The sequence below is a fragment of the Pseudolysinimonas sp. genome (assembly GCF_051954455.1).
Taxonomy (GTDB): Bacteria; Actinomycetota; Actinomycetes; order Actinomycetales; family Microbacteriaceae; genus Pseudolysinimonas.
This window is the reverse complement of record NZ_JBQCHS010000012.1, coordinates 1-111,158: the sequence shown is the minus strand read 5'-3', so window position 1 is coordinate 111,158 and position 111,158 is coordinate 1. Positions and strand designations below refer to the sequence as shown.

Here is a 111,158-nt window from a genome sequence, read left to right as displayed (position 1 = left end):
AGCGTGCCCGCGTGAGCGATGCAGTCGAGTCCGGCGGCCGGCTGGGCGCCTACCTCCGCGCGCGCCGCGGCCTCGTCACCCCGGAGTCCGTCGGCCTGCCGGGCGGCGGCACCCGCCGGGTGCCGGGGCTGCGCCGTGAGGAGGTCGCGCTCCTCGCCGGCATCAGCGCCGACTACTACCTGCGGCTGGAGCGCGGGCGGGACACCCGGCCGTCGCCGCAGGTGCTCGACGCGCTCGCGCGGGTGCTGGGGCTCGACGACGTCGAACGCGACTACCTGCAGGGCCTGGCGAAGGGACCGGCCCGCCCCCGGCGCCGACCCCGTCGCACCGAGCACGTGCCGCCGCGCCTGCACGCCCTGCTCGCGACGATCGGGCTCCCCGCGTTCGTCGAGGGGCGGGCGTTCGACGTGCTGGCCGCGAACCGCTGGGCGACCGCCCTCTCGCCGCGGCTGCGACCGGGCGAGAACCGGCTCCGGTCGCTGCTGCTCGACCCCGAGGAGCGCGCCTTCCATCAGGACTGGGAGTCCGCCACCGCCGCGTTCGTGGCGGCTTTCCGCGGCACGGTCGGCGACGACATCGACGACCCGCGCACGGTCGAGCTCGTCGGCGAGCTGGCGGTGGCCAGCGGGCGCTTCCGCGAGCTGTGGGCGCGGCAGGACGTCCGGGTGCTGGAGGGCGGCGAGGCGCGGCTGAACCATCCCGTGGTCGGCGTGCTGCTGCTGCACCGCGACAAGCTCCCGGTCGACGGCGTCCTGCTCGTGGTCTACTACCCCGAGCCCGGGAGCCCGAGCGCCGAGCGGCTCGCGCTCCTCGGCTCCTCCACGGCCGACGGTGCCAGAATCGTGTGATGGCAGACACGACCTCCGACGCCACCTCGAACCGCTCGACGACCCCGGTCTCCGACACGTTCCGCGACTTCATCTCGGGCGGCTGGGCCGACCGGCCCGAGTCGGTGCCCGCCCCGCGCGAGGTCGCGCCCTTCGCCGCCGCCCGCCGCGCCCGGATCTCTGCGCTCCACCCCGGCGAGCGCCTCGTCGTGCCCGCCGGCCCGGCGAAGGTCCGCTCCAATGACACCGACTACGTCTACCGGGCGCACTCGGCGTTCTCGCACCTGACCGGGTGGGGCTCCGACGCGGTGCCGGGCAGCGTCCTCGTGCTGGAGCCGACCGCCGACGGCCACGACGCGACCCTCTACTTCCTCCCCACCGCCGGCCGCGACTCCGACGAGTTCTACGCCAACGCCGCGATCGGCGAGTTCTGGACGGGACCGCGCCCCTCCCTCGCCCACGTCGCCGCCGACCTCGGTGTCGCGACCCGCCCCCTCGGAGAGCTGGACGCCATACTCGACGCGGCCGACGCCGCCACCCGGATCGTGCGCGACGCCGACCGCGAGCTCACCGACCGCATCGACGGTCGCCGCCTGCTCGACGCCGATCCCGCGGCGGCCGACGCGGACGTCGACGCGGACCCCGACCTCCAGCTCGCCCGCGACCTCAGCGAGCTGCGCCTCGTCAAGGACGCCTACGAGATCGCCCAGATGCGCGCCGCCGTCGCGGCGACGAAGCGCGGCTTCGACGACATCGTCGCCGACCGGGACGCCGCCCGGACGCACGAGCGGGGCGAGCGCGTCGTGGAGGGCACCTTCAACCGCCGCGCCCGCATGGACGGCAACACCGTCGGCTACGAGACGATCGCCGCGAGCGGGCCGCACGCCTGCATCCTGCACTGGATCCGCAACGACGGCCCGGTCCGCGACGGCGACCTGATCCTCGTCGACGCGGGCGTCGAGCTCGACAGCCTGTACACGGCCGACATCACCCGCACGCTCCCCGTGAACGGCCGCTTCACCGAGGTGCAGCGCCGCGTCTACGAGGCGGTGCGGGAGGCGGCCGACGCGGCGTTCGCGATCGTGCGGCCCGGCATCCGGTTCCGCGAGATCCACGCGACGGCCATGCAGGTCATCGCCGCCCGCACCGCCGAGTGGGGCTTCCTGCCGGTGAGCGCCGAGGAGTCGCTGCAGGAGGGCGCGCAGTACCACCGCCGCTACATGGTCCACGGGACCTCGCACCACCTCGGCATCGACGTGCACGACTGCGCCGCGGCCCGCCGCGACCTCTACCTCGACGGCGTCCTGGAGCCCGGCATGGTCTTCACGATCGAGCCCGGCCTGTACTTCCAGCCGGACGACCTGACCGTGCCGGAGGAGTTCCGCGGCATCGGCGTGCGCATCGAGGACGACATCCTCGTCACCGAGGACGGCGCCGAGAACCTGTCGATCGCGATTCCGCGCACGGCCGACGACGTGGAGGCGTGGCTGGCCGGGAGCTGACCCCTGGTCGCCGTCCCGCTACTCCTGCACGGGTCGCGCGAGCGCGTCCTGCGCCGCTGCGAGCTGCCCGTCCGTCACGAGCACCTGATAGTTCGACGCCAGCATCTGCCGGGTCGAGTCGAAGTCGCGGCTGCGTCGCGCGACCGCGTAGGAGGCGAGCCGGAACAGGAGGCCCGCGGCCGCACCGATGAGCACCGCGGCGAGCAGCAGCGCGAAGTTGAATCCCGTGCGCGGCTCGAAGAGCGAGAACAGCAGCCCGACGAACAGGCCGAACCACGCGCCGGAGACGGCGCCCTCGAGGGCGGCGCGGTTCCACGAGAGCTTGCGGGTCACGCGCTCGACGGTCTTCAGGTCGTTGCCGACGATCGAGACGTTGGCGACCGCGAAGTCGGCCTTCGCGAGGCGGTCCACGACGGACTGCGCCTCCTGGTAGGTGTCGTAGGTGCCGAGGACGTCGCCGCGCGGCACCCGCTGCAGGTCGGCGGCACGGGCGAGGGGATCGGTCATGCGCGCATCATCCCATGCCCAGGTCGCGAAGGTCCCGTGCAAAGGTCCCGAGTAGGGTTTGAGCGTGAGCGCCACCAGGGTCTTCGTCGCCCGGTTGGCCGGCTGCAACGTCTTCGACCCCGCCGGCGACCGGGTGGGTCGCGTGCGCGACGTGCTCGTCGTCTACCGCCGCGGAAAGTCGCCCACGGTCGTGGGGCTCATCGTCGAGATCCCGGGCAAGCGGACCGTGTTCGTGAGCATCGGACGGGTCACCTCCATCGGCGCCGGTCAGGTCATCACGACCGGGCTGATCAACCTCCGCCGGTTCGTCCAGCGCGGGGGCGAGGTGCGCGTGATCGCCGAGCTGCTCGGCCGGCGCATGGTCATGCGCGACGGATCCGGCGAGGCCACGATCGAGGACGTCGCGATCGAGGAGAACGCCCCCGGCGAGTGGGAGATCACCGACCTGTTCCTCCGCCGCCCGAAGACAGGCGCGTTCGGCAAGGGGTCGACCGTGTTCGCGGGCTGGGACAAGGTCCGCGAGAAGACGGAGAAGGGCGAACCGCAGTCGGCGGAGCAGCTGATCGCCACCTACTCCGACCTCCTGCCCGCGGACCTGGCCTCCACCCTCCTCGAGCTGCCGGAGCAGCGCCGTGCGGAGGTCGCCGCCGAGCTCCCCGACGCGCGCCTCGCCGACGCGCTCGAGGAGATGGACGAGGACGCCCAGATCGAGATCATCGGCAAGCTCCCCGAGGAGCGCGCTGCCGACGTCCTCGACGCGATGCAGCCCGACGACGCGGCCGACCTCATCGCCCAGCTCCCGGAGAAGCAGGGCGAGGCCCTGCTGGACCTCATGGAGCCCGAGGAGGCCGAGGACGTGCGGTTCCTCCTGGCCTACGCGCCCGACACCGCGGGCGGCCTGATGACGACGGAGCCGATCATCGTCTCCGGCGACGCCACCGTCGCGGAGGGGCTCGCGCTCATCCGCCGCCACGAGCTCGCGCCGGCGCTGGGTGCCGCCGTCTGCGTCACCCTGCCGCCGTACGAGCCGCCGACCGGCCGGTTCCTCGGGATGGTGCACTTCCAGCGGATGCTCCGCTACCCGCCGAACGAGCGCCTCGGCACCCTCCTCGACACGAGCCTCGAGCCCGTCAGGGCCGACGCGAGCGCGGCCGAGGTGTCGCGCATCCTGGCCTCCTACAACCTGGTCTCCGTGCCCGTCGTGGACGAGAACCACCGCCTCGTCGGGGTGGTGACCATTGACGACGTCCTCGACTACCTCCTCCCCGACGACTGGCGAAGTACCGACAGTCACCGAGAACCCGTGAGCACCTCGACCGCAGCGATCCCGACCCGAAGGAGGACGTCGTATGGCACGCGCCGCTAGCGACTTCGACGCCCCGAAGGGGCTGCGCTCCCCGATCGTGCCGTTCCGCTCGAGCGGGACGGATCGTGTCGGCCGGTTCTCGGAGGCCTTCGCCCGGGCGATGGGCACCGGCGGGTTCCTCATCGGCCTGACGGTGATCGTCGCCGTGTGGCTCACCTGGAACGTCCTCGCGCCCCGCGCCTGGCAGTTCGACCCGGCGGCGACGAACTTCACGCTCATGACGCTGATCCTGTCGCTGCAGGCGTCGTACGCGGCGCCCCTGATCCTGCTGGCCCAGAACCGGCAGGACGACCGCGACCGCGTGCAGATCGAGCAGGACCGCCAGCGCGCCGAGCGCAACCTCGCCGACACCGAGTACCTCGCCCGCGAGGTCGTGGCGCTGCGGCTCGCGATGCAGGACATGGCGACGAAGGACTTCATCCGGGCCGAGCTGCGGGCGCTCCTCGAGGAGCTCGAGAAGGAGCCGGAGGCGCCGGCGACCAAGGCGCGGTCGTGACGGAGGCGCGCGATGCCTGACGCGCTGTGGGCGGCGCTCGGCCGGGTGCAGGATCCGGAGATCCGGCGCCCGATCACCGAGCTCGACATGGTGCGCTCGGCGGTCGTCGACGGCGACGTCGCGCGCATCGACCTGCGGCTGACGATCGTCGGCTGCCCGGCCGCCGACCGGATCGAGCGCGACGTGCGTGAGGCCGCCACGGCCGTTCCGGGTGTCGCGTCCGTCGACCTCGAGGTCGGCGTCATGACGCCCTCGGAGCGGGAGGCGCTCGTCGCGCGTCTGCGCGGCACCCGCGCGCAGCAGTTCGGCCCCGACTCGCTCACCCGCGTCTATGCGATCACGAGCGGCAAGGGCGGAGTCGGCAAGTCGACGCTGACCGCGAACCTGGCAGTCGCCCTGGCCGCGTCGGGGCTGCGGGTGGGACTCGTGGACGCCGACGTCTTCGGCTTCTCGATCCCCGGGATCCTCGGGGTCGAGGGCGCGAAGCCCACCCGGGTCGACGACATGATCCTCCCGCCCGTCGCCCACGGCGTGAAGGTCATCTCGATCGGGATGTTCGTCGAACCGGCGACCGCGGTGTCGTGGCGGGGCCCGCTCCTGCACCGCACGCTGCAGCAGTTCCTGACCGACGTGTGGTTCGGCGACCTCGACGTGCTGCTGCTCGACCTGCCGCCCGGCACCGGCGACATCGCCATCTCGCTCGGCCAGCTGCTGCCGCAGGCCGAGGTCGTCGTCGTGACGACCCCGCAGCCCGCGGCGGCAGACGTGGCGGAGCGCTCCGGCCTGGTCGCCCGGCAGACCGGCCAGACCGTGATCGGCGTGGTCGAGAACATGTCGGGCGGGGTCTTCGGATCGGGCGGGGGCGACGCGCTCGCGGCCCGCCTCGATGTGCCGATGCTCGCCACGATCCCGCTGAGCGGGCCGCTCCGCGAGGACGGCGACGCGGGCTCCCCCGCGGTGCTCGCCCACCCGCACGACTCGGCCTCCGCTGCGATCGTGACGCTCGCGGCGACGCTCGGGGCGCGCGCCCGCAGCCTCGCGGGTCGGCCCCTCCCCCTGCGGGTCGAGTAGCCGCAACGCGGCGTATCGAGACAGCGCCCGCGCCGAGAGTCTCGATCCGCGCCTGCGGGCGCTACTCGACCCGCGTCGCGGGCTCCACGAGCCGCCCCAGCAGCTCCACGAGGAGCCGCTCCGCCACCGGCGCCGGCACCGCCTCGATGAGCGCGAGCAGCGGCGCCTGCCGGTCGGGCAGCGCCCCGCTGCCGCCGCCGAGCCCCAATGCCGCGAGGATCCCGGCCGCCGTCTCCGAGTCGAGCGGTGCCGACCCGAGCGGAGGCAGCGCCGCGAGCACCTGAGCCGCATCGACCGACGGCACGCCCCGCACCGCATCCGCGCCGGCTGCGAGTACCGGGAGCAGCTCGGGCAGCCCGCGCTCGGTGACGGGCGTGATCGTGAGGTGGGTCGTCGGCGGCAGGCGCACGCCGCCCTCCTGCGCGAGCCCCGGCTGGAGCTGCAGCACCCACCCGGAGGCACGCACCGCGTCGGCCCAGTGGTGCGGATCCACCCGCCGGTCCGCCGGCACCGTCTCGTCCGCGGCGACGGCGAGGAGCGGTCCCGCCGGCTCCCCCACGATCCGCAGCCCCTCGATCCCCGCCACGGTCTCGCGGACCGCCGCGGTCGCCCGCCGGCAGTCGTCGGCGAGCGCCGCGAAGCCCTCGGCCCCGAGCGCCTGCACGATCGCCCATGCCGCGGCGAGCGGTCCCGCCGACTTCGACCCGAGCACGGTCGGATTCACCACCGGGTAGCCCGGCCAGCGCGTGGTCGCGAAGTACTGCGCCCGCTGCCGGTCGCGCCCGCGCTGCAGAAGCACCGAGACGCCCTTCGGGGCGTAGCCGTACTTGTGCAGGTCGGCGCTCACGCTCATCACCCCCGGCACGGCGAAGTCCCACGCGGGCAGCCCCGGCCAGAACGGCAGCACCAGGCCCCCGATGCAGGCGTCGACGTGCAGCGCGATGCCCCGGGCCGCGCACGCCGCGGCGACCGGCTCCACCGGATCGAGCGCGGCGACCGGGTAGGACGGCGCCGACACGACGACGAGGGCGACGTCGTCGTCGAGCCGATCCACGATCTCCTCGGGGTCGACCCGTCCGTCCGCATCGACGGGCACGAGGTCGAGTTCGAGGCCCAGGTAGTGGGCGGCCTTCTGGAACGCGGCGTGCGCCGTCGTCGGCGCGACGAGCCGCGGGGCGCCCGCGTCGGGGCGCGCGGCCCGCCACACGTCGCGCGCCGTCTTCACCGCGAGCAGGCAGCTCTCCGTGCCACCCGTCGTCACGGAGCCGACCACCTCGTCGTCGCCGTGCAGCAGGCCGCGCGCGAACCCGACGAGATCGCGTTCGAGCGCCGCGACCGAGGGGAACGTCGTCGGATCGAGCCCGTTGACCGGCTGCATGGCGCGGATCGCCGCGGCGGCGAGCTCGTCGAGCGCCGCGTCGCCGGGGTCATACACGTAGCTGAGCACGCGCCCGCCGTGAGTCGGGGCGTCGAGGGCGCGGAGCTCCGCGAGCCGCGCGAGGATCGCGTCGGGCTCCGCCCGGAACGGCCCCGCGCTCACGCGACCGGTCCGATCTCGAGCGCCGCGTCGTCGACATCGGCCGCCACGTCGCCCTCGACGTCCGCCCGCCGCAGCGGGTACCGCGCGAGCGCGAAGAGGCTGAGCGCCACGATCACCGCCGGCACGATGCTGAAGCTCAGCACGATCCCGAGCACCGCCGTCGGCGACTGGGTCGTCGCCTCTCCGGCGAGCGAGGCGCGGTAGCCGGTGAGGGCGAGCACGACCGTCAGCACGGTCGTGCCGAGCGCCATGCCGGCGGTCTCCCCTGCGGTCCAGACCCCGCCGAAGGTGCCGGCGCGGTTCTCGCCGTGCCGGCGGGCGTCGTGCGAGATGACGTCCGGCAGCATCGCGAGCGGCAGGGTCTGGAGGCCCGCGTAGGCGCCGCCCGCGGCGGCGACGGACGCGTACAGCCACGCCCCTGGCGCGACGGCGAGGCCGACCAGCGAGAGCGCCGCCAGCCCGAACACCACCGAGGCGACCGCGAACGCCCGCTCCTTGCCCAGGTGCCGTGCGATGACGCCCCAGAGCGGCGCGCAGACGAGCGCCGGGGCGATGAGCGCGACGAACAGGAGGTCGACCGCCGCCTCGTCGTGCAGGACCCAGCGCGCCACGTACTGGGAGCCGGCCAGCATCATCCCGGTGGCCAGCGCCTGGAGGAGGAAGGTGAGCAGCAGGGCCCGGAAGGGACGGCTCCGGCGGAGTGCCTGCCATCCGCGCCGGTAGGTCTCGCCGACGCCGGCCCGCGCGTCGTCGAAGGGCGCGCCGCGCGGCGCGGCCGTCATGGCGACGACGAGCCCCGCGAAGAGCACCACGGCCGCCACGACGCCCATGAGCCGGTACCCGAGGTGCGCGTCCCCGCCGCCGAGGGACCGCAGTGCGGGCCCGCCCGCGCCGAACAGCAGGATCGCGAAGGTCAGGACGACGACCCGCGCGGACAGCAGCCGGGTTCGCGCGTCGTACCCGGTCGCGAGCTCGGCGGGCAGCGCGATGTAGGGCACCTGGAAGAGGCTGAACGCCGTCGCCGCGAGCACGAACGCCGCGAAGACCCAGACCCCGGACGCGAGCGGCGGCAACCCGGCCGGCACCGCGAACGTGACGGCGAAGAAGACCGGCAGCAGGATCGCGCCGAGCAGCATGAACCGTCGGCGCGATCCGGTGCGGGCGAGGCTGCGGTCGCTCCGTGCGCCGATCACCGGATCGATGATCACGTCCCACACCTTCGCGAGCGTCACGAGCAGCCCGGCCGCGATCGCGGCGACGCCGAGGGTGTCGGTGAGGAAGTAGACGAGCACGAGACCCGGGAGGGTCGCGAACCCGCCCGTGCCGATCGAGCCGGCGGCATACCGCACGACGCTGCCCGCGCTGAGGCGGTCGGAGGCTACGGGGAGCCCGGGAGGTGGCTGCGCTGCCATGCCGCTCACCGTATCGAAAGCACCGGGCCGTATCGAAAGGAATAGGCTCCCGGCATGTCCGGAACGACGCTGCAACGGGCCGACACCGACGCCTTGACGTCGGGCCTCACCGCCACCTCGGGGCGCACCCGGGCCGTGATCGCCCCCTTCACCGGCGACGTGCTGCACGAGCTGCCGATCTCGACCGCGCAGGACGTGGCCGACGCGGCCGCGGCCGCCCGTGTCGCGCAGGCGTCGTGGTGGGCCGCCGGCTGGGCGCATCGGCGCGAGGTGCTGCTGCGGGCGCACGACCTCCTGCTCGAGCGCCGGGAGCTGCTCCTCGACGCGGTGCAGACCGAGACCGGCAAGACCCGCGGCCAGGCCTTCGAGGAGGTCTTCAACTCGGCGGCCGCGACCCGCTACAACGCGCTCGCCGCGCACCGCGTGCTCCGCGGGGGGCCGCGCCGCGGCGGGATCCCGCTCGTGCTCACCGCCGAGGTCCGCTACCGGCCCAAGGGCCTCGTCGGCGTCGTCACCCCGTGGAACTACCCGCTGAGCCTCGCGATCATGGACATCGCCCCGGCCCTCGCGGCCGGCAACGGCGTCGTGCAGAAGGCCGACGACCAGGGCGCTCTCTCCATCCTCGCGGCCCGCCGGTGCTTCACCGACGCGGGCGTGCCGGAGGCGCTGTGGGGCATCGTCGCGGGCGACGGCGAGGAGATCGGCAACGCGGTCGTGGACGCCGGCGACTACGTCAGCTTCACCGGGTCGACGGCCACCGGCACGAAGGTCGCCCAGCGCGCCGCGGGCCGGCTCGTCCCGTCCTCCATGGAGCTCGGCGGCAAGAACCCGATGATCGTCCTCGACGACGTCGACCCCGAGAAGGCCGCCGCCGACGCCGCCTACGGATGCTTCTCCGCCGCCGGGCAGCTCTGCGTGTCGATGGAGCGCATCTACGTCCTCCGCGGCGTCGCCGACCGCTTCATCCCGGCCTTCGCCGAGCGCGTCGCGTCGCTGCGGCTGGGAACGGATCTCGACTACACGACCGACGTCGGCTCCCTCGCGACGAAAGCGCAGCTCGACCGGGTGATGGCCCACATCGACGACGCGGTCGCGAAGGGCGCCACCGTGCTCGCGGGCGGGCACGCGCGCCCCGAGATCGGCCTCTACTTCGTCGAGCCGACGGTGCTCGCCGACGTCACGAGCGAGATGCAGTGCTTCGCGCACGAGACCTTCGGGCCCGTCGTCGCGGTGACGGTGGTCGACTCGGAGGCGGCCGCGATCGCCGCGGCCAACGACTCCGAGTTCGGGTTGAACGCGTCGGTGCTCTCGGGCTCGCGCAGCCGCGGGATGCGCGTCGCCGAGCGGCTGAAGGCCGGCAGCGTCAACATCAACGAGGGATACCGCGCGAGCTTCGGCAGCGTCGACGCGCCGATGGGCGGCGTCAAGCACTCGGGACTCGGGCGCCGGAACGGCGCCGAGGGGCTCCTCCGCTACGCCGACGCGACGACGATCGCGAGCGCCACGGGGCTGCTGCAGCTGCCGCGGACGGGGGCGGAGTTCCGCGCCCTCACGCCCGCGATGCTCCTGCTGCTCCGGACGCTCCGCGTGCTGCGACGCCGCTAGGTCGATTCGACGTCGTAGGGCGGGGGCACGGGGTTGCCCGCCTTGCGGCGGCGCTGCTCGTACGCCGACTCGACGTAGCGGCTGTGGGCGGCCGGGGCGGCCGGAGTCTCGGCCACCGTCTCGGCGGCCGCAGGGACGGACACGTAGTCGACCTCGTCGTCGACGAGCGCCTCACGGATGATGCGCCGCGGGTCGTACTGTCGCGGGTCGAGCTTGCGCCAGTCGACCTCGTCGAAGTCGTCGCCCATCTCCTCGCGCATGCGGTCCTTCGCGCCGTCGGCGAAGCCGCGGAGCTGCTTGACCAGCTGGGCGAGCTTGGCGGCGTACGAGGGCAGCCGGTCGGGACCGATCAGGAACACCGCGATCACGGCGATGATGATCAGCTTGTCGAACGTCAGCCCGAAGGACATGGGTCATAGGGTAACCCCGAGGAGGTCGCGGGTGGTCGACAAAGAGCTGAGCTGGCGGTACGCGGAGGACTTCGCGGTCGAACCGCCTGCGATCCAGGCCGCGCGCCGCCACGCACTGGAGGTCGGCATCGACCCGATCAGCCCGGGCGTCGGCGCGCAGATCGCCGTGCTCGCAGCGGCGAGCGCGACGCACTCGATCCTCGAGATCGGCACCGGGACGGGCGTCAGCGGGCTCTGGCTGCTCACCGGCGCGCCCGAGGCCACGCTCACCTCGCTCGACCGGGAGTTCGAGCACCAGCAGCTCGCGCGCACCGCGTTCGCGGAGGGCGCGGTGCCCGCCAACCGGATCCGTCTCATCACCGGTCGCGCGGCGGAGGTGCTGCCGCGCATGACGGACGGGGCCTACGACCTCGTCCTGGTCGACGGCGATCCCGCCGAGCTGCTCGACGACGTCGAGCACGCGCTGCGGATCGTCCGGCGCGGCGGGCTCGTGCTCGTCGCCCACGCGCTGTGGCGCGGACGCGTCGCCGATCCGGCACAACGTGACGAGACCGTCGCGGACTACCGAGCGCTGCTCGCCACGATCGCCGAATCCACGGCGGTGACGGCGACGCTCAGCACGTCCGGCGACGGTCTCCTGCAGATCGTCAAGACCGCGGAGTGATCACCCCGCGGTGAGCGGTGTCAGCTGCCGGTGCCGACTACACCGACCAGCGCGTCGCGGAGCTCCGCCGCCTCGGCGTCGTTGACCGACACCACGAGGCGTCCGCCTCCCTCGAGAGGCACCCGCACGATGATGAGCCGACCCTCCTTGACAGCCTCCATCGGTCCGTCACCGGTCCTCGGCTTCATGGCCGCCATGCGTGGTCCCCTTTCGCCTGGAATCACCCCATTATCCCGTACGTCGGGAACCGACGAGAAATCAGCGAACGCCCAGCGCTGTCCCGGGGACGATTTCCGCCGACTCACGGCGGCGTCCAGTCGTACCCGTCGACCCACCAGGCGATGTAGCACCACCCGATCTGACCCAGGATGCCGAGCACGACGAGCGAGATGCGCCACGCGGGATGCCGCGGCACGGCGAACGCCCCGAGCGCCGGCGCCATCGGCATGAGCACCCGGAAGGTGCTCGACTGTGGGAAGAACACCGCGAGCAGGTAGAGCCCGTAGGCCGCGATCCAGAGCCGCAGATCGACGCCGATCCGACGCGCCCAAGGCGAGAACAGCAACGCGGCGACGACCGCGACGAGCAGCACGAGTCCGATGCAGCCGAGGACGAGAGATGCCGGGAACGGCACATGGATCCAGCGCAGCCACCAGTCGGCGCCCTCGATCCATCCCTGGAACGGCACGAGCTCGTCGTAGTGCCCCAAATAGAGCACCCGCCAGGACAGCTCGGTGTCGGTGTAGGCGGCGCGGTCACCCGTCACCGCCCCCGCGATGAGCGGCCAGACGACCCCGACCGCGAAGCTGGCGAGCCCGGCGACCGCGATCCGGAGCAGATCCCCGACGGTCAGCGGATCCCGTAGGCGGGTGATGAACCGGTGGATCAGGTGGAACAGGAGCAGGGCCGCGAATGCGATCGCTCCCGGCCGGGTGAAGCCCAGCACGACGACGACCGGGATGAGCAGCAGGTACCGCCGGTCGAGCAGCAGCAGGAGCGCGAGGAACAGGAAGAACAGCCCCATGGACTCCGCGTAGGCGACCTGCAGGATCGGCGACAGCGGCGCCGTGCAGAACAGCACGGTCGCGAAGAGCGCCGTGCCGTCGGGCAGGCGGCGCGCCATGAGCCGGAAGAACAGGAGCGCCGCGCCCGCCGCGAACGCGACGGACACGACGACGGCGAGGACCTCCCACGATCCCCCGGCGCCCATCAGGGTCCGCACCACCGCCGGGTAGGCCGGGAGGAACGCCCAGGCGTTCTGCTGCACGTGGCCGTCGGAGCCGATGGGCAGGGTCGTCGGATATCCCGAGACGGCGACGATGTGATACCAGTTGCCGTCCCAGATGGAGGCGAAGGCGAAGTAGTCGGGGTGCGGTCCGGTCCACGGGTTCTGCTGCTGCGCGGCCGCGAACGCGAGCAGGATGACCGTGGTCACGACGCGCGAGGCCGCGAAGACGAGCAGCACCCGCGCCCACCACGGCCAGCCCGCGGCGCGGCGGAGGAGGGTCCGCGCCGGGGCGGCGGCGGGCTCCGCGGTCACGCGCCGGTCAGCCACGCCCGCAGGCCGCGCTCGCAGCGCTCGAGCTGCTCGAGCGGAACCCGCTCGTCGTCCGCGTGCGCGAGCGAGGGGTCACCCGGCCCGTAGTTGACGGCCGGGATGCCGAGGGCCGCGAACCGCGCGACGTCGGTCCAGCCGTACTTCGGTCGCGCCTGCCCGCCCACCGCCGCAACGAAGGCCTGCGCGAGCGGCGCGTCGAGCCCGGGCCGGGCTCCCTCGGCCAGGTCGGTGACGACGACCTCCGCCTCCGGCGCCGCGGCGGCGATGACCCCGCGCACGTACGTCTCCGCCTCCGCGGCGTCCCGGCTCGGGGCGAAGCGGTAGTTGACCTCCACGACGCACTCGTCGGGGATGACGTTGCCCGCGACGCCCCCGCGGACGCCGACCGCGTTCAGGCCCTCGCGGTAGCGCAGCCCGTCGACCTCGATCTCGGCGGGCTCGTGCGCCGCGCGGGCGGCGAGCACCGGTGCGGCGGCGTGAATCGCGTTCTCGCCCATCCAGGCCCGCGCCGAATGGGCGCGACGGCCGCGGAGAGTGACGTCGGCGCGGAGGGTGCCGTTGCAGCCCCCCTCGACCTCCCCGTTCGACGGCTCCCCCAGGATCGCGAAGTCGGCCGCGAGCAGCTCCGGCCGGGAGCGTGCGAGGCGGCCCAGGCCGTTGAGGTCGGAGGAGACCTCCTCGTGGTCGTAGAAGACCCAGGTGACGTCGACGCCCGGGTCGGCGAGCTCGACCGCGAGCTTGAGGAGGACCGCGACGCCGCCCTTCATGTCGACCGTCCCGCGACCGACGAGCTCGTCGCCCTCGAGGCGGGACGGCACATTGCCGTTGATCGGGACCGTGTCGAGATGCCCGGCGATGACCGCGCGGCGCTCGCGGCCGAGCGTCGTGCGCGCGACGATCGCGTCGCCGTCGCGCAGCACCTCGAGGTGGCCGGCGGCGCGCAGGGCCGCCTCGACCGCGTCGGCGATGGCGGCCTCGTCGCCCGAGACGGAGGGGATGTCGACCAGGGCCCGCGTGATCTCGGCCACCGGGGCCGCGGGGTCGAGGGCGGGCATGGCCGTCATGCTATCCCGGCTAACCTGGCCCCATGACCGCCGCCTGGGGCCACGGCCTCGCCACCGTCGCGTCCGATGGCACCGTGCTCGACGCCTGGTACCCGGCCCCGCGCCTCGGGGGCGCGCCGGACGCGTTCCCCGACGACCTCGCGGCCGAGACCGGGCCCGACGAGCTCCGTGACGTGCGGATCGAGCCGATCACGATGTCCGTCGACACCGATGAGGCGTCGATCTCGACCGCCGACGCCTACCTCCGACTGCACCTGCTCTCGCACCTGCTCGTGCGGCCGAACGGGGTCAACCTCGACGGGCTGATGGGCCACCTGCCGATCGTCGTCTGGACGAACACCGGCCCCGTGCTCCCGGCGACGTTCGCGGCGCGGCGGCGCGCCCTGCAGCGGGCCGGCGTGACCGCGAAGGGCTACGACCGGATCCCGTTCCTGCTCGACTACGTCGTCCCGGAGCGGGTGCGCATCGCGGATGCCTCACGCGTGCGGCTCGGGGCGCACCTCGCACCGGGCACGACGGTGATGCAGGAGGGCTTCGTCCACTTCAACGCCGGCACGCTCGGGACCTCGATGGTCGAGGGACGGATCTCCGCCGGCGTCGTCGTCGGCGAGGGCTCCGACGTCGGCGGCGGCGCCTCCATCATGGGCACCCTGTCGGGCGGCGGAACGCAGCGGATCGTGATCGGCCAGCGGGTGCTGCTCGGGGCGAACTCCGGCGTGGGAATCTCGATCGGCGACGATGGGATCGTGGAGGCCGGCCTCTACGTGACCGCCGGCACGCGCGTGACCGTGCTCGGCGACGGCGAGCCGCGCGTCGTGAAGGCGCTCGAGCTGAGTGGCGTTCCCGGCCTCCTCCTCCGCCGCAACTCGACGACCGGCGCCGTGGAGGCCCTCCCCCGCACCGGCGGCCGCGTCGCGCTCAACCCGTCCCTCCACCCGTAACCCCGAGGGACGCGGTCCCGTCCCTCCCCCGCTCCGCTGCCATTTGTCGCACGCGCGGCGGCACTCACCGACGCGGACGCGACGAATCGGCGCGCACTCCCGCGCCCATCAGAAGCCGGCGCAGGTCCGGAACGGATCGCGCCGTCGCCCAGCCCCATCGGACGACGCGCGGGCCGAGCGCTCGCATCCGGTCTTCGCGACGCTTCTCAGCGATCACGATCTCCTCGGGTGGACGTCCGCGTCCGGCCAGGTCTCGCCGGTACTTCCCCAGACCGTCGAACTCCCCGATCACACCCGAATCCGGCCACCAGAAGTCGGCGAACCCGACGAGGCCGCGATCGTCGTCGAAGCGCGCCTGCAATACGGGCGCCGCCAGGCCCACGCGGTGGATCGCGAGCCGGCTCAGCGATTCGCCGACCGACTCCGCGCGACCGTCCCCGAATCCGAGCGCGAATCCGACTCGTCGGGGTGCATGTTGCACCGGAACGGCGGCCAGGTCGTCCGGCCGCACGGCAGCCGAGTCCCGGGCGCGACCACCCAGCGCAGCGTCGATCACGGGGATCGACACCGCCGCGTCGAATCGGTCGGCGACGTTCACGATCGTCTCGACGAGCGGTGTGACCCACAAGCCGTCGAGCTCTACGGGGTCATTCCGACTCCGAACACCGAAGCGCGTCGTCGATTGCGACGAACGACCCCCGGTCGTCGGCCGCACGATCGTCTGCGGCGCCTGCGGCACGTCCACCAGCGGGAGACCCCAGAGAAGCGCAGCCGTCAGGTGGGAGAAGATCGCGCCCGGGTCGAGAGTCGCAGCCGCGCGCGCTCGCGCCAGGTGTCGAGCCTCGGAGTCCAGCCCCCGCCAGGCCGCGGACTCGATGTAGATGCCGGGCCGCACTCGAATCCACGCACCCCGTGACGCGGCGCGGTAGAAGGCGGACCGCTCCCCCGGCAGTGTGAGGCGCGACGTGAGGACGAGGTCCCGGTCGGGAATGACGATCGACGGCATCCGGCGATGATGCCCGCGGCCGAAGCGTCTGCCGGTCGTCGGGCCGGTGGCGGAGGAGGGCTCGCAGCACCGTCCGTCTGTGGACGAGCGCTCGATCCCGTTGCATGTCGCCGCCGAAATGTCAGCGCCGGTGCGACTAGTCGCACCGGTGACGGTGCGGGCGGAAGGGGAGGCGCGTCAGCGGGTGGTGGGCCAGGGGCGGGCGGCGGGGCCCGTGTAGACCTGCTGGGGACGGCCGATCTTCGTGGACGGGTCGTCGTTCGCCTCGCGCCACTGCGCGATCCAACCGGGCAGGCGGCCGATCGCGAACAGCACCGTGAAGGTCCGCATCGGGAAGCCCATCGCCTTGTAGATGACGCCGGTGTAGAAGTCGACGTTCGGATAGAGCTTGCGGTCGACGAAGTAGGAGTCGGCAAGCGCCGTCTCCTCGAGCTCCTTCGCGATGTCGAGCAGCGGGTCGCTGACGCCCAGGTCCTTGAGGACCTCGTCGGCGCTCTCCTTGACGAGCTTCGCGCGCGGGTCGAAGTTCTTGTAGACACGGTGCCCGAAGCCCATGAGCTTTACCCCGCGCTCCTTGTTCTTCACCCGGTCGATGAACTTCTGCACGCCCTCGCCAGAGTCGCGGATCTCCGCGAGCATCTTCAGCACGGCCTCGTTCGCACCGCCGTGCAGCGGCCCGGAGAGCGCGTGGATACCGGCCGAGATCGACGCGAAGATATTCGCCTCCGTCGACCCGACGAGCCGCACGGTCGAGGTCGACGCGTTCTGCTCGTGGTCCTCATGGAGGATCAGCAGCCGGTCGAGCGCCTTCACGAGCACGGGGTTGATCTCGTACTCCTCGGCGTAGGTGCCGAAGTTCAGCTTGAGGAAGTTCTCGACGAAGGACAGCGAGTTGTCCGGGTAGAGGAACGCCTGCCCCAGCGCCTTCTTGTGCGCGTACGCCGCGATGACGGGGAGCTTGGCGAGCAGTCGGATCGTGGAGATCTCGACCGCATCGGGGTCGTGCGGGTCGAGGGAGTCCTCGTAGTAGGTGGACAGGGCCGAGACCGCCGCCGACAGCACCGACATCGGGTGCGCCGTGTGCGGCAGCGCCGAGAAGAACTGCTTGAGGTCCTCGTGGAGGAGCGTGTGCCGGCGGATCTTCTCGTCGAACTCCGCGAGCTCGGAGGCGCTCGGCAGCTCCCCGTAGATCAGGAGCCAGGCGACCTCGAGGTACGTCGAGTTCTGCGCCAGGTCGGCGATGTCGTAGCCGCGGTAGCGCAGGATGCCCGCGTCGCCGTCGATGTAGGTGATCGCGCTCTTCGTCGCCGCGGTGTTGACGAACCCGGGGTCGTAGAAGGTCAGCCCGGTCTGCCTGGTGAAGGCGGACCCGTCGGCGGCGCTCTTGCCGTCGACAGCGGGGATGATGGGGAAGTCGGCCCGGGTCTCCTCGTGGGAGAACGTGACCTTGTCGGAGGCTCCGGTGTCGCTCACGTTTACAGCCTAGGGCGCTGTCGCGACCATCGTTGACCTCGCCAAGGACGACGATCAGGGGTTGGAGGAAGCCTCCAGCCGGGCGGCGGCGGCCGCGATCCGCTCATCGGCGGCCGTGAGAGCGATCCGCACGTGCTCGCGCCCGGCCTCGCCGTAGAAGGCGCCGGGGGCGACCACGATGCCCAGCCCGGCGAGCCGGTCGACGCTCGCCCAGGAGTCCTCGCCGCGGGTCGCCCAGAGGTAGAGCCCGGCCGTGCTCTCGTCGATGCGGAAGCCCGCGCGCGCGAGAGCCGGCAGCAGCGTCGCCCGACGGGCGCGATAGCGCTCCTTCTGCGCCGCGACGTCGGCGTCGCCCTCCGGGGAGAGCGCGGCGGTCATGGCACGCTGCACGGGCAGCGGCGGGATGAGCCCCGCGTGCTTGCGCACCTCGAGCAGCTCGGCGATCAGGTCGCCGCAGCCCGCGACGAACGCGGCGCGGTAGCCGGCGAGGTTCGACTGCTTGGAGAGCGAGTACACCGAGAGCGTGAGGCGACGGCTGTCGCCGATCACCTCGGGGTCGAGGATCGAGGGAGCCGGCCGGTCGTCGGCCCAGTTCAGCTCGGCGTAGCACTCGTCGTTCGCGATGACGGCGCCGATCTCGCGCGCGCGGGCGACCGCCCGGCGCAGGAACGCGACGTCGAGCACCTGCCCGTCGGGGTTGCGCGGCGAGTTGAGCCAGACCAGGCGCGTGCCCGTCGGCCACTCGTCGGGGTCGTCGGCCGCCACCGGGGTCGCCCCCGCGATCCGCGCGCCCACCTCGTAGGTCGGGTAGGCCCGCGTCGGGTGCACGACGACGTCGCCCGCGCCGACGCCGAGCAGCGTCGGCAGCATGGCCACGAGCTCCTTCGAGCCGATGGTCGGGAGCGTGTTGCGCGGCTCGAGGCTCACGCCACGACGTCGGCCGTACCAGTCGGCGATCGCCTGCCGCAACTCCGGGGTGCCGGAGGTCTGCGGGTAGGCCGGGGCGTCGGTGGCCTCGGCGAGGGCGCGGCGCACAAGCTCCGGCGTCGGGTCGACGGGCGATCCGACCGCGAGGTCGACGACGCCATCCGGATGCTGCGCGGCGCGCTCGCGGAACGGGACCAGCCGGTCCCACGGGAAGTCGGGGAGGGCGAGCGCCACGGCCTCAGTGACCCTGAGGCGGGACGGCCTTCACGACGGGGTGGTCACCGGCGATCACGCCGACCTTGGCGGCGCCGCCCGGGGAGCCGATGCCGACCTCGTCGAAGAACTCGACATTGGCGGTGTAGTAGTCCTTCCACTGCTCCGGGAGGTCGTCCTCGTAGAAGATCGCCTCGACCGGGCAGACCGGCTCGCACGCACCGCAGTCGACGCACTCGTCGGGGTGGATGTAGAGCATCCGATCGCCCTCGTAGATGCAGTCGACGGGGCATTCGTCGATGCAGGCGCGGTCCTTCACATCGACGCAGGGCAGGGCGATGACGTACGTCACGATTCCATCCTAGGCGCGCGCGGAGGCCCTCCCCCGCCACGGCACCGCGAGCACGACGACGGCCAGGACGACGGGCGCGACGGCCCAGATCCAGCCCGCCGGCCCGTCCAGGCGGAGGATCGGCGCCCCCGCTCCGGGAAGGGCGAGGAGCGCCCCGGCGACCACGAATCCGACCGCCGCGGCCGCGGCGACGATCCGGCTGGCGAACACGAGCCGGAAGCCCGCGACGAGGCACACGAGGATCGCCAGACCGGCGACGAGGCCCCACGGCGCCCACTGCGCGTGGGCGAACGTCGCGAGCAGGCCGACGACACCGCCGATGACGAGCGCGAACACGCTCGCGATCACCGTCGATCCCGGGCCCATCCGCTCGATGTCCTCAACCGGATCCGTCTCGCTCATGCCGCCTCCTCGCTGGACACGATAGCCGCGGCGGTCTACAGTCGAACGGCGGTAAGGATAGCCTTACCGAACCCCCTCACCCTCTGGACATCTCCCGTGCTCGCGACCCTCGTCATCGGCCTCCGCGAAGGCCTGGAGGCGGCGCTGATCGTCGGCATCATCGCCGCGTTCCTGCGCCGCAACGGGCGCTCACTCGCCCCCATGTGGGTGGGAGTCGGCGCCGCCCTCATCCTCAGCGTGGCTGTCGGCGTGATCCTGCGCGTCGTCGAGCAGTCGCTCCCCCAGGCCGCCCAGGAGGGCATGGAGTCGATCATCGGCCTCGTCGCCGTGTTCTTCGTGACGACGATGATCGTCTGGATGGCGCATCACGCGCGCGGCATGAAGAAGGAGCTTGAGGCGGTGGCCGGTGACGCCCTGCGCGAGGGCACCGCCTGGGCGCTCGCCGGCATGGCCTTCCTCGCGGTGCTCAAGGAGGGCTTCGAGACGAGCGTCTTCCTGCTCGCCACGTTCCAGGCCTCCACCGACTCCGGGCTCGCCGGGCTGGGCGCCGTGCTCGGCATCCTCGCCGCCGCAGCGATCGGCGTGGGGATCTACGTGGGGGGCGTCAAGCTCGACCTCGGCCGCTTCTTCCGCTACACGGGCGTCTTCCTCCTCCTGGTCGCAGCCGGTCTCGTGCTCAGCACGTTGCACACGGCGCACGAGGCCGGTTGGATCGTCGCCGGCCAGCAGCGCACCATCGACCTGTCGTGGCTCGCGCCGAACGGCTCGGTGCAGGCGGCCCTCCTCACCGGCGTGCTCGGCATCCCGGCCGACCCGCGCCTCATCGAGGTCGTTGGGTGGTTCGCGTACCTGATCCCCATGGCGCTGTTCATGTTCTGGCCGCAGCGCCGGCGCCCGAGCGGTCGGACCGTGCCGCGGCTGCAGCTCGGCGTCGCGGCGGGCCTTGCCGTCGTGGCGATCGTCGCCGCAGCGGGCGCTCCCGCGCTCCTGCAGCCCGCGAACCGTCCGCTCGCCCTCGCGGGTGGCGGGCAGGTCCGGCTCGTCGGGGACAGGGTGGTGGCGACCACGGGCGACGGGACGACGGAGCGGTTCACCGTCGACTCGACGGATGCGGCCGCCGGCGGCGGCATCACCACCGCGAGCCGAAAGTCGACCGACCCCGTCGACGGCCCCGCCACGATCACTGCGGCCGAGCTCGCCACCGCGAACGGCGGGCGGATCCCCGTCGGCATCGACTCGCAGCGCGCTCCGGGCCCCTACACCGCGACCTGGAACGCGGCGACGACCCGCACGGTGTCGTTCGCCGACGGCGTCCTGCTCGACGCGCGGCAGCAGCAGACCCGCCTCGTCACCGTCTCGGGCGGCGGCCTCCGCTCGCCGCGCACCGTCTCGGTCGCGGGCGGGGTCTCGTGGCAGGTCGCCGACGCCGCCGCGGCCGACGCGCAGGCCGCCCGCACCGCCGCCGCGGCGGAGCAGCGGCTCTGGGGAGTCCAGCTTCCCGCCGCGCTCGTCGTCGCGGCCCTCATCCTGGCGGCCTTCGCGCTGCGCTCCCGACTCCGGCTCCGGCGCGAGGGCGCCCCGGCCGCCGGACCCGCCCGCATCATCACCCCCACGGCACAGAACGGCACAGAAGCACATGCGATCCACTAAGACCCTCGCGGTCGTCTCGGGAGCCGGCGCCCTCGCCTTCGCCCTCCTCCTGTCCGGCTGCTCGACCACGGGGGCCGGCAGCGCGACGACGTCGAAGAACGGCGCCGCACAGGTGAAGGTCACGCTGACGAGCGACGGCGGCACGGACGCCTGCAAGCTCGACGCCACGACCGCCGCGGCGGGCCCGGTCACCTTCACGGTCGCCAACGAGAGCTCCACGGCCATCACCGAGATCGAGCTGCTCAGCGATCAGAAGATCATCGGCGAGAAGGAGAACCTCGCCCCGGGCCTCACGCCGTCCCGGCTGACCCTGACACTCGGCGGCGGCACCTACCAGGTGTACTGCCCGGGTGCCGAGAAGGAGCTGCAGGACTTCACCGTCACGGGCAAGGCCGCGGCCTCGCCGACCGGCAGCATCTCGAGCATCCTGCAGAAGGGCACCGACGGCTACCGCGACTACGTCGCGGGCGTGCTCGCCGACATGACGACCGCGGTCGGCTCGCTGCAGACCGCCGTCGACGCCGGGGACGTCGCGGGCGCCCAGCGCGCGTACGCCCTCGCCCGGCCGTTCTACGAGAAGGTGGAGTCGGACGTCGACGGCTTCCTGCTCCCGGGCGCCGACCCGACCAGCAACGCGGGCAACCTCGACTACCTCGTCGACATGCGCGCGTCGAACCTCGACCCGGCGGTCGGCTGGAGCGGCTTCCACGCCATCGAGCGCGACCTCTGGACCACCGGGATCACCGACCAGACCAAGAAGTACGCCGCCGATCTGGTGACGAATGTCGCCCAGCTCGCGAAGCTCGCGAAGGGCATCGACTACAAGCCGGAGGACCTCGCCAACGGCGCCGCCGGCCTCCTCGAGGAGGTCCAGTCGGGCAAGATCACCGGCGAGGAGGAGCTCTACAGCCACACCGACATCAGCGACTTCGCCGCCAACGTCGAGGGGGCGCAGCAGGCGTTCGCCTACCTGCAGCCGGGGCTCGCGAAGATCGATGCCGGGCTGACGAAGCAGGTGTCTGCGCAGTTCGACAAGGTGAACGCGGCGCTCGACGCCTACCGCGACCCGAGCGTCCCCGGCGGGTACCGGATCTACACGGACGAGGTCCGCGCGGCCGACGCGGCGAACCTCAGCCGCATCGTCCAGTCGCTGCAGACCCCGCTGTCGAAGATCGCGGAGAAGGTCGCCACGGCGTGACCGCCGGTCCTGACGACGGCGAGCGCGTTGCGCCCACGAAGCGCGGCCTCTCGCGGAGGGCGCTCCTGCTCGGCGCGGCGGGCGGCGGCCTCGCCGTGGGCGCCGCGGCGGGCGTCGGCGGCGCGACGATCGCACGCGCGGTGCAGGGCGGCGACGAGGAGATCATCGACCTCACCCGCAGCTTCCCCTTCTACGACCAGGCGCACCAGGCCGGCATCCAGACGCCGCCGCAGCGCTACACGGTCTTCATGACCTTCGACCTCGCGAGCGACTCACGCCAGGACCTCCAGGTGCTGCTCGCGCGCTGGTCCGGCGCCATCGCGCAGCTCATGGCCGGGCGGACCATCGGCCAGGTGCAGCCGGCCCGCGCCGATGCGGTCGCCCCCGACACGGGCGAGGCGCTGGACCTCGCCCCCGCCGGCCTGACCGTCACCGTCGGCCTCGGCCCGGGTGTGTTCGATCACCGCTTCGGGCTGGCGAGCCGCCGCCCGGCGCACCTCCGACCGCTGCCGGAGCTGCCGAGCGACAAGCTGCAGGACGGCCTCAGCGGCGGCGACCTGTCGATCCAGGCATGCGCCGACGACCCGCAGGTGGCTTACCACGCGGTCCGGGATCTCGCGCGGATGGCGCAGCCGACCGCCTCGACGCGGTGGACCGTGCTGGGCTTCGGTCGCGCCTCGGCCGGCACGGGCCAGAAGACGCCGCGCAACCTGCTCGGCTTCAAGGACGGCACGCGCAACATCGTCGAGGAGTCGGACTTTCAGCGCTTCGTCTGGGTCGACGACGACGTCGCGTGGACCCGCGGCGGCAGCTACCAGGTCGTGCGGAAGATCCAGATGAACATCGAGAACTGGGACTCGGACGCGATCGGCGACCAGCAGAAGGTGTTCGGCCGGGGCAAGGTGGAGGGCGAACCGCTCACCGGGCGCGCCGAACACGACACCCCCGACTTCGCGAAGAAGAACGCGCAGGGCGAGCTCGTCATCCCGGACACCTCGCACGTCGCCCTCGCGGCGCACGAGAACAACGGCGGCGTGAAGATCCTGAGGCGCGGCTACAACTACACCGACGGCATCAACCAGTTCGGGCTGCTCGACGCGGGGCTGCTGTTCGTCTCGTACCAGAACGATCCGGCGCACTTCGTCACGCTGCAGAGCCGCCTCGGCCGCTCCGACCGTCTCAACGAGTACATCTCGCACATCGGCTCGGGGCTGTTCTTCGTGCCGCCCGCGCCTCGGCGGGGCGGCTATCTGGCGGAGAAGCTGTTCTGAGCGCGGCGGCAGACTACTTGCCGGCCTCGGGCGACGTGACCGTGTAGTTCGCGACCCAGCCGGTCTTGTCGTCGGTCTTCGTGATGACGACGGCGACGTTCCACTTCTCGCTCGTGAACGTCAGGAACGTGCCGGAGTCGGTGGACGCCGTGGCGTCGGTCTTGGCCGTGAATCCGGCGCCGGTCAGCTGGGTCGTGATCTGGTCGGCCGCCTCCTGGCCGGAGACCTTGACCGTCGCGTTGAAGACCTGGTCCCTGCCGGTGCCGAGCGCGGCGCCGGTGACGATCTCGCCCGTGATCACCGGAACGTCGGACGGCCACGACTTCGGGAGCGCCCCGGTGCCGACGCTCATGCCGGGCACCGAGACGCCATGGCTGCCGCCGGGATGCGGGATGAGGCTGCATCCGGCCAGGAGCGGCGCGGCGAACGTGAGCGACGCGACGAGCGCGACGACGGCGGTGCGGCGGTGGAGCGCGGTCATGGCATCCCCTGGTGTCGGGCGGACGTGCTGCGGACGGGCCACAGCGTAGCGCGCGCCCGCGGACACGAGCGGGGTCCAACGACCCTCGCTAGGCGGGCTGCGACGCCTTCTTGGCGCGGCTGGCCGCACGCGCGCGCTGCGTCTGGTCGAGCTCCACCTTCCGGATCCGCACGACCTCGGGGGTCACCTCGACGCACTCGTCCTCACGGGCGAACTCGAGGCACTCCTCGAGCGTCAGCTCGCGCGACGGGGTCATCTTCTCGAAGTTGTCCGACGTGGAGGAGCGGATGTTGGTGAGCTGCTTCTCCTTGGTGATGTTGACGTCCATGTCGTCGGCGCGCGAGTTCTCGCCGATCACCATGCCCTCGTAGACCTCCTGCGTCGGCTTCACGAAGAACGACATGCGCTCCTGCAGGGCGACGATCGCGTTCGGCGTGACGACCCCGGCGCGGTCGGCGACGATCGAGCCGTTGACACGGGTCGTGATCTGGCCGGCCCACGGCTTGTAGCCGTCCGAGATCGCGTTCGCGATGCCGGTGCCGCGGGTGATGGTGAGGAACTCGGTGCGGAACCCGATGAGACCGCGCGACGGCACCGTGAACTCCATCCGCACCCACCCGGTGCCGTGGTTCGACATGTTGCCCATCTGACCCTTGCGGGCGGCCATCAGCTGCGTGATCGCCCCGAGGAACTCCTCCGGGGCGTCGATCGTCAGGTGCTCGTAGGGCTCGTGCAGCTTGCCGTCGATGGTGCGGGTGACGACCTGCGGCTTGCCGACGGTGAGCTCGAAGCCCTCGCGCCGCATGTTCTCGACGAGGATCGCGAGGGCCAGCTCGCCGCGGCCCTGCACCTCCCATGCGTCGGGGCGCCCGATGTCCTGCACGCGCAGCGACACGTTGCCGACGAGTTCGCGGTCGAGACGGTCCTTGACCATGCGCGCCGTGAGCTTGTGGCCCTTGACCTTGCCGACCAGCGGCGAGGTGTTGGTGCCGATCGTCATCGAGATGGCGGGCTCGTCGACCTCGATCGCCGGCAGCGGGCGGATGTCGTCGGGGTCGGCGATCGTCTCGCCGATCATGATGTCCTCGATGCCCGCGACGGCGACGATGTCGCCCGCGTGGGCCTCCTCGGCGGGGTAGCGCTCGAGCGCGCGGGTCTTGAGCAGCTCGGTGATGCGCACGTTGGCGGTGCCGCCGTCGAGGTGCACCCGCGCGACGGTCTGGCCCTTCTTCAGCGTGCCGGCGAACACGCGCAGGAGGGCGATGCGGCCGAGGAACGGCGACGCGTCGAGGTTGGTGACCCACGCCTGCAGCGGCGCCTCGTCGTCGTAGCGCGGGGCCGGCACATGCGTGAGGATCGCGTCGAACAGCGGCTCGAGGTCGTCGTTGTCGGGCAGGGCGCCGTTCTCGGGCTTGTTCCAGCTCGCGGCGCCGTTGCGCCCGGACGCGTACACGACGGGCACGTCGAGCAGCGCGTCGACGTCGAGGTCCGGCACGTCGTCGACCAGGTCGGAGGCGAGGCCGAGCAGCAGGTCGTGGCTCTCCTCGACGACCTCGTCGATCCGCGCGTCCGGCCGGTCGGTCTTGTTGACGGCGATGATGACCGGGAGCTTCGCCTCGAGCGCCTTGCGCAGCACGAAGCGGGTCTGCGGCAGCGGACCCTCCGAGGCGTCGACGAGCAGCACCACGCCGTCGACCATGGAGAGGCCGCGCTCGACCTCGCCGCCGAAGTCGGCGTGCCCCGGGGTGTCGATGACGTTGATCGTCACCGGGCCGTTGGTCGCGTGCACGCCCTTGTACTCGATCGCCGTGTTCTTGGCGAGGATCGTGATGCCCTTCTCGCGCTCGAGGTCGTTCGAGTCCATCGCGCGCTCTTCGACGTGCGCGTGCTCGCCGAACGAACCGGTCTGGCGGAGCATGGCGTCGACGAGCGTCGTCTTGCCGTGGTCGACGTGGGCGACGATCGCGACGTTGCGCAGGTCATCGCGGATGGCCTGGGCCATGGCAGCACCTCGGGGGATGAAGAAGAAGGGAGTCGGCAGCCGGAGTCGGCGCCACCCCATGGTACCGGACGGCAGCCGGCGCGACCGGGTCGCGGTCGCGAAGAGCGGTCGCGAAGAGCGGTCGCGGGCTTCCGCGCGAGCGCCGGGCGGCCCGCCCGCTCGCCCCGGCCTCAGCCCGCCAGGAGGGCGTCGAGCATCGGCTCGATCGCTCCGACCGCGATCGAGAGGTGCCCCTCGCCGGGCAGCAGGTGGGCGTCGACGCCGGGGATGCGGTCCGCGAGCCAGACGCCGTGCGCGAACGGGACCATGAGGTCGACGTCGCCCTGCCACAGGCTGACCGGGACCTCGATCTCGTCGAGTCCGAAGCCCCAGGGCGCGAGGAACGCGAGGTCGTCGTCGAGCCAGCCGTCGACGCCGAGGCGCAGCCCCTCCGCCATGCCGCTCGCGAGGTCGACGCCGAGGTCCTCGTCCATCGCCGCCCGGTCGATCGCGGGCAGGATCGTCGAGAGCGACGCCGTGATCTCCGCCGGGGTCGCGTCCGCGAGCTCGGCGCGCTGCGCGTCGAGATAGGGGCGGAGCGCCTCCTCCCCGCGCAGCGCCGTGCCGAACTCCACGAGGTTCTCCTCGCCCATGCCCGTCAGGAACGCGTCGCCGAGGCCGTCGACGGGGCCGACGCCGGCGATCACGAGCGCCGAGCGCACGCCCGGCAGCCGCGCGGCGCACGCCAGGGCATGCGGGCCGCCGCCGGAGTGCCCGGCGATCACGCACTCGCTCGCGCCGAGCGCCGCGAGCACGGCCGCGGTGTCCGGGACGACATCGACCACCCGGCGACCCGCGTGGCGGTCGGAGGCGCCGTACCCGGCCCGGGATGCGGAGACGTAGCGGAGGCCGCGGGCATGCACGGCGCGCTCGAACGCCCGCGAATCGGGGAGGCCGGAGCCGGGGGTGCCGTGGTGGAAGACGAGCGGCAGCCCGTCGGCCGGCCCGCTCACGTAGACGTCGAGCGCGCGCCCGTCGTCGAGCCGGATCTGCTGGAACGTCATGCGGTCTCCCTCGTCTCTTCTTCCCGGCGTCGGATCATCACGAGCTCAGACGCCGATCGCGATCTCGACGATCACCGCCGCGATCAGCACGGCCCCGATCGCGAGCGGCACGACGTCCCACCGACGCGTCACCGGCGCGTCGCCCGGCTCCGCGTTCTCGCGGAAGCCCTCGAGCACGTGCACGTAGCGGTCGGGATCCGGGGGCGTGCGGGAGCGCCGGTCGAACATGCTGGCGACGTTGCCCGCGCGGCGCGGGGGTTGCACGCCCCACGCCTGCAGCGGCCGGCCCGAGGCGAAGTCGAGTTCCAGGCTGAAGCGCTGCCGGATCCGCACCACACGCGACCACGGCACCGTGTGCACGCGGCCGACGTTGACCACGACGATCTCGCGCTCGTCGTAGTGGACCGCCGGCCGGTAGAGGAACAGCCACAGGGCCCACCCCAGCAGGAGGGCGGGCGGCAGCACGAACCCGACGACGCGCCACTCCGCCATGACGAGCGGCGCCCCGACCAGCACGACGAGCACCGCCGCTCCCAGCCAGAACCCCAGGGCCGAGGACGACGAGCGGATCGTGTAGCGGTGCGGCTTCGCAGCCATCCGGTCTACGGCTCGGGGAAGTGGCAGGCCGCCTCGTCGGCGCCCGCGCCGACCTTCTGCAGGACCGGCTCGGTCGTCGCGCACACGTCCTGCGCCTTCCAGCACCGGGTGCGGAAGTGGCAGCCCGACGGCGGGTTGATCGGCGACGGCACGTCGCCGGTCAACCGGATCCGCTCGCGGCGTCCGCCGATGCGCGCCTGCTCCACGTCCGGCACGGCCGAGAGCAGCGCCTTCGTGTAGGGGTGCTTCGGGGCCGCGTAGAGCTCCTCGCGGGGAGCCTTCTCGACGATCTTGCCCAGGTACATGACCGCGATCTCCGGGCAGAAGTGCCGGACGATCGCCAGATCGTGCGCGATGAACAGGAACGCGATGTTGAACTCGCGCTGCAGCTGCTGCATCAGGTTGATGACCTGCGCCTGGATCGACACGTCGAGCGCCGAGACCGGCTCGTCCGCGACGAGCACCTTCGGCTGCAGCGTGAGGGCCCGCGCGATGCCGATGCGCTGACGCTGGCCGCCGGAGAACTCGTGCGGGTACCGGTTGTAGTGCTCGGGGTTCAGGCCGACGATCTCGAGCAGCTCCTGCACGCGGGCGAGGCGCTTGTCCTTCGGCACGAGCTTGTGGATCGCGAGGGGGGCGCCGACGATCTCGCCGACCGTCTGCCGCGGGTTCAGCGACGTGTACGGATCCTGGAAGATCATCTGGATGTCGCGGCGCAGCGGCTTCAGCTGCCGCGGCGACGCCTGCGCGATGTCCTTGCCCTCGAAGAGGATCTGGCCGCTCGTCGGACGCTGCAGGCGGGTGACCAGTCGCCCGGTGGTCGTCTTGCCGGATCCGGACTCCCCCACGAGACCGAGCGCCTGGCCCGCCTCGAGGGTGAAGGAGACGCCGTCGACCGCCTTCACGTGACCGACGGTGTGCGAGATGATTCCGCGCGACTTCACGGGGAAGTGCATGACGAGGTCGCGCACATCGAGGAGGGGGGTGCTCATCGGGCGGTCTCCAGCTCGGTGTCGTCCTGGTACATGACCTCGGGGTCCTCCAGGTGGCAGCGCTTCAGGTGCCCGGGCGTGATGGACAGCAGCTCGGGCAGCTCGTGGGCGCAGCGGTCGCCGGTGCCGTCGACGAGCTTCGCGTACGGACACCGCGGGAAGAAGGCGCAGCCCTTCGGCGGGTTCACGAGGCTCGGCGGGCTGCCGGGGATCGGGCGGAGCGGCTTGTCGACCGCGCCGGACACGTCGGGGATCGACTGGATGAGGCCCCAGGTGTACGGCATCGACGGGCGGGTCAGCAGCTCGCGGGTCGAGCCGTATTCCACTGCGCGCCCGGCGTACATGACGAGCACGTCGTCGGCGACCTCGGCGATGACGCCGAGGTCGTGCGTGATGAGGATGAGGGCGGTGTGGAACTCGTTCTGCAGGTCCTGCAGGAGGTCGAGGATCTGCGCCTGCACCGTCACGTCGAGCGCCGTCGTCGGCTCGTCGGCGATGAGCAGGGTGGGGTCGTTGATGAGCGCCATCGCGATCATCACGCGCTGGCGCATGCCGCCCGAGAACTGGTGCGGGTAGTCGTCGACGCGGCGGTCGGGCTGCGGGATCCCGACGCGGGCGAGCATCTCGATCGTGCGGATGCGCGCGGCGCGCTTCGACACGTTGTGGTGCGCCCGGTACGCCTCGCCGATCTGATCGCCGACGCGGTAGTACGGGTGCAGCGACGACAGCGGATCCTGGAAGATCATCGCGACGTCCTTGCCGCGGCGCTTGCGCATCTCCTCGTCGCTGAGCTTCAGGAGGTCGACCCCGTCGAGCCAGATCTCACCGCTCACGCGGGCGCTGGTGCCGCGGTGGAGACCGAGCAGCGCGGACGAGGACACGGACTTGCCCGAGCCGGACTCGCCCACGATGCCCAGCGTCTTGCCGCGCTCGAGCGTGTAGGACAGGCCGTCGGTGGAGCGCACGATCCCGTCCGGGGTCGGGAAGTGGACGACGAGGTTCTCGACGGAGAGGAAGGGTCTGGTCACGTTTGTTTCTGTTCTTATCGCAGCCGCACGCGCGGGTCGACGTAGGCGTAGAGGAGGTCGACGATGATGTTCATCACGATCACCGCGGCGCCGGCGACGAGCACGAGGCCGATGAGGATCGGGAGGTCGGAGTTCTTGTTCGCCGTGACGGCGAGCAGGCCGAGCCCCTGGTAGTTGAACACGGACTCGGTGATCACCGCTCCCGCGAGGAGGGCGGCGAAGTCGAGTCCGGCCATCGACAGGAGCGGCGTCAGTGCCGCGCGCAGGCCGTGCTTGAAGAGCACGACCCGGGTCGGCAGGCCCTTGGCCTTCGCCGTGCGGATGTAGTCCTCGGACAGCGACTCGAGAACGAAGGCGCGCGTGATGCGGACGTAGCCGGCCATGTAGAAGAGCGCGAGGGTGAGCGCCGGGAGGAAGAGGCTCGTGATCCAGGCGATCGGGCCGCCGTCCGCGATCGAGACATACGACGGATACGGGAAGAGCTTCCACCGGATCGACACGTATTGGAGGAGGAACGTGCCGACGAAGAACGTCGGGAGCGCGTACACGACGAGGGTGACGCCCACGACTATTCGATCCAACCACCTGCCCTTGAAGACGGCGGCGAGGACTCCGAACAGCACGCCGAACACGATCCAGAGCAGGAACGAGAAGATCGCGAGCTGGACGGTGATCGGGTAGTACTTGGCGATCTCGGCGTTGACCGTCATCGAGTCGTGCTGCGAATAGCCGAGGCACGGGGCGCTGCAGTGGATGACGAGCTGCGGGTTCTGCTTCTCGAGCTCGGCGCGGTACTTGTCGTCGACCGGGAAGTCGCGGCCGACGACGAGTCCCTTCATGAACTGGCCGAACTGATAGGTGAGCGGCTGGTCGTACCCGTAGACCTTCGTGATCTGGTCCAGCTTCTGCGGCGTGCAGAACTTGCCGCAGACGTCACGGGCGGGGTTGCCCGCCGCGAAGAACAGGACGAAGACCACGAGCACCATCGCGAGGAGCATGACGATGCCCACGAGGATGCGGCGGATGGCGAAGGCGATCACGGGTTCAGCTTCTTGTCTCTCGAATGGGGTGGGCGCCCCGCGGAGGGGCGCCCACCCGGTTGTTCGGTGCTGCTAGTTACTTCTTGACGTACATGCCGCCGAGGTCGGGGTAGTAGCTGGACGCGACGTCCGGCAGGAACCCACCGATCTTGGAGCCGTACACGAAGTAGTTGTTCTGGTTCAGCAGCGGCACGTACGCGCCGTCGCTCACCGCCGTGTCATCCGCCTGAGCCAGCAGGCTCTGCTGCTTGCTGGTGTCGGTGGTGTTGTTGGCCTGCTTGATCAGATCGTCGACCTTCGAGTTGCTGTAGAACCCGTAGTTGAACCCCTGCCCGTTCTGGGCGTCCTTCGGGTTCGACTTGACGATCGGCGGCACGACCGCGAACATCGACGGCCAGTCAGCGGCCCAGCCGGCGAAGAACACGTCGATCGGCTTGTTCTTGGCACTCACCTGGGTGTAGTACCCGGGCTTCGCGTCGAGCGAGATCGCCTGCAGGGTCACCTGGAAGCCGGCCTTCTGCCAGCTCTGCTGGAGCACCGCCGCCACGTTGCCGTTCACCGGGGTGTCCGAGTACGCGAGCGTGATCTTCGGGGTGGGGTTGCTGGTCTTGGCGAGGAGCTCCTTCGCCTTCGCGACGTCGCCGCTCGACTTGATCTTCGACACCGAGGTCTCCTTGAAGCCGGGGACCGCGGACGACACCATCGACGAGGTCGGCGTGCCGTACTTGCTGCCGCCGTAGGTCTTCAGGACCGCGTCACGGTCGGTCGCCGCGATGAGGGCGTTCCGCGTGTTCGGGTCCGTCAGGGTGAGCGAGTTGATCTCGAGGAAGCGCGTGTACGGCGAGGTGCTCGTCTTCACGCGGCTCGGGTCGACGCTGGCCGCCTCCGAGTACTTCGTCGAGGGCACGTTGCCCGGGTAGTACGCGGTCTGGTCCGCGCCGGAGTCCGCGATCAGACGCTCGGTCGCGGTCTCCGGGTCGGCGACCATCTCGAACTTGACCGTGTCCGGGTAGGCCGCACGGACCTTGGTGCTGTCGGTCTTCGGGTCGTAGTTCTTGTTACGCACGAAGGTGCCGCCGACCTGCGTGTCGTAGGCGGCCTCCTTCAGCTGGTACGGGCCGTCGGAGTTGATGCGCCACTGGTTCGCGGTGCCCTTCTCGAACGACTTCTCGTAGGGGTCGGTCGTGAAGAGCGCGGCCGCGGCGTACGGGAAGTCCGCCCAGGCGTTCTGGAAGTGGTAGGTGATGGTCTTGCCGGAGCAGGACGCCGCCTTGTCGAAGTGCGCCTGCGCCTCGGCGGAGCCGGTGAGCGGACCGGTGTAGTTCGACTCGATGTCGTACGACGGGTCCGACGGGTCGATCAGGTTGTAGCCGCCCGCACCGAAGTACGTCGTGCCGACACCGGAGCCGGTGGCGACGAGCGAGGCGTCGTAGGAGCGCGACAGGCCGTACTGGAGGTCGGCGCAGGTGATGTCCTTGCCGTCCTGCCACTTCACGCCGTCCTTCAGCGTGAACGACCAGGTCTTGCCGTTGTCCTTGGTGGTGCCGGTGTCGGTCGCGAGGTCCGCGACGGGCTTCGCGTTCTTGTCGCTGGTGACCGGCAGGGCGGTCAGGCCGCGGAACACGAGGCGGCGGAGCTCGGCGATCTCCTCACCGAGGTAGACGCCGGCCGGGTCGGTGGCCTCCCACTGACCGGTCACGTCGAGCATCGTGATGGTGCCGCCCTTGGTCGGGCCGCCGTTCGACGAGCCGCCTCCGTCGCCGGAGCCCCCGCCGGAGCAGGCCGCGAGCCCGCCAGCGATCAGTCCCACGGACGCGATCACGGCGACCCGCGACAACAACTTCTTGGTCATTGTCAGTTCTCTCCTTGGTGTTGGGTGGTTCGCGTCGGGAGACGCGTTCCGTCCACGGCTCGTGGCCGCGGAGTCTGCGGGACCGGCGGGAGGCCGGTCATCGAGTCGCCTTCGGGTCCAGCGCGTCGCGCAGTCCGTCGCCCAGCAGGTTGAACGAGACCACGATGAGCACGAGCAGGAACGCCGGGGCGATGAAGAACACGAAGTCGCTCGACGCGAACTGGATCGAGTACTTGAGGATGTTGCCGAGCGTGGGCGTCGGCGGCTGGATCGAGATGCTGAGGTACGACAGCGCCGCCTCCGCCGAGACGTAGGCCGGCAGGATCAGCGTGAACTGGACGAGGATCGGGGCCCACAGGTTCGGGAGGACCTCGCGGAAGTAGAGCCGGCCGGGGCCTGCTCCGAGCAGCCGCGCCGCATCGATGAACTCGCGCTCGCGCAGGCTCAGCACCTGACCGCGGACGACGCGCGCGACCGGCGGCCAGCCGAAGACGGCGAGCACGAGGATCACGTAGGTCGCCTGCGCGGTGTTGCCCGACGGGACGTGGAGCGTGCCGGTGAGCCAGGCGACGATGACGCTCGAGAGCGCGAGCAGCATGAGCGTCTGCGGGAAGCTCAGGACGAGGTCGATGAGACGGCCGATGAGCGTGTCGGCCCACCCGCCGTTGAGGCCCGCGATGATGCCCAGGATCACGCCGATGATGACGGAGCAGACCGCGGCGACGGCGGAGATGAACAGGGAGAAGGTCAATCCGAACCAGACACGGCTCAGCACATCGCGCCCGGTGCCCGGCTCGACGCCGAACGGATGGGCCCAACTGGTCGAGAATGTCGGGAGTCCGAGGTCGTTGATGAGATTCGAGTGCGTCGAGAGCGGGTCGAGCACGCCGAGATTGACGAGGATCGGCGCCAGGATCGCGAGGACGATGTAGATCCCCACGATGATCGCCGCGACCACGGTCTTCTTGTCGGACTTGAAGCGCTCCCACGCCAGGCGACCGGGAGACCGGCTGACGATCTCGCGGGGACCCTCGGGGCCGGTGCCGCCGTCGAACGTGCCGGCCGGGGCGGTGGCCTGCGCGATGAACTCTCCGGGGGGGACTGTCGACATCCCGGTGCCTACCGCGCGTCCACGCGAGGCGAGATGGTCGATCGGGTCATTCTGTTGTTCCTCCCTGAATCGTCACGACGGCGCTGTCGCGACCGAGCAGTACACACAGACCTTAGATAGGGGGGTCCCGCTCACCAAAACCGTAAGAGGAATCGTTACATGGCGGAAACGCGAGGTGCGGAATCTTGCGCGCCCAGCGCGATCATGCAGGAATCCACCGCGCACCGGCGAAATCATGCGCTGTTGAGCCGCTGTCAGGTGAATTCTCTCCGACGACGATGCCTACGATCGGGATCGTGACCCCCACGGCGTTGTCGAGTCCCGACAATCTCGACGGGGCTCCGGGCTCTTCGGCCCGCGCGCGGTGGCAGATGGTGCTCGTGCTCGGGCTGGGCCTCGGGCAGTCGGCCGTCTACGCGGTCGTGCAGCTCATCGACTACGCGACCCGGCCGCGCGGGCTCGCCGGTCAGACGACGACGCTCAACCCGAGCCTGAGCGACCGGCAGTACGTCGATCTGACCTACCAGCTCCTCGACATCGTCTTCTCGCTCGCGCCCGTCGTCCTCGCCGCGTACTTCGTCTGGAGCGCGCGGCGGCCGCACCTCGGCCGTCTGGGCCTCGTCCGCCCGCGGGCCGCCGACGCCGCCTGGGGGCTCGGGCTCGCGATCGTCATCGGCGCCGGCGGGATCGGGGTCTACCTCGGGGCGCGAGCTCTCGGCTTCGCGGTCGGCGTCGACGCGGCCGGGCTGCAGCCGTACTGGTGGACGGTGCCGGTGCTCCTGCTCTCGGCGCTGCGCGCGGCGCTTCAGGAGGAGCCCGTGGTCCTCGGCTTCCTCTACGACCGACTGGGGGGCCTCGGCTGGAACCGCTGGGCGATCATCGCGACCGCCGCCCTGGTCCGCGGCAGCTACCACCTGTATCAGGGCTGGGGCGGGTTCGTCGGGAACGTCGTGATGGGGCTGATCTTCGGGTGGCTCTACACGCGCATCCGCCGGCTGCTGCCCTTCGTCGTCGCCCATTTCGTCATCGACGCGGCCGTCTTCGTCGGGTACGGGTGGGCGGCGAGCGCCTTCCCGGCGCTGTTCGGCGTCGCCGGGCACTGACACGTAGGATTCCGAGGATGGGGGCCGTGGAGGTGGGCGACGTCGCGCCCGACTTCGTGCTCCCCGGCATCCAGATCGTCGACGGCGAGGCGCGTCGGCGTCCGTTCCGGCTCTCCGAGGAGCGCGGGCATCCGATCGTGCTCGCGTTCTATCCGCTGGATCAGAGCAAGGTCTGCACCGAGCAGCTGTGCTCCTACCAGGACAACTTCGCCGGCTTCGACGCGCTCGGCGCGCAGGTCTGGGCGATCAGCGTGCAGGGCATCGAGAGCCACGAGGAGTTCGCGCGCAAGCAGGGGCTCGGCTTCCCGCTGCTCGCCGACTCGCGGGACGGGGTCGCGAGGACCTACGGCGTCTCGACCCTCGGCGGCCTCCTGACCCGGCGGTCGGTGTTCATCATCGACGGTGCGGGCGTCGTGCGCTGGAAGCACGTGGCGATGGTCGGGCTCACCTTCCGCAAGGCGGACGAGATCCGCGACGAGATCTTGCGGCTCTTCCCCGCCCCGTCCGGCGGCGCGTTCTCGCTCCCCGCTCCGCTCTGATCCGTCTCGGCCGAGGTCCGCCCGGATGCCCTCAGCCCGATCGTTCCGCGACCCGCTGCCCGCGACCCGCTGCCGGCCACCCGCTAACGGTCGAAAGTTCAGGAGACCCTGGCGCGGCCTGCGGGGACCGGTGCCAACTCGCCCGCCGTTTCCTGAAGTCTTGACACGGATACGGACGCGGACGCGGACACGCCCGCGGGCGGGCGTCGGTAGACCGCGGCTGCGCTACAGCGGCTTGCGCATCTGCACGCTCGACGTCGCGAAGCCGAGGGACTCGTAGAGGCGCCGGGCGACCGTGTTCGACCCGAACACGTTGAGGCCGATCTCGGCGTGGCCGTCCTCGCGGGCGAGGCGCTCGGCCTCCCGCATGAGCGCCCGGCCCCAGCCCTCGCCGCGCCGCGGTTCCTCGACCTCGATGTCGTAGACCCACGCCGGGCCGACGCCGTTCGGGTTCGGCCCGACCCAGAGGATGCCGACCCGGGCTCCCGCGGCGTCCTCGCCGACGACGAGGTGCACGCCCGCCGTCGCCTGCCCGTCGGGCAGGTACCGGGCGTGGCTCTCGGCGGCAATGCGCCGCGCGTCCTCGAACGGGATGCCCCGCGCCTCGGACACCTCGACCGCGTAGGCGGCGAACGAGTGCTCCTGCCAGGCGGAGAACTCCTCCGCCGTCATGGGGCGCACCCGGATGGCCGGAGCCTCGCTCATGCGGTCGCCTCCTCGCGCGCAGCAGGCGCGGCCGGCCGGCACCGCGGACGCCGGTCGAGGCGGTCGCTCATGCGAACGCCTCGATCGGCGGGCACGCGCAGAACAGGTTGCGGTCGCCGTAGGCCTGGTCGATCCGGCGCACCGGCGGCCAGTACTTGCGGTGCACGAGGGCCGGCACCGGGTAGACCGCCGTCTCGCGCGCGTAGGGGTGCGTCCACTCGGTGGCCACGGCCGACGCCGCGGTGTGCGGGGCGTTGACGAGCGGATTGTCGGATGCCGGCCACTCCCCCGCGCCGACCGCGTCCGCCTCCGCCTTGATCGCGATCATCGCCTCGATGAAGCGGTCGATCTCGGCGAGGTCCTCGCTCTCGGTCGGCTCGACCATGAGCGTGCCCGCGACGGGGAACGACATCGTCGGCGCGTGGAAGCCGTAGTCGATGAGGCGTTTCGCCACGTCGTCGACCGTCACACCGGTGCGCTCGCGGAGCGGCCGCAGGTCGAGGATGCACTCGTGCGCGACGAGTCCGTTGTCGCCCGCATAGAGCACCGGGTAGTGCTCGCGGAGCCGGGCCGCGATGTAGTTCGCCGAGAGGACCGCGGCTCCCGTCGCCGCCTTGAGCCCCTCCGCGCCCATCATGCGCACGTACGACCACGAGATCGGCAGGATCCCGGGGCTGCCGTACGGAGCGGCGGAGACCGGGTTGCGGTCGCCCCGCGGCAGGAACGGTGCCAGGTGAGCCTTCGCCGCCACCGGGCCGACGCCGGGGCCGCCGCCGCCGTGCGGGATGCAGAACGTCTTGTGCAGGTTGAGGTGCGAGACGTCGCCGCCGAAGTCGCCGAACCGGGCGTAGCCGAGGAGCGCGTTGAGGTTCGCGCCGTCGACGTAGACCTGGCCGCCGGCGTCGTGCACCGCTTCCGCGATCGCCCGGATCTCGTGCTCGTACACGCCGTGGGTCGACGGGTAGGTGACCATGAGCGCCGCGAGCTCGTCCGCGTGCTCCGCGACCTTCGCGCGCAGGTCGTCGAGGTCGACGTTGCCGAGCTCGTCGGTCGCCACCACGACGACGCGCATGCCGGCGAGCACCGCGCTCGCCGCATTGGTGCCGTGCGCGCTCGAGGGGATGAGGCAGACGGTCCGCGCCGCGTCGCCGTTCGCGAGGTGGTAGCCGCGGATCGCCAGGAGCCCGGCCAGCTCGCCCTGCGATCCCGCGTTCGGCTGCAGGGACACCTCGTCGTAGCCGGTCGCCTCCGCGAGCCAGCCTTCGAGCTGCCCGATGAGCTCGAGGTAGCCCCGGGTCGAGTCCTCCGGCGCGAACGGGTGGATGTCGGCGAACTCCGGCCAGGTGACCGCCGCCATCTCGGTCGCCGCGTTGAGCTTCATGGTGCACGAGCCGAGCGGGATCATGCCGCGGTCGAGCGCGTAGTCCTTGTCGGCGAGGTACTTGAGGTAGCGCATCATGGCGGTCTCGGACCGGTGGGTCGAGAAGACGGGATGCGTCAGGTAGGCGCTCGTGCGGACGAGCTCCGGCGGGATGCCGCGGGCGACCGGCTTGAACCCGAGCCCGTCCGGTGCGTCGTCTCCGAGCACCGCGGCGAGAACGGCGAGCACGTCGTGCTCCGTCGTCGTCTCGTCGAGGGTGACCCCGACCACGTCGCCGTCGACCCGGCGCAGGTCGATGCCGAGCTGGGCCGCGTTGGCGACCACGGCGTCGGCACGACCGGGGACGAGGAGCGTGAGGGTGTCGAAGTACGCATCGTCCACGGGCTCGAGCCCCGCCGCGGCGAGCGCGTCGGCAAGCAGCCGGGTGAGCCGATTGACGCGATGCGCGATCGCCTTGAGGCCCTCCGGCCCGTGGTAGACGGCGTACATGGAGGCCACGACCGCGAGGAGCACCTGCGCGGTGCAGATGTTGCTCGTGGCCTTCTCGCGACGGATGTGCTGCTCGCGGGTCTGCAGGCTGAGGCGGTAGGCGGGGTAGCCGTCCGCGTCCTGACTGACGCCGACGAGCCGGCCCGGGAGCTGCCGCTCGAGCCCGGCGCGCACGGCGAGGTAGCCGGCGTGCGGTCCGCCGAAGCCGAGGGGCACGCCGAAGCGCTGGGAGGTGCCGACCGCGACGTCCGCGCCCATCTCGCCGGGCGAGCGCAGGAGCGTCATGGCGAGCAGGTCGGCCGCGACGACGACGACACCGCCCTGGACGTGGGACGCCTCGATGACGGGGGTCGGATCCCAGATCCGACCGCTCGCGCCCGGGTACTGGACGAGGACACCGAAGTGCTCGGGGAGGTCGGGCAAGTCTCGATGCGCGGCGTCGCCGCTCCTCGACCCGCTGAGCTCGCGCAGCTCGATGCCGACCGCGGCGGCGCGGTGCGCCAGCAGGCGGCGGGTCTGCGGGAGGGCGTCCGCGTCGACGAGGAAGACGTTCGACGTGGACCCGGACGCGCGGCGCGCCAGCAGCATCCCCTCGACGACGGCGGTCGCCTCGTCGAGCATCGACGCGTTGGCGGTCGCCAGGCCGGTGAGGTCGGAGACCATCGTCTGGAAGTTGAGGAGCGCCTCCAGGCGTCCTTGCGAGATCTCGGGCTGGTACGGGGTGTAGGCCGTGTACCAGCTCGGGTTCTCCAGGACGTTCCGCTGGATCACGCTGGGCGTGATCGTGCCGTGGTAACCGAGGCCGATCATGGGCGTGCGCACGCGGTTGCGGTCGGCCAGCTCGCGGAGCTCGGCCAGCGCGTCGCGCTCGCTCGCGGCGGGCGGCAGGGTGCTCGCGAGGTCGTCGGCGACGCGGATGCCGGCGGGCACCGCCGCGTCCATGAGCGCCTCGACGCTGTCGTAGCCGACCGCGGCGAGCATCGCGCGCTGAGCGGCGGCGTCGGTGCCGATGTGGCGGGCGGAGAAGGGGACGGAGTCGGATCGGGTCATTCGGCGGTCAGCTCCGCGTACTGCTCGGCGGACAGCAGCTCCGGCAGGGAGGTGAAGCGCACCTTGATGAGCCAGGCGGCATCCGCGTCCGCGTTGATCGACGCGGGGTCGTCGACGACGGCCTGGTTCGCCTCGACGACCTCGCCCTCGACCGGGGCGAAGAGCTCGCCGACCGACTTGGTCGACTCGATCTCGCCGACGACGCTGCCCGCGGCGAGCGCGGCGCCCGGCTTCGGCAGCTCGACGTAGACGACATCGCCGAGCTTGTCGGCGGCGTAGGCGGTGATGCCGACGGTCGCGATGTCGCCGTCGACCTCCACCCACTCGTGGTCCTTGGTGAAGTGGCGCTCGGACATGTCAGGACTCCTTGGGGGTCGAGGCGGCGGGACGACGGTAGAAGGGAAGGGGGACGACGGTGGCGTCAAGCTCGGTGCCGCGGACGTCCACGGCGAGCACGGTGCCGGGCTTCGCGGCGGCGGGATCGACGAACGCCATGGCGACGGGGTGCCCGAGGGTGGGCGAGAGCGCCCCGGAGGTGACCTCGCCGACGACCGCGCCGCCGTGGATCACGGGATACCCGGCGCGCGCGGCACGACGACCGGCGGCCTCGAGTCCGACGAGAACCCGCCCGTCCCGCACGAACCGTGCGCTGCGCCCGGTGCCCTCGCGCCGGGTCGCCGGGTCGAGCTCGTGCCCGTACAGCGGCATCCCGGCCTCGAGCCGGAGCGTGTCGCGAGCGGCGAGGCCGGCCGGGATCAGGCCCGAGCCCGCGCCGGTCTCGAGGATCGCTTCCCAGAGCACCGGGGCCGCATCCGGGGCCAGGTAGAACTCGAAGCCGTCCTCGCCGGTGTAGCCGGTCCGGGCGACGAGCACCTGGTGGCCTCGGAAGTCGCCGGGGGTGCTGCGGTAGTAGCGGAGGCCGTCGAGCGCCGGGACGTCGAAGCCCTCGACGTTGCGGAGGATCTCCTCGGCGAGCGGTCCCTGCAGCGCGATCAGGGCGATGTCGTCGGTCTCGTCCTCCACGATCGCGTCGAAGGGCGCGATCCGATCGCGCAGCGCCTCGGCGACCACGTGCCGATTGCCCGCATTCGCGACGACGAGGAACCGATCCGGCCCGGTGCGGTAGACGATGAGGTCGTCGAGGATGCCGCCGTCCTCCGCCTGCAGGAGCGTGTACTTGGCACGCCCCTGCTCGAGCCCCGAGAGCTTGTCGGCCAGCGCCGCGTCGAGCGCCGCGCCCGACTCGGCGCCGAGCACGAGGATCTCGGCCATGTGGCTCAGGTCGAACAGCCCCGCGGCGGTGCGCACGGCGGCGTGCTCGGCGAGATCGGAGCTGTAGGAGACCGGCATCCGCCAGCCGGCGAAGTCGGTGAAGCTCGCACCGAGGGCGGTGTGCACGGCGTCGAGCGGGGAGCGGAGGGGTTCGTCGGACATCGGAGTCCTCTCGGGGCGGAAGCGAGCGCGGACTCCCCCTCTGTCATGGTGCCTGAGAGCTTCGCGCGTCGCGCTTTCACCGTGGGCGGGGTCACGAGGACCCGCTTTTCAGAGTGGCCTGACGGTGCGGTACGCGGACCTGAGAGATTGGCGGGGAGGCTTGCTCCTTCGGTGCCGGGGGGAGGTGCTCCCCGGGCTCTCCCGCATCGCCTGCGGCCGGTGTTCTGTTGTGCCGCCAGCCTAGCGGGCGTCGATCCAGTAGCGGCGGGTGCCGTTGCGACTGTCCTCGTAGACGCCGCCGTTCGCCTCGATGACGGCGCGCGATCCGGCGTTCTCCTCGTCGCAGCACACGAGCACCCGCTCGAGGCCGAGGCCGCGCGCGAGGGGCAGCGCCTCGGCGAGCGCGCGGGTCGCCCAGCCTCGCCGGCGCGCCGACGGGCGCACGCTGTAGCCGATGTGGCCGCCCTCGCGGAGCAGGAACTCGTTCAACCGGTGCCGGATCGCCACGAAGCCGATGAACTCGTCGCCGTCGACGATCCAGAGCAGCGTGCTCGGCACCCGCTCGGGGCGCGCGTCGTCCTCCTCGGCGTCGGCGTGGAGCATCGCGACCCAGTCCGCGAACCGTTCGGGATCGTCGAGGCCCTCGCGCGGGCCGAGGTACTGCCCCGACCCGTCGGCCCACTCCTCGCCGAACTCCGCATCGGCCGCGACGACCGACGCTTGAAAGCGGATGCTCGGGCGAACCAGCATGCAGCCATGGTGTCAGGTGAATGGACGGTGTGAATCCGCGACGGGCGCGACCCGAGGGCGCACGGTACTGCCATGAGCTCCCTCAAGAACGACACCCAGAAGACGGCCGACCGCCTCACGCGGGAGGCCAAGAAGCGCGCGCAGGCGGCCCAGCAGGCCGGTCTCCAGAACCCCGTCCGGGCCCTCAGCGACGCCGGATTCCGCAGCGAGTGGGCCTACCTCGGCGGCTTCGCGTCGATCGGCCTCAGCTTCGTGAGCTGGGCCGTGTCGCAGGCGAACCGCAAGACGGACCGCTCGCAGTCGGACCGTTGGGGCATCTTCATCGGTCACTGGGCCCCGACCTTCTTCGCGCTCGGCCTTGCGCTGAAGCACGAGGAGAACGACAAGGCGATCGGGCGCTGATCCGCTAGAACTGATCGATCGTCGCGACCGAGGCCGTCGCGTCCGCCTTGGCGATGTCATGGTGGTCGCGGCGGCCTCGGATCACGACGATCCCGACGCACACCACCCAGACCAGCCACGGGAAGGTCGCGAGCGCTGCCGTGCCCCAGCCTCCGACCGAGTGGAAGCTGTCGTCGGTGCCCCCGAAAACGGTGGCGACCGCCGCGATGTTCGCGGCGGCGACGACCAGGGCGAGGCGGCCGGTCCATCGCGGGAGGGCTCCCGAGACGATCGTGACGTAGCCCGACGCCGCCGCGACGAGCGCGGTCAGCACGCAACCGATCGATCCGAAGAGCAGGGCGTGACCGAGGGTGAGGGTGCGGATGACATGGATGTCGGGATGCGGGCCGGCCGCATCGAGAGCGGCACCGCCCTCCATCCCGTCGCCGACCAGCGTGACGGCGACATAGGCGATGCCCGCGCCGTAGGCGAGGGCGCTGACCCAGTCGAGGTCGCGCCGCCGCTGCGTGATGAGCTGACGGAACGACGCCAGGAAGACGATGAGCGACGCCATGAGGAAGGTGTCGATCACGATCACGCCGAGGGTGCCGGCGGCGGTCCGCTGCGAGAACGCGATGAGGGCCTCGGCCTCGCCGAGCCCCGGTCGGGAGCCGACGAAGATCTGGCGCACGGCGAACTCGACCACGGTGAAGAACGCCACGGCGAGCGCGGCGGCGCCCGACCAGGCGCCGACGTTGGGGGTGCGGGGTGTCGCGGGAGGCTGCGCCATGCCCCGATTCTGCCGCTCAGGCACCGCCCGGCGGGTGCGCGAGCAGCTCGACGCGCTCGCGGAGGTAGACCGGGAGCGGTACGAGGGTGCCGGGTTCGCCGGATCCGTTCCAGCTGACCTCGAGCACGTCGGCGAGGGCGACCGGGGGTGCGTCGATGTTCACGGTCTCCCCCGCCGGGATCCCAGCCTTCTCGATCGCGACCCGAAGCTCGCGGCGCACCGCCGCGCGATTCGACTGGTGGTTGTCGAAGCGCAGCGGCTGGGCCTGGATGACCTCTCCGGTGCGGCGGAGGGTGCCGTCCGGCGCGAGCAGCAGGGCGCCGAGCCGCCACACGCGCCCGACCGCGGCGACGGCGTCGGGGCGCCGCAGCGGTCCGATCCGCCGGCCGGTGCGCCACTCGGCGAGCACCTCGGCGCGCGCGCCGCTCGCGGTGAGCTCGGCGACGGCCGCATCTACCGCCTCCTGCGCCTCCGCGATCGCCGGTCGTCCGTCCACCCCACGATTCTGCGCCGCCTGGAGCGGTCCGGGGCCGGAGGGCGCCTCCGGTAAACTGGGGGCATGCCCACGACCGTCGACGCGTACGCCGCGCCCTCCGCCACCGAGCCCCTCGTCAAGACCACCATCGAGCGCCGCGACGTCGGCCCGAAGGACGTGCTCATCGAGATCAAGTACGCGGGCATCTGCCACTCCGACATCCACACGGCTCGGGGCGAGTGGGGCGAGATCTCCTACCCGCAGGTCGTCGGGCACGAGATCGCCGGCATCGTCACGGAGGTCGGCTCCGAGGTGACGAAGCACGCCGTCGGCGACCGGGTCGGCGTCGGCTGCATGGTGAACTCCTGCCGCGAGTGCGAGAACTGCCTCGCCGGGGAGGAGCAGTACTGCCTGAAGGGCAACACCGGCACCTACGCCTCCGTCGACCGCGATGGGACGGTCACGCAGGGCGGGTACTCGACCCACGTCGTCGTCGACGAGGACTTCGTGCTCCGCATCCCGGACGCCCTCGACCTCGCGACCGTCGCGCCGCTCCTCTGCGCCGGGATCACGACCTACTCGCCGCTGCGTCACTGGAACGCGGGGCCCGGGGTGCGCGTCGCGGTCGTCGGGCTCGGCGGCCTCGGCCACATGGCGGTGAAGTTCGCCCACGCGTTCGGCGCGACGGTGACCGTGCTGTCGCAGACCCTCTCCAAGAAGGACGACGGCCTCGCAATGGGCGCGGACGACTACCGCGCGACCTCCGACGACGCCACGTTCCGCGAGCTGCGCAACTCGTTCGACCTCATCATCAACACCGTCTCGGCGCCGCTGCCGATGCGCAAGTACCTCGGTCTCCTCGCCCTGAACGGCACCTTCGTGAGCGTCGGCGCGCCGCCGGAGCCGATGGAGGTCCCGGTCTTCGCGCTCTTCAATCAGCGTCGCTCGTTCGCCGGCTCGTCGATCGGCGGCATCCGCGAGACCCAGGAGATGCTGGACTTCTCGGCCGAGCACGGCATCGCGCCCGAGACCGAGCTGATCCGCGCCGAGGACGTCAACGAGGCCTGGGAGCGCGTGCTCCGCTCCGACGTGCGCTACCGGTTCGTCATCGACATCGCGACGCTGTAGTCCCTTCTCCTCCGCCCAGCGTCGAGGAGTCGCTACGCGGTGCTTCCGATCCCGACAGACCCCGTGACGCGACTCCTCGGCGGTGGGAGAGGACTCAGGAGATCCGGACGGCGCGGTAGTCGGTGATGCGCTCCAGGGGCGCGGTCGTGTCGGAGGCGTATCCGCCCACGACGACGACGCGCGCCCCCGCGGCGAGCCCCGCGCGGATGCCGGCCTCCGCATCCTCGAACACGACGCAGCGCGCCGGCTCGGCACCGATCCGCTCGGCCGCGAGGAGGTAGCAGTCGGGGGCGGGCTTGCCACGGTCGACGTCGTCGCCCGTGACGAAGACCGTCGGGATCGGGAGGCCGGCCGCCTCGAGGCGCACGATGGCCAGCTCCCGCGGCGCCGAGGTCACGATCGCGGCCGGCAGGGTCGCGTCGGCGAGCGCCCGGAGCAGTTCGGCGGCGCCGGCGATCTCGACGATCCCGTCGGTGAGGCTCATCTCGCGGTCGATGAGCTTGCGCGTGGCCGCGTCGACCTCGTCGGCCGGGACCCAGCGCGCGATCGAGTCGACGGCGCGCACCCCGTGCACCGCGGCGAGGACATCGGCGGGGTCGAGGTCGTACTCCTCGGCGAACATCGTCCACGATCCCTCGACCGCCGCGCTCGAGTCGAGAAGGGTGCCGTCCATGTCGAACAGCGCCGCGTCGACGACGGCCGGATCGATCAGCACCTTCAGCGCATCCCGCCGAGCACCGGCGGGGCGAAGATCGCCCAGATCAGCGCCAGGTAGGTGAGCACGAAGACGATCGGGGCGAAGACGGTCACGATGCCGAGCCCGCGGGCGTTCGCGAGGATGCGCTTCGTCACTGCGCTCGGCGCCTCGACACGGGCCAGGTCCGCGGCCACCGACCGTGCCTCGGCGGCGGCCGAGAACTGGATCACGAACCCGAGCACCCCGCTCGAGAGCAGGATGAGCGCGGCCGCGAGCCGGATCGGCGTCGGCTGATGGCCGAGCCCGGCCATCACGAACCCGACGGTCGCGGCGAGCAGCAGCGTCGGCGCCACCTGCGAGGTGATGAGGTGCCAGCGGGCCTTGGTCCACATCCCGTGGAGTTCGTGTTCGGTCACGTCGCCGAGCGTACGCGGAAGGCACGACGACAAGCGGTCACGCGGGATTCAGTCGGACCACCCCTGGTCGGTCGCGAGGGCGCTCATGACCAGCTCGTCGTGCCAACGCCCGTCGTGGAAGACGGCATCCCGGAGGCGCCCCTCCTCGACGAAACCGGCACGGCGGTAGGTCCGGATCGCACGGTCGTTGTAGGCCCACACGTTCAACCACACACGGTGGAGGCCGACTTCGCGGAAGCCGTACCGCACCATTGTCCGCGTCGCGTCGACCCCGTACCCGTGGCCGCCGCTGCTCGGATCCAGCGCGATCGCGAACTCGGCGGACCGGTGCTGCGCCTCGATGCCGCTCAGCGTGACGAACCCCAGGAGCCGATTCGGTTCCTCGACGGTCTCGACGGCGAATCCGCGCCGGTCGCGTGAGGAGGGGCCCGAGGCGTGCGAGCGAAGGAACTCGCGGAACTGGTGCTCCGCGGGCGGGTCGATGGTGCTCGATTGCAGGATGTCGAGCGCCGGCTCGGAACGCCAGCGGATCAGCGGCTCGAGATCGCTCTCCCGGACTCCCCGAAGTCGGGTCCGCGACCCGGTGAGGATGCCGCCGCCGTACCGCTGCGCGTCCTCGATCGTCCACGCGGTCGCCGTCGTATCGTCCATTCCGCGACGCTACGCGACCACGGGGACGCCCGCGGACGATACGGGCCACCCAGGTGGCTCGTTTCGAGCGCTTGCGGTCGCCGGGCTGGAGAACCGTACGTCAGTTGTTGAAGCGGAACTCCACGACGTCGCCGTCCTGCATCACGTAGTCCTTGCCCTCGATGCGCGCCTTGCCGGCGGCGCGGGCCTCCGTGATCGAGCCGGTAGCGACCAGGTCCTCGAACGAGACGATCTCCGCCTTGATGAAGCCCTTCTCGAAGTCGGTGTGGATGACGCCCGCGGCCTGCGGCGCCTTCCAGCCCTTGCCGATCGTCCACGCGCGCGACTCCTTGGGGCCGGCGGTGAGGAAGGTCTGCAGGCCGAGGGTGTCGAAGCCGATGCGGGCGAGCTGGTCGAGGCCCGACTCCTCCTGGCCGGTGGAGGCGAGGAGCTCCGCGGCGTCGGCGGGGTCGAGGTCGATGAGCTCCGACTCGATCTTCGCGTCGAGGAACACCGCCTGCGCGGGCGCGACGAGCGACGCGAGCTCGGCCTTGCGGGCGTCGTCGGTGAGCACCGACTCGTCGACGTTGAAGACGTAGATGATCGGCTTCGCGGTCATCAGTCCCAGCTCGCGCAGGAGCGGCAGCTCGATGCCGGTCGCGCGCGACAGCGGCACGCCGCGGTTCAGCGCGTCCTGCGCGGCGACGGCCGCTTCGAGCACGGCCGGCTCCGCCTTCTTGCCGCGCACCTCCTTCTCGAGGCGCGTGATCGCCTTCTCGAGGGTCTGCAGGTCGGCGAGCGCGAGCTCCGCGGTGATGACCTCGAGGTCGGCCTGCGGGTCGACGGCTCCCGCGACGTGCACGACGTCGGCGTCGGCGAACCCGCGGACGACCTGGGCGATCGCGTCGGCCTCGCGGATGTTGGCGAGGAACTGGTTGCCGAGCCCCTCCCCCTCGCTCGCGCCCTTCACGATGCCGGCGATGTCGACGAAGCTCACCGCCGCCGGCACGATGCGCTCGCTGTGGAAGAGGTCCGCGAGCACCTGGAGGCGCGGGTCGGGCAGGTCGACGACGCCGACGTTGGGGTCGATCGTCGCGAACGGGTAGTTGGCGGCGAGGACCGTGTTCTTGGTCAGCGCGTTGAAGAGCGTCGCCTTGCCGACGTTCGGGAGCCCGACGATGCCGATGGTGAGAGCCACGGTCGTCCAGCCTACGGGCGCGGGCCGCGCGGCTCAGCCGAGGTCGGACTCCGGCTCCCACCACAGTCCCGCGACGCGATGGGAGTTGAGGATCGGGAGGTCGACGAGCGCCGCATCGAGCGATCCCGGCCGCAGCTCGACGACCGACCGCTCGTGCTCCGGGTGAGCGCCGTAGACGAAGCGGGCGAGCTCGTGCTCGCCGGGACCCCCGAGCGCCGGCGCGCTGTCGGTGCCGGTGAACGGGATGCCGCCGCCGCTCAGCGTCCAGGTGACGCCCTCCTCCGCGACGGGGAGGCCGGGGTCGGCGAGCTGCGCCTCGATCACCTCGCGCAGCGTGGTCTCGTCCGGCAGCTTCACCATCCGGAACGGGGCGCGGGTGTCGACGGCGACCCGCCGTCGGTCGATGTGCACGTAGACCACCCCGCCACGCTAATCCGCCGCCGCCGGGTCCGTGTCCACATCACGAACGGGTCACGACGACGCGCGACACGCCCGGGACGCTTGTGGCATGTGGACGCTGTTCACTACGGTCGACGACGAACCGCCGGACACATCTCGAAAGGAGTCGGCAAATGGTCACGAAGATCACTGATCGCGCATTCCGCGCCGCCGGCTTCGTCGGCGTCCTCACCGTCAGCTTCGGCTAAGCAGCATCCTCTGCCGCCGTCGACGACGGTGGCGATGCTCACGAAGCCGCTCCGGGCCCCGGCTCGGCGCACCCACCGCCCGTCCACGGCTCCGTCGCGCCATCCGCGCGCGTGAGCCGGCACCCCGTCGCCACCCGCGACGGCTCGACACATCTCCCGGTGAGGACCACCATCATGAACACGCTTCTGACCGATCAGCGTCACGAGCACCAGCAGCTGTCCGCCCTGCCGCCGCCGCGGCGCGTCACCCCGATGGACCGGGTCGCGCTTCACGTCGGCGTCGCCCTGATCCGCTGGAGCCGCCGGCCCGCGCTGCACGCGCAGCCCCGGTACCGCCGCACCATGTCGCACGAGGACCTCGTCCGGGTGCGCCACGACCTGGAGCGGATCCGGACCCGGTCGGCCGAGCACGACCTGCCGATGCTCCCGCGATGACAGGCACCACCGAGAGCCCGCGCTTCGTCCGGAGCGCGGACTCTCGGCGTTTCCGGCGGCGGATGTCGGAGCCCGGTGCGAGAGTCGTCCCATGCCGCTCGACTTCACCGCCATCGACTTCGAGACGGCCAACGGCTCCGCGGCGAGCGCGTGCTCGGTCGGGCTCGTGAAGGTGCGCGACGGTCAGGTGGTCGACCGCATCGGCTGGTACATCCGGCCGCCGCTCGGGCACGACCACTTCGTCGATTGGAACATTCGCATCCACGGCATCACGCCCGACATGGTCGTCGACGCCCTCGGCTGGGCCGACCAGCTGGTCGACCTGGTCGAGTACTGCGAGGACGACATCCTCGTCGCCCACAACGCGGGCTTCGACATGGGTGTGATCAAGGCGGCCTGCACCGCCACCGGCCTCGCCGTCCCCGAGTACCGCTACATGTGCAGCCTCCAGCTCGCCCGCAAGACGTACCACCTCGACTCCTATCGGCTGCCGATGGTGGCGCTGGCCGCCGGCTTCGAGGACTTCCCGCACCACGACGCGGTCGCCGACTCCGAGGCGTGCGCGGCGATCATGATCCACGCGGCCGACCGCTGGGGTGCGGTCGACCTGCCGGAGCTCGCGACGATGGCCGGCATCCGCGTCTCGCAGCTGCAGCCCCCCGTGGCACTGGCCGGCTGACGCGCATGGCCGCGACGGACTCCGTCTCGCGCCGCTGGGTGCGGCCGGAGGACCTCAACGCCCACGGCACCCTGTTCGGCGGCAGCCTGCTGCGCTGGATCGACGAGGAGGCGTCGATCTTCGCGATCCTCCAGCTCGGCACCGAGCGGGTCGTGACGCGCTTCCTCTCCGAGATCGAGTTCGTGAGCTCCGCCTGGCAGGGAGACCTCATCGAGCTGGGGCTCGAGGTCACCGGATTCGGGCGCACCTCGATCTCGATGCGCTGCCGGGTGCGCAACATGATCACGCGCGCCGACATCCTCACGATCGCGCGAATCGTGTTCGTCGCGCTCGACGAGGCCGGCGAGCCTCTCCCCCACGGCCGCACCGAGGTCACCCACGACCTCGATCGGCTGCCGCTGCGGCCGAGCGGGCCGATCCTGCGCCCCGAGGACTGACCCGCGCCCTAGCCTGGTGCCGTGACCGAGCGCTGGGATGTCGTGGTCGTCGGCGCCGGGCCGGCGGGCTCCGCGGCCGCACGCGCCGCCGCCGCGCAGGGCGCCCGGACGCTGCTCGTCGACCGCGCCCGATTCCCCCGCTACAAGACGTGCGGCGGCGGCATCACGGGCTGGTCCCTCCGGGAGCTGCCGGACGCCGTCCAGGCGACGTTCGAGGACCGCATCACCCGCCTCGGCATCGGGCGCGACGGCCGCGACCGGCACTGGATCGCCTCCGCGGAGCCGTTCCTCGGCATGGTGCGACGCGCGGACTTCGACCAGGCACTCGTCGACGGGGCGGTGGCGGCGGGCGCCTTCTTCCGGGACGGCGTCGCGGTGCGCGGGATCGCGGAGGACGCGGACGGCGTGCGGCTGCGCACCGACGACGGCGAGCTCCTCGCAGGCACGGTGGTCGGAGCCGACGGTACCGGCGGGCGGACCGCGGGATACGTCGGCGTCCACTACGGCGGCACGGACCTCGGGCTCGAGGTCGAGCTGGCCGCTCCGGAGCACGAGTGGCGCGGTCGCGCGCTGTTCGACTGGGGCCCCGACGCGGGAAGCTACGCGTGGCTCTTCCCGAAGCGCGACACGCTCACGGTGGGGGTCATCCAGCGCACCGGCGTGCCCGACCGGACGCGCGCCTACCTCGACCGCTGGCTCGGCCAGCTCGGCCTGGCGAGCGCGGAGCGGCTGCACGACTCCGGCCACCTCACCCGCTGGCGCACGAGCACGTCGCCGCTGCGGCGCGGGCGGGTGCTCGTCGCGGGGGACGCGGCCGGTCTGCTCGAGCCCTGGACGCGGGAGGGCATCTCGTTCGCACTGCGGTCGGGACGGATGGCGGGCGAGGCGGCGGCCTCGGGCGACCTCGAGCTCTACGTGCGCCGCGTCGGGTCCGAGCTCGTGCCGCAGCAGCGCGCGGGCGCGACGATGCTGCGGGTGATGGAGCGGTTCCCGGCCGCGTACCACCGCGGGCTCGCCGGCACGCCGGCCGGGCGCCGGCTCTTCCTCGACCTCTGCCGCGGCGCCGAACGAGTCGACCGGATGACGACCGATCCGGTCATCGGCGCTCTCGCCCGGCGCGGCGGCCGGCGGTACGACGCGGCCTGATCGAGGTCCGCAGCGCGCGGCACCCCACGGATGTCGGCCGCGCTTGCGACACTCGTCGCGTGGATGCCGCTGCCGTTCTCGTGATCGTCAACCTGGTGCTGACGCTCGTCCTCGTCGCGCTCGTCGTGGTGCTGATCGGGCGGGTGCGCGCCGCGTCGTCGGCGACGACCGAGGGTCCGGCACTCGACGCCATCGTGCGCGACGAGCTGCGTCGGAGCGCATCGGAGCTGCGCGACGACCTCACCCGTCAGCGCGGCGAGCTCACGGACGCCCTGACGCGCCTGCGGATCGAGAACCAGCAGCAGCTCGACCAGGTGCGGGAGTCGGTCGGCGAAAAGCTGCAGACCACGCTGACGACCTCGCTCGCCGAGAACGCGGAGCGGATCCAGGCGCTCACGAAGGCCAACGCCGACAAGCAGGCGGAGTTGCAGACGACCCTGCGCGACGAGCTCGACAAGCTGCGCCAGGGCAACGAGGCGAAGCTCGAGAAGATGCGTGAGACCGTCGACGAGAAGCTGCAGGGGACGCTCGAGAAGCGGCTCGGCGAGTCGTTCACCCTGGTGAGCGAGCGGCTCGAGCTCGTGCAGCGCGGCCTCGGCGAGATGCAGCTGCTCGCCTCGGACGTCGGCGGGCTGAAGCGCGTCCTGACCAACGTGAAGAACCGCGGCGGATGGGGCGAGGTCCAGCTCTCGCGCCAGCTCGAGGACCTGCTGACCCGCGAGCAGTACGAGGAGAACGTCGCGGTCAAGCCCGGCTCGGCGGAGCGGGTCGAGTTCGCCGTGCGGATGCCCGGCGGCGACGACCCGGTCTACCTCGCCATCGACTCCAAGTTCCCGCAGGAGGACTACGAGCGGCTTCTCGACGCGCAGGAGGCGGGCGACAAGGTCGCCATCGACGACGCCGGCAGGGCGCTCGAGCGCGCCGTCCTGGAGCAGGCGAAGACCATCGCCGCCAAGTACATCGCCGCCCCGCACACCACGGACTTCGCGATCCTGTACCTGCCGACGGAGGGGCTGTTCGCCGAGGTCATGCGCCGCCCCGGGCTGGCGGGGCGGATCCAGCGGGATCTGCACGTGATGGTGACGGGGCCGACCACTCTCATGTCGCTGCTCAACGCGCTGCAGATGGGCTTCCGCACCCTCGCCATCGAGCAGCGCAGCTCGGAGGTCTGGAAGGTGCTCGGCGCGGCCAAGTCCGAGTTCGAGAAGTACGGCCTCGTGTGGGAGAAGCTGAAGAAGCAGCTGGCCACGGCGCAGAACACGGTCGACGAGGCGGGCACGCGCACCCGCGCCCTCAGCCGGAAGCTCCGCGATGTCGAGTCGCTCGACGCGCTGCCGAGCGCGCCGACCGCCGAGAACCTCCTCGAGGAGCTCGGCTCGGTCGACACGCTCGCCGGAGTCGGGCGTCCGGAGATCGACCGCGATCTCGCCACGCCGGCCCTGCTCGACGTCGAGGCGGACGACGACGCGGCGGACGCGGTCGGCTAAGGCGCCTCGAGGTCACCGTCCTCGGCCGCCTCGGCGAGCTCCTCGCGGACGATCTGGCCGACCGTCGGCGGCGCGCCGACCAGGGCCGGCTGCGGTGCGACACCCGCCGACGCCTCCTGCGACTCCGCGTCGACCGGGGCTGCGAACTGCGCCTGGTACAGCCGGGCGTAGGCGCCGCCCGCCGCGAGCAGCTCGTCGTGGGTGCCCTGCTCGACGATCGAGCCGGACTCCATGACCAGGATGAGGTCGGCGTCCCGGATCGTCGAGAGACGGTGCGCGATGACGAACGAGGTGCGGTCCTTGCGCAGCTCGCCCATCGCGCGCTGCACGAGGAGCTCCGTGCGGGTGTCGACGGAGCTCGTGGCCTCGTCGAGGATGAGCACGCTCGGCGCGGCGATGAACGCGCGCGCGATCGTGATGAGCTGCTTCTCGCCGGCGGAGACGTTGCCGCCCTCGTCGTCGAGCACCGTGTCGTAGCCGTCGGGAAGGGAGTGCACGAAGCGATCGACGTACGCGGCCTCGGCGGCGGCGAGGATCTCCTCCTCCGTCGCCCCCGGCTTGCCGTAGGCGATGTTGTCGCGGATCGTGCCCTGGAAGAGCCAGGTGTCCTGCAGCACCATGCCGGTGCGACAGCGCAGGTCGGCCCGCGTCATCCGGCGGGTGTCGATGCCGTCGACCGTGATCCGGCCGGCGTCGACCTCGTAGAACCGCATGATGAGGTTGACGAGCGTCGTCTTGCCGGCGCCGGTCGGGCCGACGACCGCGATCGTCGAGCCGGGAGCCGCGACGAGCGACAGGTCGTCGATGAGCGGCTTGTCCGACTCGTAGCGGAACGACACGTTCTCGAACGCGAGGCGTCCGGTGCGGCCGGCGGGCGACTCGACGTCGTCGGCAGCCGGGTCCGGCAGCTGCTCGTCGGCGTCGAGGAGCTCGAACACCCGCTCGGCGCTCGCGACTCCCGACTGCAGCAGGTTGGCCATCGAGCTCAGCTGCGCGAGCGGCTGCGTGAACTGACGGGCGTACTGGATGAACGCCTGCACGTCGCCGATGCGGATCCCACCGCTCGCGATCATGAGCCCGCCGACCACGGCGATCGCGACGTAGATCAGGTTGCCGATGAACATCGTCGCCGGCATGATCAGGCCGCTCACGAACTGGCCGCCGAAGCTCGCCGCGTAGAGCTCCTGATTCTTCTTCTCGAAGGCCGCCTCGACCTCCCGATGCCGGCCGAACACCTTGACGAGCGCGTGGCCCGTGTAGCCCTCCTCGATCTGCGCGTTGAGCTGGCCGGTGGCCGCCCACTGGGCGACGAACCGCTTCTGCGCGCGCTTGCCGATGACGGCGGTCAGCGCCACCGTAAGCGGCACGGTCACGAGCGCGATGAGCGCGAGCACCCACGAGATCGAGAACATCATGACGAGCACGCCGAGCACCGTCAGCACCGAGACGACCATCTGGCTGACGGTCTGCTGCAGCGACTGGGAGATGTTGTCGATGTCGTTCGTGACGCGGCTGAGCAGCTCACCGCGCGGGGTCCGGTCGAAGTAGGTCAGCGGGAGTCGGTGGATCTTGCTCTCGACGTCGCGCCGCAGCCGGTAGACGGTGCGCTGTGTGACCGCGTTGAGCAGGTACCCCTGCAGCCAGCTGAAGACGCTGGACGCGACGTAGAAGATGAGCACGATGCCGAGCGTCAGCTCGAGCGCGGCGAAGTCGATGCCCTGCCCGGGGTGCAGGTCGAGCGTGCTGACGACGCCGGCGAGCTGGTCCTGGTGGTTCGCCTGGAGCCGCCGGATGATCTCAGCCTTCGTGGTGCCGGCCGGGAACTGCTTCGAGAAGAAGCCCTCGAAGATGAGGTTCGTCGCGTTGCCGAGGATCTTCGGCCCGAGCACGCTGAACACGACGCTGACGACGCCGAGCAGGATGACGAGCGTCATGGCGCCGGCCTCGGGGCGGAGACGCCCGACGAGGCGGCGCGCCGACGGCCAGAAGGTCTTCGCCTTCTCGCCGCCGCCCTGCATGCCGAAGGGGCCGCCGCCCTGCGGGGGCCGCCGCGTGGTGGCCTGGAAGCCCTGGGCTCGGGCGGGGGTCGGGGAGGTCGCCTGCTGCGGCTCCCGGGGGGTGCGGTCCGACATCAGGCGGCCTCCTCGCTCAGCTGGCTCTCCACGATCTCGGCGTACTCCCGGCAGGAGTGCAGGAGTTCCTGATGGGTCCCGACGCCCACGACCGCGCCGTCCTCCAGGACGATGACCTGGTCGGCCTCGATGATCGTCGACACGCGCTGCGCGACGACGATGCGCGTGGCGTCGGCCACCTCGCGGTCGAGCGCCTGGCGCAGCCGCGCGTCGGTCGCGGTGTCGAGCGCCGAGAACGAGTCGTCGAAGACGTAGATCTCGGGCCGTTTGACGAGCGCGCGGGCGATGGCGAGCCGCTGCCGCTGCCCGCCGGAGACGTTGGTGCCGCCCTGCGCGATGGGGGCCTCCAGCTGCTCGGGCATCGCCCGCACGAAGTCGGCGGCCTGGGCGATCTCGAGCGCTGCCCAGAGCTCCTCGTCGGTCGCGTCGGGATCGCCGTAGCGGAGGTTGGAGGCCACCGTGCCCGAGAAGAGGTACGCGCGCTGCGGGATGAGGCCGATCTTCGACCAGAGCACGTCCTGGTCGAGCTCCCGCACGTCGACGCCGTCGACGAGCACCCGACCTCCGGTCGCGTCGAACAGACGCGGGAGGAGGCTCACGAGCGTCGTCTTGCCGGATCCGGTGGATCCGGTGATCGCGGTGACGGTGCCGGGGCTCGCCGTGAACGACACGTCGCGCAGCACCGGCTGGTCGGCTCCGGGGTAGGAGAAGGTGGCGGCGCGCAGCTCCACCTCGCCCCGCCGCGTGACGGCCGTCACCGGCGCGGTCGGCTCGTGGACGGACGGCTCGGTCTCGAGCACCTCGCCGATGCGGTCGGCGGAGACCGCCGCGCGCGGCAGGATCACGGCCATGAAGGTCGCCATCATGACGGCCATGAGGATCTGCGCGAGGTACAGCAGGAACGCGGTGAGCGATCCGACCTGCAGGTCGCCGCCGTCGACCCGCATCGCGCCGAACCACAGCACGGCGACGCTCGAGACGTTGAGCACGAGCATCACGAACGGGAACATGAGCGCGAACAGCCGGCCGGCGCGCATCGCCGTGTCGGTGACGGCCGCGTTCGCCTCGTCGAACCGGTCGATCTCGACCGGCTCCCGCACGAACGCGCGCACGACGCGGATGCCGGTGAGCTGCTCGCGGAGGACGCGGTTGACCCCGTCGATGCGGGTCTGCATCTTTCGGAACTGGGGCACCATCCGCGAGATGATCAGCCCGACGCCGATGAGCAGCACCGGGACCGCGACGACGATGATCCAGGAGAGCGTCACATCCTCGTTGAGGGCCGCGATGATCCCGCCGATCGAGAGGATCGGCGCGGAGACGAGCATCGTGCACGTCATGAGCACGAGCATCTGCACCTGCTGCACGTCGTTGGTCGTGCGGGTGATCAGCGACGGGGCGCCGAAACGGGCGACCTCCCGCTCCGAGAACTGCCCCACCCGGTGGAAGACGGCGCCGCGCAGGTCGCGCCCGAGCGACATGGCGGTGCGCGCGCCGAAATAGACGGCGATCACCGAGCAGATCACCTGGGCGAGCGTGATGACGAGCATGAGCGCGCCGCGCTCGAGGATGTAGCCGGTGTCGCCCTTGGCGACCCCGTTGTTGATGATGTCGCCGTTGATGTTGGGCAGCAGCAGCGAGGCGACCGACTGCCCGATCTGGAAGACGATCACCCCGATGAGGAGCGGCCAGTACGGGCGCAGGAACCGCACGAGGATCTTGCGGAGCATGGTCATCCCTTCTTCTCGGGGTCGGTGGGGGGCAGGACGCCCCGGAGGATGAGGGCGACGAGGTCGTCGACCGGCACGCTCGGGGCACCGGGGACGGCGGACCCGAACGCGAGCTGCCGCACGAAGAAGGCGAAGGTCTCGGTCGAGACGCTGAGCTCCCCCGGCCGGAAGAGCTGCCCGAGCACGGTGAACCACGTGCTCCGTCGGAACTCGTCCGCGCTCGGCGGCGGCCCGGGCTGCATCCGCATCGCGACCGCGAACCGGACGACGCCGCTGAAGCGCTCGACGAAGAGGGTGACGACCTGACGCACCTTCTCCTCGGTGGGGTCGTCGGGGTCGATGCCCCGCAGCCGGTCGCGGAACGGCTCCGGATCGACGACCTTCTCGGTCGCGGCGGCGAGGATGCTCTCCTTGTCGCCGAACGCCCGGAAGAGGGTGCCCTCGGCGACGCCCGCGGCCTCCGCCATCTGCCGGGTCGAGACGTCGCGGCCCTGCTCCCGCACGAGCGGGATGACGGCGTCGAGGATCGCGTTCCGGCGGTCCTCGGGCGCGAGCGGGCGAGCGCGTTCGCGCACCCGCACGACGACGAAGTCGGAGGGGATGGCCACGCCCGTCACCGTACTGAGTGAGCGCTCACTCAGTCAAGGGGTCGTCCACAAGAAGTCAGTCGAGCCACTTCGAGACGAGATGATCGGCCGTGATGCGCCGGATCGTTCCGGACCGCGACCGCAGCACGATGCTCTCCGTGCGGATCACCGGCCCCTTGCGCTGCACGCCGCGGACGAGCATCCCGTCGGTCACACCCGTCGCGACGAAGAAGGTGTTGTCGCTCGTGACGAGCTCGTCGGCCTCGTAGACGTGGTCGAACTTCAGTCCGGCGTCGAGGCCCTTCTGCCGCTCCTCGTCGGTCTTCGGCGCGAGGCGGGTCTGGATCAGACCCCCGAGCGCCTTGATCGCGCACGCGGTCGCGACACCCTCCGGGCTGCCCCCGATCCCGACGCACATGTCGAGCCGGCCCTCGTAGCTCGCGGCGTTGATCCCACCGGCGACGTCACCGTCGAGCAGCAGCCGGGTGCCGGCTCCCGCCGCGCGGATGTCGGCGATGAGCTGCTCGTGCCGCGGGCGGTCGAGCACGCCGATGAGCATCTCCCCCACGTCCTTGCCCTTCGCCTTCGCGAGCGCGCGGATGTTCTCGCCGACCGGACGACGGATGTCGACGACGCCGACGCCCTCCGGTCCCGTGACGATCTTCTCCATGTAGAACACGGAGTGCGCATCGAGCATCGACCCCCGGTCGGCCGCCGCGATCATCGAGATCGCGTTCTGCCGTCCGGCCGCCGTGAGCGAGGTCCCGTCGATCGGGTCGACCGCGATGTCGGTCGCCGGGCCGTTGCCCGTGCCCACCTGCTCGCCGTTGAACAGCATGGGGGCGCGGTCCTTCTCCCCCTCGCCGATGACGATGACGCCCGCGAAGTCGACCGTCGCGAGGAACGTCCGCATCGCATTCACGGCCGCGCCGTCGGCCCCGTTCTTATCGCCGCGGCCGATGAACGGGACCGCGCGGATCGCGGCCGCCTCGGTCGCCCGCACCAGCTCGAGGGCGAGGTTGCGATCGGGGTTCTGATAGTGGGAGGCGGGGTCCGCCATGGTCGGCATCCTGTCGATCGTCGGTGAGCGGGAGGCGTGCGGCGGTGGCGGTGCGCGCGGGACCAGCCTAGGGCGGGCGTCGATAGACTCGCGAGCGTTCCCCTCCGCCGACGAAGGAGCCCCCATGCCCGTCGCCACCCCCGAGCAGTACGCCGAGATGCTCGACACCGCCAAGAAGTCCGGCTTCGCGTTCCCGGCCGTCAACGTGTCGTCGTCGCAGACGATCAACGCGGTGCTGCAGGGCCTGACGGAGGCCGGCTCCGACGGCATCATCCAGGTCACCACCGGCGGGGCGGACTACTTCGCCGGCCAGACCGTGAAGAACCGCGCCTCGGGCGCGCTCGCCTTCGCGAAGTTCGCCACCGAGGTCGCCAAGAACTACCCGATCACGGTCGCCCTGCACACCGACCACTGCCCCAAGGACGCGCTGCCGACCTTCGTCGAGCCGCTCGTCGCCGCCTCCGAGGAGGAGGTCCGGGCGGGACGCAACCCGATCTTCCAGTCGCACATGTGGGACGGCTCCGCCATCCCGCTCGCCGAGAACCTCGAGATCGCGCAACAGCTGCTGCCTCGCATCGCGGCGATCCACGCGATCCTCGAGGTCGAGATCGGCGTCGTCGGCGGCGAGGAGGACGGCGTGCAGCACGAGGGCTCGAACGAGGCGCTCTACACGACCGTCGGCGACGTGACGCAGGCCGTCGAGGCGCTCGGCCTCGGCGAGAAGGGGCGCTACATCGCGGCCCTCACCTTCGGCAACGTGCACGGCGTCTACAAGCCCGGCAACGTGAAGCTCCGCCCGGAGCTGCTGGGCGAGATCCAGCGCGGCATCGCGGAGCGCTTCGGCACCGGCGAGAAGCCGCTCGACCTCGTCTTCCACGGCGGCTCGGGCTCGTCCGACGCCGAGATCGCCGAGGCCGTCGCCAACGGCGTCGTGAAGATGAACATCGACACCGACACCCAGTACGCGTTCACCCGCTCGATCGCCGGCACGATGTTCACGAACTACGACGGCGTGCTCAAGGTGGACGGCGAGGTCGGCAACAAGAAGATCTACGACCCGCGCGCGTGGGGCAAGATCGCGGAGACCGCGATGGCCGCCCGCGTCGTCGAGGCGACGCAGCAGCTCGGCTCCACGGGGCACTCGATCACGTCGAGGTGACGCCCGCTCCGCGTCACTCGGCGGGGAGCTCGAACCGCAGCTTCCCGTCGTCCCAGCGCAGGTCGCTGACCGCCGTGCGGAGCGTCAGGTAGTAGGGCGACAGATGCATGATGCGCCGCCCCTCGGGCAGGTCGATGTCGAGGCTGAGTGCCACCGCCGTCGAGCCGTCGGGCTGGCCGCGGAGCTCGACGAGCACCGAGCCCGTGTCGGCACCGGGTGTCTCGAGCACCGCGGTGAGCAGCGCGCGGAGCGCGGTGCGCTGGGAGACCCGCATCCGATCGGCGCGTCGCTCCGGGTCCACGACCACGACGCGATCGGTCGCGGCCAGGGTGTCGAGCCAGCTGAGGGTGGAGCGGGCCACCAGATCGTCGCGCAGCTGCCGCGCGATCTGGCCGGCGAGCACCCGGTCCCGTGACGTCACCCGACCCGCGCGGGCGACCTCCTCGAGGAACGGGACGGCGCGGGCGGTGAGCTCCGCGAGCCGCCGGCGCTCCTCGGCCTCGGCGTCCTCGCTGCGTGCCGCGTCGAGCGAGACGAGCACCTGCGAGCGGTGTTCGAGCATCGGCAGCATCCGCCGCACCACGGTCGTGGAGAACACGGCGGCCGCCAGCACGCCGAGCACGGGCACCCCGACCACGATCGTCACGATCGAGATCGGTCCCCAGAACGGCACCTGGGGCGCGACGGCCAGATAGGCGAACGGCGTGCTCACCGCGATCGCGGCGAATCCGAGCCCCAGGATCCGGCGCAGGGGCAGGTAGGGCGAGAGCGAGGCGATGACGAGGGCGAACGCGATCGGGGCCCACCACTGCTCGATCGTGAAGCGCGCGCCGATGTAGCCGATCGCCGAGAGGACGAGACCGGCGCCGCCGAGGAGCAGCACGACGATCGCGGCGCCCCAGCCGAGCGGCGGGCGCATCGGGCGGGTCGCCGCGTGGATGACCAGGCACGCGCCGGCGCACAGGGCGACCGCCCCGAACTGCGCGAACGGATGACGGACGTCCGGGAGGGTGACGACGGCCACGGTGAGCCCGTGCAGCAGGATCAGCAGCGCGAACACCAGCGGCACGAACGGGCCGGTGACCCAGCTGAGCGGATCGACCTGCTGCGCCGAGAGCTCGCTCGGCCGGCGGCCGAGGAGGGTCATCGCGCCTCCCGCCGGTGCGGCGACTCGGGCTGCGGCGACACGACCGCCTGGACGGGGACCGTCATGAGCACCGAGGTCCCCTCCCCCGGCGACGACCACACCTGGGCGCTGCCGCCGACGGCGGCGAGCCGGTGCTGCACCGACATCCGCAGGCCGAGCCGATCGGCGGGCACGCTCTCGGGGTCGAAGCCCCGGCCCTGATCCGTCACCATGACGGTCAGCGCGTCGGCGCCCTCCACCAGCTCCAGCTCGGCGACCGTCGCCCCCGAGTGCCGTAGCACGTTCTCGAAGCACGCCCGGATGCCGGCGAGCACGGAATCCGCGACGCCGGATCGGAACCGGTAGACCCCCATCGTCGCGCCCGTCACGTGGACGGTCAGACCCCGCCACTGGAACTCGCTCACGAGCACCATGAGCTCGTTGCGGAGACCCGCGTCCTGGTCGTCGACCGACGGGAGGTCGGCCGTCGTCGAGAGCCAGTCACCGCTGCGGAGGGTGGTGAGATCGTCGCGGAGCCGCTGGCGCGCACGGTCGTCCAGCCGATCCGGCGCATTCATGACGATCGCCAGGTCGTTGAGCACCGTGTCGTGCACGATCGCCGTCGTGCGCCGCGCCAGGTCGTCGCCGAGAGCCAGGCGGCGGGTCTCCCGCTCCAGCTCGTCGAAGTTCGGCAGGCGGCGGCGCTGCCGCGCCTGAAGTGCGCCGAAGGTCGCGTACCCCGCGAGGGCGACCACGAGCACCATCGTCGGCCCGAGGCCCGGGGTGACGGGCACGCCGCCGAGCACGGCGACGACGAGCGGGACGGCGTTCGCGACCGCGTACCCGAGGACGATCCAGAGCATCCCCGTCCAGGCGGACGTCGTCGCGATCCCCACCGCGACCAGCGCGAGCGTGGGCCGGTTCAGCACGAAGAGAGCCTGGTGGAGGAGGCCGGGGTCGCCGCGCAACAGCGTCAGCTCGTAGACGACGCTCGCCGTCCCCGCCACGGCGAGGTAGGCGATCACGGTCCATCGCCGGCGCACCCGCGCGACCACGACGATCCCCGCCAACACGATCGCGAGCATGAGGAGCGGGATCGGGAGGTCGTCCGCGCGCCCGCGACGCACCATCGTCTCGACGAGCATCGGCACGGTCAGCACGATCGTGGCCGCGCCGATCGCCCAGCCCATCATGGCCACGGTGCCGGTGATGATGCCGCCGGCCACCTCGCGGGGCAGCACGCGGATCCTCATGCCGCCTCCGCTCCATCGGTGTCAGCCCTGATTCTGCAGGACGGGCGTCGCTCCGGAGGCGTAGAACACGATCGCGAGCACCAGCGCCGTGCCGACGACGACCGTGGTGCCGACGACGAGCGGCACCCAGAAGGCGACCCGACCGGAGCGCAGACGCCGCATCGCCCACACGATCGCGAGCACGTAGAGCACGACCCAGACGACGATGATCGCGTAGCCGAGGGCCTCGATCCCGGCCGGCGCCCGGAACCCGGTGATGCCCGTCTGCTGCGCGGCCTGTGCGAGGAACCCCCGCAGGTCGAGGAAGCTCACGACCCCCGAGAGCACGTTGTAGGCGCCGAAGGCGAGCAGGCCGATGGTGACGATGCCGTCCCAGCCCGCGGGGCGGCGCTGACCGGGCGGCGGAGGTCCCGGGACGGGACGGCCGGCGGGAGGCGGCGGGGGCGACGGCTCGAGCGGCACGAGCGGCGGCGCATCGGGTCCGCGGATCGCGGCGACCTCCTCCGGCGTGGCGTACTCGCCGTACAGCGGCGCCTGCCGCCGCCGGAGGTCTTCCTCGTCGGCGGGGCGGCTCGTGCCGGTGCCCTCCGCTTCGCTCACGCCCGGCTCCGGCCGCCGAGGGCGCGATCGTCGGCGGCGCCCGAGGCGTCGCGGCGCAGCTCCTTCGGCAACGAGAACATGAGGTCCTCCTCGGCGGTGCGCACCTCCTCGACGTCGCGGTAACCGGCGTCGGCGAGCTGCTCGAGCACCTCCTGCACGAGCACCTCCGGCACGCTCGCGCCGCTCGTGACGCCGACGGTCGCGACGCCGTCGAGCCAGGACTGCTCGATCTCGTCGGCGTAGTCGACGCGGAAGGCCGCCCTCGCCCCGCGCTCGAGGGCGACCTCGACGAGGCGGACGCTGTTGGAGCTGTTGGCCGAGCCGACCACGATCACGAGGTCGGCCTCCGGCGCGACCTTCTTGATGGCGACCTGACGGTTCTGGGTGGCGTAGCAGATGTCGTCGGAGGGCGGGTCCTGCAGGAGCGGGAAGCGCTCGCGCAGCCGGCGCACGGTGTCCATCGTCTCGTCGACGCTCAGGGTGGTCTGCGAGATCCAGACGAGGTTCGCCGGGTCGTCGACCTCGATCGCGTCGACGTCGTCCGGCGAGCCCACCAGGATCGTGCGCTCGGGCGCCTGGCCCATCGTGCCCTCGACCTCCTCGTGGCCGGCGTGGCCGATGAGCAGGATCTGGCGGCCCTGCCCGGCGAAGCGGGTCGCCTCGCGGTGCACCTTGGTCACGAGCGGGCAGGTCGCGTCGATCGTCTCGAGGCCGCGGGCCGCGGCGCCCGCCACGACCGCGGGGCTCACCCCGTGCGCCGAGAACACGAGGTGCGAGCCCTCCGGCACCTCCGCGACGTCGTCGACGAAGATCGCGCCGCGCTGCTCCAGCTCGCTCACGACGTGGACGTTGTGGACGATCTGCTTGCGCACGTAGACCGGCGCGCCGAAGTGCTCGAGCGCCTTCTCGACCGCGACCACGGCCCGGTCGACGCCGGCGCAGTATCCGCGCGGCGCCGCGAGCAGCACGCGCTTCGCCCCTGCGACGGGCTCGTCGCGCAGCCGCCCGCGCGCGGGACGGCGGCGCGGCGGGGCGACGGGGTGGACCCCGTTGGAGATGCCGGACACCCCCCGATTCTACGGAGGCGCTCCTGGGTGCCGCTGCGAGATGCGCCCGCGGTGGACGACGGGAGCCGGCGGTCGGCGGGGGCGGCTAGCCTCGGGGCGTGAGTGAGACGGTCGCGGTCGCCGACGGCAGCGTCCCGGCGACCCCGGAGGCGCCGTGGCCGGTCGCCGTGCTCGCGGGCAAGCTCAAGGGCTGGATCGACCGACTGGGCACGGTGTGGGTCGAGGGCGAGCTGACCCAGTGGGGCGAGCGCGCCGGCAACGTGTACGCGAAGCTGCGCGACCTCCAGCAGGACGTGACCGTCGACCTCCGGATCTGGTCGTCGACCCGCGCCAAGTTCAGCGAGGAGTTCCGCCAGGGCGACCGGGTGATCGCGCTCGTGAAGCCCGACTACTGGCTCAAGGGCGGCACCCTCTCGATGCAGGTCTACAACCTGCGCCACGTCGGTCTCGGCGACATGCTCGAGCGGCTCGAGCGGCTGCGGCGACAGCTCGCCGAGGAGGGGCTCTTCGCCGACGAGCGCAAGGTGCGCCTCCCCTTCCTCCCGCAGTGCATCGGGCTCGTGACGGGTCGCGACTCGGACGCCGAGAAGGACGTCGTGCGCAACGCGCAGCTGCGCTGGCCAGAGGTGCGCTTCCGGCTGCGGTACGCGGCCGTGCAGGGCGACCGCGCCGCGTCGGACGTGGCTGCCGGCATCCGCGAGCTCGATGCGGATCCCGAGGTCGACGTGATCATCCTGGCGCGCGGCGGCGGCGACTTCCAGAATCTGCTGCCGTTCAGCGACGAGGCCCTGCTGCGGACCGCGGCCGCCTGCGTCACGCCGCTCGTGAGCGCGATCGGCCACGAAGCCGACCGGCCCCTCCTGGACGAGGTGGCCGACCTGCGGGCCTCGACCCCGACCGACGCCGCGAAGCGCGTCGTCCCGGACGTCGCCGAGGAGCTCGCCCGCGTGCAGCAGGCGCGCGCCCGGATGACCGGCCGCGTCACCGCTCTCGTGACCGGCGAGATCGACCGGCTCGCGCACATTCGCAGCCGCCCGGCCCTCGCCGACGCGGGCTGGCTCGTCGAGTCGCGGGCGGAGGAGCTGACCCGCTGGGTCGCGCGCGGCGCCGAGCTCATGGATCACACCGTCGAGCGTCACGAGCGCCGGGTCGACGAGCTGCGCGGGCAGCTCCGCGCCCTCTCCCCGCAGCGGACCCTGGAGCGCGGCTACGCGATCGCGCAGCGGCGCGACGGCGCCATCCTGCGGTCGGCCGCGGAGGCGACGACGGGCGAGCCGCTCCTCCTCACCCTCGCGGACGGCGAGGTCTCCACCACGGTCGACGCACCCGCCCGACCCGCCGGAGGCCGCGGGTAGACTGACGGCCGTGTCCGACACCCCTCCCGACGTCGCCGAGCTGAGCTACGAGCAGGCGCGCGACGAGCTGGTGCGGGTCGTGACGGAGCTGGAGCAGGGGTCCGCCACCCTCGAGCAGTCGCTCGCGCTGTGGGAGCGCGGGGAGGCCCACGCGCGACGCTGCGAGGAGTGGCTCGTGGGCGCGAAGCAGCGGCTCGACGCGGCCCGCAGCGCCGCCGCGGCCGCCGAGTCGTGAGCCCGAAGTACGCCGGCAGCGACGAGCAGGGCCGGCCGATCGTCGCGGAGCTCGGACGCCCGGAGACCGCGGACGAGATCGCGGATCGTCGCGCCGCCTCCAGCCGCGCCCACCGCGCCAATCAGACGCTCATCAACCTCCTGCTGGCCATCGGCGCCTCGCTCGTCGTCGTGGTCGTGCTGGTCCTCGTCGTCGTGCGGCCGGCCCCCGAGAACTCCCGACAGCAGGTCGACTACCTGCAGACCGCCCAGCAGGCGCAGGCCTCGGTGGACAGCCGGCTGGCCGCCCCCCGGCTCCCCTCCGGCTGGTACGCGAACCGGGCCGAGCTCTCGCAGCCCGGCGACGGCCAGGTCTCCACGTGGGAGATCGGCCTGCTGAGCCCCGACGCGCGATACGTCGGCCTGACCCAGGGATTCCGGGCCGACGCGACCTGGGTCGCCGACCAGGTCGAGCGGCTGCAGCCCACCCGCACGCGGAGCTACGGCGGTCTGGACTGGCGGGTCTACGACCACCGCGACCGCACGCTCGGCGACGACGCGCACGTCGCCTACGCCCTCGTCGCGACGAGCGGCGATTCCACCATCGTGCTGACCGGCTCGACCGCCACGAACGGCGAGTTCGCGACGGTCGCCACCGCCATCGGGAAGGAGCTGCAGTGACCGACGACGTCCGTCCGACGCCCGCGGAGGCCTGGGAGGAGATGCAGCGCGGCAACGAGCGCTTCGTCTCGGGAACGCCCCGGCACCCCCGCCAGGACGTCGAGCGCCGCGAGGAGCTCGCCGTGGGGCAGGAGCCGCACGCGATCCTGTTCGGCTGCAGCGACTCCCGCCTGGCCGCCGAGATCATCTTCGACAAGGGGCTCGGCGACCTGTTCGTGGTGCGCAACGCCGGTCAGGTCGTCTCGAGCTCGGTCGTCGGCTCGATCGAGTACGGCGTCGAGGTGCTGAAGGCCCCGCTGCTGGTCGTGCTCGGGCACGACTCGTGCGGGGCCGTCGCCGCCGCGATCGCGCAGTCCGAGCCCGACGCCGCGCCGCTGCCGCCGCACATCCGCGACCTCATCGCACCGATCGCGCCCGCCGTCGAGGCGGTGCCCGTCGTCGACGGGCACCGGGACCCGTCCGCCGTCGGGCGCGCGCATCTGCGCGACACCGTGGCCGAGCTGCTGGACGAGTCCGAGCTCCTGTCCGAGGCCGTGGCCGCGGGTAGGTTGGGCATCGTCGGCGCGAACTACCGGCTCCTCGAGGGGCGCGTGGTCCCCGACGTCGTCCTCGGCCTCCCCGCCTGACCCTCCTCCGATCCGAAAGGCGATCCGTGTCCCCGACCGATCCGTCCGGCACCAGCGGCGAGTTCCGCATCGAGCACGACACCATGGGCGAGGTCCGCGTCCCGAAGGACGCGCTCTACGGCGCCCAGACCCAGCGCGCGGTCGAGAACTTCCCGATCTCGGGCGTCGGGCTCGAGCCCGGCCAGATCGTGGCGCTCGCCCGCATCAAGCGCGCGGCGGCCCTGACCAACAAGGAGATCGGGATCCTCGCGCCGAAGATCGCCGACGCGATCGTCGCGGCCGCGGACGAGGTCATCGGCGGCGCCCACCACGGCGACTTCCCGATCGACACGTTCCAGACCGGCTCGGGCACGAGCTCCAACATGAACATGAACGAGGTGCTCGCGACGCTCGCGACGCGCTCGCTCGGCTCGAACGTCCACCCGAACGACCACGTGAACATGTCGCAGTCGTCGAACGATGTGTTCCCCACCTCCGTGCACGTCGCGGTGACCGGGGCGCTCACCCAGGATCTCGTGCCGGCGCTCGACCATCTCGCCTCGTCGCTCGAGGCGAAGGCCGCCGAGTGGGCGGGGGTCGTCAAGTCGGGCCGCACCCACCTCATGGACGCGACGCCCGTCACCCTCGGGCAGGAGTTCGGCGGCTACGCCCGGCAGATCCGGCTCGCGATCGAGCGGATCGAGGCGGCGCTCCCGCGCGTCGCGGAGGTCCCGCTCGGCGGCACCGCGACCGGCACCGGCATCAACACCCCGCAGGGCTTCTCCGAGCGCGTCATCGCGATCCTCGCGGAGTCGACCGGCCTGCCGATCACGGAGGCCCGCGACCACTTCGAGGCCCAGGGCGCGCGCGACGGACTCGTCGAGGCGTCGGGCGCCCTGCGGGTGCTCGCGGTGTCGCTCATCAAGATCTGCAACGACATCCGCTGGATGGGGTCCGGGCCGAACACCGGCCTCGCCGAGATCCACATCCCCGATCTGCAGCCGGGCTCGTCGATCATGCCGGGCAAGGTCAACCCCGTCATCCCCGAGGCGACGATCATGGTCGCGACGCGGGTGATGGGCAACGACGCGACGATCGCCTGGGCGGGCGCGAGCGGCTCCTTCGAGCTCAACGTGGCGATCCCGGTCATGGGGACGGCGCTGCTCGAGTCGATCCGTCTGCTCAGCAACGCGACCCGGCTCCTCGCCGACAAGACGGTGGACGGGCTGCAGGCGAACGTGGAGCGGGCGCGGGCGCTCGCCGAGTCGTCGCCCTCGATCGTCACGCCGCTGAACAAGCTCATCGGCTACGAGAACGCGGCGAAGATCGCCAAGAACGCGGTCGCCAAGGGCATCACGGTGCGGGAGTCGACCATCGACCTCGGGTTCGTCGAGCGCGGCGAGCTCACCGCCGAGCAGCTCGACGCGGCGCTCGACGTCCTGTCGATGACCCACCCGGGCTGATCCGGCCGATGGCTCGACGGGCGCGGGGCGCGGTGGCGGTGCGGGCGGCCCTGGTCGCCGCGCCCGCCGTTCTCGCGCTGGCGCTCGCGCTCAGCGCGTGCTCCGGCGCTCCGGTGACCGCGGCGTCGACCGCCGCCCGAAGCCCGACTGCGAGCCCCACCCCGACGCTCGCCCCCGCCTCCTGCACGTGGACCGGCGTCCGGCAGGAGCTCGACAGCGGACCGCTCGGCCACCTGGTCGTCCAGCTGACCAACACCAGCCCGGGCACGTGCGTACTCGACGGCGCGCCGACGGTCGCGCTCACCGGCGGCCCCCGGGGTCAGGAGGGCGTCCCGGCCGGCACGGCCGCCGGTCTCCCTGCCGGGCCCGTGGTGGTCCCGCCCGGCGCGAGCGCCTACGCACCCGTGGCCCTCGCGACGACGACCGACGGCGGGATCGCGGGGCACTGCAGCGACTCCCGTCACACCACCCTTCTCGTGACACCGCCCGGTTCTCCCTCGACGGTCTCGATCGACGTCACGCTGCTGCACCCCTGCACGCCGATCGCGGGCTTCGGCTGGACGGCCTACCCCATCCAGGCCGCCATGCCCGCCGCGGCCGCGTTCGGCTGAACCGCGACCACGAGAACGAGCGCGGCGACGTAGCCGGCGAGCAGGAACGGCCCGAACGGGATCCGTGATCCGCGCCCCCGCCGCGCCAGCACGACGGTGCTGACCACGCCCCCGAGGACGAACGCCGCGAACGGCGCGACGATCGCGATCGCGAGCGTCGGAGAGGCGAGCCCGATCACCGCGACGAGCTTGACGTCGCCGAGCCCCATCCCGCCGGCGAGGGCGAGCACGAAGAACAGCGAGGCCAGCGCGGCGGCGGCGAGGAGCGGCGTCCACGGGACGGTGCGCGTGACGACGGCGTGCAGCGCGGCGGCGACGACGCCGACGACGACGCCCGGCAGCGTCATCCGATCGGGCAGCCGGTGCTCGCGAAGATCGACGACCGCGAGCTCCGGGGTGACGGCCGCCAGGTACAGCGCCGGGATCGCGGCTGCGGTGGGCCCGATCGCGACGACCCCGAGGGCCGCGAGCGCGATCGCGAGCGGCAGCTGCCACGCGATCCGTCCCACGAGGGGAAAGTAGCGGGGACGACGGGCCTGGGTGCCCGCCGTCCCCACAGCCGGGAGCCGGTTCAGCTCAGCTCATTGGACTCCAGCAGCTCGGTGACGAGCGCCGCGATGGCGGAGCGCTCCGAGCGGGTCAGCGTGATGTGCCCGAAGAGCGCGTTGCCCTTGAGCGTCTCGATGACGCTCGCGACGCCGTCGTGCCGCCCGACCCGCAGGTTGTCGCGCTGCGCGACGTCGTGGGTGAGCACGACGCGGGAGTTCTGGCCGATGCGCGAGAGCACGGTCAGAAGCACGTTGCGCTCGAGCGACTGCGCCTCGTCGACGATCACGAACGCGTCGTGCAGCGAGCGGCCGCGGATGTGCGTGAGCGGCAGCACCTCGAGGATGCCGCGCTCGACGACCTCCTCGAGGACGTTCTCCGAGACCAGGGCGCCGAGCGTGTCGAAGACCGCCTGGCCCCAGGGATTCATCTTCTCGTCCTTGTCGCCCGGCAGGTAGCCGAGCTCCTGGCCGCCGACGGCGTACAGCGGGCGGAACACCATGATCTTGCGGTGCTGCTGCTTCTCGAGCACCGCCTCGAGCCCCGCGCAGAGCGCGAGGGCGCTCTTGCCGGTGCCGGCGCGGCCGCCCAGCGAGACGATGCCGATCTCGGGATCGAGGAGCATGTCGATCGCGAGCCGCTGCTCCGCGCTGCGACCGTGGAGGCCGAAGACGTCGCGGTCGCCGCGGACGACCTTGAGCATCCCCCGGTCGGCGACCCGGCCGAGGGCCGAGCCGCGGTCCGAGTGGATGACCAGATTCGTGTTGACCGGCAGGTCGGCCACCGCGCGGGTCGAGATCGTCTCGTTGTCGTAGAGCTCGGCCATCTGTTCGCTTGAGAGAGTGAGCTCGGCGGTGCCGGTCCAGCCGGAGTCGACGGCGAGCTCCGCGAGGTACTCCTCGGCGGCGAGACCGATCGAGGCGGCCTTGACGCGCAACGGCAGGTCCTTCGAGACCACCACGACGTCGAGCCCCTCGCTCGCGAGATTCATCGCGACGGCGAGGATGCGCGAGTCGTTGTCGCCCAGCTGCAGCCCCGACGGCAGCACCGACATGTTCGTGTGGTTCAGCTCGACCCGCAGGGTGCCGCCGTCGTCGCCGATCGCGATCGGGAAGTCGAGGCGCTCGTGCTCGACACGGAGGTCGTCGAGCTTGCGGAGCGCCTGCCGCGCGAAGTACCCGATCTCCGGATCGTGCCGCTTGCCCTCCAGCTCGGTGACCACGACGACGGGCAGGACCACCGAGTGCTCCGCGAACCGGAACATCGCGCTCGGGTCGCTCAGGAGCACGGAGGTGTCGAGCACGTAGGTGCGCTCCCCCGTCCGTTGCGGGGTCCGCGCGGGGCGGGCCTGGGTGGATTCGGGCGAGGGCTTGTCGAGCGCGGGCACTCCCACTCCATCCCCGGAAGCGCGACAGGCTTCCGGTCATCTAGCCAAAACGGAGCGGCCGGGGCTCGCGGAGCGAACTTACGTGGCCGCTCCGATCGGACGCCGTGTCCGATGGGGCGAACGTAACCCCGAGCGGCGCGTCCGCGTTCCGCGACACGCACGAGCGCGTGTTGCGATCGTGTGAAGACGAGGTGACGGCTAGACCGTGACCGCGGTCGCGAACGACTGGAGCGCCCCGCGCAGCATCAGGAAGGTCTCCTCCTCGGTCGACGCGTGCGGTGAGAAGCGCACGGTGCCGGCGCGGGTCGTCGCGGAGACGCCGTGGTTGTGGAGCGAGGCGACGAGCGCGGTGAGCTGGTCGTCGGCCGGCCGCACGACGACGATCCCGGCACGCTCCGACTCGGCGCGAGGCGAGACCACCGGCAGGGCGAACTCGTCGGCCAGGTCGATGATCCGGCTCACGTGCTGCGCGATCCGGGCGTTCACCTGCTCGACGCCCACGTCGGCGATCTCCTCGAGGGCGGCCGCGAGGCGGGCTTCGGCGATCGGGTCCGGCGTGCTCACCAGGAACTTGGTCGCCCCGTCCGCCGGCTCGCGGATCTCGTCGAGCGCGGGCCCCTCGCCTCCGTCGCCCGCCGACCCCGACCACACCGGCGTGAGGTGCTCGAGCGCGCGCTCGCTGAGCGCCATGAAGCCCGTCCCCATCCCGGCGCGCGGCCACTTCTGCCCGCCCGCGACCACGACGTCGGCGAGCTGCCAGGGCGCGTCGACGATCCCGAAGCACTGGGTGGCGTCGACGACGAGCAGCCGGTCGCCGATGACCTGGCGGATGCCCTCCAGGTCGGCGAGGAACCCCGTGCGGAAGTCGACCAGGCTGAGCGCGACCGCGACGATCGAGGAGGTCAGCTGCTCGCGCAGGTTGCCGGGCGTGACCCGGCCGTGGTCGGTCTCGATCCAGGTCGGGGTCAGCACGCCGAGCGCCTCGGCCGCGCGGTCGACGGCGTAGGTGATCGCCGGGTAGTCGGCCGGCGAGACGGCGATGCCGCCCGTGATCCCGAACGTGGCGTGCAGGAGGCCGGTGCCGGTGTTCGGCTGGAAGACCACCCGGTCGGCCGGGAAGCCGGTGAGCGTCGCGACGGCATCCCGCATCCGCCGGTCCTGCTCCCGGAGCACCCCGAAGGCGCCGAAGCGGCCGCGGGCGAGGGTCTCGTCGAGGCCGGCGACCTCCTCCCGGACGGCGCGTCCGATCGGTCCGATCCCGGCGAAGTCGAGATAGCCGGGCTCCTCGTCGAAGCGCGCGGCGTAGGCGTCGATGTCCACGCTATTGACCGTAGCGGCGCTCGCGCACCGCGAAGGCGCGGAGGGCGCGGAGGAAGTCGACCTCGCGCAGATCCGGGCCGAGCGCCTCGACGAAGTAGAACTCGCTGTGCGCGCTCTGCCAGAGCATGAAGTCGGAGAGCCGCTGCTCCCCCGAGGTGCGGATGATGAGGTCCGGGTCGGGCTGCCCCTGGGTGTACAGGTTCTCCGCGATGAGCTCCGGGGTGAGGATGTCGGCGAGGTCGTCGATCGTGCCGCCGCCCTTGCCGTGGCTGCGCACGATCTGGCGCATCGCATCCGCGATCTCGCGCCGTCCGCCGTAGCCGACGGCGAGGTTCACGTGCATCCCGGTCTTCTCCACCGTGGCGGTCTCCGCCCACCGCAGGCTCTCGGCGAGCGCGGGTGGCAGGCCCTCGGAGGTGCCGACGTGCTGGATGCGCCAGTCGCCCTCCTCGGCGAGGTCGGTCGCGAGGTCGCCGATGATGACGAAGAGCTGCTCGAGCTCGTCCGACGGCCGCCCCACGAGGTTGTCGGCCGAGAGGAGGTAGAGGGTGACGACCCGGATGCCGAGGCCGTCGCACCAGCGCAGGAACTCGAGCATCTTCGCGGCTCCGGCCCGGTGGCCGTGCGCCGCGGTCTCGAGCGCGCGCTGCCGTGCCCACCGCCGGTTGCCGTCGATGATCATGGCGACGTGATGCGGCAGGGACGCGTCGACCAACGAGCGCCGGAGTCGCGCCTGGTAGAGGCGGTAGAGCAGCCCTCTGCTGGACTCGGTCGGCTCTGCCACGCGTCCACGCTAGTCCGACCCGGCTGTCAGGTTGCTCCCTCTACGCTCGCAGCATGACCGCCCCCACCGCGCCCGCTGCGCCGGCCCCGCCGGCGGACAAGCCGCGCTGGCGGGGATGGATCCACGCGGTCGCCTTCCCGTTCGCGCTCGCGGCGGGGATCGTGCTCATCGGCATCGCGCACGGCGGCCCCGCGAAGGCCGCGTCGGCCGTCTTCATGGCGTCGTCGCTGCTGCTCTTCGGCGTCTCGGCGGTGTACCACCTGCTGCCGGTGCCGTACGAGGCGAAGCCGCGGCTGCGCCGCTTCGACCACTCGAACATCTTCCTGCTCATCGCCGGCACCTACACCCCGCTGTCGATCACGGCGCTCGCCTGGCCGAAGAACCTGATCCTGCTCGCGGTCATCTGGGGCGGCGCCCTGCTCGGGATCGTGTTCCGGGTCTTCTGGCTGGGAGCCCCGCGCTGGCTGTACGTACCGATCTACCTGCTGCTCGGCTGGGCCGCGGTGCTGTTCGCGGGCGACCTCATCGCCTTCGACGGGATGGCGATGCTGCTCATCCTGATCGGCGGCATCGCCTACTCGGCGGGAGCGATCTTCTACGCGCTGAAGCGTCCGAACCCGGTGCCGGGGGTGTTCGGCTTCCACGAGCTGTTCCACTCGTGCACCGTGATCGCGTTCGGGTTCCAGTGGGCCGGGATCCTCCTCGCGGTGCAGCACCCGGTCACGGTCTGAACCGCGCCGGCGATCACCCGTCGGAGCGGGACTCGCCGGTCTCGCCCGCGGCCTGCTCGGCCGCGATGCGCTCGCGGACCTCCGCGCGGTAGTTGACCCGACGCAGCCGCCGGATCATGTCGAGGATCAGCAGGATCACGACCACGCCGATCGCGGCCGTCACGACGAAGCCCCACACGCCCGGGGTGACGGCGGTGTCCGGCACCTTCGACGTCGGCGAGGGGGCGGGCGTCGGCACGGCGGCGAGCCGAGCGGCAAGGGTGTCGAGCAAGGTCGGCCTCTCAGAATCGGGCGGATAGCCTCGTGACAGAGTAAGGGAGCGACCTGTGACCACCGCCTCCGCGGCGAACCTCGACCGCCGCTACGGCCGCACACCCGGCCGGCGCCGACGCGCCGTGGTGCTCGCGGTCGTCGTCGGCGCGGCCGTGCTCGCCGCGGCGATCGCGTGGGTGATTTGGGTCGGGCTGTTCGCCCCCGGCACCGCGATCGACAACCAGGACGTCGGGTACCGCCACGTCGACGCCACGACGATCGCCGTGACGGAGCAGATCTCGACCAACCCCGGCACGGCCGTCACGTGCTCGTTCGAAGCCGTGGACGAGAAGCACGCGATCGTCGGGTGGAAGGTCGTCGACCTCCCCGCGTCGACCGAGCGCACCTACCGCCACACGGAGCGGATCCGAGTCTCGCAGCCTGCTGTGAACGGCAGCGTCGGCGCTTGCTGGGCCGGCAAGGACTGACCTAGGCTTGTCCGACCGCTGACTTCGACTCGAGACCGGCTCCGGCCGGTCTTTCTTGTTGATGCGGCGCCCCAGGAGAATCCGAGGAGCATCATGTCCGACACCGCGGCCACGACGTGGCTGACCCAGGAGTCCTACGACCGGCTGCAGGCCGAGCTCGAAGAGCTGAGCGGTCCGCGGCGCGCCGACATCGTCGAGCGCATCGCCGCGGCACGCGAGGAGGGCGACCTCAAGGAGAACGGCGGCTATCACGCCGCGAAGGACGAGCAGGGACACATCGAGGCCCGCATCCGTCAGCTCACCGAGCTGCTGCGCACCGCGAGCGTCGGGGAGCCCCCGGCGAGCCACGGCGTCGTCGAGGTGGGCACTGTGATCACGGCGAAGATCGCCGGCGACGAGACCAAGTTCCTGCTCGGCAGCCGCGAGGTGGCCGGCGACACGGAACTCGACGTCTACCCCGCGACGAGCCCGCTCGGCCAGGCGATTCTCGGCATGAAGGTCGGCGACACCGGCGCCTACACCGCCCCGAACGGTCGCGAGATCCCGGTCGAGATCGTCGACGTGGAGACGTACCGGGCCTGACCCCGGGACGCCTGCGTCAGCTGCGCAGGACCTCCGGGCGATACCCCGCGGCGCGGAGCCGCTCCAGCACCAGCTGGGCGTGCGCTGTGCCGCGGGTCTCCATGTGGATGTCGATCTGCACCTCGGTGATGAGCAGTCCGTTGCCGTGCCGGGTGTGCAGCACCTCGACGACGTTCGCGTTGGCCTCGGCGATCAGGTCCGCGATCGTCGCGAGTTGGCCCGGGCGGTCCGGCAGCGGGATCCGCACCACCAGGTAGCGCCCCGAGATCGCGAGTCCGCGGCTCACGATGCGCTCCATCACCATCGGGTCGATGTTGCCGCCCGTGAGCAGGAACACGGTCGGGCCGGTCACCCGGAGCCGCCCGGCGAGGGCTGCGGCGACGCCGACCGCGCCGGCCGGCTCGACCACCTGCTTGGTCCGCTCCAGCAGCACCACGAGCGCGGCCGCGGTCTCGTCGTCCGACACCGTCACGATCTGGTCGACCGTTCGCGACACGATCTCGAAGTTGAGCGCGCCCGGGCGCCCCACCGCGATGCCGTCGGCGATGGTCGGCGCCGTCGCGATCGACACCGGCTCCCCCGCGGCCAGAGACGGCGGGTACGAGGCGGCGTTCTGCGACTGGATGCCGATGACGCGCACCTGACGGCCGATCTCGGGCGCGAGCTGCGCGAAGGCCGTCGCGACACCCGCGATGAGACCGCCGCCGCCGATCGGCACCACGACGTTCTCGACGCTCGGCACCTGCTCCAGGATCTCGAACGCCAGGGTGCCCTGGCCGGCCACGATGTCCGGATGGTCGTAGGGCGGGATCATGACCGCGCCCGTGCGCTCGGCGAATTCGAGCGCTGCCACGAGGGTCTCGTCGAACGCCGTGCCGTGCAGCTCGACGTCGGCACCGTAGCCCCGGGTCGCCTCGTACTTCGGCAGGGCCACGCCGATCGGCATGAAGATCGTGGCCCGGATGCCGAGCTCGCGCGCCGCCAGCGCGACGCCCTGCGCGTGGTTGCCCGCGGAGGCCGCGACGACGCCCCGCGCCTTCTCCGCGTCGGTCAGCTGCGAGAGCCGGTTGTACGCGCCGCGGATCTTGTACGAGCCGGTGCGCTGCAGGTTCTCCGTCTTGAGGTGCACGGGATGCCCGAGCAGGTCGCTCAGGAAGTGCGAGTCCTCCATGGGCGTCACCGTCGCGACGGCGCGCACGCGCTCGCGGGCGGCGCGGATGTCGTCGAGCGTCGGCCCCGGCATCACCTGGGGTCGTGGCGCGGTGTCACTGGACAACTCCGGTCTGTCCTCTCCTCGACGACGTCACATCGCGGCGATCGGGGTGCGGGTCGTGCCGCCAGTCGCCGCGGGCGATGTATCCGATCATGACATTGAGGACGGCCACCAGAGGAACCGCGAAGAACGCCCCCGGGATCCCGGCGATGAATCCGGCCGCCGCCACCGAGAGCACGACCGCGACCGGGTGGACCTTGACGGCGCTGCCCATGAGGAACGGCTGCAGCACGTGCCCCTCGATCTGCTGCACCAGGATCACGATCGCGACCATGATGAGCGCCGGGATCGGCCCGAGGTAGACGAGGGCGACGAAGACCGCCAGGGCGCCGGTCAGGACGGCGCCGACCACGGGGATGAAGGAGCCGAGGAACACCGCGATCGCGATCGGCAGTACGAGCGGGAACCCGCCGAACACCAGGCCGAGGATCCAGGCGCCGAGCCCGATGCCCACGGCGTCGATGAAGGCGACGCCGATCTGCACCCGGACGAACGAGGTCAGGGTGACCCAGCCCGCCTCCCCCGCGCCGCGGACCGCGGCCCGCGCCCGGCGCGGGAAGAGCCGCACGACCCAGCCGAAGATCCCGCGACCGTCGATGAGGATGAAGATCATCGAGAACAGCGTGATCAGCAGGCCGGCCAGCACGTGCCCGAACGTGGAGCCGATCGAGAGTGCGCCGGAGAGGATCCCGCTGGAGTCCTTCTGGATCGACTTCCCCGCGTCCTGCAGGTAGCCGTCGATGTCCTTCGACGAGAGGTTGAAAGGGGGCGCCGCCAGGAACGAGCGCAGGTCGGCGATGCGCTCGGTGGTCTGCTTCTGGAGATCCGGGATGCTGCCGCGGACCTGCAGGACGATCAGGGTCACGAGCCCGCCGACGACGACGATCACGCCGACGACGCACAGCACGACGGCGAGCCACTTGGGCCAGTGGTGGCGCTGCAGGAAGTTGGCGGCGGGCACGAGCAGCGCCGCCAGCACGATCGCGACCATGAACGGGATCGCGACGATCTTGAGCGTCACGAAGAGGTAGCAGAACAGGGCGATCGCCCCGGCGACCACGAGGATGCGCCAGGACCACGCGGCGGCGATCCGCATGCCGGGCGCGACGGTCTCGTCGGCGGTCGCCGACACGGGATGACGGGCCTCGCGCGCGTCGCGGGCGCGCTCCGATCGCGTGCGGAAGATCATCCGCTCAGTCTGCCGCCCCGCGGCCGTCGCTCAGCCGCGGCGCGGCACGTCCGCAGTCCGCGTTCAGTCGGCGAGCGGACGCGCGGAGACCGGACGCCCCTTGAACGAGACCTTGACGGCCTGCCCCGGCTCCGGGCGCTCCTGGACGTCGTGCTGCGCGGTGAGGAGGGTGCCGTCGTCGAGGAGCACGCGCGTGCGTCGGAGCGACCCGAGGAAGCTCGTCGTGATGACGGTGCCCGCGATGCGCCCCGCGCCGTAGAGGACGTCCTCCGGGCGGATGAACGCCTCCACGGGACCGTCGGGCTGCACGTCGCCGAGCAGCTCGAACTGGGTGCCCATCACGTGCACGACGCCGTTCCTGATCTCGCCGCGGACGCGGTTCGAGAGCCCGACGAAGTCGGCCACGAACGGCGAGGCGGGGGTGCGGTACAGCTCCTCCGGCGCGCCGATCTGCTCGATGTCGCCCTGGCTCATCACGGCGACGCGGTCGGCGACGGCGAGCGCCTCCTCCTGGTCGTGCGTGACGAACAGCGTCGTGATGCCGAGCTCGGTCTGGATGCGGCGGATCTCGTCGCGCAGCTGCACGCGCACCTTGGCGTCGAGAGCCGACAGCGGCTCGTCGAGGAGGAGCACGCGGGGCCGGGTGACGAGCGCACGGGCGAGCGCGACGCGCTGCTGCTGACCGCCGGAGAGCTGGTGCGCGAAGCGGCCGCCGAGGTGGCCGAGTCCCACCATCTCGAGCGCCTCAGCGACGCGGCGCTTGCGGTCCTCCCCCACCACCTTGCGCATCTCGAGCCCGAAGGCGACGTTCTGCGCGACCGTCATGTGCGGGAACAGGGAGTAAGACTGGAACACCATGCCGATGTCGCGCTTGTCGACCGGCACGTTCGCGACGTCCTGACCGTCGATGCGGATCGCGCCGCTCGTGATCTGCTCGAGGCCCGAGAGCGACCGGAGCACGGTGGTCTTGCCGCATCCCGAGGGTCCGAGGAGCGCGACGAACTCGCCCGGCTGCATGGTGAGGTTCACGCCGGTGAGCGCGCGGCTCGATCCGTAATCCTTGACGACGTCGACGAGCTCGACGGTCGCACCGGGGTGCGAGACGTACTGCTGCATCGAGTCGGTGGAGATGTCGATGGTGCTCATGGGGTCAGTCCTTGTTCCGGGGGCGGATCGCACCGAACCGCCCGATGATGAGGAGGATCACGAAGCCGAACAGCAGCGCGAGCAGCGAGAAGATGACTGCCACGTACGGGTCGCCGGACCGGACCTGCACGAGGCCGGTCTGGAACGTGGTCCGCCCGAGAAAGGTCGCGATCGTGTACTCGCCGAGCACGACCGTGATCGTGATGAACGCCGCCGCGACGATGCCGCGGCGGAGGTTCGGCAGGATGATCCGCCACATGATGGTGAGGTAGCCGGCGCCGAGCGAGCGGCCGGCCTCGGTGAGCGTGCGCACGTCGACACCGGCGATGTTCACGGCGACCGGCCGGTACGCGTACGGCAGCGCGATGACGCCGATCGCGAAGGCCAGCGTCCACGCGTCGGAGCCGAGCAGCCGCGCGACCACGGAGTAGGTCGGGATGAGGCCGACCACCAGCACGATCGTCGGGATCGTCACCGGCACGAGGCAGACGAACTCCATGACGCGCCGGAGCCTCGGGTAGCGCATCTCGATGAGCACCATGGTCGGCACCATGAGCACCAGGATGATGGCCGCCGTGATGACGCAGAGGATGAGGGAGTTCTGGATGCCCTGGAACAGGACGTCGTAGTTGTACTCGAGCTCGGGGTTGAACAAGTCGAGGTAGTGCCCGACCGTGTAGCCCCCGCCGTTCGCGCGGAACGTGAAGATCAGCATCGCCGCGATCGGGAGGAGGAAGAGCACCCCGACGATCGCGAGGATCACCACGGCCGTCGCGCGCGATGGGGGCGCTCCGAAGCGCGGCGCGCGACCCGCCCGGCGGGTGACGAGGGGTTCGGCCGCGGGGCCGGCCTGGATCGGCGTGAGCACCCGATCCGGGGCGGCCGAGGTCGGCCGCTCGGTCGTGGTCATCGGTCCTCCCACCTCGCGGCGCGGCGCTGCAGCACGCCGTAGACGGACATCAGGACGATCATCACGACCACCATCGCGAGGGCGAGCGAGCCGGCCTCGTTGGCGTGGCCGAGCACGGTCTCGCTGGTCGACGCGCGGAAGATGTCGAGCGAGATGAGCCCGCCCTGGCTGATCAGCGCCGCGGCGGTCGCGAACGACGAGAACGAGTTCGCGAAGAGCAGGATCGCGCAGCCGAAGAAGGCGGGCGCGAGCACCGGGATCCCGACCCGGCGCCAGTACGTCCAGCGGGTGCCGCCGAGCGTCGCGACGGCTTCGCCCCAGGCGGGCTTCAGGGCCTCCATCGCGGGCATGAAGGTCAGCACCATGAGCGGGATCTGGAAGAACAGGTAGACCGGCACGAGGCCCGGCACCGTGTAGAGCGGCGAGCTGAACGTGCCGTCGCCGGCGATGCCGTTCAGGATGACGTAGAGGATGCCGGTGTTGCCCATCGTCGCGACGAAGGCGAATGCGAGCATGACGCCGCCGAACTGGGCGAGGACGCTGGAGGCCGAGCCGACGATCGTCCGCAGCCAGCCGTCCGGCCGCATCGACAGCAGCGCGTAGCAGATGATCGCGCCGACGATCGCGCCGACGACGGCGGTGACGGCGGAGAGCCCGATCGAGCCGACGATGTCCTTCTGGGTCGTCGGGTTCGCGAAGGTCGCGAAGTTGGCGAGGGTGAACGCGCCGTCCTCGGTGAAGAACCCGCTCGCGATCGCGAGAACCGCGGGGATCGCGAGGAACAGCAGTGCGTAGATCGTGAAGGGCGCGAGCCCGATCCATCCGACTCCGAGGCGCGCGCCGCGGCGCCGAGGAGTGACCCCGGCGCCGCGGCTCTCTGCCGTGGAGTCCCGTGCGAATGCGGTCATCAGCCGATCGCGGCGGCCCACTCGGACGTGAGCAGAGCCGAGGCCTTGGCGGCGTTGTCGGCGTCGAGCTGCACGAAGTCGGACGGGGCGTCGCCGACCTTCTTGAGCACCGAGGTGTCGACGGTGCCGTCCTTCTTCATGGCCGGGAGCATCGCCGGGTAGGCGCCCGCAGCGAGGTACAGGTTCTGCACCTCGGGCGAGTAGAGGTACTCCTCCCAGAGCCGCGCGGCGGCCGGGTTGGGCGCGTCCGCGTTGATGGCCTGGTTGTAATAGCTGCCGAAGCCGGTGCCGGGCAGGACCACGGTCTTCCAGTTGGGGTTTCCCTGGCTGCCGGCCGCGGGGCCCCAGCCGACGTTGTTGAACGACCACTGGATGACGACCGGCGTCTCCCCCGAGGCGACCGTCGCCTGTGTGGGAAGTGTGCCGAGGTAGTTGCCGGCCTGCTTCAGCTTGTGGAAGAAGTCGATGCCGGGCTGGATGTCGCTGACCGAGCCGCCCGACTGCAGTGCCGCCATGGTGACGGCCGACAGGGCCTCGTTCGCCTGGGTCGGGTCGCCCTTGATGGCGACCTTGTTCTTGAACTGCGGCTGAAGCAGGTCGTCGAGCTTCTTGATGCCCTTCGGGAACACCTTGCTGTCGTAGCCGATCGACATCAGGCCGGTGTAGTCGTAGATCCACTTGCTGTCGGTGGAGTCCTTCCAGTCGTCCTGGACCTTGCTCCAGTTCTGCACCTGGTAGGGCGCCAGCAGGTCGAGGTTCTGGTTCATGACGGCCGTGCCAAGGTCGAAGACGTCGGGAGCGGTCGACTGGCCCTTCTGCGACTTCGCGGCGGTGACCTCGTCGGCCGACGAGCCGTCGGGGTTCTCCGAGTTGATCTTGATCTGCGGGTACTTCTTCTCGAAGCCGGCGATGATCTTGCCGTAGTTGGCCCACGACGGCGGGAGGGTGATCACGTTGAGGTGACCCTCCTTCTTGGCAGCGGCCTCGAGGCCCGCCATGCCGCCGAAGTCCTTGGCCGACTTGGCCGTGAGCGCCTGCTCGTGGGTGAGGGTCGTGACACTGCCGCCGGAGCCGGCGGACGTGCCCGAGGCGCAGCCGGCCAGGGCGACGACTGCGGTCGCCGAGAGGGCGACAGCGGCGAGGAACCGCTTCTTCATGGGGGAGTCCTTCTGTTCGAGGTGTTCGGGAACTCCGCAACAGTGGGCGGGACGGGTGACCGGCTGGCCCCCTCGACGTGAACGTCAGTCGAACGACGAGAGCGTCTTCTGCGCGACCCCGAGGGAGATCGTCATCCCGACCCCGCTCGTGATCGACACGGCCGTGACGCCGGGCCCCGCCTCCGCAACCAGGTAGGGCTGGCGTGGGCTCGAGGCGTAGACCCCCTGCCAGCGCTGGACGACCCGCAGCTCGGTGCCGAGGATCCGACCGATCTCGTCGAGCAGGACGCGGCTCGTCGACTCCTCGGTGAACGGATCCATCGTCGCGCCGTAGCGGTGCGAGTCGCCGACGACGAGGGTGCCGTCGGGTCGCTGGGTGAACATGACGTTCGCCCCGATGCCGACGAGCTCGGGGTGACTCGCCGCCATCTCGGCGCGGAGGGCCTCGGCGGCGGCGGTCTCCGCGAAGGCCGGATAGCGCAGCATCGAGGTGCCGGTCAGCACGGCCGGGGCGATGCGGATGCCGCGGGGCGCCTCCACGAGCGCCATCTGCAGCCCGCAGCGCTCCACCTCCCCGGCGGCCGCGAGCTCCGGGAACACGTGGTCGAGATCGTGCCCGACGCACACGATGGTGCGGGCGGCGCGGATCTCGCCGCGGGTGGTGCGCACGACGCCGTCCTCCGCTCCGAGGAACGCGGTCCCCCAGCGGAACTCGACGCCGGGCTGGTCGGCGAGCCACGCGGCGAGCGCGCCCACCGCCTCGCGCGGGTCGACGCGCAGGTCGTCCCGCAGGAACGCGCCGCCGACGATCGCCGGGTCGGCGGGCTCCCCCAGGTGCTCGCGGACCTCGGCGGCGGTGAGGAGCGCGACCTGGCCGGCGTCCCGGCTCGCCGACAGCTCCTCGAGCACCGCCGCCTCGGCGGCCGTGCGCGCGACGGCGAGGCCGCCCGTCTCGCGCACGAACATGCCCGCGAGCGCGCCGTACTGCAGCCACTTGCCGCGGGCGATCCGGGCGAGCTCCAGCAGCTCGCCGCTCTGGGCGGTCACGCAGGCGTGCCCGAAATTGCGGACGGACGCGCCCACCGCGCGGATGTCGCGCTCGATCACGGTCACGCGCAAGCCGCGCTCGTGCGCGGCGATCGCGTGGGCGAGGCCCGCGATCCCGGCGCCGACGACGAGGACATCGGTCTCGGAGCTCACCCTGCGATGCTGGCCCGGCGGCAGGAGCCGGAGCCGCCCGAACGCCGCCGCGTCGCCGGATGTTCACCGGCCGGACGCCGACCGCGGCCAGGATCGGGACGTGATCGACCTCGTGGCCCTCGACATGGCCGGTACCACCATCGACGACCACGGCTCCGTGTACGTGGCCCTGCAGCGCTGCGTCGAGGAGACCGGCGCGACCGTCGCGACGGAGGACCTCCAGCGCTGGATGGGCACCGACAAGACCGAGGCGATCGGGGCGCTCATGCGGCTCGGCGGGGCCGACCCGACCACCGCCTCCGTCGAGGCGGCCTTCGGGCGGTTCCATGCGATCCTCGCCGAGCTGTACCGCGAGCAGCCGCCCGTCGCCCTGCCGGGCGTCGAGGACGCCCTGCGCACGCTGCGGGACCGCGGCGTGCGCATCGCCCTGACCACCGGATTCGACGACGACGTCGCGCTGCCGCTGCTCGAGGCGCTCGGCTGGCACAGCGGCGTCGACGGCCTCCTCGACGCGGTCGTCACCACCTCCGATGTCACGGCGGGCCGGCCGGCGCCCTACCTGATCCACCACGCCATGGAGTTGACCGGCGTCACCGACGTGCGGCGCGTGATCGCCGCCGGCGACACGGTCGTCGACGTGCAGGCGGCCACGAATGCGGGCGTCATCGCCGTCGCGGTGCTGACCGGCGCCCTCGCACGCGAGGACTTCGAGGGCCAGCCCTACGACCACCTCCTCGACTCGGTCGCCGACATCCCGCATCTGGACGCCGCCCGCGCGTAACCCGGATCCCGGCTCACGCCGTCAGCCCGCCCGCCGGTCCGTGCGATCAGTCGCACGTGCGGGCGGGATTCCGCGCGCCGGTGCGATTCGTCGCACGCGCGACGAGTCGCGGCTCGATGGCGCGGAGCAGGGGCGCGGAACGAATCGGGTGTCGGTCGGGCGGGCCAGGATGAGGGGGTGCCGGATTCCCTCTCGCCCGCCGCGGCGCGTCGCGTCCTCCTCGCGGCGCAGGGGTTCGGCGCGCGGCCCACGACCGCCGGGACCCGGCAGCTCAACCTGCTGCTCGGCAGGCTCCGGCTCCTGCAGCTCGACTCGGTCAATGTGTTCGACCGGAGCCATTACCTCCCGGTCCTCGCCCGCCTCGGCGTCTACGACAAGACCCTGCTCGACCGGCTGACCTTCGCCCGCCGCTCCGCCTACACCGAGCAATGGGCGCACGAGGCGGCGATCGTGCCGGTCGCCGACTGGCCGCTCTTCGCGTGGCGACGCGAGGCGTTCCGGGCGAAGCACGCGGACTGGCTCCGCGACAACGCGGCGACCCTCGCCTGGCTGCGGTCCGAGCTCGCCGAGAAGGGCCCCCTGACCTCGGGCGCCCTCCAGGACGAGGAGAGCGCGCGCAGCACGCCCTGGTGGGGCTGGTCGTCGACCAAGCAGGGCCTCGAGATGCTGTTCCGCAGCGGCGACCTCGCGATCGCGGGGCGCACCCGCTTCCAGCGGCTCTACGCGCCCGCCGAGACCGTCATCCCGCCGGACCTGCTCGAGACGCAAGTGGATCGCACCGACGCCGTACGGGAGCTCGTGCGGCGGTCGGCGGCGGCGCTCGGCATCGGCACGGTCGGCGACCTCGCCGACTATTACCGGCTCTACGTCGACGACACCAAGCGCGCGGTCCGGGACCTCGTCGACGCGGGCGAGCTGCGCGAGGTCGCGGTGCCGGGCTGGCCGGCGCGCGCCTACCTGCATCGCGACGCCCGTATCCCCCGCCGGATCGAGGCGGCCGCGCTGCTGTCGCCGTTCGATCCGATCGTGTGGGACCGCGACCGGGCGCTGCGGATGTTCGGATTCCACTACCGCATCGAGATCTACACCCCCGCGCCGAAGCGGCGCTTCGGCTACTACACGCTTCCGGTGCTCGTCGACGAGGCGCTCGTCGGGCGCGTCGACCTCAAGAGCGATCGCCAACGCGGCGTGCTGCGGGTGCAGTCCGCGTGGCGCGAGGGCGACGCCGCGGTCACGACCGTCGATCGGGTGGCGCTCGCCGTCCGGGATGCGACGGGATGGCAGGGCCTGCCCGAGATCGAGGTGGTCGGCCGCGGCGACCTGGCCCGCGAGCTCGCGGCCGAACTCGGGGTGCCGCTCCTCGACCCGCCGGACGCCGCGGCAGCGTGACCGTGGCGTCGCCGCAGACCCTCGAGCCGGAGGACCGCCGCGCCGCGGCGGCGTGGGCCGCCGACTGCGCGGAGCGCGTGCTGCCGCTCTTCGAAATCGAGGCGCCGGACGACGACCGCCCGCGCAACGCGATCGCCCGAGCACGGGCCTACGCGCGCGGCGAGCTCGATGCGGCCGGACAGATCCGTCGCCGCTTCGAGGCCGGGCGCGCCGCCGGCTCCGCGCGCTCGGGCGCCGGGGTCGCCGCAGCGCGGAGCGCGGCGCAGGCGTCGGGCGTCGCTCACATGGGGGCGCACGCGCTCGGGGCTGCCGCCTACGCGGTGCGCGCCGTCGGGCTCGCGGCCCAGGACCCCGCAGCGGCCGCGGCGGCGGAGGTCGCGGCGCAGCTGGCGCTGCTCACGCCGGATGCGCGCGCGGCGCTCGCCCGGCTCCCCCGCGTCGGCAAGGACATCGCCGGCCCGCTCGGGCCGGGGCTCCTGGGCTCCGGGGAACTCGCGGCGATCATCCGGGAGCTGCAGGACGGGATCGCGGGGGGCTGAGGTCTCGATACGCCGCCGGGGGCGGCTACTCGACCCACCGGGGTCAGAGGCGGGTGGCGTTCTTCTCGAGGCGCGCGATGCGGTCCGGGATCGGCGGGTGGGTCGAGAACAGGCGCGACATGAAGCCGGGCTTGTCGGGGTTCGAGATCCACAGGTGGGACATGCTCGAGGTGGTCCGACGGACCGGCCGGAAGCCCGCCTGCAGCTTGGCGAGGGCCGACTCCAGCCCCTCCGGGTCGCGGGTCGTCAGGGCGCTCGACGCGTCGGCGAGGTACTCGCGCTGGCGCGAGATGGCGGCCTGCACCACCGCGGCGACGATCGGCGCCAGGATCGCGGCGACGAGCCCGATGACCAGCACGACGATGAGCGCCGGGCCGCCGAGGTTGTTGTTGCGGCTGCGGCCGCCGAACAGCAGGAACCGGAACACGAGGTCGGAGATGAGACCGATGGCGACGACGAGGCCGAACACGACCAGCGAGACGCGGATGTCGTAGTTCTTGACATGCCCCATCTCGTGCGCCATGACGCCCTCGAGCTCACGGTCGGTCATGATGTCGAGCAGCCCCGTGGTCGCGGCGACCGACGCCGTCTTGGGGTCGCGGCCGGTCGCGAACGCGTTCGGAGCCGGGTCGGCGATGACGTAGACCTTCGGCATCGGCAGGCCCTCCGTGATCGCGAGGTTCTCGACGATCCGGTAGAGCCGCGGGTTGTCGGCCTTGGTGGTGGGGCGCGCGCCGCTGATCGACAGCGCCTGCGCCGACGCGAAGAAGTACTGGAACACCGCGTACGCGGTGGCGATCACGAACACGACGATCGCGATCGACCAGCTGTTCAGCAGCAGCGCGGCGAGCACGCCGAGACCGCCGATGATCACGAGGAAGATCGCGATGATCAGGATCGTGTTGCGCTTGTTCGCGGCGATCGCGGAGTACATAGGCCGTCAGTTCGTCGTGGGAGGGGTTCGCTGCGCCCGCGCGGCGGGTTACTCGACCGGCGGGGTCAGAACTGGACGCGCGGCGGCTCGGCGATGGCCGACGGCTCGTCGACCTCGAAGAACTCGCGCTCGTGGAAGCCGAGACCGCGCACGAACAGGGTGTTCGGGAACACCTTGATCTTCGTGTTGAGCTCGCGGACCCCGCCGTTGTAGAAGCGCCGCGAGGCCTGGATCTTGTCCTCGGTGTCGACGAGCTCGGCTTGCAGCTGCAGGAAGTTCTGGCTCGCCTGGAGCTGCGGGTACGCCTCCGCGACCGCGAAGATCGACTTCAGAGCCGACTGCATCTGGTTCTCGGCCTTGCCGGCCTCCGCGGGTCCCTGCGCCGACAGCGTCGCCGCGCGCGCCTCGGTGACCTTCTGGAAGACCCCGGATTCGTGGGATGCGTAGCCCTTGACGGTCTCGATGAGGTTCGGGATCAGGTCGGCTCGCCGCTTCAGCTGGACCGTGATGTCGCTCCACGCCTCGTCGACGCGGACGTTCATCCTGACGAGTCCGTTGTAGGTGGCCCAGAGGTAGATCCCGATGATCAGCACGATGGCCACGATCACGACGATCAAGATGATGAGTCCGGCAGACATGCCCACATGGTAGGCGACACCGCCGTCGGCCGCCTATGCGCGCGCCTACCCTTGTCCGGGTGACTGCTGCGAGCGACGCCCTCGACCGACTCACCGCGATCGTGCCCGACTTCCCGGAGCCCGGGATCGTGTTCCGCGACCTGACGCCCGTGCTCGCGGACCCGGTGGCGCTGCGCGCGGTGGCGACCGAGCTGGCCGCGGCGGCCGAGGGGCCGTTCGACGCGATCGCGGGCGTCGAGGCGCGGGGGTTCGCGCTGGCCGCCGCCGCGGCGGCCGTGAGCGACACGGGGCTCGTGCTGATCCGCAAGGCGGGCAAGCTGCCACGCCCGGTCTTCGCGCGCGACTACGCGCTGGAGTACGGGACCGCGACGCTCGAGCTGCACCGCGACGAGCTCCCGGCGGGGTCGCGGGTGCTGCTGGTGGACGACGTGCTCGCGACCGGCGGGACGCTGGGGGCCGCGCTCGGCCTCCTCGCCGACGCGTCGCTCGAGGTCGTGGGCGTCTCCGTCGCGCTGGAGCTCGCGGCGCTCGGCGGGCGGGCGCGGCTCGGGCGCCACGACGTGCGCGCGATCTCGGTGGTCGAGTAGCCGCGCAGCGGCGTATCGAGACCCTCATGCGCAAACAGGAGGTCTCGATACACGCCTCCGGCGCTACTCGACCCGCTCGCCGTCGAGCACCCGCGCCAAGTACGGGTTCGTGAACATCCGCTCGGGGTCGAGGCGGTCGCGCACGGCGAGGAAGTCGCCGAACCGCGGGTACCGCGCCTCCAGCTCGGCCCGTCCGAGGGAGTGCATCTTGCCCCAGTGCGGCCGCCCGTCGTGCGCGAGGAAGATCCGCTCGGCCGCGGCGAAGTAGGCGGTCGGGTCCTCGCGTACCGAGCGGTGCACGGCGATGTAGCCCGAATCGCGCCCGTATGCGGTCGACAGCCACGTGTCGTCGGCGGCGGCGACCCGCACCTCGACCGGGAACTCGATCCGCCATCCCGCCTCGTCGATCGCGCGCCGCAGCTCCCGCAGCGCGGAGGGGACGGCCTCCCGCGGGAGGGCGTACTCCATCTCGCGGAAGCGCACGTCGCGCGGCGCTGTGAACACCTCGTGCGAGTGGTCGACGTACTCGCGGTCGCCGTAGACGCGCGTCGCCAGCCGGTTGATCGCCGGGGTGAGCGCCGGGATCGCGTGGCCGACCGCGCACTTGGCGGCCAGCACGCCGTTCGACAGCAGCCGCTCCTCGACCCAGTCGGCGACCGCGCCGACGGGCCGCCGCTCCGCTCCCCCGGGCAGGCGCGTGTTGGCCTTCATCATGACGCGCTCGGTGTGCGGCCACCAGTAGAACTCCACGTGGTCGGTCGCCGACATCTGCGCGTCGACGTCGTCGAGCACCTCGTCGAATCCCATCGGCCGCTCGACCGCGTGGAGGAGGAACGCGTCGACGCAGTCGATCGTGAGGGTCGTGAGGATGCCGAGCCCGCCGAGGCCGAGCTGGACGGCGGGCAGCAGCTCCGCGTTCTCGGTGTCCGAGACGGTCAGCGGGCGCCCCTCCCCCGTGATGAGCTCGGCACCGACGATCCGCGTCGCGAGGCCGCCGAACCGTGCGCCGGTTCCGTGGGTGCCGGTGCTCGTCGCGCCGGCGACGGTCTGCCGGTCGATGTCGCCCATGTTCTCCAGTGCGAGGCCGTGCGGGCGCAGCAGCGGCGCGACGTCGTAGAGGCGGGTACCGGCGCCGAACGTGATGCGCGATCCGCGGATGCCGCGGATGCCGGACAGCGCGCCGAGGTCGATCTGCAGGTCGTCGGCCGCCGCGATCGCCGTGAAGCTGTGGCCGGCGCCGACCGCCTTGAGGGTGCGACCCTCGCCGCGGGCGAAGCGCACGAGGGCCGCGACCTCGTCGACCGACTCGGGGCGCGCCACGGCCGCGGGCCGCGCCGTCACCGTGCGACCCCAGTTGCGCCAGACGCGCGTCACAGCCACGTCCTCCGCTCGCCGCGGTACGTGGGCAGCTCGCCGACGACGGCGCCGTCCCGCACGAGCGCGAACGCGTCGAGGTGCTCCGAGATCTCGCCGGCCTTCGTGTGCCGCAGCCAGACCCGGTCGCCGATCCGGAGCCGGCGGGCCGCGTCGCCCTGCAACGGTGTCTGGACCTCGCCGGCGCCCTCGCGCGGCAGTGTCCGCAAGCCCTCGGGCCAGACGGGCTTCGGCGAGCGGTCGGCGGCGGACGGGCCGGAGGCGATCCAGCCTCCGCCGAGCAGCGTCGCGATGTCGTCGGTGGGGCGGCGCACCACGTCGAGCGCGAACGCCGCCGCGGGCGCCGGCGTGAAAGCCGTGTAGCCGTCGAAGAGGTGCGGGCCGAGGAGGCCGGATCCGGCCGCGACCTCGGTGACGGAGCCGTCGGCGCGCGTCGACTCGATCGACCCCGTGCCGCCGCCGTTCACGAACTCGAGGTCGGCGATCTGGCGCACGGCGGCGACCGCCGCGCCGCGACGCTCGGCGAGCTCGCGCACGGAGCCCGCCTGCATCGCCTGGATGACGGGCTTGCCCCGGTTGACCACGCCGGCGATCTGCGCCTCGTAGGCCATGATCCCGACGAGCCGGAATCCCGGCCGGCGCAGGATCTCGGCGGCGAGCGCGAGCACCTGGTCGGGCTCGTGGAGGGGCGAGCGGCGCACCCCGATGTGTCCGAGGAGCGGGGTGCGGTAGCTCGCGTCGAGCTCGATCGCCACACGGATCTCGGCGCGGGCGCCGGGCGGGGCGACCGCGTCGATGAGCAGCAGCTGCGCGACGTCGTCGACCATGAGCGTGATGCGCGACGCCGCGCGCTCGTCGGCGGCGAGACGCGCGATCGCGGCGCGGTCGGCGGTCGGGTAGCCGATGAGGATGTCGTCGTACCGGTCGTCGCCCGTCTCGCTGAGCCAGAGCGCCTCGGCGAGCGTGTACGCCATCACGCCGCGGAAGCCGGGCAGCGCGAGCACCGCGTCGAGCACCCCGCGCACGCGCACCGACTTCGACGCGACGCGGATCGGCATCCCGCCGGCCCGATCGAGCAGGTCGTGCGCGTTGGCGGCGAGGGCGTCCACCCCGATGACCCCGACGGGGGCGGAGCGATCCTCGGTCGCCGCGGTGAGAGACGGCCAGTACTCCGAGGGTTCGATCCACGGGGAATCGGTCGGACGGGAGGTCAGGTCCGGTATCACCGCACGCTCCGGATCGGGAGGATGACGAGCGCGCCGAGGATGGTGGCGAGCCCGGAGAGGAGGAAGAGGGTCATGAATCCGCCGAGCCCGACGACGACGAGGGCGCCGAGGAGCGGCGCGAGGGCCTGCGGCACCGCGGTGGCGATGTTCATGATGCCGAGGTCCTTGCCGCGATCGGCGGCATCCGGCAGCACCTGGGTCGCGAGCGCCTGGTCGACGGCGAGGAAGCTGCCGTAGCCGAGTCCGAGGAGCGCTCCGCCGACGAGCGCGACCTCGAACACCGGCACGAGGCCGAGCAGGGTCGCGGCGATCGCCTGCAGGATCGCGGCGACGATCACGAACGGCTTGCGCCGTCCGATGCGGTCGGAGAGCCGCCCGCCGACGAGCGACGCGATCACGATGAAGACCATGTAGACGAGCACCAGCTCGAGCAGCGCATCGTTCGCGGCGGACGCGCTGAGGTGCAGCCCGAACTCCAGGAAGTAGAGGAGCAGGCCGGTGCCGAGCGCGTTGCCGACGTTGACGAGGATGCGGCCCGCCAGGGTCCAGGCGAAGTCGGGGTGGCGCCGGGGCGAGACCCACATCCCCTCGAGGATCGCGGTCGCCGTGAACCGCGGCCGCTGCGCGCGCGGGAGCGGGGCGTCGGGAGCGAGGAGGAGGAAGGGGACCACGAGTACGAGCAGGAGCACCGCGAGCGCCGCGTAGCCGGCGACGTCGCCGACGAAGACGAACGTGACGAGGACGATCCCGAGGATGATGCCGACGGCCTGCGGGGCGGAGATGAACGCGGCCGCGGTGCCGCGCTGCCCGATCGGCACCTGGTCGGAGATCGTGGCGGTGAGCGCGGCGGTCATGACGCAGAAGCCGATGATGGCGAGGCTCCAGCAGACGCCGATGCCGACGAGCCCGGACTGCAGCCCGAGCGCGACGAGGGAGACCGCGAAGAGGAGCGCGCCGGCCGCGATCCACGGCTTCCGCCGCCCGAACCGGGAGGTCGTGCGGTCGCTGAGCGCGCCGGTCAGGGGGTAGGCGACGATGGCGCAGGCCCCCGCGATGCCCGAGATGACGCCGAAGGCGAGCACCGAGTCCTGCCAGGGGGTGGCGCCGACCTGCCGCTCCACCTGCAGCGGCAGGAGCTGCTGGAACGGCGCGAGCTGCGCCATCCAGACCCCGAGCCAGGCGGCCGCGAAGGCGGCGATCCAGCGGCCGCCGACGCGGCGCTGCGGCTCGGCGAGAGCCGCGGGGGCGCGGTCGCCGATCGAGCCCCCGCCGATCGAGCCTGTCGAGATCCCGGTCATCGGTCTCCTCCGGTGGTCGTCGGCTCCGCGAACGCCGCGAGCGCGTCCGCCGCGAGGTCGAGCACCCGCTCCGCAACCGCGTCGTCGCGGTCGGCGAGCCAGGCGAGGGTGACGCCGTCGGTGATCCCGACGACGATGCGGGCGAGGTCCGCGACGGGAGCGGTCCAACGGATGCCGAGCCGATCCGCCCCGGCCTCCAGCAGCGCCGTCGCGACGGCGTGGTAGCGCGCGTACTGCTCGGCGGGGAGGTCGGCCAGTTCCGGGGTGCGCAGCGCGTACTGCGTGAGCTCGAACATGGCCTGCTCGCGCCCGGGATCCCGGCGCACGAGCGCGAGGTAGCCGCCGAGCGCATCGCGGAGCGCTCCGCGCACGTCGGCGGCGTCGCCGAGCAGCGCGCCCGCCGCCTCCTCCTCCCGCGCGACGACGAGCCCGACGACGTCGCGCAGCAGCTCGTCGCGGGAGGGGACCGCGTAGTGGAAGCTCGCGAGCGGCATGTCGGCCTCGGCGACGATCGCCCGCGTCGAGGTGGCCGCGAGCCCGTCGCGCGCGGCGACCGTCAGCGCGGCCTCGGCGAGGCGGGCGCGACGGTCGGCTGCGGCGATGCGGGCCATAGTGGGACGAGTGTCCCAGACGGCCGTCCCGACGGCAATACCCGCGATGTGGCACAAAAGCGCTGTCGGCGGGACCCGCGATTCGGCGCAAGAGCCCTGTCGGCGGAACCCGCGACAGGGCTCTTGTGCAGAACGAGCGCGGCGCGGGCCGAGCGGGAGCGGGAACAGGCGCGGCCGGGCGCCGGCGCCGGCTCGGGGGTCAGAGGGAGGCGACGAGGGCCTCGACGCGCGCGCGGATGTCGTCGCGGATCGGGCGGACGGCCTCGATCGGCAGGCCGGCGGGATCGGCCAGCTCCCAGTCCTCGTAGCGCTTGCCCGGGAACACCGGGCACGCGTCGCCGCAGCCCATCGTGATCACGACGTCGGCGGCGCGCACGTCGTCGACGTCGAGGATGCTCGGCACCGCCGCGGCGATGTCGACGCCCTCCTCGGCCATCGCGGCGACGGCGACCGGGTTGAGCGAGTCGGCGGGCTCGGAGCCGCCGGACAGCACCCGCACCCGATCGCCGGCCAGCGAACGCAGGTAGCCGGCCGCCATCTGCGAGCGGCCGGCGTTGTGCACGCACACGAACAGGACGGTCGGGATGCTCACCCGACCATTCTGCCCGAGCCGGTCAGTCCTTCGTCGAGAACGCCGCGTCGAACGAGGCGGTCGGGAGCTCCCACAGCAGCGAGCGGATGAAGCCGACCGCCTCGGCCGCGCCGCGCAGGCGGTCCATGCCCGCGTCCTCCCATTCCACCGAGATCGGGCCGGTGTATCCGATCTTGCGGAGCGCGCGGAAGCAGTCCTCCCACGGCACGTCGCCGTGCCCGGTCGACACGAAGTCCCACCCGCGGCGCGGGTCGCCCCACGGCAGGTGCGACGACAGACCGCCGTAGCGGCCGTTGTGCGGCTTCAGCCGGGTGTCCTTGCAGTCGACGTGGTAGATCAGGTCGGCGAAGTCGAGGATGAAGGTCACCGGGTCGATGTACTGCCACATCATGTGCGACGGATCCCAGTTGAAGCCGAAGCTCTTCCGGTGGTCGATCGCCTCGAGCGTGCGCACCGACGTGTAGTAGTCGTACGCGATCTCGGAGGGGTGCACCTCGTGGGCGTAGCGCACGCCCTCCCCCTCGAAGACGTCGAGGATCGGGTTCCACCGGTTCGCGAAGTCCTCGTAGCCCTTGTCGATCACGTCGCCCGGCACCGGCGGGAACATCGCCACGTACTGCCAGATCGACGACCCCGTGAACCCGATGACGGTGTCCACGTCGAGCCGCCGCGCCGCGCGCGCCGTGAGCTTCATCTCCTCGGCCGCGCGCTGCCGCACGCCCTCCTGGTCGCCGTCGCCCCACACCCGCTTCGGCACGATCGCCTCGTGCCGGAAGTCGATCGGGTCGTCGCACGTCGCCTGCCCCGAGAGGTGGTTCGAGATCGCGAAGAGCTTCAGCTCGTGACGGTCGAGCACCGTGCGGAACTCCGCGAGGTAGGCGTCGTCCTCGACGGCGCGCTGCACGTCGAGGTGCGAGCCGCACGCGACCTCGAGGCCGTCGTAGCCCCACTCCTGCGCATGCGCCGCCACCTCCTCGAGCGGCAGGTCGGCCCACTGGCCGGTGAACAGGGTGACGGGATGGGTGGCCATGACTCCTCCTCGAGCTGCGGTGGTCCTACAGGGTGGCGGCGGTCGCGTCCCAGTCCTCGGGCATGCGCGGCGAGGGCTCGATCGTGCTGCGGACCTCGACCGCCGTGCGCGACGCAGCCGCTTCGCCGAGCGAGAGCATGACGTCGAGCACGTGGAAGGCGAGAGCCCCGGAGGCGCGCTCCGGCCGGTCCGCGCGGATCGCGCGCGCCAGTTCCAGCACGCCGGTGCCGCGGCCCGGGTTGTCGCCGACCTCGGTCACGGTCGTCTCGCCGCCCCAGGCCGCCACGGTGACGTCGCCGTCGAACCGGTTGGGGTCCGGCAGGATCATCGACCCGGTCGAGCCGAGGACCTCGAGCACCGGCGTGTACGGGAACGCGCTGTCGAAGCTGAACTCGACCGTCGCGGTCGCGCCCGACGCGAACTCCAGGATGCCGAACACCTGCGTGTCGACCTCGACCGGCAGCACCGTGCCCTCGCGCGGTCCCGAGCCGATGACGCGCTCGGTGCGCGCCCGGGTCGCCGTGCCCTGCACGCGCACGACCGGGCCGAGGGCCTGGACGAGCGACGTGATGTAGTACGGGCCCATGTCGAGGAGCGGGCCGCCGCCCGGCTGGTAGTAGAAGTCGGGGTTCGGGTGCCAGGGCTCGGGGCCGGAGGAGCGGAACACGGCGCGCGCCGTGACCGGCGTGCCGATCTCGCCCGCGTCGATCGCCCGCAGCGCGGTCTGGATGCCCTGCCCGAGCACCGTGTCGGGCGCGCTCGCGACCCGCAGACCCGCGGCCGCGGCCGCGTCGAGCAGCTGCTGCCCCGACTCCCGGTCGAGGGCGAACGGCTTCTCGGCCCAGACGTTCTTGCCGGCGGCGAGGATCTGCAGGCCGACGGGTACGTGGGCCGCCGGGATCGTGAGGTTCACCACGATCTCGATCTCGGGGTCGGCGAGGAGCTCGTCCACCGTCCCGAAGTTCGGCACGCCGTACGCCTCGGCCTGCGCCTGCGCGCGGTCGAGGGCGATGTCGGCGATGAACCGGACGTCGAGGTCCGGGAACGTCGTCATATAGTCCAGGTACTGCTTGCTGATGACGCCCGCGCCGATGATGCCGACGCCGACCCTGCCCGAACCGCTCACCGGTCCCCCTCCGTCTTCTGCACGAATGCCACACCCTCGGCGAGCCCCGCGAAGAGGTCGCCGTCGTACGCGTCGAACTCGAACACCCGCACGGCGCCCGGCGCCGCCGCCAGGATGTCCGCGACGGGCACCTTGCCGCTGCCGACCGGCACCTGCTCGCGCGGGTCCTCGCTGAGCGAGCCGTCCTTCACGTGGATGAAGCCGACCCGGTCGCCGAGGCGGCGCAGCAGCTCCGGCGCGTCCTGCTCGCCGACCGTCGCCCAGTAGGTGTCGATCTCGAGCACGACCGCCGGGTCGAGCTCGCTGACGAAGAGGTCGTAGGCCGTGCCGTCGCCGAGCGGCTCGAACTCCCACCAGTGGTTGTGGTAGCCGACCTTGATGCCGCGGGTCGCGGCCTCGGTCGACAGCTCGTTGAGGCGGGCGGCGACGCGCTTCACCGCGTCGGCGTCGGTCCACACGTCGCGCACGGCCGGCTCGATCGCGACCGGGATGCCGATCTCGACGGCGGCGTCGAGGGCCGCCGCGCCGTCCGCGTCGACGAGCGAGGTGTGCCCGGAGGACGCTCCGAGACCGGCGGCCTTGAGGTCGGCCGCGAGCCCGGCCGGGTCGTTCGCGAATCCGAAGGGCTCCACCTGGGTGAAGCCGATCTCGCGCAGGCGCGCGAGCGTCCCGGGGCGATCCTCGGCGAGCGCGTCGCGCACGCTGTAGAGCTGGACGGAGATGGGGGCGCTCACGCGTTGTCCTTCGTGTCGGTGCGAGCGGCCCACAGCAGGCCGCGCTGGATGATGGTCTTGACGTTGGGGTTCTCGAGGATCTCGACCCGGTGGCCGGGTGTCGACACGAAGACGCGGCCGTTGCCCCAGCGCCGGGTCCACACGGCCGGCGAGGTGAGCGGCCGGTGCCACGGGTGGTACGGCTGCACCGGGTGCGTCGTCGTCGCGAGCACGTCGTTCAGCTCGTCGTGGAGCACCCAGTACTGCTCGGTTTCCAGGTCGAAGTCGTCGATCCCGGCCATGATCTCGTGGCCGCGGCCGTACTCGGTGATGTTGACCGTGTACGGCAGGTAGTTGTCGGACTGCTCGCCGCCGACCACCTGGTCGGGCGCCTTCGACGGGTGGGTCGCGAACTGCCCGCCGACCAGGCGCAGGTAGTACTCGCTGTTGCGGTAGGAGTCCGCGATGCCGCCGTGCCAGCCGGCGAAGCCGGTGCCGCCCTGCTCGACCGCGCGGAGCAGCCCGTCGAGCGCCTCCTTCGAGATCGTCGACATGGTGACGAGCTGGAGGATCAGATCGGTCTCGGCCATGACGGCCGCATCGGTGTAGATCTCGTTGTCGGATTCGACGCGGACGTCGAACCCGTTCTCCTCGAGGAACGGGATGAACAGGTCGGTCGCCTCGACGGGCTGATGCCCGTCCCAGCCGCCCCGGACGACCAGGGCCTTGCGATTCGTCACTTGCTTCCTTCCACGGGGGTGAGTCGGCTCTCATCGGCCGCGCTCGCCTCGACGGCGGCGAGGACGCGCTGCACCTGGGTCGCGTCGTCGAAGCTGGGGTGGATCGGCTCCCCCGCGTCGATGGCGCGGACGAGGTCGACGGCCTCGTGCACGAAGGCGTGCTCGTAGCCCAGCCCGTGCCCGGCCGGCCACCAGGCCGCGAGGTAGGGGTGCTCGGGCTCGGTCACCTGGATGCGGCGGAATCCCTGCCGTCCCGGCTCGTCGGCGGCGTCGTAGTACTCGAGCTCGTTCATGCGCTCGAAGTCGAAGGCGATGGAGCCGGTGGAGCCGTTGACCTCGATGCGGTTGGCGTTGCGTCGCCCGAGCGCCATGCGGGTCGCCTCGAAGACGCCGAGGGCTCCGTTGTCGAAGGTCGCCGTGAAGGCGGCGGCGTCGTCGACGGTGACCGGTCCGCGCTCGCCGCCGGCGGCCCCGCGACCGCCGAGGCCGACGCTGTCGCCGAGCACGGGGCGCTCGGTGACGAAGGTGCGCAGCTGCGCCGACACCGCAGTGATGAGGGAGTCGGTGACCCACTGCGCCGAGTCGATGATGTGCGCGCCGATGTCGCCGAGCGCACCGGAGCCCGCCTTCTCCTTGTCGAGCCGCCAGGTGAGCGGCGCCTCGGGATCGCTGATCCAGTCCTGCAGGTACTGCGCGCGCACGTGACGGATGTCGCCGAGACGGCCCTCCGCGACGATCTGCTGCATGAGCGCGACGGCCGGGGTGCGGCGGTAGCTGAAGCCGCACATGGCGACGATGCCGCGGCGGGCGGCCTCGCGGGCGGCGGCCGCCATGCGCTCCGCCTCGGGCACGGTGTTGGCGAGGGGCTTCTCACAGAGCACGTGCTTGCCGGCCGCGAGCGCGGCGAGCGCGATCTCCTCGTGGCTGTCGCCGGGGGTGCAGATGTCGACGATGTCGATGTCGGGGCGCTCGACGGCGGAGCGCCAGTCGGTCGACGCCTCCTGCCAGCCCATCTGCCGGGCGGCGGCGTCCGTGCGCCCCGGATCGCGGCCGACGATCACCGCCATCTCGACCTCACGGGGCAGCTCGAACATGCGCGGCGCCACGCGCCAGGCCTGCGAGTGGGCTCGACCCATGAAGGCGGTGCCGATCATGGCGACGCGCAGGGGCGTGGTGGACGGCATCTGGTCTCCTCATCGAGAAACGTGGCGGCCTTCTCACAATAGTTTCGTTGTCGCCCGCGACAAATCCCCCCGGCGAAGTTTTCGCCGATCTGCCTAGTCTGGCGGCATGGCCGCAGCCGAGGGGCGGCGCGGGCGGCCCCGGCGCCGCGACGACGATCCCTCCGACGACTCCCCCGACGAGTCCGGTCGGGAGTCGATGGATCGACGCGCGCACTACGTCGAGATCTCGATCCAGCAGGCGATGCGCCGCGGCGACTTCGACCATCTTCCGGGGGCGGGCAAGCCACTCGACCTGCGCGCGGTGCACGACCCGGACTGGTGGATCCGTCGCAAGATCGAGCGCGAGAAGCTCACCGGTCTCGGGCCGCCGGCCCTCACCCTCCGCAGCGAGGACGCGGCGATGGACGAGCACCTCGACTCCCTCGCGTCGGAGGCCGCGGTGCGCGAGCACCTCGACGACTTCAACCGCCGCGTGATCGAGGCACGTCGCCAGCTCCTGGGCGGGCCACCCGTCGTGACCGCCCTCCGCGACGTCGACGATGAGGTGGCGCGCTGGGCCGAGCGCCGAGCGGCCCGCCTCCGCGAGAGCGCAACGCGGCGCGAACGCGAGGAGGCAGCGGCGCGCGCCGAGCGGCGGTCCCGACGCCCAAGGCTCTTCCCCCGTCGCCGGCGCAACTCCTAGCAGATCGCACTGGTGCCGCACAAGACCCCCGGGGGCACTGCACACGTGGCATACCTTCGCTCTCGACGGATGTGTCGGGGGACCAGCCGTCTGCGCTCAGTCCCGGGTGGTGCCGGGACTCCGGGCGGAGGCCCCGCTTCCTGATCGCGGAGGCCTCCGCCCCTCTCTCTTCTTCGCGTAGCCCGCTCCACCGCTCGTCGGACGGGTTCTGAACCGCCCGACGCAGCCGGTCGGCATCGGCGAGGGTGGATCAGGCCGGCAACTCGACGGGATAGGGCTGCCCGAAGTCCGCCGAACGGCCGACCGCTGCCCACGCCTGATCGCTCTCCAGCTGCTGTCGATCGAATTCGATCGACAGCTGCGAGGCGTTCACGCCGAGCGGGAGGTTGGCGGGGAGGCGGTCGCGCCCGGCGAGGCGGACGAGGATCTCGGCAGCACGGTCGGGGTCCCCCGCCTGCAGGCTTGACGCACTGTCACCGGCAGTCGCATACCGCCCGACCAGGTCTGCGTAGTCGGCCGGCATGTCGGCGATGGTCATGGAGGCGCCCGACCAGTCGGTGCGGAATCCGCTCGGCTCGACGACGACCGTGCGGATGCCGAAGCGCTCGGTCTCGGCACGAAGGACGCGGCTGAAGCCGTCGATCGCGAATTTGGCCGCCTGGTACGAGGCGATCCCGCCGGATCCGCCGACCCGGCCTCCGACCGAGGAGAACTGGAGGATGAGGCCTCCGCCCTGGGCTCGCAGGATCGGGATGGCGGCGCGGGAAACGTTCCAGACGCCCCAGAAGTTGGTCTCGAACTGCGCGCGCACGTCGGCGTCGTCGGCGGTCTCGATCGGGGCGACGTTGGCGTAGCCCGCGTTGTTGACGATGACGTCGAGCCGTCCGAAGGCGTCGCGCGCTTCGGCGAGCGCCGCACGCGACGCGGTCGCGTCGGCGACGTCGAGCCGGATCGCACGGATGCGGTCGCCGTGCTCGGCGACGAGATCGTCGAGCTGCCCGGGGCGTCGCGCCGTGGCGGCGACGCGGTCGCCGGCGGCGAGCGCCGCCCGGACGAGGGCGAGGCCGAAGCCGCGAGAGGAGCCGGTGATGAACCACGTACGTGTCATACCTTTTAGTAAAACACTGGTGTGTTATTACCGCAACCCTGTTGCTGTAGGATCTGATCATGGCGGACTTCCAACGTGCGCGAAGCGACGCGGCGAAGCAGCAGCGCGAGGCTGCGATCCTCGCCGCCGCTCGGGAGCTCGGGGCGCGCGACCAGATCCGCCGCGTCACCCTCACCGACATCGCGAACGCGGTCGGCATGCACAAATCGGCCATGCTGCGCTACTTCGAGACGCGCGAGCTGATCTTCCTGCGACTGACCGCGGAGGGCTGGCGCGAGTGGTCGATCGCACTCCGCGCGGACCTCGATGCACTCGCGAACGCCTCGGCAGACGATGTCGCGGCCGCTTTCGCTCGCACGCTCGCTGCGCGCGGCATGTTCTGCGACCTCCTCGCCCAGGCGCCGCTGAATCTCGAGCGCAACGTCTCCGTCGACGCGGTCCGGGCGTTCAAGCTCGTAACGCATGCCGAGCTCGACGCGATCGTCGCCGCGGTGCGCCGGCTGCTCCCCCGCCTGACCGAGTCGGACGGCGTCGACCTCGTCGCCGCCGCGACGGCGCTCGCCGGCGCCATGTGGCAGATCGCGACACCGGGTGAGGAGCTCGCCGAGCTGTATCGCGACGATCCGCGGCTCGCGCACGCCGTCGTGGAGTTGCGCCCGCGCCTGGAGCGCCTGCTCACCGCGCAGCTGGAGGGCGTTCTCCTCCACCGCTGACGAACTTGCACGGGGTGCGTTTCTGCAGTTGACGCAACCGTGCAGAGGTGTAACATTGCAGTCGCTGCAAAATCAGCGCCAGTGTCGGCGCCTCCCGGCCGACACCATCACGGCGCGGACGGCGTCTCCCACCCCACACCGAAGGACACCCGTGTCGACTGCCACCGCGCCCGTCGCGACGCAACCCCCGAGCTCCGCGCCTCAGGCGTCGAAGCCGATCATGACCCACCGGCAGATCCTGCTGGTCATCTACGGCCTCATGGCCGGCATGTTCCTCTCCGCGCTCGACCAGACGATCGTCGGCACGGCCATCCGCACGATCGGCGACGACCTGCACGGTCTCGACCAGCAGGCCTGGGTGACCACCGCCTACCTCATCACCTCGACGATCGCGACGCTGATCTACGGCAAGCTCTCCGACATCTTCGGACGGCGCCCGCTGTTCATCTTCGGCATCGCCGTCTTCCTGGTCGGCTCGCTGCTCGCCAGCTTCTCGACCTCGATGCTCATGCTCGCCGGGTTCCGCGCGGTGCAGGGCCTCGGCGCCGGAGCGCTCATGTCGCTCCCGCTCGCGATCATGGGCGACATCCTCGCCCCGCGTGAGCGCGCCAAGTACCAGGGCTACTTCTTCGCGGTGTTCGGCATCTCGTCGGTCGTCGGCCCGCTCGTCGGCGGCCTCTTCGCCGGGGCGAATCAGATCCTCTTCATCGCCGGCTGGCGCTGGGTGTTCCTGATCAACCTGCCAATCGGCATCATCGCGCTGCTGATGGTCATCGCGTTCCTGCACCTGCCGAAGTTCGCGCACCACACCGCGCCGCGCATCGACTGGTGGGGTGCCACCTTGGTGATCGTCGCGCTCGTGCCGCTGCTCCTCATCGCGGAGCAGGGCCGCGAGTGGGGCTGGGACTCGCCCGGCGCGCTCGCCTGCTACATCATCGGCGGCGTCGGCGTGCTGGCGTTCGTGATCGTCGAGGTCCTCATGAAGGACGACGCCATCATCCCGATGCGCCTCTTCCGGTCGTACTCGTTCTCGATGGCCACGATCCTCGGCGTGCTCGTCGGGTTCGGGATGTTCGGCGCCATGCTGACCCTGCCGCTCTACCTGCAGATCGTCACCGGCCTGTCGCCGACCGCGTCCGGCTTCGCGCTCATCCCGATGGTCGTCGGCCTCATGATCGCCTCGATCGGCTCCGGCCAGATCCTCGCCAAGACCGGGCATTACCGGATCTTCCCGGTGACCGGCACGTTCATCACGGCCTGCGGGTTCTTCGTCCTCACCTTCCTGACGGTCGACAAGCCGCTCTGGTTCATCATGATCGCGATGTTCCTCATCGGCCTCGGCCTCGGCCAGCTGATGCAGACGCTGACGCTCGCGAGCCAGGGCTCGGTCGCCCCGCACCAGATGGGTGTCGCCACGAGCTCCGCGACGTTCTTCCGCCAGATCGGTGGAACGCTCGGCGTCGCGATCCTGCTCTCCGTGCTGTTCACGCTGCTGCCGACCAACATCACGAGCTCGCTGCAGAACAAGTCGGACCTCACGGCCGGCCTGGATGCGGCGCTCACCCCGTCGGTCGCCGACGCCGCCAAGAACAAGGGGGCGATGGACAACATCTGGAACCGGATCGTGAACCCGCTCAAGGACAACGCGCAGAAGGGCGTCGACGCGGGCACGCAGAAGGCCCTGGCCGCCGCCGACTCCGCGGTGACCGAGAAGGTGACCCAGGGCGTGCAGGCGCAGGTCGCCGCCGGAGCGATCCCGGCCGGGGCCGCCGATGCCGCGATCGCACAGAGCGTCGCCGCCGCCAAGCCGCAGGCCGAGGCGGCCGCGCTCCAGGCGGTCGCGAAGGCCGCGCACGGCACGGTCGTCGACGGCAAAGTGGTACTGGACTACAGCAACTCGTCCGCCCGCGACGCGATCGTGAAGAAGGCGGTGCCGCAGATCATCGACAAGGTCAAGGACCTCAAGGCGAGCGGCAGCACCTCGAGCGACACGTCGTTCCTCAACGGGGCCGACAAGCGCCTCACGACGCCGTTCCTGAAGGCGTTCAACGCGTCGGTCGTCGTCGTCTACTGGATCGCCATGGCCGTGCTGCTGCTGGCGTTCATCCTGACCTGGTTCTTCAAGGTCCCGCCGCTGCGTCAGGTCTCCGCGCTCCAGGAGCGCGCGGACGCGAACGGCGTCTCCTCGACCGGGACGATCCAGACCCAGACCGCGTGATCGGCGCCGGGGCGGCCTCCTCGCGAGTCCGCCCCGGTTCCGGTCCCCGGGACGGAGACCCCATGAGCACCCCCACCATCGACGACGAGCACACGGGCGCGGACGGCGCCGGGCTGCGCGAGCGCAAGAAGCTGCAGACCCGTCGCGCCATCCACGAGGCCGCCCTGCGCCTCATCGACGCGGACGGCCTCGAGGCGACGACCGTGGAGGCGATCTGCCGCGAGGCGGACGTCGCCCCCCGCACCTTCTTCAACTACTTCCCGTCGAAGGCCGCCGCCGCCCTCGACCTCCCCGAGACGGTCATCGACGCGGAGGCCGCCGCACGGTTCCGCGCCGCCGACGGGCTGCTCGTCGACGCGCTCGCCGAGGCGTTCGCGAGCAACGCCGATCTGCACGCGCAACGCGTGCGGATGAAGGAGCTGATCGGCCGCCGGCCGGAGCTCATGCCGTCGCTCACGCAGTGGATGGCGGGGGTGCGGGACGAGATGCTCGCCCTCGCCGAGGAGCGCGCCGACCGCCGCGAGGCGGAGCTCGCGATCATGGTCGTCATGGCCGCGCTGCAGAGCGTGATCCACGACCGTGACCGCGACGACGATCGCCCGACCGCCGAGCGCATGCACGAGCGGATGCGCGACTTCGTGCGCGTCTGCGACGTGCGGCTCGGCTAGGGGCCCTCGAGCCCCTCGAGCGCGTCGGTCCCGTCGAGCCACCGCTCGAACACGCGCCGGCCGGCCGCCGTCAGGGCATCGCCGTGCTCGCGGGCGTCGGCGCGCAGATCGCGCGGATCGACGCCCGCCTCCGTCAGCTCCCCCGCGTGCCCGATGAGCCAGCGCTCAAGGAGGGTCGGGTCGACCTCGGGGTGGAACTGCAGCGCGAGCGCGGACGCCCCGACAGCGAAGGCCTGGTTCGGGAATCCCGGTGTCTCGGCCAACCGGACCGCGCCCGCCGGGATGTCGAACTGGTCGCCGTGCCAGTGCAGCACCGGGACGCCGTCCAGGTCGGCGAGGACCGAATCGCGCCCCTCGGACGTGAGCGTCAGCGGCGCGAAGCCGAGCTCCAGCCGCCCCGTCGGGGCCACGTCGGCGCCGAGCGCCGCCGCCATGAGCTGGGCCCCCAGGCAGATGCCGAGCGTCGGCAGACCGGCGTCGAGCCGCGCGGCGATCGCCGCGATCTCGTCGCGGAGGACGGGGTAGCGATCGACGTCGCCGACGCCGATCGGGCCGCCGAGCACGACGAGGAGCTCCGGGGCGAGCGCCGACGCGACGCTCACGGCGTCGATGCCGGCGTCCGCGTACGAGACCTCGTATCCGCGCGCGACGAGCAGCGGCTCCAGGATGCCGAGATCCTCGAAGAGCACGTGTCGGACGGCGAGGGCGCGGCGCGGCATCCCGCCACGCTACCGATCCCACGGCGGGAGCCCGAGCCCGAACCCGATTTCGCACAGAAGCCCTGTATCGCGTCTGCGACACAGGGCTTCTATGCAATTTGAGCGGCGGCGGTGAAGCTACGCGGTCGCCGACTCCTTCTTCGGGAGCTTCCACTGCGGGCGGACGTAGTGGCACGTGTACCCGTTCGGGAACTTGCGGAGGTAGTCCTGGTGCTCCTCCTCCGCCTCCCAGAAGTCGCCCGCGGGCGCGACCTCGGTCACGACCGGCCCGGGCCAGATGCCGGAGGCGTCGATCTCCGCGATGACCTCGCGCGCGGTCCGCTCCTGCTCCGGCGTCGTGTAGAAGATCGCCGAGCGGTAGCTGCGCCCGATGTCGTTGCCCTGCCGATTCCGGGTGGTCGGGTCGTGCAGCTGGAAGAAGAATTCGAGCAGCTCGCGGTAGCTGAACTTCTCGGGGTCGAAGATCACCTCGACCGACTCGGCGTGGTCCCCGTGCCGGCGGTAGGTGGCGTTCTTCGTGCTGTCGTCACCGGAGTAGCCGGTGCGCGTCGAGATGACGCCGGGGGCGCCGCGGAGGAGCTCCTGGGCGCCCCAGAAGCAGCCGCTCGCGAGGATGGCGCGCTCGGTGGTGGTCATGCGTTCTCCTTGTCGGTGGTGAAGAGGGAGGCGAACTCGCCGTAGCCGGACTTCTCGAGCTCCGCGCGGGGCACGAAGCGCATCGCCGCGGAGTTGATGCAGTACCGGAGGCCGCCCTGGTCGGCGGGCCCGTCGTCGAACACGTGGCCCAGGTGGCTGTCGCCGTGGGCCGATCGCACCTCGGTGCGCCGCATCCCGTAGCTGTTGTCGTCCTTGAGCACGACGTTCGCGGGGTCGACGGGCACGGTGAAGCTCGGCCACCCGGACCGGCTGTCGTACTTGTGCACCGACGCGAACAGGGGCTCGCCCGAGACGATGTCGACGTACAGGCCGTCCTCGTGGTTGTCCCAGTACTCGCCGGTGAAGGCGCGCTCGGTCGCGGCGTTCTGCGTCACCGCATACTGCTCCGGCGTGAGCTTCTCGATCGCCGCCGGGTCCTTGCGGTACTCGGTCATGGTGACCTCCTCAGGTCTCTCGGCCCCGGTTCCGGGGGCCTTCGACAGGTATAACAACGGAGCCTGCGATTCGGTTCCCGAACCGGCGCCCGGCCTGGGCGTCGCCTGCACCCTCGACCGCGGGGTGCGAGATAGCCGCCCGGCATCCTTAAAGTGGACGCGCCGGTCCGCTTCCGCGTGTCACTCGTCGACGCAGACGGACGGCCGGCTCGAAGGCGGCGGCGGAGGAGTCTCAGCCCGTCGCCGCCGCCTTCACCCCGCCGGAGGTCACGCCCGCCCGGCGTCGCCCAGCTGCTCGTCGACCGCGTCGATGCCGATCTCGTCGGAGTCGAGCGCGCCACGCATCGTGTCGATCGCCTCCGACGAGAAGGCGCCGCGCTCGTAGACGTCCCGGAGCGCGGCGCGCTCGGCGTCGAGCTGGACGCGGCGGAGCCGCTGGAACTGCGCGATCCGGTTGTCGTGATCGCTCAGGTCGGCCTCCGTCCAGACCTGCAGCCGTCGCAGCCAGGATTGGCCCTGCGCCGCGACCTCGTCCTCGACGCCCGGCTTCACCGGCTGTCCGGACCGCTCGGCGTCGGCGACGGCCCGGGCGACCGCCTCGTCGCCCGCGTTCGCCAGAAGCTTGCGGAGCTCGTACAGCTCGCTGCGGTCGTCGACCGAGACGTCCCCGGCCGGCCGGAGCCGGCGGACCACGGGCGGCAGCAGCAGGCCCTGGGCGACCAGGGTGACGATCGCCACCGCGAAGGCGACGAGGATGAGGGAGTCGCGCATCGGCGCGTCGGCCGAGATCGTCTGCACGGCGGCGACGGTGACCACGCCGCGCATGCCGGACAGGCCGAGGATCACGCCGTCGCGCCATCCGAGCGCCTGGTCGCGCTCCGCCGTCAGGTCGTTGTTCTGCTGATCGAGACGCCGACGGAAGTTCTGGAACGACCGGGAGAACCGGGTGCGCGCCTTCTCGTCCAGCCGAGGCGGGTCGGCCGGCGGATTGCTCTCGAGCTCCTTCAGCTGCGCCGCGATCCGGTCGCGGGCCTGCCGGTCCTTCTCGGTGACGAGTCCGAGCCGCGCGCGGAGGCCGCGCGCGAAGCTCTTCGCCGGCGAGGGCGTGATGCCGAGCTGCTGGAACGTCGCGACGCGGTTCTCGAAGTCCTGCTGGGTGAGGTCGCCGAATCGTGCGTTGGTCCGCTCCGCCCGCTCCGCGCGCCGGCGGTAGCGCCGTCGGATCGTCCGCAGCAACGGGGGCATCGATGCGAACCGGATCCCGACCAGCAGGACGATGACGACGCCGGCCACACCGAGGGTGCCGACGAGCTCGCCCGATCCGGCGACCCTGCCCACGACCGGCCAGAGCTGGAATCCCATGAACAGGAAGACCGCGTTCTCGACGATGAGCGTGACGATGCGCCAGGTGCCCGACTCGGCCAGGCGAAAGGTCGCCCGGATCCGGTAGGCACCCTGGTTGCCGACGATGATGCCCGCCACGACGACCGCCACCACTCCCGACGAACCGGCGTACTCGCCCGCGAGGTAGGCGACGAAGGGGACGACGAGCGAGATCGCCGCGTCCAGGACCGGGTCGCCGATGCGGCGCCGGAGCGCGACGACGGCGAAGCCGAGGACACCGCCGATGAGGACGGCGCCGATCACCGCCCACGCGAACGTCAGGGCGATCATCCACCCGCTCGGCGTTGCGACGGAGGTCGTCGCGATCGCGAGCATCGTCGACAACAGCACGAGCGCCGTCGCGTCGTTGACCAGCCCTTCTCCCTCGAGGATCGTGACGATGCGCGGCGGCAGTCCGAGCCGTTTGCCGAGACTCGTCGCGGCGACGGCGTCCGGGGGCGCTACGACGGCCCCGAGGGCGATCGCGAGCGCGAGCGGCACCGCGACCCAGACCAGGTGCACGACGACGCCGACCGCGACGGCCGAGACGATCACGAGCGCGACGGCCAGGAACGCGATGACCCGGAGGTTGCGGCGGAAGTCGACGAGCGGCACCTGGCGCGCGGCGGCGTAGAGCAGCGGCGGCAGGATCACGGTGAGCACGATGTCCGGCTCGACGTCGACGTGCGGGACCGCGGGGATCGCGCCGATCCCCACCCCGACCACCGTGAGCGCCAGGGGCGCGGCGACGCCGATCCGGCCCGCGAAGAACGAGACCACCCCGATGACGAGGACGACCCCGACGACGACGAGCGTGACGAGTTCAGGGCCGTGCATGCCGATCAGGCTAACGATCCGCGACGCGGCCGCCGGACGCCGATCGGATCAGGGACGTCCACCACATCAGCAGCAGACAAGCGGCGACACCGTCGATGAGCCAGAGGATCGCCGCCGACCAGACCCCGGTCACGAAGAAGCCAAGGAGCGCCGACGCGACCGCGAGCAGGAGAACGACGACGACGGACACGACGACGGCCAGGACCGCCGACACCGGTCGTCGGAACGCCGCCGCCATGGCGCGGGGGTGCGGACGCCCGCTCGCGACGGCGCCCAGGGCGGGCAGCGCGACGACGAGGGCGACACCGCCCGCAATGGGGTTCGCCACGGCCGCCGCCGACACGACGACGACCACCACCACCGACGCGACCACGACGAGGGCCCCGGGCGCCGCGAGGGGTCGCCCGGCGGCGGCGTCGCGGAGCGCCGCGACCAGGATCACGAGGCCGCCCGCGGTCGCCACCGCCGAGACGGCGACGATGGCGAGGAGACCGGCCGACCACGCCGCGGCCAGCAGGCCGCGCGCCGCCTGCGCAAGCGACTCCACGACGATCAACGGCGCCAGGACCCGCCAGGCGCGTCTCACGATGTCCCCTGCGCGGCCCGGTCCAGCACCGGCAGGTAGGGCCCGTCGTGGAGCACATCGCCGCCGACCTCGACGGTCAGCCGGTCGGGCGCGGAGCCGCGCGAGATCCCGGTGATCCGCCGACCGTCCCGGGTGGTGCCGACGCACGAGATCGTCGCGTCGGTCGCCCTCCGGCAGACCGGCGCGAGCTCCACCTGCACCGCGTGCTCCTCCAGCACGTCGATGGTCGCGAATCGGACCTCGACGAGCCGGGTGCCCCCGACCGGTGCCAGAGCCGCCACCTGCGAGCAGCCGGCGAGCGCGCCGGCGGCGACGAGGATGCCGGCGACGGCGAGCGGGCGCCTCACGCAATCCGCCTCTCGTAGGCCACGATCCGGGCGCCCTCGGCGAGGTGCTGAGCCTCGAGCGCGGAATCCGAGATCGCCGAGAGGTCGAACGGCGCGGGCAGCAGGAGCTCGGTGTTGCGATCCAGCGGCGACCCCCGGCGCATCGCGGGCGTCTCGGCCCAGTCGTTGGCCGCGAACTCGCGGCTGCGTGCGGCGAGGTCCGCGGCGCTGCCGCTCGTGCCGGGCACGGCCGGCGAGGCGTGGTCCAGAACGGTGGTGAACAGCGACATCGTCCCGTCGCGGTTGTCGACCAGCTCGACGACCTGCTGCTGCTGCGGGAAGTCGATGCACGAGGCGGTGGTGATCTCCCAGAAGCCGCCGGTCGGGGAGGTGTGGGCCAGGATCTGGTTGAGGTGGGTGTGGCCGTTGAGCCACCCAATGACCACCGGGTACTTCAGCAGCATGGCGACGAAGTCCTCGGCGCCGTGCAGAACCTCGTCGTCACCAGGACGCTGGGCGCGGTTCTCGAGCGTGACGCTGTTGTGGTGGCTGAGGATCAGCACCAGTTTCCGCTCCCGCTGGGCCGCTGCCAGCTCTTTCTCGAGCCAGCGGAACTGCACGTCCGGGACCGCGCCGTCGGGGCCCGCGACCTGGTTGCAGGTGTCCAGGCCGAAGACGCGGACGTGCGGTGAGAGGTTCGCCTTCCACCACGTCTCGCCGGAGTCCAGGTTGTGCTTCGTGAATCCATGCCCGATCGGGCCCGGCGTCTTCTCGGTCTCGAAGTGCTCGGCCATGAACTGGTGCTGCGAGAAGAGGAAGCGCTCGGGGTTGGCGGGCACGTCCTTGAACCCGGGACGTCCGAACGCGATGCCGACGGAGTCCAGCCACTGCTGGAGCGGGCTCGCGGTCGCGGCGTACCCGCCGAGGATGCCGGCCGCCGTCGCCTCGATCGTGTACGACTTCCGCCCGCCGACGGCGAGGTCGCGCAGCATGGGCGAGAGCCCGAAGGTCCCGAGCAGGAGCGTGTCGTGGTTGCCGTACACCGCGTACCAGGGGGCGGGCAGACCCGGGGAGGCGACGGGCCGTGCGATCGCCTGGTCGAGGAGCGTCGGCAGTCGCGGGAATCCGTGGTGCCCGAAGCCGCCGCCGGCCGGATCGGCCGGCCGGTAGGCCCAGATCGCCTCGGGCCAGGCCTGCACGCCGTGGAAGACGCGGCCGGCGCTCGCCGGGTCGACCGACTTGCCGTCCATGAGGTCGATGTACCAGCGGAGTTCGAGGTGCGAATGCATGTCGGCGCTGTCCCCGGTGACCACCGCCGCCCCCATGGGCGCACCGGTCAGGGGGCTGTAGCGGGCGTCGGCGAAGGCGTGGACCATCGCCGCCGTGGTGTGGACGCTCATCGGATCCTGCGGGTGGAAGGCCGAGCCCCACGCCGCGTGGTCCTGCACGATCATCGGCTCGATGCGCGCCGGCGACTGCGCGTCGATCACGTGCAGATCGGAGAGGTGGCCGAGATACAGGAGCGAGCGCCGAGCGCCCGCTCGGGCGGCGCCCGGCTCACGGCGCAGGACGTCCAGACGCGGGAGGTAGGGCTCCCCCGGCCCGGTGGTCAGCGTGTGGTAGCCGCCCTGCCCCGTCGCGCCCCGCAGGATGGTCTGCTGCAGCGTCGACGGGGTCGCGCCGGCCGTGGTCGATGCGGTCGCGGCCCGCGCGGTCAGCGCCGGACCGAGGACGTCGATCGAGAGTCCCGTGACCGCGGCCGCCGAGGCGGCGCCGGCTAGGAACTGACGACGGGACAGACCGGGCATGGGCCGATCCTTCGGGTTCGGGTCGGGGGCGAACCCGACGCATGCCGGGATCGGGATGAATCTAGCGGTCCCGCGATCGGGAGGGCTACAGCACCTTCGACAGGAAGGCCTTCGTGCGCTCGTGCTGCGGGTTCGCGAGCACCTCGCGCGGGTCGCCCGCCTCGACGACGACCCCGCCGTCCATGAAGACGAGGCTGTCGCCGACCTCCCGCGCGAAGCCCATCTCGTGCGTCACGACGACCATCGTCATGCCGGTCGCCGCGAGCTCGCGCATCACGTCGAGCACCTCGCCGACCAGCTCCGGGTCGAGCGCGCTCGTGGGCTCGTCGAAGAGCATGAGCTTCGGCTCCATGGCGAGCGCGCGGGCGATCGCGACGCGCTGCTGCTGACCGCCGGAGAGCTGCGCCGGGTAGTGGTCGACGTGGGAGCCGAGACCCACCCGGACGAGCAGCTCGCGGCCGCGCTCCATGGCCTCCCGGCGTCCGACGCCCTTCACCCGGATGGGCGCCTCGACCACGTTCTCGAGCGCGGTGAGGTGCGGGAACAGGTTGAAGTGCTGGAACACCATGCCGATGTCGCGACGCTGGCGGGCGGCCTCCGCGGGCTTCAGCTCGTAGAGCTTGTCGCCCCGCTCGCGGTAGCCGATGAGGTCGCCGTCGACGTAGAGCCGGCCCGCGTCGACGACCTCGAGGTGGTTGATGCAGCGCAGGAAGGTCGACTTGCCCGATCCGCTCGGGCCGATCACGCACATGACCTGCCCGCGGTCGACGGTGAGCGAGATACCCTTCAGCACCTCGTTGCTGCCGAAGCGCTTCGAGACGGCGCGCGCCTCCACCATCGGGCGCGCGGCCGCGGAGCCCGCCGTCGCGTCGCTCATCGCACTCCCCCCTGGCCGCCGATGACCGGCCCCCCGACCGACGCGGGAGCCACGGAGTCGCCGTCGATGATCGGCGTGCCGCGGCGGGTCCCGCGCTGGAAGCGCTTCTCGAGGAAGTACTGGCCGACCATGAGGATCGAGGTGAAGAAGAGGTACCAGAGCGACGCGACGATGAGCAGCGGGATCGGCGTGAACGTCTCGGCCGAGATGTCGCGCGCGCGCCCGAACAGGTCGAGGGTGAATGGGACCGCGGCGACGAGCGTCGTCGTCTTCAGCATCGAGATGACCTCGTTGCCGGTCGGCGGGATGATGACCCGCATCGCCTGCGGGATGACGATGCGCGACATGGTCTGGCTCCACGACATGCCGAGCGCCTTGGAGGCCTCCTCCTGCCCCGGATCCACCGAGAGCAGACCGGCGCGGACGATCTCCGCCATGTAGGCGGCCTCGTTGAGCGACAGACCGACCACCGAGATGAAGAACAGCGGCGGCACCCAGGTGATCGGGATCGTCGCCCAGGTGTGGACGAACGGGATCCCGATGATCACCGAGTTGTAGATGAGGGTGATGAGGCCCCAGAACACCAGCTGCACGTAGACCGGGGTGCCGCGGAAGATCCAGAGGTACACCCAGGCCACCGCCTTGACGACCGGGTTCGGCGACAGGCGCATGACCGCGAGGATCAGGCCGAGCACGATGCCGATCACCATCGACAGCACGGTCAGCTCGAGCGTGACGAGCGCCGCCTCGCTGATCCGCCTGTCGAAGATGTACTTGCCGACGTACTGCCAGCCGAATGCCTTGCGCTGGGCGGCGTCGAGGACGAACAGCACCACGAGGAGGATCAGGATCACCGCGATGGTGATCCGCCAGGGGTGCCGCAGGCGGATCGCGCGGATCGCCTCGGGGCGCTGTTCGTCCGTCATCTCGACTCCGGGTTGCGGGAGTTACTGCTTCGACGCGGCGTTGACGTCGGCCTTGTCGACCGCGCCGTCCTGCACACCCCACTTGGTGAGGATCTTCGTGTAGGTGCCGTCGTCGATGAGCGACTGCAGGGCGTTCTTGATCACATCGGTGAGCTTCGAGCCCTTGTCGACTGCGATGCCGTAGGGCGCGACGTCGAACGTCTTGCCGGCGGCCTGGATCTTGTCCTTCTGCTTGCTGATCGCGTACTCGGTGATCGGCGAGTCGGCGCTCATCGCGTCGACCTGGCCGAGCACGAGCGCGTTGGTCGCCTGGTCCTGCCCGTCGAACTTGAGGACCTGGATGGCCGGCTTGCCGGCGTCGGTGCAGGCCTTCGACTTCGCGGGCACCTCGTCGGTGTCCTCGTAGGTGCCGGCCTCGACCGCGACCTTCAGCCCGCACGCGTTGTCGGGGTCGACGGTCTTGCCCTTCTGGGAGGCCCACAGCACGCCGGCGCTGTAGTAGTTGACGAAGTCGACCTGCTTCTCGCGCTCGGTCGTGTCGGTGAACGACGAGACGCCGAGGTCGTACCGGCCCCCCGTGATGCTCGGGATGATGTTGTCGAACTTCGAGATCGTGTAGTCGGTGGTCACGCCGAGCTTCGCGGCGATCGCGTCGGCGAGGTCGACGTCCCAGCCGATCGGCTTGCCGTCGGAGTCCTTGTACTCGTTGGGCGCGTAGGTGGCGTCGATGCCGATCGTGAGCTTGCCGGCCGAGGAGATCTTGCTCGGCAGCGTCTTGGCGAGCGCGTCGTCCTTGGTGACGCCGTAGCTGTTCTTGGTGCCGGAGCCGCTGCCGCCCGAGCCGCCCGATCCGCCGCTGTTGTCGACGCAGCCGGCGAGCAGGAGCGCCGCGGCGACGGCCGCGACGGGGAGGACGAGAGTCTTGCGCATGGGGGAACCTTCCTCGGATGCAGGACGGCCGCGGGTGCACGGGGCCGATGGTGAACGAATCTAGCCGCTGTCGCGTTTCGGGGACATGACGTCCGTCCCGTCGCCGGGACCTTCGACCCTTCGCCGCCCGCGCCGGCCGCGCTCGAATGGCCTCGTTGAAGGGTCACACCTGAACAGCCGCCCGTGCGGGGCGGCTGCGGTGGGGGGGGGGGGGGGGGGCCCGCCCCCGCCCCCCCCCCCCCCCCCCCCCGCCCGGGGGGGGGGGGGGGGGGGGGCCCCCCCCCCGCCGCCGCGGGGGGGGGGGGGGGGGGGGGGGGGGGGGGGGGGGGGCGCCCGCCCCCCCCCCCCCCCCGCAGCCGCCCCGCACGGGCGGCTGTTCAGGTGTGACCCTTCAACGAGGCCATTCGAGCG

115 protein-coding genes and 2 riboswitches (1 of these 117 running past the window's edge) are annotated in these 111,158 nt (G+C 71.8%); of the genes, 39 read left to right on the top strand and 76 right to left on the bottom strand.

The window, feature by feature from the left end; all coding sequences use genetic code 11:
* The 3 genes in view from ACTHM3_RS04510 to ACTHM3_RS04500 are tightly spaced (at most 9 nt apart) and all read left to right on the top strand, a layout consistent with a single transcriptional unit that may run on beyond the window.
* On the top strand, window positions 1–2 hold a 2-nt sliver of the coding sequence (locus ACTHM3_RS04510; RefSeq protein WP_440404898.1) for an SDR family oxidoreductase. Its footprint begins 766 nt before the window's first position; only 2 of the gene's 768 nt are visible here; its start codon lies beyond the left edge, outside the window; its stop codon straddles the left edge of the window (only 2 of its three bases are visible, at window positions 1–2).
* 9 nt (window positions 3–11) lie between these two features.
* A complete protein-coding gene (locus ACTHM3_RS04505) occupies window positions 12–848 on the top strand; it encodes a helix-turn-helix transcriptional regulator (RefSeq protein ID WP_440404897.1) in 837 nt (278 codons plus the stop codon).
* Window positions 848–2,329: an aminopeptidase P family protein gene (locus ACTHM3_RS04500; protein WP_440404896.1), complete on the top strand. Its 1,482-nt coding sequence runs from the start codon at window positions 848–850 to the stop codon at window positions 2,327–2,329. The genes ACTHM3_RS04505 and ACTHM3_RS04500 overlap by 1 nt, the downstream gene beginning before the upstream one ends.
* Before the next feature lie 18 nt (window positions 2,330–2,347).
* Here ACTHM3_RS04500 and ACTHM3_RS04495 read toward each other — a convergent pair whose 3' ends face one another.
* A complete protein-coding gene (locus ACTHM3_RS04495) occupies window positions 2,348–2,836 on the bottom strand; it encodes a general stress protein (protein ID WP_440404895.1) in 489 nt (162 codons plus the stop codon).
* Window positions 2,837–2,900: 64 nt separating this feature from the next.
* Between ACTHM3_RS04495 and ACTHM3_RS04490 the strand changes: the two genes are divergently transcribed.
* The 3 genes from ACTHM3_RS04490 to ACTHM3_RS04480 are packed head-to-tail and all read left to right on the top strand — an operon-like array spanning window position 2,901 to window position 5,769.
* Window positions 2,901–4,202 carry a magnesium transporter MgtE N-terminal domain-containing protein gene (locus ACTHM3_RS04490; RefSeq protein WP_440404894.1) on the top strand — a complete coding sequence of 434 codons (1,302 nt, stop codon included), beginning with the start codon at window positions 2,901–2,903 and terminating at the stop codon, window positions 4,200–4,202.
* Window positions 4,186–4,698, top strand: coding sequence for a DUF1003 domain-containing protein (locus ACTHM3_RS04485; protein WP_440404893.1), 513 nt, complete (start codon window positions 4,186–4,188; stop codon window positions 4,696–4,698). The genes ACTHM3_RS04490 and ACTHM3_RS04485 overlap by 17 nt, the downstream gene beginning before the upstream one ends.
* 12 nt (window positions 4,699–4,710) lie before the next feature.
* Complete coding sequence (locus tag ACTHM3_RS04480) at window positions 4,711–5,769, top strand: P-loop NTPase (protein WP_440404892.1); 1,059 nt, start codon at window positions 4,711–4,713, stop codon at window positions 5,767–5,769.
* Between the two features lie 61 nt (window positions 5,770–5,830).
* Here the strand turns inward: ACTHM3_RS04480 and ACTHM3_RS04475 are convergent, their stop codons facing one another.
* A complete protein-coding gene (locus tag ACTHM3_RS04475) occupies window positions 5,831–7,309 on the bottom strand; it encodes a pyridoxal phosphate-dependent decarboxylase family protein (protein WP_440404891.1) in 1,479 nt (492 codons plus the stop codon).
* Window positions 7,306–8,721, bottom strand: coding sequence for an MFS transporter (locus tag ACTHM3_RS04470; protein WP_440404890.1), 1,416 nt, complete (start codon window positions 8,719–8,721; stop codon window positions 7,306–7,308). Before ACTHM3_RS04470 ends, ACTHM3_RS04475 begins: the two co-directional genes overlap by 4 nt.
* A gap of 54 nt (window positions 8,722–8,775) precedes the next feature.
* Here ACTHM3_RS04470 and ACTHM3_RS04465 point away from each other — a divergent pair, with 54 nt between their 5' ends.
* Window positions 8,776–10,326 carry a succinic semialdehyde dehydrogenase gene (locus ACTHM3_RS04465; protein ID WP_440404889.1) on the top strand — a complete coding sequence of 517 codons (1,551 nt, stop codon included), beginning with the start codon at window positions 8,776–8,778 and terminating at the stop codon, window positions 10,324–10,326.
* Here ACTHM3_RS04465 and ACTHM3_RS04460 read toward each other — a convergent pair.
* Complete coding sequence (locus ACTHM3_RS04460) at window positions 10,323–10,736, bottom strand: Sec-independent protein translocase TatB (RefSeq protein WP_440404888.1); 414 nt, start codon at window positions 10,734–10,736, stop codon at window positions 10,323–10,325. The genes ACTHM3_RS04465 and ACTHM3_RS04460 overlap by 4 nt on opposite strands.
* A 31-nt stretch (window positions 10,737–10,767) precedes the next feature.
* Between ACTHM3_RS04460 and ACTHM3_RS04455 the strand changes: the two genes are divergently transcribed.
* Window positions 10,768–11,400, top strand: coding sequence for an O-methyltransferase (locus ACTHM3_RS04455; protein ID WP_440404887.1), 633 nt, complete (start codon window positions 10,768–10,770; stop codon window positions 11,398–11,400).
* A 20-nt stretch (window positions 11,401–11,420) separates the two neighbouring features.
* Here ACTHM3_RS04455 and ACTHM3_RS04450 read toward each other — a convergent pair whose 3' ends face one another.
* The 3 genes from ACTHM3_RS04450 to dapE form a co-directional block, all read right to left on the bottom strand.
* Entirely contained in the window at window positions 11,421–11,597 is a 177-nt protein-coding gene (locus ACTHM3_RS04450; protein ID WP_440404886.1) for a DUF3117 domain-containing protein, read from the bottom strand.
* Between the two features lie 104 nt (window positions 11,598–11,701).
* Window positions 11,702–12,955 (bottom strand): hypothetical protein, encoded by a 1,254-nt coding sequence (locus tag ACTHM3_RS04445; protein ID WP_440404885.1) that lies wholly within the window; start codon window positions 12,953–12,955, stop codon window positions 11,702–11,704.
* A complete protein-coding gene (dapE, locus tag ACTHM3_RS04440) occupies window positions 12,937–14,013 on the bottom strand; it encodes a succinyl-diaminopimelate desuccinylase (protein ID WP_440404884.1) in 1,077 nt (358 codons plus the stop codon). Before dapE ends, ACTHM3_RS04445 begins: the two co-directional genes overlap by 19 nt.
* Window positions 14,014–14,045: 32 nt before the next feature.
* Here dapE and ACTHM3_RS04435 point away from each other — a divergent pair, with 32 nt between their 5' ends.
* Complete coding sequence (locus ACTHM3_RS04435; RefSeq protein ID WP_440404883.1) at window positions 14,046–14,963, top strand: DapH/DapD/GlmU-related protein; 918 nt, start codon at window positions 14,046–14,048, stop codon at window positions 14,961–14,963.
* Window positions 14,964–15,027: 64 nt separating this feature from the next.
* Here ACTHM3_RS04435 and ACTHM3_RS04430 read toward each other — a convergent pair whose 3' ends face one another.
* The 5 genes from ACTHM3_RS04430 to ACTHM3_RS04410 all read right to left on the bottom strand — a co-directional run bounded on the left by ACTHM3_RS04430 (window position 15,028) and on the right by ACTHM3_RS04410 (window position 19,336).
* Window positions 15,028–15,591 carry a hypothetical protein gene (locus tag ACTHM3_RS04430; RefSeq protein WP_440404882.1) on the bottom strand — a complete coding sequence of 188 codons (564 nt, stop codon included), beginning with the start codon at window positions 15,589–15,591 and terminating at the stop codon, window positions 15,028–15,030.
* A gap of 555 nt (window positions 15,592–16,146) precedes the next feature.
* Window positions 16,147–17,442, bottom strand: coding sequence for a citrate synthase (locus tag ACTHM3_RS04425; protein ID WP_440404881.1), 1,296 nt, complete (start codon window positions 17,440–17,442; stop codon window positions 16,147–16,149).
* Between the two features lie 54 nt (window positions 17,443–17,496).
* Complete coding sequence (dapC, locus tag ACTHM3_RS04420) at window positions 17,497–18,603, bottom strand: succinyldiaminopimelate transaminase (RefSeq protein ID WP_440404880.1); 1,107 nt, start codon at window positions 18,601–18,603, stop codon at window positions 17,497–17,499.
* Between the two features lie 4 nt (window positions 18,604–18,607).
* Window positions 18,608–18,934, bottom strand: a complete 327-nt coding sequence (gene fdxA / locus ACTHM3_RS04415) for a ferredoxin (protein ID WP_440404879.1) — start codon at window positions 18,932–18,934, stop codon at window positions 18,608–18,610.
* Window positions 18,935–18,943: 9 nt separating this feature from the next.
* Window positions 18,944–19,336, bottom strand: coding sequence for a hypothetical protein (locus tag ACTHM3_RS04410; protein WP_440404878.1), 393 nt, complete (start codon window positions 19,334–19,336; stop codon window positions 18,944–18,946).
* A 96-nt stretch (window positions 19,337–19,432) separates the two neighbouring features.
* Between ACTHM3_RS04410 and efeU the strand changes: the two genes are divergently transcribed.
* Genes efeU through efeB form a run of 3 tightly spaced genes read left to right on the top strand, consistent with a single transcriptional unit; the run spans window position 19,433 to window position 23,455 of the window.
* On the top strand, window positions 19,433–20,986 hold the full coding sequence (efeU, locus tag ACTHM3_RS04405) for an iron uptake transporter permease EfeU (RefSeq protein ID WP_440404877.1): 1,554 nt from the start codon (window positions 19,433–19,435) through the stop codon (window positions 20,984–20,986).
* A complete protein-coding gene (gene efeO, locus ACTHM3_RS04400; protein WP_440404876.1) occupies window positions 20,973–22,184 on the top strand; it encodes an iron uptake system protein EfeO in 1,212 nt (403 codons plus the stop codon). Before efeU ends, efeO begins: the two co-directional genes overlap by 14 nt.
* On the top strand, window positions 22,181–23,455 hold the full coding sequence (gene efeB / locus ACTHM3_RS04395; protein ID WP_440404875.1) for an iron uptake transporter deferrochelatase/peroxidase subunit: 1,275 nt from the start codon (window positions 22,181–22,183) through the stop codon (window positions 23,453–23,455). Before efeO ends, efeB begins: the two co-directional genes overlap by 4 nt.
* Before the next feature lie 13 nt (window positions 23,456–23,468).
* On the opposite strand, the gene ACTHM3_RS04390 is transcribed toward efeB, so the two are convergent.
* The 9 genes from ACTHM3_RS04390 to ACTHM3_RS04350 form a co-directional block, all read right to left on the bottom strand.
* Window positions 23,469–23,936, bottom strand: coding sequence for a hypothetical protein (locus tag ACTHM3_RS04390; RefSeq protein WP_440404874.1), 468 nt, complete (start codon window positions 23,934–23,936; stop codon window positions 23,469–23,471).
* A gap of 88 nt (window positions 23,937–24,024) precedes the next feature.
* A complete protein-coding gene (gene typA / locus ACTHM3_RS04385; protein ID WP_440404873.1) occupies window positions 24,025–25,938 on the bottom strand; it encodes a translational GTPase TypA in 1,914 nt (637 codons plus the stop codon).
* Window positions 25,939–26,108: 170 nt separating this feature from the next.
* The gene (locus tag ACTHM3_RS04380) at window positions 26,109–26,981 is read right to left on the bottom strand and encodes an alpha/beta fold hydrolase (protein ID WP_440404872.1); all 873 of its coding nucleotides are present in this window, start codon (window positions 26,979–26,981) and stop codon (window positions 26,109–26,111) included.
* Between the two features lie 45 nt (window positions 26,982–27,026).
* The gene (locus ACTHM3_RS04375; protein ID WP_440404871.1) at window positions 27,027–27,578 is read right to left on the bottom strand and encodes a PH domain-containing protein; all 552 of its coding nucleotides are present in this window, start codon (window positions 27,576–27,578) and stop codon (window positions 27,027–27,029) included.
* Window positions 27,579–27,583: 5 nt separating this feature from the next.
* Window positions 27,584–28,570 carry an ABC transporter ATP-binding protein gene (locus ACTHM3_RS04370; RefSeq protein WP_440404870.1) on the bottom strand — a complete coding sequence of 329 codons (987 nt, stop codon included), beginning with the start codon at window positions 28,568–28,570 and terminating at the stop codon, window positions 27,584–27,586.
* Window positions 28,567–29,598 carry an ABC transporter ATP-binding protein gene (locus ACTHM3_RS04365; RefSeq protein ID WP_440404869.1) on the bottom strand — a complete coding sequence of 344 codons (1,032 nt, stop codon included), beginning with the start codon at window positions 29,596–29,598 and terminating at the stop codon, window positions 28,567–28,569. Before ACTHM3_RS04365 ends, ACTHM3_RS04370 begins: the two co-directional genes overlap by 4 nt.
* A 14-nt stretch (window positions 29,599–29,612) precedes the next feature.
* On the bottom strand, window positions 29,613–30,638 hold the full coding sequence (locus ACTHM3_RS04360; protein ID WP_440404868.1) for an ABC transporter permease: 1,026 nt from the start codon (window positions 30,636–30,638) through the stop codon (window positions 29,613–29,615).
* Between the two features lie 76 nt (window positions 30,639–30,714).
* A complete protein-coding gene (locus tag ACTHM3_RS04355; protein ID WP_440404867.1) occupies window positions 30,715–32,490 on the bottom strand; it encodes an ABC transporter substrate-binding protein in 1,776 nt (591 codons plus the stop codon).
* Window positions 32,491–32,587: 97 nt separating this feature from the next.
* Window positions 32,588–33,601 (bottom strand): ABC transporter permease, encoded by a 1,014-nt coding sequence (locus ACTHM3_RS04350; RefSeq protein WP_440404866.1) that lies wholly within the window; start codon window positions 33,599–33,601, stop codon window positions 32,588–32,590.
* Between the two features lie 296 nt (window positions 33,602–33,897).
* Between ACTHM3_RS04350 and ACTHM3_RS04345 the strand changes: the two genes are divergently transcribed.
* A complete protein-coding gene (locus ACTHM3_RS04345; RefSeq protein ID WP_440404865.1) occupies window positions 33,898–34,704 on the top strand; it encodes a CPBP family intramembrane glutamic endopeptidase in 807 nt (268 codons plus the stop codon).
* Between the two features lie 17 nt (window positions 34,705–34,721).
* Complete coding sequence (locus ACTHM3_RS04340) at window positions 34,722–35,243, top strand: peroxiredoxin family protein (RefSeq protein ID WP_440404864.1); 522 nt, start codon at window positions 34,722–34,724, stop codon at window positions 35,241–35,243.
* Between the two features lie 225 nt (window positions 35,244–35,468).
* Here the strand turns inward: ACTHM3_RS04340 and ACTHM3_RS04335 are convergent, their stop codons facing one another.
* The 5 genes from ACTHM3_RS04335 to ACTHM3_RS04315 all read right to left on the bottom strand — a co-directional run bounded on the left by ACTHM3_RS04335 (window position 35,469) and on the right by ACTHM3_RS04315 (window position 41,052).
* Window positions 35,469–35,948, bottom strand: coding sequence for an N-acetyltransferase family protein (locus ACTHM3_RS04335; RefSeq protein WP_440404863.1), 480 nt, complete (start codon window positions 35,946–35,948; stop codon window positions 35,469–35,471).
* Between the two features lie 67 nt (window positions 35,949–36,015).
* Entirely contained in the window at window positions 36,016–38,868 is a 2,853-nt protein-coding gene (gene gcvP, locus ACTHM3_RS04330; RefSeq protein ID WP_440404862.1) for an aminomethyl-transferring glycine dehydrogenase, read from the bottom strand.
* Window positions 38,865–39,224 carry a glycine cleavage system protein GcvH gene (gcvH, locus tag ACTHM3_RS04325; protein WP_440404861.1) on the bottom strand — a complete coding sequence of 120 codons (360 nt, stop codon included), beginning with the start codon at window positions 39,222–39,224 and terminating at the stop codon, window positions 38,865–38,867. The genes gcvP and gcvH overlap by 4 nt, the downstream gene beginning before the upstream one ends.
* A gap of 1 nt (window position 39,225) precedes the next feature.
* Window positions 39,226–40,302 (bottom strand): glycine cleavage system aminomethyltransferase GcvT, encoded by a 1,077-nt coding sequence (gcvT, locus tag ACTHM3_RS04320; protein WP_440404860.1) that lies wholly within the window; start codon window positions 40,300–40,302, stop codon window positions 39,226–39,228.
* 33 nt (window positions 40,303–40,335) lie between these two features.
* A riboswitch (glycine riboswitch) is annotated at window positions 40,336–40,419 on the bottom strand.
* A riboswitch (glycine riboswitch) is annotated at window positions 40,420–40,516 on the bottom strand.
* 26 nt (window positions 40,517–40,542) lie between these two features.
* Window positions 40,543–41,052 (bottom strand): GNAT family N-acetyltransferase, encoded by a 510-nt coding sequence (locus ACTHM3_RS04315; RefSeq protein ID WP_440404859.1) that lies wholly within the window; start codon window positions 41,050–41,052, stop codon window positions 40,543–40,545.
* A gap of 72 nt (window positions 41,053–41,124) precedes the next feature.
* Here ACTHM3_RS04315 and ACTHM3_RS04310 point away from each other — a divergent pair, with 72 nt between their 5' ends.
* Complete coding sequence (locus ACTHM3_RS04310) at window positions 41,125–41,454, top strand: hypothetical protein (protein ID WP_440404858.1); 330 nt, start codon at window positions 41,125–41,127, stop codon at window positions 41,452–41,454.
* A 4-nt stretch (window positions 41,455–41,458) separates the two neighbouring features.
* On the opposite strand, the gene ACTHM3_RS04305 is transcribed toward ACTHM3_RS04310, so the two are convergent.
* Together ACTHM3_RS04305 and ACTHM3_RS04300 are read right to left on the bottom strand one after the other, a co-directional pair.
* Window positions 41,459–42,223 (bottom strand): hypothetical protein, encoded by a 765-nt coding sequence (locus ACTHM3_RS04305; protein ID WP_440404857.1) that lies wholly within the window; start codon window positions 42,221–42,223, stop codon window positions 41,459–41,461.
* Between the two features lie 16 nt (window positions 42,224–42,239).
* Window positions 42,240–42,719, bottom strand: a complete 480-nt coding sequence (locus ACTHM3_RS04300) for a hypothetical protein (protein ID WP_440404856.1) — start codon at window positions 42,717–42,719, stop codon at window positions 42,240–42,242.
* Between the two features lie 63 nt (window positions 42,720–42,782).
* Between ACTHM3_RS04300 and ACTHM3_RS04295 the strand changes: the two genes are divergently transcribed.
* A complete protein-coding gene (locus ACTHM3_RS04295; protein ID WP_440404855.1) occupies window positions 42,783–43,826 on the top strand; it encodes an NAD(P)-dependent alcohol dehydrogenase in 1,044 nt (347 codons plus the stop codon).
* Between the two features lie 94 nt (window positions 43,827–43,920).
* Here the strand turns inward: ACTHM3_RS04295 and ACTHM3_RS04290 are convergent, their stop codons facing one another.
* The 5 genes from ACTHM3_RS04290 to ACTHM3_RS04270 all read right to left on the bottom strand — a co-directional run bounded on the left by ACTHM3_RS04290 (window position 43,921) and on the right by ACTHM3_RS04270 (window position 47,187).
* Window positions 43,921–44,541: an HAD-IA family hydrolase gene (locus tag ACTHM3_RS04290; protein WP_440404854.1), complete on the bottom strand. Its 621-nt coding sequence runs from the start codon at window positions 44,539–44,541 to the stop codon at window positions 43,921–43,923.
* A 2-nt stretch (window positions 44,542–44,543) separates the two neighbouring features.
* Window positions 44,544–44,939: a hypothetical protein gene (locus tag ACTHM3_RS04285; RefSeq protein WP_440404853.1), complete on the bottom strand. Its 396-nt coding sequence runs from the start codon at window positions 44,937–44,939 to the stop codon at window positions 44,544–44,546.
* A 48-nt stretch (window positions 44,940–44,987) separates the two neighbouring features.
* On the bottom strand, window positions 44,988–45,590 hold the full coding sequence (locus ACTHM3_RS04280; protein ID WP_440404852.1) for a GNAT family N-acetyltransferase: 603 nt from the start codon (window positions 45,588–45,590) through the stop codon (window positions 44,988–44,990).
* A 100-nt stretch (window positions 45,591–45,690) separates the two neighbouring features.
* Entirely contained in the window at window positions 45,691–46,767 is a 1,077-nt protein-coding gene (ychF, locus tag ACTHM3_RS04275; protein ID WP_440404851.1) for a redox-regulated ATPase YchF, read from the bottom strand.
* Window positions 46,768–46,800: 33 nt separating this feature from the next.
* Window positions 46,801–47,187, bottom strand: a complete 387-nt coding sequence (locus ACTHM3_RS04270; protein WP_440404850.1) for a hypothetical protein — start codon at window positions 47,185–47,187, stop codon at window positions 46,801–46,803.
* A 386-nt stretch (window positions 47,188–47,573) separates the two neighbouring features.
* On the opposite strand from ACTHM3_RS04270, the gene ACTHM3_RS04265 reads away from it, so the two are divergent.
* From ACTHM3_RS04265 to rmuC, 5 genes are all read left to right on the top strand, one after another.
* Window positions 47,574–47,849 carry a hypothetical protein gene (locus ACTHM3_RS04265; RefSeq protein WP_440404849.1) on the top strand — a complete coding sequence of 92 codons (276 nt, stop codon included), beginning with the start codon at window positions 47,574–47,576 and terminating at the stop codon, window positions 47,847–47,849.
* A 91-nt stretch (window positions 47,850–47,940) separates the two neighbouring features.
* Window positions 47,941–48,528: a 3'-5' exonuclease gene (locus ACTHM3_RS04260; protein ID WP_440404848.1), complete on the top strand. Its 588-nt coding sequence runs from the start codon at window positions 47,941–47,943 to the stop codon at window positions 48,526–48,528.
* 5 nt (window positions 48,529–48,533) lie between these two features.
* Window positions 48,534–48,965, top strand: coding sequence for an acyl-CoA thioesterase (locus ACTHM3_RS04255; RefSeq protein WP_440404847.1), 432 nt, complete (start codon window positions 48,534–48,536; stop codon window positions 48,963–48,965).
* Window positions 48,966–48,986: 21 nt separating this feature from the next.
* On the top strand, window positions 48,987–50,111 hold the full coding sequence (locus ACTHM3_RS04250) for a geranylgeranyl reductase family protein (RefSeq protein WP_440404846.1): 1,125 nt from the start codon (window positions 48,987–48,989) through the stop codon (window positions 50,109–50,111).
* Between the two features lie 59 nt (window positions 50,112–50,170).
* Entirely contained in the window at window positions 50,171–51,598 is a 1,428-nt protein-coding gene (rmuC, locus tag ACTHM3_RS04245) for a DNA recombination protein RmuC (RefSeq protein ID WP_440404845.1), read from the top strand.
* On the opposite strand, the gene ACTHM3_RS04240 is transcribed toward rmuC, so the two are convergent.
* The 4 genes from ACTHM3_RS04240 to glpX are packed head-to-tail and all read right to left on the bottom strand — an operon-like array spanning window position 51,595 to window position 57,107.
* Window positions 51,595–53,730 (bottom strand): ABC transporter ATP-binding protein, encoded by a 2,136-nt coding sequence (locus ACTHM3_RS04240; RefSeq protein WP_440404844.1) that lies wholly within the window; start codon window positions 53,728–53,730, stop codon window positions 51,595–51,597. The two genes, rmuC and ACTHM3_RS04240, sit on opposite strands and share 4 nt — an antisense overlap.
* Complete coding sequence (locus tag ACTHM3_RS04235; protein ID WP_440404966.1) at window positions 53,730–55,460, bottom strand: ABC transporter ATP-binding protein; 1,731 nt, start codon at window positions 55,458–55,460, stop codon at window positions 53,730–53,732. The genes ACTHM3_RS04240 and ACTHM3_RS04235 overlap by 1 nt, the downstream gene beginning before the upstream one ends.
* Window positions 55,461–55,462: 2 nt before the next feature.
* The gene (locus ACTHM3_RS04230) at window positions 55,463–56,068 is read right to left on the bottom strand and encodes a TetR/AcrR family transcriptional regulator (protein WP_440404843.1); all 606 of its coding nucleotides are present in this window, start codon (window positions 56,066–56,068) and stop codon (window positions 55,463–55,465) included.
* A gap of 55 nt (window positions 56,069–56,123) precedes the next feature.
* On the bottom strand, window positions 56,124–57,107 hold the full coding sequence (glpX, locus tag ACTHM3_RS04225; protein WP_440404842.1) for a class II fructose-bisphosphatase: 984 nt from the start codon (window positions 57,105–57,107) through the stop codon (window positions 56,124–56,126).
* A 124-nt stretch (window positions 57,108–57,231) separates the two neighbouring features.
* Here glpX and fbaA point away from each other — a divergent pair, with 124 nt between their 5' ends.
* Entirely contained in the window at window positions 57,232–58,266 is a 1,035-nt protein-coding gene (gene fbaA, locus ACTHM3_RS04220) for a class II fructose-bisphosphate aldolase (RefSeq protein WP_440404841.1), read from the top strand.
* 13 nt (window positions 58,267–58,279) lie between these two features.
* Here the strand turns inward: fbaA and ACTHM3_RS04215 are convergent, their stop codons facing one another.
* The 4 genes from ACTHM3_RS04215 to ACTHM3_RS04200 are packed head-to-tail and all read right to left on the bottom strand — an operon-like array spanning window position 58,280 to window position 62,303.
* Window positions 58,280–59,413 carry a hypothetical protein gene (locus ACTHM3_RS04215; protein WP_440404840.1) on the bottom strand — a complete coding sequence of 378 codons (1,134 nt, stop codon included), beginning with the start codon at window positions 59,411–59,413 and terminating at the stop codon, window positions 58,280–58,282.
* Window positions 59,410–60,645, bottom strand: a complete 1,236-nt coding sequence (locus ACTHM3_RS04210; protein ID WP_440404839.1) for a sensor histidine kinase — start codon at window positions 60,643–60,645, stop codon at window positions 59,410–59,412. The genes ACTHM3_RS04215 and ACTHM3_RS04210 overlap by 4 nt, the downstream gene beginning before the upstream one ends.
* Window positions 60,646–60,666: 21 nt before the next feature.
* Window positions 60,667–61,245 (bottom strand): DUF6264 family protein, encoded by a 579-nt coding sequence (locus ACTHM3_RS04205; RefSeq protein ID WP_440404838.1) that lies wholly within the window; start codon window positions 61,243–61,245, stop codon window positions 60,667–60,669.
* The gene (locus ACTHM3_RS04200; RefSeq protein WP_440404965.1) at window positions 61,242–62,303 is read right to left on the bottom strand and encodes a 4-hydroxy-3-methylbut-2-enyl diphosphate reductase; all 1,062 of its coding nucleotides are present in this window, start codon (window positions 62,301–62,303) and stop codon (window positions 61,242–61,244) included. The genes ACTHM3_RS04205 and ACTHM3_RS04200 overlap by 4 nt, the downstream gene beginning before the upstream one ends.
* Before the next feature lie 107 nt (window positions 62,304–62,410).
* Here ACTHM3_RS04200 and xseA point away from each other — a divergent pair, with 107 nt between their 5' ends.
* From xseA to ACTHM3_RS04170, 6 genes are read left to right on the top strand one after another with little or no spacing between them, the layout of a single operon-like run.
* A complete protein-coding gene (gene xseA / locus ACTHM3_RS04195) occupies window positions 62,411–63,667 on the top strand; it encodes an exodeoxyribonuclease VII large subunit (RefSeq protein ID WP_440404837.1) in 1,257 nt (418 codons plus the stop codon).
* 1 nt (window position 63,668) lies between these two features.
* On the top strand, window positions 63,669–63,902 hold the full coding sequence (locus ACTHM3_RS04190) for an exodeoxyribonuclease VII small subunit (protein WP_440404964.1): 234 nt from the start codon (window positions 63,669–63,671) through the stop codon (window positions 63,900–63,902).
* Entirely contained in the window at window positions 63,899–64,561 is a 663-nt protein-coding gene (locus ACTHM3_RS04185) for a DUF4245 domain-containing protein (protein WP_440404836.1), read from the top strand. The genes ACTHM3_RS04190 and ACTHM3_RS04185 overlap by 4 nt, the downstream gene beginning before the upstream one ends.
* A 41-nt stretch (window positions 64,562–64,602) precedes the next feature.
* Window positions 64,603–65,187 (top strand): carbonic anhydrase, encoded by a 585-nt coding sequence (locus ACTHM3_RS04180; protein ID WP_440404963.1) that lies wholly within the window; start codon window positions 64,603–64,605, stop codon window positions 65,185–65,187.
* 26 nt (window positions 65,188–65,213) lie between these two features.
* On the top strand, window positions 65,214–66,629 hold the full coding sequence (locus ACTHM3_RS04175; protein WP_440404835.1) for a class II fumarate hydratase: 1,416 nt from the start codon (window positions 65,214–65,216) through the stop codon (window positions 66,627–66,629).
* Window positions 66,630–66,637: 8 nt separating this feature from the next.
* Entirely contained in the window at window positions 66,638–67,240 is a 603-nt protein-coding gene (locus ACTHM3_RS04170) for a DUF4232 domain-containing protein (RefSeq protein ID WP_440404834.1), read from the top strand.
* On the opposite strand, the gene ACTHM3_RS04165 is transcribed toward ACTHM3_RS04170, so the two are convergent.
* The 4 genes from ACTHM3_RS04165 to ACTHM3_RS04150 form a co-directional block, all read right to left on the bottom strand.
* Complete coding sequence (locus ACTHM3_RS04165) at window positions 67,195–67,749, bottom strand: prepilin peptidase (RefSeq protein ID WP_440404833.1); 555 nt, start codon at window positions 67,747–67,749, stop codon at window positions 67,195–67,197. The genes ACTHM3_RS04170 and ACTHM3_RS04165 overlap by 46 nt on opposite strands.
* A 62-nt stretch (window positions 67,750–67,811) precedes the next feature.
* On the bottom strand, window positions 67,812–69,089 hold the full coding sequence (locus ACTHM3_RS04160; protein ID WP_440404962.1) for a PhoH family protein: 1,278 nt from the start codon (window positions 69,087–69,089) through the stop codon (window positions 67,812–67,814).
* 282 nt (window positions 69,090–69,371) lie between these two features.
* Window positions 69,372–70,493, bottom strand: a complete 1,122-nt coding sequence (locus ACTHM3_RS04155; RefSeq protein ID WP_440404832.1) for an aminotransferase class V-fold PLP-dependent enzyme — start codon at window positions 70,491–70,493, stop codon at window positions 69,372–69,374.
* 1 nt (window position 70,494) lies between these two features.
* Entirely contained in the window at window positions 70,495–71,277 is a 783-nt protein-coding gene (locus ACTHM3_RS04150; protein ID WP_440404831.1) for an isoprenyl transferase, read from the bottom strand.
* 53 nt (window positions 71,278–71,330) lie between these two features.
* Here ACTHM3_RS04150 and trhA point away from each other — a divergent pair, with 53 nt between their 5' ends.
* Window positions 71,331–72,008 (top strand): PAQR family membrane homeostasis protein TrhA, encoded by a 678-nt coding sequence (gene trhA, locus ACTHM3_RS04145; protein ID WP_440404830.1) that lies wholly within the window; start codon window positions 71,331–71,333, stop codon window positions 72,006–72,008.
* 13 nt (window positions 72,009–72,021) lie between these two features.
* On the opposite strand, the gene ACTHM3_RS04140 is transcribed toward trhA, so the two are convergent.
* Window positions 72,022–72,279 (bottom strand): hypothetical protein, encoded by a 258-nt coding sequence (locus ACTHM3_RS04140; RefSeq protein ID WP_440404829.1) that lies wholly within the window; start codon window positions 72,277–72,279, stop codon window positions 72,022–72,024.
* Window positions 72,280–72,334: 55 nt separating this feature from the next.
* Between ACTHM3_RS04140 and ACTHM3_RS04135 the strand changes: the two genes are divergently transcribed.
* Window positions 72,335–72,748: a DUF4307 domain-containing protein gene (locus tag ACTHM3_RS04135; protein ID WP_440404828.1), complete on the top strand. Its 414-nt coding sequence runs from the start codon at window positions 72,335–72,337 to the stop codon at window positions 72,746–72,748.
* A 93-nt stretch (window positions 72,749–72,841) separates the two neighbouring features.
* On the top strand, window positions 72,842–73,330 hold the full coding sequence (gene greA, locus ACTHM3_RS04130; protein WP_440404827.1) for a transcription elongation factor GreA: 489 nt from the start codon (window positions 72,842–72,844) through the stop codon (window positions 73,328–73,330).
* Window positions 73,331–73,346: 16 nt separating this feature from the next.
* On the opposite strand, the gene ilvA is transcribed toward greA, so the two are convergent.
* From ilvA to ACTHM3_RS04095, 7 genes are all read right to left on the bottom strand, one after another.
* Complete coding sequence (gene ilvA, locus ACTHM3_RS04125; RefSeq protein WP_440404961.1) at window positions 73,347–74,573, bottom strand: threonine ammonia-lyase; 1,227 nt, start codon at window positions 74,571–74,573, stop codon at window positions 73,347–73,349.
* Window positions 74,574–74,595: 22 nt separating this feature from the next.
* Complete coding sequence (locus tag ACTHM3_RS04120) at window positions 74,596–75,792, bottom strand: AI-2E family transporter (protein WP_440404826.1); 1,197 nt, start codon at window positions 75,790–75,792, stop codon at window positions 74,596–74,598.
* Between the two features lie 63 nt (window positions 75,793–75,855).
* Window positions 75,856–76,938 (bottom strand): ABC transporter ATP-binding protein, encoded by a 1,083-nt coding sequence (locus tag ACTHM3_RS04115; protein WP_440404825.1) that lies wholly within the window; start codon window positions 76,936–76,938, stop codon window positions 75,856–75,858.
* A gap of 4 nt (window positions 76,939–76,942) precedes the next feature.
* Window positions 76,943–77,848 carry an ABC transporter permease gene (locus ACTHM3_RS04110; RefSeq protein WP_440404824.1) on the bottom strand — a complete coding sequence of 302 codons (906 nt, stop codon included), beginning with the start codon at window positions 77,846–77,848 and terminating at the stop codon, window positions 76,943–76,945.
* On the bottom strand, window positions 77,845–78,756 hold the full coding sequence (locus ACTHM3_RS04105; RefSeq protein ID WP_440404823.1) for an ABC transporter permease: 912 nt from the start codon (window positions 78,754–78,756) through the stop codon (window positions 77,845–77,847). The genes ACTHM3_RS04110 and ACTHM3_RS04105 overlap by 4 nt, the downstream gene beginning before the upstream one ends.
* On the bottom strand, window positions 78,756–79,913 hold the full coding sequence (locus ACTHM3_RS04100; RefSeq protein WP_440404822.1) for an ABC transporter substrate-binding protein: 1,158 nt from the start codon (window positions 79,911–79,913) through the stop codon (window positions 78,756–78,758). The genes ACTHM3_RS04105 and ACTHM3_RS04100 overlap by 1 nt, the downstream gene beginning before the upstream one ends.
* A gap of 84 nt (window positions 79,914–79,997) precedes the next feature.
* Entirely contained in the window at window positions 79,998–81,113 is a 1,116-nt protein-coding gene (locus tag ACTHM3_RS04095; RefSeq protein WP_440404821.1) for a TIGR03364 family FAD-dependent oxidoreductase, read from the bottom strand.
* 100 nt (window positions 81,114–81,213) lie between these two features.
* On the opposite strand from ACTHM3_RS04095, the gene ACTHM3_RS04090 reads away from it, so the two are divergent.
* From ACTHM3_RS04090 to ACTHM3_RS04080, 3 genes are all read left to right on the top strand, one after another.
* On the top strand, window positions 81,214–81,894 hold the full coding sequence (locus ACTHM3_RS04090; protein ID WP_440404820.1) for a phosphonatase-like hydrolase: 681 nt from the start codon (window positions 81,214–81,216) through the stop codon (window positions 81,892–81,894).
* A gap of 177 nt (window positions 81,895–82,071) precedes the next feature.
* Complete coding sequence (locus ACTHM3_RS04085; RefSeq protein WP_440404819.1) at window positions 82,072–83,283, top strand: winged helix-turn-helix domain-containing protein; 1,212 nt, start codon at window positions 82,072–82,074, stop codon at window positions 83,281–83,283.
* The gene (locus tag ACTHM3_RS04080) at window positions 83,280–83,822 is read left to right on the top strand and encodes a putative immunity protein (protein ID WP_440404818.1); all 543 of its coding nucleotides are present in this window, start codon (window positions 83,280–83,282) and stop codon (window positions 83,820–83,822) included. Before ACTHM3_RS04085 ends, ACTHM3_RS04080 begins: the two co-directional genes overlap by 4 nt.
* A 43-nt stretch (window positions 83,823–83,865) precedes the next feature.
* Here the strand turns inward: ACTHM3_RS04080 and ACTHM3_RS04075 are convergent, their stop codons facing one another.
* Window positions 83,866–84,756, bottom strand: coding sequence for a M48 family metallopeptidase (locus ACTHM3_RS04075; RefSeq protein WP_440404817.1), 891 nt, complete (start codon window positions 84,754–84,756; stop codon window positions 83,866–83,868).
* Between the two features lie 65 nt (window positions 84,757–84,821).
* Window positions 84,822–85,394: a LemA family protein gene (locus ACTHM3_RS04070; protein WP_440404816.1), complete on the bottom strand. Its 573-nt coding sequence runs from the start codon at window positions 85,392–85,394 to the stop codon at window positions 84,822–84,824.
* Between the two features lie 35 nt (window positions 85,395–85,429).
* On the opposite strand from ACTHM3_RS04070, the gene ACTHM3_RS04065 reads away from it, so the two are divergent.
* Window positions 85,430–85,981, top strand: coding sequence for an adenine phosphoribosyltransferase (locus ACTHM3_RS04065; protein ID WP_440404815.1), 552 nt, complete (start codon window positions 85,430–85,432; stop codon window positions 85,979–85,981).
* A 63-nt stretch (window positions 85,982–86,044) separates the two neighbouring features.
* Here ACTHM3_RS04065 and ACTHM3_RS04060 read toward each other — a convergent pair whose 3' ends face one another.
* From ACTHM3_RS04060 to ACTHM3_RS04015, 10 genes are all read right to left on the bottom strand, one after another.
* Window positions 86,045–87,355 carry a D-arabinono-1,4-lactone oxidase gene (locus ACTHM3_RS04060; protein WP_440404814.1) on the bottom strand — a complete coding sequence of 437 codons (1,311 nt, stop codon included), beginning with the start codon at window positions 87,353–87,355 and terminating at the stop codon, window positions 86,045–86,047.
* On the bottom strand, window positions 87,352–88,581 hold the full coding sequence (locus ACTHM3_RS04055) for an alanine racemase (RefSeq protein ID WP_440404813.1): 1,230 nt from the start codon (window positions 88,579–88,581) through the stop codon (window positions 87,352–87,354). The genes ACTHM3_RS04060 and ACTHM3_RS04055 overlap by 4 nt, the downstream gene beginning before the upstream one ends.
* Entirely contained in the window at window positions 88,578–89,879 is a 1,302-nt protein-coding gene (locus ACTHM3_RS04050) for an MFS transporter (RefSeq protein ID WP_440404812.1), read from the bottom strand. The genes ACTHM3_RS04055 and ACTHM3_RS04050 overlap by 4 nt, the downstream gene beginning before the upstream one ends.
* On the bottom strand, window positions 89,876–90,490 hold the full coding sequence (locus ACTHM3_RS04045) for a TetR/AcrR family transcriptional regulator (protein ID WP_440404811.1): 615 nt from the start codon (window positions 90,488–90,490) through the stop codon (window positions 89,876–89,878). Before ACTHM3_RS04045 ends, ACTHM3_RS04050 begins: the two co-directional genes overlap by 4 nt.
* A gap of 199 nt (window positions 90,491–90,689) precedes the next feature.
* Window positions 90,690–91,082, bottom strand: a complete 393-nt coding sequence (locus ACTHM3_RS04040; RefSeq protein ID WP_440404810.1) for an arsenate reductase ArsC — start codon at window positions 91,080–91,082, stop codon at window positions 90,690–90,692.
* A 22-nt stretch (window positions 91,083–91,104) separates the two neighbouring features.
* Window positions 91,105–92,112 carry a sugar phosphate isomerase/epimerase family protein gene (locus tag ACTHM3_RS04035; RefSeq protein WP_440404809.1) on the bottom strand — a complete coding sequence of 336 codons (1,008 nt, stop codon included), beginning with the start codon at window positions 92,110–92,112 and terminating at the stop codon, window positions 91,105–91,107.
* Between the two features lie 25 nt (window positions 92,113–92,137).
* Window positions 92,138–93,238 (bottom strand): Gfo/Idh/MocA family protein, encoded by a 1,101-nt coding sequence (locus tag ACTHM3_RS04030; RefSeq protein ID WP_440404808.1) that lies wholly within the window; start codon window positions 93,236–93,238, stop codon window positions 92,138–92,140.
* Window positions 93,235–93,972 carry a sugar phosphate isomerase/epimerase family protein gene (locus tag ACTHM3_RS04025; RefSeq protein ID WP_440404807.1) on the bottom strand — a complete coding sequence of 246 codons (738 nt, stop codon included), beginning with the start codon at window positions 93,970–93,972 and terminating at the stop codon, window positions 93,235–93,237. Before ACTHM3_RS04025 ends, ACTHM3_RS04030 begins: the two co-directional genes overlap by 4 nt.
* On the bottom strand, window positions 93,969–94,691 hold the full coding sequence (locus tag ACTHM3_RS04020; RefSeq protein WP_440404806.1) for a ThuA domain-containing protein: 723 nt from the start codon (window positions 94,689–94,691) through the stop codon (window positions 93,969–93,971). Before ACTHM3_RS04020 ends, ACTHM3_RS04025 begins: the two co-directional genes overlap by 4 nt.
* Window positions 94,688–95,875 (bottom strand): Gfo/Idh/MocA family protein, encoded by a 1,188-nt coding sequence (locus ACTHM3_RS04015; protein WP_440404805.1) that lies wholly within the window; start codon window positions 95,873–95,875, stop codon window positions 94,688–94,690. Before ACTHM3_RS04015 ends, ACTHM3_RS04020 begins: the two co-directional genes overlap by 4 nt.
* A 106-nt stretch (window positions 95,876–95,981) precedes the next feature.
* Between ACTHM3_RS04015 and ACTHM3_RS04010 the strand changes: the two genes are divergently transcribed.
* Window positions 95,982–96,557 (top strand): DUF1992 domain-containing protein, encoded by a 576-nt coding sequence (locus ACTHM3_RS04010; RefSeq protein ID WP_440404804.1) that lies wholly within the window; start codon window positions 95,982–95,984, stop codon window positions 96,555–96,557.
* A gap of 250 nt (window positions 96,558–96,807) precedes the next feature.
* Here the strand turns inward: ACTHM3_RS04010 and ACTHM3_RS04005 are convergent, their stop codons facing one another.
* The gene (locus ACTHM3_RS04005) at window positions 96,808–97,665 is read right to left on the bottom strand and encodes an SDR family NAD(P)-dependent oxidoreductase (RefSeq protein WP_440404803.1); all 858 of its coding nucleotides are present in this window, start codon (window positions 97,663–97,665) and stop codon (window positions 96,808–96,810) included.
* Window positions 97,666–97,724: 59 nt separating this feature from the next.
* Here ACTHM3_RS04005 and ACTHM3_RS04000 point away from each other — a divergent pair, with 59 nt between their 5' ends.
* From ACTHM3_RS04000 to ACTHM3_RS03990, 3 genes are all read left to right on the top strand, one after another.
* Window positions 97,725–98,378 (top strand): TetR family transcriptional regulator, encoded by a 654-nt coding sequence (locus tag ACTHM3_RS04000; protein WP_440404802.1) that lies wholly within the window; start codon window positions 97,725–97,727, stop codon window positions 98,376–98,378.
* A gap of 220 nt (window positions 98,379–98,598) precedes the next feature.
* Window positions 98,599–100,596 (top strand): MDR family MFS transporter, encoded by a 1,998-nt coding sequence (locus ACTHM3_RS03995; RefSeq protein ID WP_440404801.1) that lies wholly within the window; start codon window positions 98,599–98,601, stop codon window positions 100,594–100,596.
* Between the two features lie 62 nt (window positions 100,597–100,658).
* Window positions 100,659–101,264 (top strand): TetR/AcrR family transcriptional regulator, encoded by a 606-nt coding sequence (locus ACTHM3_RS03990; protein ID WP_440404800.1) that lies wholly within the window; start codon window positions 100,659–100,661, stop codon window positions 101,262–101,264.
* Here ACTHM3_RS03990 and ACTHM3_RS03985 read toward each other — a convergent pair.
* The 10 genes from ACTHM3_RS03985 to ACTHM3_RS03940 all read right to left on the bottom strand — a co-directional run bounded on the left by ACTHM3_RS03985 (window position 101,261) and on the right by ACTHM3_RS03940 (window position 110,747).
* Window positions 101,261–101,983: a glutamine amidotransferase gene (locus ACTHM3_RS03985; protein WP_440404799.1), complete on the bottom strand. Its 723-nt coding sequence runs from the start codon at window positions 101,981–101,983 to the stop codon at window positions 101,261–101,263. The two genes, ACTHM3_RS03990 and ACTHM3_RS03985, sit on opposite strands and share 4 nt — an antisense overlap.
* Before the next feature lie 117 nt (window positions 101,984–102,100).
* Entirely contained in the window at window positions 102,101–102,619 is a 519-nt protein-coding gene (gene msrA, locus ACTHM3_RS03980; RefSeq protein ID WP_440404798.1) for a peptide-methionine (S)-S-oxide reductase MsrA, read from the bottom strand.
* Window positions 102,616–103,074, bottom strand: coding sequence for a peptide-methionine (R)-S-oxide reductase MsrB (gene msrB / locus ACTHM3_RS03975; RefSeq protein ID WP_440404797.1), 459 nt, complete (start codon window positions 103,072–103,074; stop codon window positions 102,616–102,618). The genes msrA and msrB overlap by 4 nt, the downstream gene beginning before the upstream one ends.
* Window positions 103,075–103,341: 267 nt before the next feature.
* Entirely contained in the window at window positions 103,342–105,294 is a 1,953-nt protein-coding gene (locus tag ACTHM3_RS03970; protein WP_440404796.1) for a cation:proton antiporter, read from the bottom strand.
* A 10-nt stretch (window positions 105,295–105,304) separates the two neighbouring features.
* Entirely contained in the window at window positions 105,305–105,880 is a 576-nt protein-coding gene (locus ACTHM3_RS03965) for a hypothetical protein (RefSeq protein WP_440404795.1), read from the bottom strand.
* Window positions 105,877–106,227, bottom strand: a complete 351-nt coding sequence (locus tag ACTHM3_RS03960) for a hypothetical protein (protein WP_440404794.1) — start codon at window positions 106,225–106,227, stop codon at window positions 105,877–105,879. The genes ACTHM3_RS03965 and ACTHM3_RS03960 overlap by 4 nt, the downstream gene beginning before the upstream one ends.
* Complete coding sequence (locus ACTHM3_RS03955; RefSeq protein WP_440404793.1) at window positions 106,224–108,014, bottom strand: TIGR03767 family metallophosphoesterase; 1,791 nt, start codon at window positions 108,012–108,014, stop codon at window positions 106,224–106,226. Before ACTHM3_RS03955 ends, ACTHM3_RS03960 begins: the two co-directional genes overlap by 4 nt.
* An 85-nt stretch (window positions 108,015–108,099) precedes the next feature.
* On the bottom strand, window positions 108,100–108,891 hold the full coding sequence (locus ACTHM3_RS03950; RefSeq protein ID WP_440404792.1) for an amino acid ABC transporter ATP-binding protein: 792 nt from the start codon (window positions 108,889–108,891) through the stop codon (window positions 108,100–108,102).
* A complete protein-coding gene (locus ACTHM3_RS03945) occupies window positions 108,888–109,817 on the bottom strand; it encodes an amino acid ABC transporter permease (RefSeq protein WP_440404791.1) in 930 nt (309 codons plus the stop codon). The genes ACTHM3_RS03950 and ACTHM3_RS03945 overlap by 4 nt, the downstream gene beginning before the upstream one ends.
* Window positions 109,818–109,838: 21 nt before the next feature.
* Window positions 109,839–110,747: an ABC transporter substrate-binding protein gene (locus ACTHM3_RS03940; protein WP_440404790.1), complete on the bottom strand. Its 909-nt coding sequence runs from the start codon at window positions 110,745–110,747 to the stop codon at window positions 109,839–109,841.
* Between the last annotated feature and the right edge of the window lie 411 nt (window positions 110,748–111,158).

Excerpts from the sequence above, each read along its gene's own strand:
- typA (WP_440404873.1), bottom strand. The coding sequence starts at position 25,938 with ATGGCCCAGGCCATCCGCGATGACCTGCGCAACGTCGCGATCGTCGCC.
- ACTHM3_RS04070 (WP_440404816.1), bottom strand. The coding sequence starts at position 85,394 with ATGTCTGCCGGACTCATCATCTTGATCGTCGTGATCGTGGCCATCGTG.
- ACTHM3_RS04375 (WP_440404871.1), bottom strand. The coding sequence starts at position 27,578 with ATGGCTGCGAAGCCGCACCGCTACACGATCCGCTCGTCGTCCTCGGCC.
- ACTHM3_RS04010 (WP_440404804.1), top strand. The coding sequence starts at position 95,982 with ATGGCCGCAGCCGAGGGGCGGCGCGGGCGGCCCCGGCGCCGCGACGAC.
- ACTHM3_RS04465 (WP_440404889.1), top strand. The coding sequence starts at position 8,776 with ATGTCCGGAACGACGCTGCAACGGGCCGACACCGACGCCTTGACGTCG.
- ACTHM3_RS04100 (WP_440404822.1), bottom strand. The coding sequence starts at position 79,913 with ATGAAGAAGCGGTTCCTCGCCGCTGTCGCCCTCTCGGCGACCGCAGTC.
- ACTHM3_RS03955 (WP_440404793.1), bottom strand. The coding sequence starts at position 108,014 with ATGCCCGGTCTGTCCCGTCGTCAGTTCCTAGCCGGCGCCGCCTCGGCG.
- ACTHM3_RS04340 (WP_440404864.1), top strand. The coding sequence starts at position 34,722 with ATGGGGGCCGTGGAGGTGGGCGACGTCGCGCCCGACTTCGTGCTCCCC.
- ACTHM3_RS04380 (WP_440404872.1), bottom strand. The coding sequence starts at position 26,981 with ATGACGTTCCAGCAGATCCGGCTCGACGACGGGCGCGCGCTCGACGTC.
- gcvT (WP_440404860.1), bottom strand. The coding sequence starts at position 40,302 with ATGTCCGACGAACCCCTCCGCTCCCCGCTCGACGCCGTGCACACCGCC.
- ilvA (WP_440404961.1), bottom strand. The coding sequence starts at position 74,573 with ATGCCGGGGCCGACGCTCGACGACATCCGCGCCGCCCGCGAGCGCGTG.
- ACTHM3_RS03945 (WP_440404791.1), bottom strand. The coding sequence starts at position 109,817 with ATGACGGACGAACAGCGCCCCGAGGCGATCCGCGCGATCCGCCTGCGG.
- ACTHM3_RS03995 (WP_440404801.1), top strand. The coding sequence starts at position 98,599 with ATGACCCACCGGCAGATCCTGCTGGTCATCTACGGCCTCATGGCCGGC.
- ACTHM3_RS04045 (WP_440404811.1), bottom strand. The coding sequence starts at position 90,490 with ATGGCCCGCATCGCCGCAGCCGACCGTCGCGCCCGCCTCGCCGAGGCC.
- glpX (WP_440404842.1), bottom strand. The coding sequence starts at position 57,107 with ATGGCGGACCCCGCCTCCCACTATCAGAACCCCGATCGCAACCTCGCC.
- msrA (WP_440404798.1), bottom strand. The coding sequence starts at position 102,619 with ATGACCACCACCGAGCGCGCCATCCTCGCGAGCGGCTGCTTCTGGGGC.
- msrB (WP_440404797.1), bottom strand. The coding sequence starts at position 103,074 with ATGACCGAGTACCGCAAGGACCCGGCGGCGATCGAGAAGCTCACGCCG.
- ACTHM3_RS03940 (WP_440404790.1), bottom strand. The coding sequence starts at position 110,747 with ATGCGCAAGACTCTCGTCCTCCCCGTCGCGGCCGTCGCCGCGGCGCTC.
- ACTHM3_RS04255 (WP_440404847.1), top strand. The coding sequence starts at position 48,534 with ATGGCCGCGACGGACTCCGTCTCGCGCCGCTGGGTGCGGCCGGAGGAC.
- ACTHM3_RS04370 (WP_440404870.1), bottom strand. The coding sequence starts at position 28,570 with ATGAGCACCCCCCTCCTCGATGTGCGCGACCTCGTCATGCACTTCCCC.
- ACTHM3_RS04500 (WP_440404896.1), top strand. The coding sequence starts at position 848 with ATGGCAGACACGACCTCCGACGCCACCTCGAACCGCTCGACGACCCCG.
- trhA (WP_440404830.1), top strand. The coding sequence starts at position 71,331 with ATGACCGCCCCCACCGCGCCCGCTGCGCCGGCCCCGCCGGCGGACAAG.
- ACTHM3_RS04035 (WP_440404809.1), bottom strand. The coding sequence starts at position 92,112 with ATGGCCACCCATCCCGTCACCCTGTTCACCGGCCAGTGGGCCGACCTG.
- ACTHM3_RS04335 (WP_440404863.1), bottom strand. The coding sequence starts at position 35,948 with ATGAGCGAGGCTCCGGCCATCCGGGTGCGCCCCATGACGGCGGAGGAG.
- ACTHM3_RS04280 (WP_440404852.1), bottom strand. The coding sequence starts at position 45,590 with ATGGACGATACGACGGCGACCGCGTGGACGATCGAGGACGCGCAGCGG.
- ACTHM3_RS04215 (WP_440404840.1), bottom strand. The coding sequence starts at position 59,413 with ATGACCCTCCTCGGCCGCCGGCCGAGCGAGCTCTCGGCGCAGCAGGTC.
- ACTHM3_RS04310 (WP_440404858.1), top strand. The coding sequence starts at position 41,125 with ATGAGCTCCCTCAAGAACGACACCCAGAAGACGGCCGACCGCCTCACG.
- ACTHM3_RS04350 (WP_440404866.1), bottom strand. The coding sequence starts at position 33,601 with ATGTCGACAGTCCCCCCCGGAGAGTTCATCGCGCAGGCCACCGCCCCG.
- ACTHM3_RS04295 (WP_440404855.1), top strand. The coding sequence starts at position 42,783 with ATGCCCACGACCGTCGACGCGTACGCCGCGCCCTCCGCCACCGAGCCC.
- efeO (WP_440404876.1), top strand. The coding sequence starts at position 20,973 with ATGCGATCCACTAAGACCCTCGCGGTCGTCTCGGGAGCCGGCGCCCTC.
- dapE (WP_440404884.1), bottom strand. The coding sequence starts at position 14,013 with ATGCCCGCCCTCGACCCCGCGGCCCCGGTGGCCGAGATCACGCGGGCC.
- ACTHM3_RS04110 (WP_440404824.1), bottom strand. The coding sequence starts at position 77,848 with ATGACCACGACCGAGCGGCCGACCTCGGCCGCCCCGGATCGGGTGCTC.
- ACTHM3_RS04260 (WP_440404848.1), top strand. The coding sequence starts at position 47,941 with ATGCCGCTCGACTTCACCGCCATCGACTTCGAGACGGCCAACGGCTCC.
- ACTHM3_RS04485 (WP_440404893.1), top strand. The coding sequence starts at position 4,186 with ATGGCACGCGCCGCTAGCGACTTCGACGCCCCGAAGGGGCTGCGCTCC.
- ACTHM3_RS04170 (WP_440404834.1), top strand. The coding sequence starts at position 66,638 with ATGGCTCGACGGGCGCGGGGCGCGGTGGCGGTGCGGGCGGCCCTGGTC.
- ACTHM3_RS04480 (WP_440404892.1), top strand. The coding sequence starts at position 4,711 with ATGCCTGACGCGCTGTGGGCGGCGCTCGGCCGGGTGCAGGATCCGGAG.
- ACTHM3_RS04075 (WP_440404817.1), bottom strand. The coding sequence starts at position 84,756 with ATGTACTCCGCGATCGCCGCGAACAAGCGCAACACGATCCTGATCATC.
- ACTHM3_RS04240 (WP_440404844.1), bottom strand. The coding sequence starts at position 53,730 with ATGTCGGACCGCACCCCCCGGGAGCCGCAGCAGGCGACCTCCCCGACC.
- fbaA (WP_440404841.1), top strand. The coding sequence starts at position 57,232 with ATGCCCGTCGCCACCCCCGAGCAGTACGCCGAGATGCTCGACACCGCC.
- ACTHM3_RS03990 (WP_440404800.1), top strand. The coding sequence starts at position 100,659 with ATGAGCACCCCCACCATCGACGACGAGCACACGGGCGCGGACGGCGCC.
- ACTHM3_RS04115 (WP_440404825.1), bottom strand. The coding sequence starts at position 76,938 with ATGAGCACCATCGACATCTCCACCGACTCGATGCAGCAGTACGTCTCG.
- ACTHM3_RS04015 (WP_440404805.1), bottom strand. The coding sequence starts at position 95,875 with ATGCCGTCCACCACGCCCCTGCGCGTCGCCATGATCGGCACCGCCTTC.
- ACTHM3_RS04105 (WP_440404823.1), bottom strand. The coding sequence starts at position 78,756 with ATGACCGCATTCGCACGGGACTCCACGGCAGAGAGCCGCGGCGCCGGG.
- ACTHM3_RS03950 (WP_440404792.1), bottom strand. The coding sequence starts at position 108,891 with ATGAGCGACGCGACGGCGGGCTCCGCGGCCGCGCGCCCGATGGTGGAG.
- ACTHM3_RS04435 (WP_440404883.1), top strand. The coding sequence starts at position 14,046 with ATGACCGCCGCCTGGGGCCACGGCCTCGCCACCGTCGCGTCCGATGGC.
- ACTHM3_RS04410 (WP_440404878.1), bottom strand. The coding sequence starts at position 19,336 with ATGAGCGAGACGGATCCGGTTGAGGACATCGAGCGGATGGGCCCGGGA.
- ACTHM3_RS03985 (WP_440404799.1), bottom strand. The coding sequence starts at position 101,983 with ATGCCGCGCCGCGCCCTCGCCGTCCGACACGTGCTCTTCGAGGATCTC.
- ACTHM3_RS04050 (WP_440404812.1), bottom strand. The coding sequence starts at position 89,879 with ATGACCGGGATCTCGACAGGCTCGATCGGCGGGGGCTCGATCGGCGAC.
- ACTHM3_RS04005 (WP_440404803.1), bottom strand. The coding sequence starts at position 97,665 with ATGACACGTACGTGGTTCATCACCGGCTCCTCTCGCGGCTTCGGCCTC.
- ACTHM3_RS04000 (WP_440404802.1), top strand. The coding sequence starts at position 97,725 with ATGGCGGACTTCCAACGTGCGCGAAGCGACGCGGCGAAGCAGCAGCGC.
- ACTHM3_RS04390 (WP_440404874.1), bottom strand. The coding sequence starts at position 23,936 with ATGACCGCGCTCCACCGCCGCACCGCCGTCGTCGCGCTCGTCGCGTCG.
- ACTHM3_RS04235 (WP_440404966.1), bottom strand. The coding sequence starts at position 55,460 with ATGCTCCGCAAGATCCTCGTGCGGTTCCTGCGCCCGTACTGGCCGCTC.
- ACTHM3_RS04210 (WP_440404839.1), bottom strand. The coding sequence starts at position 60,645 with ATGAGGATCCGCGTGCTGCCCCGCGAGGTGGCCGGCGGCATCATCACC.
- ACTHM3_RS04315 (WP_440404859.1), bottom strand. The coding sequence starts at position 41,052 with ATGCTGGTTCGCCCGAGCATCCGCTTTCAAGCGTCGGTCGTCGCGGCC.
- ACTHM3_RS04180 (WP_440404963.1), top strand. The coding sequence starts at position 64,603 with ATGCAGCGCGGCAACGAGCGCTTCGTCTCGGGAACGCCCCGGCACCCC.
- ACTHM3_RS04355 (WP_440404867.1), bottom strand. The coding sequence starts at position 32,490 with ATGACCAAGAAGTTGTTGTCGCGGGTCGCCGTGATCGCGTCCGTGGGA.
- ACTHM3_RS04495 (WP_440404895.1), bottom strand. The coding sequence starts at position 2,836 with ATGACCGATCCCCTCGCCCGTGCCGCCGACCTGCAGCGGGTGCCGCGC.
- ACTHM3_RS04460 (WP_440404888.1), bottom strand. The coding sequence starts at position 10,736 with ATGTCCTTCGGGCTGACGTTCGACAAGCTGATCATCATCGCCGTGATC.
- ACTHM3_RS04120 (WP_440404826.1), bottom strand. The coding sequence starts at position 75,792 with ATGATCTTCCGCACGCGATCGGAGCGCGCCCGCGACGCGCGCGAGGCC.
- ACTHM3_RS04470 (WP_440404890.1), bottom strand. The coding sequence starts at position 8,721 with ATGGCAGCGCAGCCACCTCCCGGGCTCCCCGTAGCCTCCGACCGCCTC.
- ACTHM3_RS04065 (WP_440404815.1), top strand. The coding sequence starts at position 85,430 with ATGCGCGCGCCTACCCTTGTCCGGGTGACTGCTGCGAGCGACGCCCTC.
- greA (WP_440404827.1), top strand. The coding sequence starts at position 72,842 with ATGTCCGACACCGCGGCCACGACGTGGCTGACCCAGGAGTCCTACGAC.
- ACTHM3_RS04305 (WP_440404857.1), bottom strand. The coding sequence starts at position 42,223 with ATGGCGCAGCCTCCCGCGACACCCCGCACCCCCAACGTCGGCGCCTGG.
- gcvH (WP_440404861.1), bottom strand. The coding sequence starts at position 39,224 with ATGTCCGAGCGCCACTTCACCAAGGACCACGAGTGGGTGGAGGTCGAC.
- gcvP (WP_440404862.1), bottom strand. The coding sequence starts at position 38,868 with ATGACCCGATCCGACTCCGTCCCCTTCTCCGCCCGCCACATCGGCACC.
- ACTHM3_RS03970 (WP_440404796.1), bottom strand. The coding sequence starts at position 105,294 with ATGCACGGCCCTGAACTCGTCACGCTCGTCGTCGTCGGGGTCGTCCTC.
- ACTHM3_RS04450 (WP_440404886.1), bottom strand. The coding sequence starts at position 11,597 with ATGGCGGCCATGAAGCCGAGGACCGGTGACGGACCGATGGAGGCTGTC.